The 115,343-nt window shown below is 36.1% G+C and carries 101 protein-coding genes, 5 tRNA genes and 1 riboswitch (2 of these 107 cut by a window edge); of the genes, 66 read left to right on the top strand and 40 right to left on the bottom strand.

Going from position 1 to position 115,343, the window contains the following annotated elements; all coding sequences use genetic code 11:
* Both B0I22_RS15120 and B0I22_RS15125 read right to left on the bottom strand, forming a co-directional pair.
* On the bottom strand, window positions 1-520 hold the 5' portion of the coding sequence (locus B0I22_RS15120) for a GNAT family N-acetyltransferase (protein ID WP_133946274.1). The gene continues 26 nt to the left of window position 1, outside the view; the window shows 520 of its 546 coding nt (coding positions 1-520); it begins with the start codon at window positions 518-520; its stop codon lies beyond the left edge, outside the window.
* The gene (locus B0I22_RS15125) at window positions 521-1,525 is read right to left on the bottom strand and encodes an N-acetylmuramoyl-L-alanine amidase (protein WP_133946276.1); all 1,005 of its coding nucleotides are present in this window, start codon (window positions 1,523-1,525) and stop codon (window positions 521-523) included.
* A 132-nt stretch (window positions 1,526-1,657) separates the two neighbouring features.
* Between B0I22_RS15125 and B0I22_RS15130 the strand changes: the two genes are divergently transcribed.
* The 5 genes from B0I22_RS15130 (at window position 1,658) to B0I22_RS15150 (ending at window position 5,169) form a co-directional block, all read left to right on the top strand.
* Window positions 1,658-1,744, top strand: a tRNA-Ser gene (locus tag B0I22_RS15130).
* Window positions 1,745-1,764: 20 nt separating this feature from the next.
* Window positions 1,765-1,839: transfer RNA gene (locus tag B0I22_RS15135), tRNA-Pro, on the top strand.
* Window positions 1,840-1,872: 33 nt separating this feature from the next.
* Window positions 1,873-1,946, top strand: a tRNA-Arg gene (locus B0I22_RS15140).
* A gap of 528 nt (window positions 1,947-2,474) precedes the next feature.
* A complete protein-coding gene (gene mtgA, locus B0I22_RS15145) occupies window positions 2,475-3,122 on the top strand; it encodes a monofunctional biosynthetic peptidoglycan transglycosylase (protein WP_133946278.1) in 648 nt (215 codons plus the stop codon).
* A gap of 19 nt (window positions 3,123-3,141) precedes the next feature.
* Window positions 3,142-5,169, top strand: a complete 2,028-nt coding sequence (locus B0I22_RS15150; RefSeq protein WP_133946280.1) for a recombinase — start codon at window positions 3,142-3,144, stop codon at window positions 5,167-5,169.
* Here B0I22_RS15150 and B0I22_RS15155 read toward each other — a convergent pair.
* A complete protein-coding gene (locus B0I22_RS15155) occupies window positions 5,147-5,443 on the bottom strand; it encodes a hypothetical protein (RefSeq protein WP_133946282.1) in 297 nt (98 codons plus the stop codon). The genes B0I22_RS15150 and B0I22_RS15155 overlap by 23 nt on opposite strands.
* A gap of 195 nt (window positions 5,444-5,638) precedes the next feature.
* Between B0I22_RS15155 and ychF the strand changes: the two genes are divergently transcribed.
* From ychF to B0I22_RS15185, 6 genes are all read left to right on the top strand, one after another.
* Window positions 5,639-6,730, top strand: coding sequence for a redox-regulated ATPase YchF (gene ychF, locus B0I22_RS15160; RefSeq protein ID WP_133946283.1), 1,092 nt, complete (start codon window positions 5,639-5,641; stop codon window positions 6,728-6,730).
* A gap of 86 nt (window positions 6,731-6,816) precedes the next feature.
* Window positions 6,817-7,614 carry a T9SS-dependent choice-of-anchor J family protein gene (locus tag B0I22_RS15165; RefSeq protein ID WP_133946285.1) on the top strand — a complete coding sequence of 266 codons (798 nt, stop codon included), beginning with the start codon at window positions 6,817-6,819 and terminating at the stop codon, window positions 7,612-7,614.
* 165 nt (window positions 7,615-7,779) lie between these two features.
* Window positions 7,780-9,678 (top strand): DNA topoisomerase IV subunit B, encoded by a 1,899-nt coding sequence (locus tag B0I22_RS15170; RefSeq protein WP_133946287.1) that lies wholly within the window; start codon window positions 7,780-7,782, stop codon window positions 9,676-9,678.
* Window positions 9,679-9,701: 23 nt separating this feature from the next.
* Window positions 9,702-10,196, top strand: coding sequence for a hypothetical protein (locus B0I22_RS15175; protein ID WP_133946289.1), 495 nt, complete (start codon window positions 9,702-9,704; stop codon window positions 10,194-10,196).
* Window positions 10,196-12,772: a DNA gyrase/topoisomerase IV subunit A gene (locus B0I22_RS15180; protein ID WP_133946291.1), complete on the top strand. Its 2,577-nt coding sequence runs from the start codon at window positions 10,196-10,198 to the stop codon at window positions 12,770-12,772. The genes B0I22_RS15175 and B0I22_RS15180 overlap by 1 nt, the downstream gene beginning before the upstream one ends.
* Before the next feature lie 15 nt (window positions 12,773-12,787).
* Window positions 12,788-13,438: a rhomboid family intramembrane serine protease gene (locus B0I22_RS15185; RefSeq protein ID WP_133946292.1), complete on the top strand. Its 651-nt coding sequence runs from the start codon at window positions 12,788-12,790 to the stop codon at window positions 13,436-13,438.
* Window positions 13,439-13,459: 21 nt separating this feature from the next.
* Here the strand turns inward: B0I22_RS15185 and B0I22_RS16200 are convergent, their stop codons facing one another.
* From B0I22_RS16200 to B0I22_RS15215, 7 genes are all read right to left on the bottom strand, one after another.
* Complete coding sequence (locus B0I22_RS16200; protein ID WP_166668251.1) at window positions 13,460-13,609, bottom strand: hypothetical protein; 150 nt, start codon at window positions 13,607-13,609, stop codon at window positions 13,460-13,462.
* Window positions 13,610-13,726: 117 nt separating this feature from the next.
* Entirely contained in the window at window positions 13,727-14,074 is a 348-nt protein-coding gene (locus B0I22_RS15190) for a DUF4180 domain-containing protein (protein ID WP_425459599.1), read from the bottom strand.
* Complete coding sequence (gene prmC / locus B0I22_RS15195) at window positions 14,074-15,033, bottom strand: peptide chain release factor N(5)-glutamine methyltransferase (RefSeq protein ID WP_133946294.1); 960 nt, start codon at window positions 15,031-15,033, stop codon at window positions 14,074-14,076. Before prmC ends, B0I22_RS15190 begins: the two co-directional genes overlap by 1 nt.
* A 101-nt stretch (window positions 15,034-15,134) precedes the next feature.
* Entirely contained in the window at window positions 15,135-15,896 is a 762-nt protein-coding gene (locus B0I22_RS15200) for a YaaA family protein (protein WP_133946296.1), read from the bottom strand.
* 139 nt (window positions 15,897-16,035) lie between these two features.
* Window positions 16,036-16,647 carry an L-threonylcarbamoyladenylate synthase gene (locus B0I22_RS15205; protein ID WP_133946298.1) on the bottom strand — a complete coding sequence of 204 codons (612 nt, stop codon included), beginning with the start codon at window positions 16,645-16,647 and terminating at the stop codon, window positions 16,036-16,038.
* A gap of 390 nt (window positions 16,648-17,037) precedes the next feature.
* Window positions 17,038-17,113 (bottom strand) — tRNA-Met (locus B0I22_RS15210).
* Window positions 17,114-17,334: 221 nt separating this feature from the next.
* Window positions 17,335-17,410 (bottom strand) — tRNA-Met (locus tag B0I22_RS15215).
* Between the two features lie 203 nt (window positions 17,411-17,613).
* Between B0I22_RS15215 and B0I22_RS15220 the strand changes: the two genes are divergently transcribed.
* The 4 genes from B0I22_RS15220 to B0I22_RS15235 all read left to right on the top strand — a co-directional run bounded on the left by B0I22_RS15220 (window position 17,614) and on the right by B0I22_RS15235 (window position 21,848).
* Entirely contained in the window at window positions 17,614-17,973 is a 360-nt protein-coding gene (locus B0I22_RS15220; protein ID WP_133946300.1) for a BlaI/MecI/CopY family transcriptional regulator, read from the top strand.
* Between the two features lie 116 nt (window positions 17,974-18,089).
* Window positions 18,090-20,081: a M56 family metallopeptidase gene (locus tag B0I22_RS15225; RefSeq protein ID WP_166668252.1), complete on the top strand. Its 1,992-nt coding sequence runs from the start codon at window positions 18,090-18,092 to the stop codon at window positions 20,079-20,081.
* Between the two features lie 55 nt (window positions 20,082-20,136).
* Entirely contained in the window at window positions 20,137-20,973 is an 837-nt protein-coding gene (locus B0I22_RS15230; RefSeq protein WP_133946304.1) for a GLPGLI family protein, read from the top strand.
* A gap of 26 nt (window positions 20,974-20,999) precedes the next feature.
* Window positions 21,000-21,848, top strand: a complete 849-nt coding sequence (locus B0I22_RS15235) for a GLPGLI family protein (RefSeq protein WP_133946305.1) — start codon at window positions 21,000-21,002, stop codon at window positions 21,846-21,848.
* Between the two features lie 44 nt (window positions 21,849-21,892).
* On the opposite strand, the gene mscL is transcribed toward B0I22_RS15235, so the two are convergent.
* The gene (mscL, locus tag B0I22_RS15240) at window positions 21,893-22,264 is read right to left on the bottom strand and encodes a large conductance mechanosensitive channel protein MscL (RefSeq protein ID WP_133946306.1); all 372 of its coding nucleotides are present in this window, start codon (window positions 22,262-22,264) and stop codon (window positions 21,893-21,895) included.
* Window positions 22,265-22,383: 119 nt separating this feature from the next.
* Here mscL and B0I22_RS15245 point away from each other — a divergent pair, with 119 nt between their 5' ends.
* A complete protein-coding gene (locus tag B0I22_RS15245; RefSeq protein ID WP_133946308.1) occupies window positions 22,384-23,874 on the top strand; it encodes an NAD(P)H-hydrate dehydratase in 1,491 nt (496 codons plus the stop codon).
* Here B0I22_RS15245 and B0I22_RS15250 read toward each other — a convergent pair.
* On the bottom strand, window positions 23,866-24,918 hold the full coding sequence (locus B0I22_RS15250) for a DNA topoisomerase IB (RefSeq protein ID WP_133946309.1): 1,053 nt from the start codon (window positions 24,916-24,918) through the stop codon (window positions 23,866-23,868). The genes B0I22_RS15245 and B0I22_RS15250 overlap by 9 nt on opposite strands.
* A 163-nt stretch (window positions 24,919-25,081) precedes the next feature.
* Between B0I22_RS15250 and B0I22_RS15255 the strand changes: the two genes are divergently transcribed.
* The 6 genes from B0I22_RS15255 to rluF all read left to right on the top strand — a co-directional run bounded on the left by B0I22_RS15255 (window position 25,082) and on the right by rluF (window position 29,290).
* The gene (locus B0I22_RS15255; RefSeq protein WP_133946311.1) at window positions 25,082-25,981 is read left to right on the top strand and encodes a cell division protein FtsX; all 900 of its coding nucleotides are present in this window, start codon (window positions 25,082-25,084) and stop codon (window positions 25,979-25,981) included.
* A 3-nt stretch (window positions 25,982-25,984) separates the two neighbouring features.
* Window positions 25,985-26,293, top strand: coding sequence for a DUF3098 domain-containing protein (locus B0I22_RS15260; protein ID WP_133946313.1), 309 nt, complete (start codon window positions 25,985-25,987; stop codon window positions 26,291-26,293).
* Window positions 26,294-26,366: 73 nt separating this feature from the next.
* Complete coding sequence (locus tag B0I22_RS15265) at window positions 26,367-27,185, top strand: undecaprenyl-diphosphate phosphatase (protein ID WP_133946314.1); 819 nt, start codon at window positions 26,367-26,369, stop codon at window positions 27,183-27,185.
* Window positions 27,186-27,276: 91 nt separating this feature from the next.
* Complete coding sequence (gene truB / locus B0I22_RS15270; protein WP_133946316.1) at window positions 27,277-27,975, top strand: tRNA pseudouridine(55) synthase TruB; 699 nt, start codon at window positions 27,277-27,279, stop codon at window positions 27,973-27,975.
* Window positions 27,976-27,983: 8 nt separating this feature from the next.
* The gene (locus tag B0I22_RS15275) at window positions 27,984-28,568 is read left to right on the top strand and encodes a hypothetical protein (RefSeq protein ID WP_133946318.1); all 585 of its coding nucleotides are present in this window, start codon (window positions 27,984-27,986) and stop codon (window positions 28,566-28,568) included.
* Window positions 28,568-29,290, top strand: coding sequence for a 23S rRNA pseudouridine(2604) synthase RluF (rluF, locus tag B0I22_RS15280; RefSeq protein WP_133946319.1), 723 nt, complete (start codon window positions 28,568-28,570; stop codon window positions 29,288-29,290). The genes B0I22_RS15275 and rluF overlap by 1 nt, the downstream gene beginning before the upstream one ends.
* A gap of 134 nt (window positions 29,291-29,424) precedes the next feature.
* Here rluF and B0I22_RS15285 read toward each other — a convergent pair whose 3' ends face one another.
* From B0I22_RS15285 to B0I22_RS15295, 3 genes are all read right to left on the bottom strand, one after another.
* Window positions 29,425-30,762 carry a ComEA family DNA-binding protein gene (locus B0I22_RS15285; protein ID WP_133946321.1) on the bottom strand — a complete coding sequence of 446 codons (1,338 nt, stop codon included), beginning with the start codon at window positions 30,760-30,762 and terminating at the stop codon, window positions 29,425-29,427.
* 135 nt (window positions 30,763-30,897) lie between these two features.
* Complete coding sequence (locus tag B0I22_RS15290) at window positions 30,898-32,043, bottom strand: DNA/RNA helicase domain-containing protein (RefSeq protein WP_166668253.1); 1,146 nt, start codon at window positions 32,041-32,043, stop codon at window positions 30,898-30,900.
* Window positions 32,044-32,389: 346 nt separating this feature from the next.
* Entirely contained in the window at window positions 32,390-32,722 is a 333-nt protein-coding gene (locus tag B0I22_RS15295; RefSeq protein WP_133946325.1) for a MerR family transcriptional regulator, read from the bottom strand.
* Window positions 32,723-32,803: 81 nt separating this feature from the next.
* On the opposite strand from B0I22_RS15295, the gene B0I22_RS15300 reads away from it, so the two are divergent.
* Window positions 32,804-33,694 carry an SMP-30/gluconolactonase/LRE family protein gene (locus B0I22_RS15300; protein ID WP_133946326.1) on the top strand — a complete coding sequence of 297 codons (891 nt, stop codon included), beginning with the start codon at window positions 32,804-32,806 and terminating at the stop codon, window positions 33,692-33,694.
* A gap of 14 nt (window positions 33,695-33,708) precedes the next feature.
* On the opposite strand, the gene B0I22_RS15305 is transcribed toward B0I22_RS15300, so the two are convergent.
* A complete protein-coding gene (locus B0I22_RS15305) occupies window positions 33,709-35,016 on the bottom strand; it encodes a DEAD/DEAH box helicase (protein ID WP_133946328.1) in 1,308 nt (435 codons plus the stop codon).
* 413 nt (window positions 35,017-35,429) lie between these two features.
* Here B0I22_RS15305 and rpsA point away from each other — a divergent pair, with 413 nt between their 5' ends.
* Both rpsA and B0I22_RS15315 read left to right on the top strand, forming a co-directional pair.
* On the top strand, window positions 35,430-37,235 hold the full coding sequence (gene rpsA / locus B0I22_RS15310) for a 30S ribosomal protein S1 (RefSeq protein ID WP_133946330.1): 1,806 nt from the start codon (window positions 35,430-35,432) through the stop codon (window positions 37,233-37,235).
* A gap of 110 nt (window positions 37,236-37,345) precedes the next feature.
* Window positions 37,346-38,329, top strand: coding sequence for an EamA family transporter (locus B0I22_RS15315; protein ID WP_133946331.1), 984 nt, complete (start codon window positions 37,346-37,348; stop codon window positions 38,327-38,329).
* A gap of 93 nt (window positions 38,330-38,422) precedes the next feature.
* Here B0I22_RS15315 and B0I22_RS15320 read toward each other — a convergent pair whose 3' ends face one another.
* The 7 genes from B0I22_RS15320 to B0I22_RS15350 form a co-directional block, all read right to left on the bottom strand.
* The gene (locus B0I22_RS15320) at window positions 38,423-39,454 is read right to left on the bottom strand and encodes a ligase-associated DNA damage response exonuclease (RefSeq protein ID WP_133946333.1); all 1,032 of its coding nucleotides are present in this window, start codon (window positions 39,452-39,454) and stop codon (window positions 38,423-38,425) included.
* Between the two features lie 46 nt (window positions 39,455-39,500).
* Window positions 39,501-39,860, bottom strand: a complete 360-nt coding sequence (locus B0I22_RS15325; protein ID WP_133946335.1) for a rhodanese-like domain-containing protein — start codon at window positions 39,858-39,860, stop codon at window positions 39,501-39,503.
* The gene (locus B0I22_RS15330; RefSeq protein WP_133946336.1) at window positions 39,857-40,159 is read right to left on the bottom strand and encodes a DUF3817 domain-containing protein; all 303 of its coding nucleotides are present in this window, start codon (window positions 40,157-40,159) and stop codon (window positions 39,857-39,859) included. Before B0I22_RS15330 ends, B0I22_RS15325 begins: the two co-directional genes overlap by 4 nt.
* Window positions 40,160-40,161: 2 nt before the next feature.
* Window positions 40,162-40,623, bottom strand: a complete 462-nt coding sequence (locus B0I22_RS15335) for a hypothetical protein (RefSeq protein ID WP_246022253.1) — start codon at window positions 40,621-40,623, stop codon at window positions 40,162-40,164.
* 66 nt (window positions 40,624-40,689) lie between these two features.
* Complete coding sequence (locus B0I22_RS15340) at window positions 40,690-41,280, bottom strand: TetR/AcrR family transcriptional regulator (protein ID WP_133946338.1); 591 nt, start codon at window positions 41,278-41,280, stop codon at window positions 40,690-40,692.
* 124 nt (window positions 41,281-41,404) lie between these two features.
* Window positions 41,405-41,911, bottom strand: a complete 507-nt coding sequence (locus tag B0I22_RS15345; protein WP_133946340.1) for a pyridoxamine 5'-phosphate oxidase family protein — start codon at window positions 41,909-41,911, stop codon at window positions 41,405-41,407.
* A gap of 38 nt (window positions 41,912-41,949) precedes the next feature.
* Window positions 41,950-42,813: an SDR family oxidoreductase gene (locus tag B0I22_RS15350; RefSeq protein ID WP_133946342.1), complete on the bottom strand. Its 864-nt coding sequence runs from the start codon at window positions 42,811-42,813 to the stop codon at window positions 41,950-41,952.
* A 165-nt stretch (window positions 42,814-42,978) separates the two neighbouring features.
* On the opposite strand from B0I22_RS15350, the gene B0I22_RS15355 reads away from it, so the two are divergent.
* The 5 genes from B0I22_RS15355 (at window position 42,979) to B0I22_RS15375 (ending at window position 46,216) form a co-directional block, all read left to right on the top strand.
* Window positions 42,979-44,010 carry a helix-turn-helix domain-containing protein gene (locus tag B0I22_RS15355; protein WP_133946344.1) on the top strand — a complete coding sequence of 344 codons (1,032 nt, stop codon included), beginning with the start codon at window positions 42,979-42,981 and terminating at the stop codon, window positions 44,008-44,010.
* A gap of 108 nt (window positions 44,011-44,118) precedes the next feature.
* Window positions 44,119-44,586: a nuclear transport factor 2 family protein gene (locus B0I22_RS15360; protein WP_133946345.1), complete on the top strand. Its 468-nt coding sequence runs from the start codon at window positions 44,119-44,121 to the stop codon at window positions 44,584-44,586.
* Between the two features lie 30 nt (window positions 44,587-44,616).
* Window positions 44,617-44,871, top strand: a complete 255-nt coding sequence (locus B0I22_RS15365; protein WP_133946347.1) for a type 1 glutamine amidotransferase family protein — start codon at window positions 44,617-44,619, stop codon at window positions 44,869-44,871.
* A 30-nt stretch (window positions 44,872-44,901) separates the two neighbouring features.
* Window positions 44,902-45,216, top strand: a complete 315-nt coding sequence (locus tag B0I22_RS15370; protein ID WP_246022254.1) for a nuclear transport factor 2 family protein — start codon at window positions 44,902-44,904, stop codon at window positions 45,214-45,216.
* A gap of 133 nt (window positions 45,217-45,349) precedes the next feature.
* Window positions 45,350-46,216 (top strand): helix-turn-helix domain-containing protein, encoded by an 867-nt coding sequence (locus B0I22_RS15375; RefSeq protein WP_133946351.1) that lies wholly within the window; start codon window positions 45,350-45,352, stop codon window positions 46,214-46,216.
* A gap of 11 nt (window positions 46,217-46,227) precedes the next feature.
* Here the strand turns inward: B0I22_RS15375 and B0I22_RS15380 are convergent, their stop codons facing one another.
* Window positions 46,228-46,560 (bottom strand): winged helix-turn-helix transcriptional regulator, encoded by a 333-nt coding sequence (locus B0I22_RS15380; RefSeq protein WP_133946353.1) that lies wholly within the window; start codon window positions 46,558-46,560, stop codon window positions 46,228-46,230.
* 251 nt (window positions 46,561-46,811) lie between these two features.
* On the opposite strand from B0I22_RS15380, the gene B0I22_RS15385 reads away from it, so the two are divergent.
* From B0I22_RS15385 to B0I22_RS15455, 15 genes are all read left to right on the top strand, one after another.
* The gene (locus B0I22_RS15385) at window positions 46,812-47,198 is read left to right on the top strand and encodes a nuclear transport factor 2 family protein (RefSeq protein WP_133946355.1); all 387 of its coding nucleotides are present in this window, start codon (window positions 46,812-46,814) and stop codon (window positions 47,196-47,198) included.
* Window positions 47,199-47,401: 203 nt separating this feature from the next.
* Window positions 47,402-48,097 carry an NAD(P)H-dependent oxidoreductase gene (locus tag B0I22_RS15390; protein WP_133946357.1) on the top strand — a complete coding sequence of 232 codons (696 nt, stop codon included), beginning with the start codon at window positions 47,402-47,404 and terminating at the stop codon, window positions 48,095-48,097.
* A 21-nt stretch (window positions 48,098-48,118) separates the two neighbouring features.
* Window positions 48,119-48,724, top strand: coding sequence for an NAD(P)H-dependent oxidoreductase (locus B0I22_RS15395; protein WP_133946359.1), 606 nt, complete (start codon window positions 48,119-48,121; stop codon window positions 48,722-48,724).
* Between the two features lie 200 nt (window positions 48,725-48,924).
* A riboswitch (cobalamin riboswitch) is annotated at window positions 48,925-49,115 on the top strand.
* A 108-nt stretch (window positions 49,116-49,223) separates the two neighbouring features.
* Window positions 49,224-51,242 carry a TonB-dependent receptor plug domain-containing protein gene (locus B0I22_RS15400; RefSeq protein WP_133946360.1) on the top strand — a complete coding sequence of 673 codons (2,019 nt, stop codon included), beginning with the start codon at window positions 49,224-49,226 and terminating at the stop codon, window positions 51,240-51,242.
* Window positions 51,239-52,375, top strand: coding sequence for a YncE family protein (locus B0I22_RS15405; protein WP_133946362.1), 1,137 nt, complete (start codon window positions 51,239-51,241; stop codon window positions 52,373-52,375). The genes B0I22_RS15400 and B0I22_RS15405 overlap by 4 nt, the downstream gene beginning before the upstream one ends.
* A gap of 12 nt (window positions 52,376-52,387) precedes the next feature.
* On the top strand, window positions 52,388-53,590 hold the full coding sequence (locus tag B0I22_RS15410) for a cell surface protein (protein WP_133946364.1): 1,203 nt from the start codon (window positions 52,388-52,390) through the stop codon (window positions 53,588-53,590).
* Window positions 53,591-53,618: 28 nt separating this feature from the next.
* Window positions 53,619-55,229: a DUF5074 domain-containing protein gene (locus B0I22_RS15415; RefSeq protein WP_133946366.1), complete on the top strand. Its 1,611-nt coding sequence runs from the start codon at window positions 53,619-53,621 to the stop codon at window positions 55,227-55,229.
* Window positions 55,230-55,565: 336 nt separating this feature from the next.
* The gene (locus B0I22_RS15420; RefSeq protein ID WP_133946368.1) at window positions 55,566-56,186 is read left to right on the top strand and encodes a hypothetical protein; all 621 of its coding nucleotides are present in this window, start codon (window positions 55,566-55,568) and stop codon (window positions 56,184-56,186) included.
* A 131-nt stretch (window positions 56,187-56,317) separates the two neighbouring features.
* A complete protein-coding gene (locus tag B0I22_RS15425; protein ID WP_133946370.1) occupies window positions 56,318-61,735 on the top strand; it encodes an Ig-like domain-containing protein in 5,418 nt (1,805 codons plus the stop codon).
* 17 nt (window positions 61,736-61,752) lie between these two features.
* Window positions 61,753-62,283, top strand: a complete 531-nt coding sequence (locus B0I22_RS15430; RefSeq protein ID WP_133946372.1) for a hypothetical protein — start codon at window positions 61,753-61,755, stop codon at window positions 62,281-62,283.
* 255 nt (window positions 62,284-62,538) lie between these two features.
* Window positions 62,539-63,996 carry a tetratricopeptide repeat protein gene (locus B0I22_RS15435; protein WP_133946373.1) on the top strand — a complete coding sequence of 486 codons (1,458 nt, stop codon included), beginning with the start codon at window positions 62,539-62,541 and terminating at the stop codon, window positions 63,994-63,996.
* Window positions 63,997-64,336: 340 nt separating this feature from the next.
* Window positions 64,337-65,764 carry a tetratricopeptide repeat protein gene (locus tag B0I22_RS15440; protein ID WP_133946375.1) on the top strand — a complete coding sequence of 476 codons (1,428 nt, stop codon included), beginning with the start codon at window positions 64,337-64,339 and terminating at the stop codon, window positions 65,762-65,764.
* Window positions 65,765-66,065: 301 nt separating this feature from the next.
* Complete coding sequence (locus tag B0I22_RS15445; protein ID WP_133946377.1) at window positions 66,066-66,518, top strand: transposase; 453 nt, start codon at window positions 66,066-66,068, stop codon at window positions 66,516-66,518.
* Window positions 66,494-66,781: a hypothetical protein gene (locus tag B0I22_RS15450; RefSeq protein ID WP_133946379.1), complete on the top strand. Its 288-nt coding sequence runs from the start codon at window positions 66,494-66,496 to the stop codon at window positions 66,779-66,781. Before B0I22_RS15445 ends, B0I22_RS15450 begins: the two co-directional genes overlap by 25 nt.
* Window positions 66,782-66,824: 43 nt before the next feature.
* Entirely contained in the window at window positions 66,825-67,151 is a 327-nt protein-coding gene (locus tag B0I22_RS15455; protein ID WP_133946381.1) for a helix-turn-helix domain-containing protein, read from the top strand.
* A gap of 72 nt (window positions 67,152-67,223) precedes the next feature.
* Here B0I22_RS15455 and B0I22_RS15460 read toward each other — a convergent pair whose 3' ends face one another.
* From B0I22_RS15460 to kduI, 10 genes are all read right to left on the bottom strand, one after another.
* Window positions 67,224-68,834, bottom strand: coding sequence for a UxaA family hydrolase (locus B0I22_RS15460; RefSeq protein ID WP_425459600.1), 1,611 nt, complete (start codon window positions 68,832-68,834; stop codon window positions 67,224-67,226).
* A gap of 228 nt (window positions 68,835-69,062) precedes the next feature.
* Window positions 69,063-70,520 carry a tagaturonate reductase gene (locus tag B0I22_RS15465; RefSeq protein ID WP_133946385.1) on the bottom strand — a complete coding sequence of 486 codons (1,458 nt, stop codon included), beginning with the start codon at window positions 70,518-70,520 and terminating at the stop codon, window positions 69,063-69,065.
* A gap of 5 nt (window positions 70,521-70,525) precedes the next feature.
* Window positions 70,526-72,055 (bottom strand): MFS transporter, encoded by a 1,530-nt coding sequence (locus B0I22_RS15470; RefSeq protein ID WP_133946387.1) that lies wholly within the window; start codon window positions 72,053-72,055, stop codon window positions 70,526-70,528.
* A 30-nt stretch (window positions 72,056-72,085) separates the two neighbouring features.
* Window positions 72,086-72,751 carry a beta/alpha barrel domain-containing protein gene (locus B0I22_RS15475; protein ID WP_133946389.1) on the bottom strand — a complete coding sequence of 222 codons (666 nt, stop codon included), beginning with the start codon at window positions 72,749-72,751 and terminating at the stop codon, window positions 72,086-72,088.
* A 6-nt stretch (window positions 72,752-72,757) separates the two neighbouring features.
* The gene (locus B0I22_RS15480; protein ID WP_133946391.1) at window positions 72,758-73,207 is read right to left on the bottom strand and encodes a NanQ anomerase/TabA/YiaL family protein; all 450 of its coding nucleotides are present in this window, start codon (window positions 73,205-73,207) and stop codon (window positions 72,758-72,760) included.
* 11 nt (window positions 73,208-73,218) lie between these two features.
* A complete protein-coding gene (locus B0I22_RS15485) occupies window positions 73,219-74,223 on the bottom strand; it encodes a sugar kinase (RefSeq protein WP_133946393.1) in 1,005 nt (334 codons plus the stop codon).
* A gap of 59 nt (window positions 74,224-74,282) precedes the next feature.
* Window positions 74,283-74,630, bottom strand: a complete 348-nt coding sequence (locus B0I22_RS15490; RefSeq protein WP_133946395.1) for a cupin domain-containing protein — start codon at window positions 74,628-74,630, stop codon at window positions 74,283-74,285.
* Window positions 74,631-74,695: 65 nt separating this feature from the next.
* Complete coding sequence (gene uxaC, locus B0I22_RS15495) at window positions 74,696-76,099, bottom strand: glucuronate isomerase (protein WP_133946397.1); 1,404 nt, start codon at window positions 76,097-76,099, stop codon at window positions 74,696-74,698.
* A 74-nt stretch (window positions 76,100-76,173) separates the two neighbouring features.
* Window positions 76,174-76,959 carry a gluconate 5-dehydrogenase gene (locus B0I22_RS15500; RefSeq protein ID WP_133946399.1) on the bottom strand — a complete coding sequence of 262 codons (786 nt, stop codon included), beginning with the start codon at window positions 76,957-76,959 and terminating at the stop codon, window positions 76,174-76,176.
* Window positions 76,960-76,961: 2 nt separating this feature from the next.
* Window positions 76,962-77,798 (bottom strand): 5-dehydro-4-deoxy-D-glucuronate isomerase, encoded by an 837-nt coding sequence (kduI, locus tag B0I22_RS15505; RefSeq protein WP_133946401.1) that lies wholly within the window; start codon window positions 77,796-77,798, stop codon window positions 76,962-76,964.
* 781 nt (window positions 77,799-78,579) lie between these two features.
* On the opposite strand from kduI, the gene B0I22_RS15510 reads away from it, so the two are divergent.
* The 15 genes from B0I22_RS15510 (at window position 78,580) to B0I22_RS15580 (ending at window position 101,883) form a co-directional block, all read left to right on the top strand.
* Window positions 78,580-81,867: a SusC/RagA family TonB-linked outer membrane protein gene (locus B0I22_RS15510; RefSeq protein ID WP_133946403.1), complete on the top strand. Its 3,288-nt coding sequence runs from the start codon at window positions 78,580-78,582 to the stop codon at window positions 81,865-81,867.
* Window positions 81,868-81,878: 11 nt separating this feature from the next.
* Window positions 81,879-83,702, top strand: coding sequence for a RagB/SusD family nutrient uptake outer membrane protein (locus tag B0I22_RS15515; protein ID WP_133946404.1), 1,824 nt, complete (start codon window positions 81,879-81,881; stop codon window positions 83,700-83,702).
* 244 nt (window positions 83,703-83,946) lie between these two features.
* Window positions 83,947-86,514: a pectate lyase family protein gene (locus B0I22_RS15520; protein ID WP_133946406.1), complete on the top strand. Its 2,568-nt coding sequence runs from the start codon at window positions 83,947-83,949 to the stop codon at window positions 86,512-86,514.
* Window positions 86,515-86,674: 160 nt separating this feature from the next.
* Window positions 86,675-87,700, top strand: coding sequence for a pectinesterase family protein (locus B0I22_RS15525; RefSeq protein WP_133946408.1), 1,026 nt, complete (start codon window positions 86,675-86,677; stop codon window positions 87,698-87,700).
* 69 nt (window positions 87,701-87,769) lie between these two features.
* Window positions 87,770-88,768, top strand: coding sequence for a DUF4861 family protein (locus tag B0I22_RS15530; RefSeq protein ID WP_133946410.1), 999 nt, complete (start codon window positions 87,770-87,772; stop codon window positions 88,766-88,768).
* A gap of 105 nt (window positions 88,769-88,873) precedes the next feature.
* Window positions 88,874-90,124 (top strand): glycoside hydrolase family 88/105 protein, encoded by a 1,251-nt coding sequence (locus B0I22_RS15535; RefSeq protein ID WP_246022255.1) that lies wholly within the window; start codon window positions 88,874-88,876, stop codon window positions 90,122-90,124.
* Window positions 90,125-90,270: 146 nt separating this feature from the next.
* Window positions 90,271-91,908 carry a glycoside hydrolase family 43 protein gene (locus tag B0I22_RS15540; RefSeq protein WP_133946600.1) on the top strand — a complete coding sequence of 546 codons (1,638 nt, stop codon included), beginning with the start codon at window positions 90,271-90,273 and terminating at the stop codon, window positions 91,906-91,908.
* A 26-nt stretch (window positions 91,909-91,934) separates the two neighbouring features.
* Window positions 91,935-92,771 carry a rhamnogalacturonan acetylesterase gene (locus B0I22_RS15545; protein WP_221411238.1) on the top strand — a complete coding sequence of 279 codons (837 nt, stop codon included), beginning with the start codon at window positions 91,935-91,937 and terminating at the stop codon, window positions 92,769-92,771.
* A 62-nt stretch (window positions 92,772-92,833) separates the two neighbouring features.
* Window positions 92,834-94,507: a glycoside hydrolase family 28 protein gene (locus B0I22_RS15550; protein WP_133946412.1), complete on the top strand. Its 1,674-nt coding sequence runs from the start codon at window positions 92,834-92,836 to the stop codon at window positions 94,505-94,507.
* 209 nt (window positions 94,508-94,716) lie between these two features.
* Complete coding sequence (locus B0I22_RS15555) at window positions 94,717-95,667, top strand: alpha/beta hydrolase (protein ID WP_133946414.1); 951 nt, start codon at window positions 94,717-94,719, stop codon at window positions 95,665-95,667.
* A 210-nt stretch (window positions 95,668-95,877) separates the two neighbouring features.
* Window positions 95,878-96,855: a pectinesterase family protein gene (locus tag B0I22_RS15560; RefSeq protein ID WP_133946416.1), complete on the top strand. Its 978-nt coding sequence runs from the start codon at window positions 95,878-95,880 to the stop codon at window positions 96,853-96,855.
* 352 nt (window positions 96,856-97,207) lie between these two features.
* Window positions 97,208-97,993 (top strand): T9SS type A sorting domain-containing protein, encoded by a 786-nt coding sequence (locus tag B0I22_RS15565; protein WP_133946418.1) that lies wholly within the window; start codon window positions 97,208-97,210, stop codon window positions 97,991-97,993.
* A gap of 415 nt (window positions 97,994-98,408) precedes the next feature.
* The gene (locus B0I22_RS15570) at window positions 98,409-99,191 is read left to right on the top strand and encodes a T9SS type A sorting domain-containing protein (protein WP_133946419.1); all 783 of its coding nucleotides are present in this window, start codon (window positions 98,409-98,411) and stop codon (window positions 99,189-99,191) included.
* A gap of 153 nt (window positions 99,192-99,344) precedes the next feature.
* The gene (locus B0I22_RS15575) at window positions 99,345-100,649 is read left to right on the top strand and encodes a T9SS type A sorting domain-containing protein (protein ID WP_133946421.1); all 1,305 of its coding nucleotides are present in this window, start codon (window positions 99,345-99,347) and stop codon (window positions 100,647-100,649) included.
* A 205-nt stretch (window positions 100,650-100,854) separates the two neighbouring features.
* Window positions 100,855-101,883: a LacI family DNA-binding transcriptional regulator gene (locus tag B0I22_RS15580; RefSeq protein ID WP_133946423.1), complete on the top strand. Its 1,029-nt coding sequence runs from the start codon at window positions 100,855-100,857 to the stop codon at window positions 101,881-101,883.
* A 54-nt stretch (window positions 101,884-101,937) separates the two neighbouring features.
* Here B0I22_RS15580 and B0I22_RS15585 read toward each other — a convergent pair whose 3' ends face one another.
* Together B0I22_RS15585 and B0I22_RS15590 are read right to left on the bottom strand one after the other, a co-directional pair.
* A complete protein-coding gene (locus tag B0I22_RS15585) occupies window positions 101,938-102,669 on the bottom strand; it encodes a DUF3575 domain-containing protein (protein ID WP_133946425.1) in 732 nt (243 codons plus the stop codon).
* Window positions 102,670-102,849: 180 nt separating this feature from the next.
* Window positions 102,850-103,515 (bottom strand): head GIN domain-containing protein, encoded by a 666-nt coding sequence (locus B0I22_RS15590; protein ID WP_133946427.1) that lies wholly within the window; start codon window positions 103,513-103,515, stop codon window positions 102,850-102,852.
* 128 nt (window positions 103,516-103,643) lie between these two features.
* Here B0I22_RS15590 and B0I22_RS15595 point away from each other — a divergent pair, with 128 nt between their 5' ends.
* Both B0I22_RS15595 and B0I22_RS15600 read left to right on the top strand, forming a co-directional pair.
* Window positions 103,644-105,182, top strand: coding sequence for a S41 family peptidase (locus B0I22_RS15595; protein ID WP_133946429.1), 1,539 nt, complete (start codon window positions 103,644-103,646; stop codon window positions 105,180-105,182).
* Window positions 105,183-105,235: 53 nt separating this feature from the next.
* A complete protein-coding gene (locus B0I22_RS15600) occupies window positions 105,236-105,886 on the top strand; it encodes a hypothetical protein (RefSeq protein ID WP_133946431.1) in 651 nt (216 codons plus the stop codon).
* A 58-nt stretch (window positions 105,887-105,944) separates the two neighbouring features.
* On the opposite strand, the gene B0I22_RS15605 is transcribed toward B0I22_RS15600, so the two are convergent.
* The 3 genes from B0I22_RS15605 to B0I22_RS15615 form a co-directional block, all read right to left on the bottom strand.
* Window positions 105,945-106,529, bottom strand: a complete 585-nt coding sequence (locus B0I22_RS15605) for an IS1096 element passenger TnpR family protein (RefSeq protein ID WP_133946433.1) — start codon at window positions 106,527-106,529, stop codon at window positions 105,945-105,947.
* A 141-nt stretch (window positions 106,530-106,670) separates the two neighbouring features.
* Window positions 106,671-107,750 carry a sensor histidine kinase gene (locus tag B0I22_RS15610; RefSeq protein ID WP_133946434.1) on the bottom strand — a complete coding sequence of 360 codons (1,080 nt, stop codon included), beginning with the start codon at window positions 107,748-107,750 and terminating at the stop codon, window positions 106,671-106,673.
* A 31-nt stretch (window positions 107,751-107,781) separates the two neighbouring features.
* On the bottom strand, window positions 107,782-108,459 hold the full coding sequence (locus B0I22_RS15615; protein ID WP_133946436.1) for a response regulator transcription factor: 678 nt from the start codon (window positions 108,457-108,459) through the stop codon (window positions 107,782-107,784).
* Between the two features lie 204 nt (window positions 108,460-108,663).
* On the opposite strand from B0I22_RS15615, the gene B0I22_RS15620 reads away from it, so the two are divergent.
* The 4 genes from B0I22_RS15620 to B0I22_RS15635 all read left to right on the top strand — a co-directional run bounded on the left by B0I22_RS15620 (window position 108,664) and on the right by B0I22_RS15635 (window position 114,916).
* A complete protein-coding gene (locus B0I22_RS15620; RefSeq protein ID WP_133946438.1) occupies window positions 108,664-110,334 on the top strand; it encodes a glutamine--tRNA ligase/YqeY domain fusion protein in 1,671 nt (556 codons plus the stop codon).
* A gap of 113 nt (window positions 110,335-110,447) precedes the next feature.
* Window positions 110,448-112,865, top strand: a complete 2,418-nt coding sequence (locus B0I22_RS15625; protein ID WP_133946440.1) for a DUF5916 domain-containing protein — start codon at window positions 110,448-110,450, stop codon at window positions 112,863-112,865.
* A 245-nt stretch (window positions 112,866-113,110) separates the two neighbouring features.
* Window positions 113,111-114,262, top strand: coding sequence for an MFS transporter (locus B0I22_RS15630; protein ID WP_133946442.1), 1,152 nt, complete (start codon window positions 113,111-113,113; stop codon window positions 114,260-114,262).
* Between the two features lie 174 nt (window positions 114,263-114,436).
* Window positions 114,437-114,916 carry a GIY-YIG nuclease family protein gene (locus B0I22_RS15635; RefSeq protein ID WP_133946444.1) on the top strand — a complete coding sequence of 160 codons (480 nt, stop codon included), beginning with the start codon at window positions 114,437-114,439 and terminating at the stop codon, window positions 114,914-114,916.
* Between the two features lie 12 nt (window positions 114,917-114,928).
* Here B0I22_RS15635 and B0I22_RS15640 read toward each other — a convergent pair whose 3' ends face one another.
* A protein-coding gene (locus B0I22_RS15640; protein WP_133946446.1) for an alpha-ketoglutarate-dependent dioxygenase AlkB family protein crosses the window boundary here: on the bottom strand, window positions 114,929-115,343 show its 3' portion. Its footprint extends 200 nt past the window's final position; 415 of the gene's 615 nt are visible here — the last part of the coding sequence; its start codon lies off the right edge, out of view; the stop codon is at window positions 114,929-114,931.

Raw genomic sequence — 115,343 nt, forward strand, 5'->3', positions numbered from 1 at the left:
TCGCATATCCATAATTATCTGACCATCCAGATTTCAAAGGCAATAATTTTCTCGTATGTGCTTCTCTCAACATTCCCACTTTTTCTAAAACACTGTATGACCCAATATTTTCAACAGCACAACCAGCTTCAATCCTATGAAGTTTCAAATCCTCGAAACCAAACTCAATGATTGTTCTTAAGCTTTCTGTTGCATAACCTTTGTTCCAAAACTTGTAATCAAATTGAAACCAAACTTCTGCATTCTTATAATGTTCTTTTCCTAAATTAATTCCAATCAAACCAATAAATTTTTCATTCTCAATTAGTTTAATTGCAAATGTAAAATGCTTGATGTTTTCTTTATTGTTTTCATCAATCCATTTATCAACATTAATTTTTGTTTCATTAATATTGGATGGCGATTTGGATGTGTTGAATTCGGAGGTTTGTTCCAAAGATTGTAATTCAAATACATTTTCAATATCATTTTCCGAAATGGGCCTTATAATTAATCTTTCAGTTTTTAAAATAATATTCATTTACTTCTGCGGATATTTCTGAATCAAAGCCTGTAAAATTGCCCAAGTTTCCGCATCCATTATTCCATTGTAATTGCTCGGTCGGAAATGAAATTGGAAAGCCTCAATCGTTTGTTTCGTTTGTTTATCCCAAACTGCAGTGGGCGGAATGTTATAGCCAAATTGATTCAACTGTATTTGTGCTTTTACGATAAAATCTGCCGAATTGGACTGCGTAGCAAAATCAGTTTGCAGAATTTGATTGAGGAAAGTCTGTTTCGCAGTTTCGTCATACCACATCCCGATTTGATATTCGTCGTACAATCTCTTCCAAGGGAAAAGTGGACCTGGATCTTGCTTTCTCGTCGGTGCAATGTCAGAGTGAGCCAAGATATTAGTCGGCGGAATGTTGTACCTCACGACAAGATCTTTTACCAAAGCTCCAACTTTCTTGATCTGTTCTTCTGGAAACGGCGTGAAAACTCGGTAACCAGTAGAGTCTGTCTTATAACCCAAATTCACGATTTCAATTCCAATCGAAGTATCATTTAGATTCTGATCTTTTCTCCAATTACTGACTCCTGCGTGGTAAGACCTTTTGTTTTCATCCACCAATTGATAGATTTCCTTGTCAGGCAAGGTATTCACAAGATAATGTGCACTTACGCCTTGTTGTGTGAGAACGTTGATGGATTTTTCATCATCCAATACAGTATAGTGTAGAATCACATAGCGTTGACGAAAATTCTGACCGATAGATGGGAAGTAATTTTTTGTCACTTTATAGCCCGCAGGATTTGCGCTGACGATAGAACCATAACTTATCGTGTTGTCATTTTTGGTAATATCCGCGATATTGACTTTATAATAGTCGCCTTCATCTTGTTTGATTTCCGGTTTTTTTATAGGAACGACCGCTACTGGAGTAGTAGATTTGATAGGAGTTTTACTTTTTACCGATTTTTGTTGTGAACCACAAGAAATGATAAGGATTCCTAAAGTTGTGAGATATAATGAATTACGCATTGTAGTTATTTTTGTGTTTAAATTTCATTCAAAAATATGAAAAAAAATGAAGAAAAAGTTTTGGTAGTTATGTAAAAGTCTTCTATATTTGCACTCGCAATAACGGAATAGAATATATCTCTGAAACTGCAAGGAGAGTTGCCTGAGAGGCCGAAAGGACTTGTTTGCTAAACAAGCGAACTGGAAACGGTTCCAAGGGTTCGAATCCCTTACTCTCCGCAACTACAAGATGACTTACTCGGGGCGTAGCGTAGTCCGGTCATCGCGCCTGGTTTGGGACCAGGAGGTCGCAGGTTCGAATCCTGCCGCCCCGACAATTTTTAGTAATTTTCGAAAAAATTACAAATGGGTGCGTAGCTCAGCTGGATAGAGCATCTGCCTTCTAAGCAGACGGTCTCAGGTTCGAATCCTGACGCGCTCACAAGAACCTCACAATGCAAGTTGTGAGGTTTTTTGTTGTTCAAATCTATCGTTTGTTAGTGGCTTTTGTCTTATTTCTGTGTTAACTGTTTTGTAATTATTTTTTAATAATAATACTTGATTTATTAACTAATGTTACATTTCTGTTTATTTTTTGTCTTTTATTTTCGTGTTCATATTTTAATTTAATATTTGTAATCTTTAAAAAATAATAAGCTTTTAGCATATTTAAAAAATTACTTCTGATTAAAGATGAATCATAAAAAATATTCAAATACGAGCAAGCTGGAGGGTAAACAAGAATTAGAAAGAAGAAATCATCAAAATTATAGGAGCAGATTGGCTTTACAATCAAATAAATTCAGCTTTGATGATTTTGTGTTATGTCTTATTTTAACACTAGTCTTACTTCTCTGGGATATTTTGGGTTCTGCTTTTTGATAATTTTATTTATTTTACAACTGCACTTTTTCTTTTGTTCGCATAAGATATTTTTTTGTTTTATTTTCGCAAAAAATTTCTTTTTCAAATGTGGAAGTTCATCAAAAAACTGTTTTACATCATTGTTATCGCAAATATTCTTTTCATTATTTTTGGAATCTTTTTCAATCCGCCAATCACTTGGACGCAGTTGGGAAGTGTTTTCAAATATGGAAAATTGCAACGTGACTATATCTCGTACGACGATATGGGAACTAATATCAAAAAAGCGGTTTTAGCATCGGAAGATCAAGCGTTTTTCAATCATAATGGTTTCGATTTCAAGCAAATTGAAAAAGCAATGAAAAAGAATGATAAGAAAGGAAAGGTTGTTCGTGGCGGAAGTACGGTTTCCCAGCAAACGGCAAAAAATGTTTTTCTTTGGCAAGGCAGAAGTTGGCTGAGAAAAGGTTTGGAAGCAATTTACACGTTCATTATTGAAAAGATTTGGGGAAAAGATGTTATCCTTGAAAGATACCTTAATGTCATAGAAATGGGGCAAGGCGTTTTTGGTGTGGAAGCTGCGGCACAATATTATTACAACAAACCTGCAAAAGATTTGACAAAAAGCCAAGCGGCGTGGATTGCGACAGTTTTGCCAAATCCAAAAAAATACGATCCGAAAAATCCAAGTCCGTACCTTACCAAAAAACACAATTGGATTATGCGTCAGATGAATAACATTGTTTTGAAATAATGACTACTTTTGTCGTAAGATGGCGATTAGATTAATTAAAAAAGACAGTTTCAGCACGATTCTGAAAAATTATTTCAGCGAAAGAAACGAAACGCTGTCTTTGCAGCCTTTATCGGAAATTATCACAAGCCTAAAGCGTGAAGATTTGGGCGTTTTTACAGCCTATCTGAAAGATAATGAGAAGATTAAAGAAAATCTATTATTCTACATTCATCATATTTTCCAAGACAAACCATTCAATCTTTCTTTGACGGAAGCGGACATTCTTTCCGAAAATGCGTTCTATCCCGAATTCAAAAAGAGAATTCTGAACAAGATTCTCCCGCCCATCGAAAACGAAAATACAATTTGGTATCTGGTTGATAATGTGCTGGTAACGCCAAGAAAAGATCTTCAGTTTTTCCAGAATTCACCGGAAGATAAGATGGATGAACTTTTCCGATTGCTTAGAATTGATAAGTTTATTAATAATCAACACGTTAAGAATGAGCTTTTGTTTTCGCTTAATATTTTGGCGTGGCGCGTAATCGGTAATGCGCTGGACGTGGAAGTGATGAAAATGGCGCCAGAATACAGGAATTTTGACAATCCTTTTCTAGCTCTTCAAAACGAACTGGATGTTCTGAATGCAGAATTCAAAGCAAATCCGGATTTTCAGCTTTCTTCGACGGATGATATTTATAAACAGACCAAAATCTATCTGGATCAATGTTTGGAATTTGTGAATATTGCGTTCAAGAATTCTTCCAAATACGGTATTTCCAGCAAGACCAATCAGTCTTTGTTGAAAATAAGACAACAGCTGACAAGGATGTCGGATATCATAAAACTTTTCTTGATTAATGACGAGCAGGATTATTTGATTAATTCCAAGCAGTTGTTTTTCAATATCTTAAAATATAAATCACACAAAAATAATCTGCGCGATCTCATCTCAGATAGTACAAGACTAAAGTCGCATCTCATCACAAACCATACTGCGGAAACTGGAACGCATTACATTACTTCCACATTCAAATCCTACATGAAAATGTTTTGGAAAGCCTCTGGTGGAGGCGTGATTGTTGGGGCACTTTGCGTACTGAAGATGCTTTACAGTTATGTTCCAGCCAGTGATTTTGCCCACGCATTTTTGTTTTCTATGAATTATGCGATGGGATTCATAATGATTTACCTGATGCGGTTTTCGTTGGCTACCAAACAACCTGCGATGACGGCAGCTACGATGGCAAAAGTCCTGTCAGAAGGGAACAGCAGAAATACTTATATAGAATTTGCGCACGTGGTTTCACAATTGTTTAGGTCTCAGTTTATCGCTTTTGTGGGAAATGTGCTGTTGTCATTTCCGGTTTCTTTGCTTATTATTTACGGATTGGAAGTGCTTTTCAAACAAAATTTCGCCTTCGAAAAGTCGGGGAAATTGCTGTATGATTTGGATCCATTTCATTCCAAGGCTATTTTGCATGCTTGTATCGCGGGAGTTTTCCTGTTTATTTCCGGCGTCATTTCCGGGAATTTGAGCAATAGTTCTGTGTTTTATCAGATTCCCAAGCGGATTGCCAAAAATCCATTTATCAATTATTTCTTTGGACAAAGTTTTGCGAAGCAGCTTTCGGTTTATTATTCTAAAAACTGGGCGGGGATTATTTCCAATTTCTGGTTCGGAGTTTTCCTTGGAGCCACTGCACCAGTCGGGCTTTTCTTGGGATTAGACTTGGATATTCGGCACATTACTTTTGCTGCTGGTAATTTTGCACTTGGACTTTACGGGAAAGATTTTGTAATAAGTTCTTCTGCTTTTTGGATTGCATTTGTGACAGTTTTCATCATTGGGTTTTTCAATTTTGCAGTCAGTTTTGGATTGTCTATGTTGTTGGCATTCCGTTCCAGAAAAGTTGAGATGAGCGAAGTAAAGGAGATTTTCAGAGAGATTTTCAGTTATTTCCTTAGAAATCCGTTTAGGTTTTTCTTTCCGCTGAGATCCCGATTGGATGAAAAAAGCAAAAAAATGATTCAGGATATTTCTACAAAATCAGAAGATCATTAATCAAAGATTCATCCTTCAAAACTTCTCGAAATTTCTTCAAGAAAAAAGTTTTTCTCAATCTGAAATCATTTTTTAAAAGTGGCGATTTTATTCTGATAATTAAGACTTTTTCTTTCAGATTCACGCTCACGATTTCGGCGTAAAGATCGTTAGAAAGATAATCCTCCAAAAAATCCTTAATCTCAAAAGCTTTCAATTTATCCTCAAAACCATAGATTCTGGCGAAGGAATTCACAAGTTCTGAAGATTGATATTCGCGTTTTTTTCTTGCCATTTTGGATTCGTTTCCTGATCTTAATTAAGATTGTAAAAGTAGAAAATTCAAACCCAAAAATCAGTATATTTGCAAACTTAAAATTCAATGTTCAATGTTTAAAATTCAAAGTTTAAACTCAGAACATTAAACCATAAACAAAGAATTATGAAACCGTAAGGTAGCATAACTTAAAATAACAAATAAAATTTCGTTATGAAATGTGGAATCGTAGGTCTTCCGAATGTAGGAAAATCAACCCTTTTTAATTGTCTTAGCAACGCAAAAGCACAATCTGCAAACTATCCGTTTTGTACCATAGAACCGAATCTTGGAACTGTTTCTGTTCCGGATGTTAGACTTTTTGAATTAGAAAAAATCGTAAATCCAGAACGCGTTTTGCCTGCAGTTGTAGAGATTGTGGATATTGCCGGATTGGTAAAAGGTGCGAGCAAAGGTGAAGGATTGGGAAATCAGTTCTTGGCAAATATTCGTGAGTGTGAAGCGATCATTCACGTTTTGAGATGTTTCGATAACGGAAATATCATCCACGTGGAAGGTTCTGTAGATCCAATGAGAGATAAAGAAATCATTGACATTGAACTTCAATTAAAAGATATCGAAGCGATTGGAAAAGCTGTTGATAAAGCTAAAAAATTCATCAAATCTGGAAAGAAAGAAGATCTTTTGACCTATGAAACTTTGCAAAATCTTTTGACTTTTGTGGAGGAGGGCAAAAACGCAAGAGAGTTTCCTGCAGATGATTTTGCAAAATCTATTTTAGCGGATGTTCAGTTACTGACCAACAAACCAGTTTTGTACGTTTGTAATGTGGACGAGAATTCTATCAAAAATGGAAACGATTGGATTGCTAAAATCGAAGAAATGGCAAAATCCGAAAATGCAGAAGTTGTAGTTTTGGCGGCGCAAATCGAAGCTGATATCAACGAATTGGAGACTTTTGAAGAAAGACAAATGTTCTTAGAAGAGCTAGGTTTGGAAGAACCAGGTGTGAACAGATTGATTAGAAAAGCTTACGATCTTTTGAAATTACAAACCTATTTCACGGCTGGAGTGAAGGAAGTTAGAGCTTGGACGATTGGTCAAGGTTGGACGGCGCCACAAGCGGCTGGTGTGATTCATACAGATTTCGAGAAAGGTTTCATCCGTGCGGAAGTGATCAAGTATGATGATTATATGCATTACGGAACAGAAGCGAAAGTGAAAGAAGCTGGGAAACTGTCTGTGGAAGGTAAAGAATATGTCGTTCAAGACGGCGATATTATGCACTTTAGATTCAATGTTTAAAAGCTTAATTTTAAAATATATTAGAACGCTTTCAGAAATGAGAGCGTTTTTTATTTACATTAGCTAAAATTTAAAAATAAAAATATATGCTTAAAAAATTACTATTTTCATCTTTATTGATGACGGGATTGTCAATGTCGGCTCAAACCGTAATTTTCAGTGAAGATTTTGAAACTGAGGCTGGAAGAGATTCTTGGACCAACACAGATCGCGATGGAGACACTCAGAAATGGGAATTCGATAATAGTTCTGTCGATGCTTTCACGGGCTATTATGCAACTTCTTGGTCTTGGTTTTTCGGAGCTTTTACGCCGGATAATACTTTGACAAGTAAATCCATTTCTTTACCCAATAATTCTGGCAAACAGCTAAAACTGAAATTTGATGTCGGTGCTTATGATGATGTAGAGTTTCAGGAACATTATGCTGTTTACGTAATTCCTGCCAATTCAACTTTTACAGGTGCAGAAACTCCTGTTTTTGAGGAGACTTTGGATGCTGGATATATGGAAGAAGCAAAACATGTAACTATTGATCTCGCAGATTTTGCAGGTCAGGACGTACAGCTGGTTTTCAGGCATTTTGATTGCACTAATATTTTGGTTTTAATGGTTGATAATATTCAGGTTTTGGAAACGGAAACATTGGCGGTTTCAGATTTTAGCAAAGCTAATCTTCAGGTTTATCCAAATCCAAGTTCAGATTTTATTAAGATAAATGGAGTTGATAATATTCAGAAAATCAGAATGTATGATGTTTCAGGAAAGATGGTTTTGGAAACGAAATCTTCTGAAGTTGATCTTAGAAAACTTCCAGTTGGGCAGTATATTCTGAATGTTCACACGAACTCAGAAATTATTTCTAAAAAGATTCTTAAGAAATAAAAAGGTATTTCCACAGTCCATAATTCAAAGTCAGGCATTCGTCTGGCTTTTTTTATGGATAAATTATATTAATCGATTAAAATTAATTCTCAAAACTTTCAAATTAAATTTCATTTCGTTAAATTTGTGAGTTACCGATTTTCAACACAAGCCAATTACTATTTTATGAGCGAAATTAATCCTGCAAATTATTCCGAAGATAATATCCGAACCCTCGAGCCAAGGGAGCACGTGCGACTGCGACCTGGGATGTATATCGGGAAGCTGGGAGATGGATCGTCTGTTGACGACGGGATTTATATTTTGCTGAAAGAAGTTCTCGATAATTCCATCGACGAATTTAGGATGAAAGCTGGAAAAAGAATTGATGTGAAAATCAAAGACGGAACTGTAACCGTGCGAGATTACGGTCGAGGAATTCCTTTGGGGAAAATTGTGGACGTGGTTTCCATAATGAATACGGGAGGAAAATATGACGACGGCGCTTTCAAAAAATCCATCGGTCTGAATGGTGTCGGAACAAAAGCGGTCAACTTTTTATCGACTTATTTTAAAGTAAAATCGGTTCGGGAAGGTAAAATGAAAATCGCCGAATTCCGCGAAGGAAGATTGGATGTTTTGCACGATGAGACCGAAACTTCCGAAAGAAACGGTACAGAAATCACGTTTGTTCCAGATGATAGCATTTTTATCAATTTCAAATTCAGAAATGAATATGTGGCGAAAATGCTCCGTAATTACACTTATCTTAATTTAAGTTTAAAAATCTATTTCAACGGCGAAGTTTTCGAATCTCAAAATGGTTTGAAAGACTTGTTGGAAGAAGAAATAGACGGAGAGATCGTGTATCCGATTATTCATATCAAAGATGAGGATATGGAATTGGCAATCACGCATTCCGACAAATCCCAGTCAGAGACGTATTTTTCATTCGTCAATGGACAATATACTTCGCAAGGTGGAACGCATCTTAATGCTTTCAAAGAAGCGTATGTAAAAACTATTCGGGAATTTTTCAATAAAAATTTTGAAGCGACTGATATTAGAAAAGCTATTATTGGAGCGGTTTACATCAATGTTGGTAATCCTGTTTTTGAATCTCAGACCAAAACAAAATTGGGCTCTGCGACAATGGGACAAGATAAAGATGGGAAGGAATTGGAGACGATTAAAACTTTCGTTATCAATTATCTCAAAAATAAACTTGATAATTTCCTTCATAAAAATCCTGAAATTGCAGACGCCATTCAGCGTAAGATTTTAATTTCTGAAAGAGAGAGAAAAGAACTTTCCGGAATCCAAAAACTAGCAAGAGAACGAGCGAAAAAAGTATCGCTTCACAACAAGAAACTGAGAGATTGCAGACATCATTACAATGACCAAAAGGCATCCAGAAAGTCTGAAACGATGATTTTCATTACCGAGGGAGATTCGGCTTCTGGTTCTATTACCAAATCTAGAGATGTGGAAACACAGGCTGTTTTTTCTTTGAAAGGAAAACCATTAAACTGCTATGGACTCACGAAAAAAGTAGTTTACGAAAATGAGGAATTCAATCTTTTGCAAGCGGCGCTAAACATTGAAGAAAGTTTGGAAGACTTGCGATACAATCACGTCGTAATTGCTACAGATGCGGATGTTGATGGGATGCACATCAGATTGTTGATGATTACATTCTTCCTTCAGTTTTTCCCAGATCTCATCAAAAACGGACATCTTTATATTTTGCAAACGCCACTTTTTAGGGTTCGAAATAAAAAAGAAACGAGATATTGCTATTCCGATTCAGAAAGATTGAAAGCCTTGAATGAATTAGGGAAAAATCCAGAAATCACACGATTCAAAGGATTGGGAGAGATTTCGCCAGATGAGTTCAAGCATTTTATCGGAAAAGATATCAGATTGGAGCCGGTTGTTCTCGGAAAAGATCAGACTATTGCTCAGCTTCTGGAATTCTATATGGGGAAAAATACACCGGACAGACAATTGTTCATCTTGGACAATCTGGTAGTAGAAGATATGGATATCGATAACAAAGAAGCCATCAAAGAAATTGAAGTCTAACTTTCATAAATAAAAATAAACAAATGAGATTAAGTAACAGGAATGGGAAACCATTGTACAGTTTCATATATTCCTTGGTAGGTATTATTTTTATTCTCGGAATCATAGCATATATTCTTGAGATCAATAAGTTTGATGTATTTGGTAACAAAGCTTGGGTTCTGCTGGCAGTTCCTGCTATTCTTTTTTTATTATTATACATTTTGGGAAGACCAGTTTTTGAGTATGACAGCGACGGAGAAGCGCTCAATTTTAGGAACAATCATATTCTGTATTTGTTATCTAAAAAAAATGCAAAAGACGAATTTCCAAAATATAAGTTGCTGAAATTTAATTTTGTCAATGGTTTTATTTTCAGACGATTGTATATTTATATCAGCAGTAAAAAAAATCACGTAACAATTTTGAAATATGATATTTCTTATCTCTCAAGGAAACAAGTGAAAGATTTGAAATTTTCCTTGAATAAGGTTATTAAAACCAATAGAGAAACCAGACAAGAAGATAATACAGATTAATGGAAGAAAGTACGCATCACGAAGAAAGCCTGAAGAAAGTTTCCGGATTATACAAAGATTGGTTTTTAGACTACGCTTCTTATGTAATTCTGGACAGGGCAATTCCTTCTATTTTCGATGGATTGAAACCAGTTCAGCGCAGGATTATGCACTCTATGCGCGAGTTGGAAGACGGTCGATATAACAAAGTAGCAAACATCGTTGGAAATACGATGAAATATCATCCGCACGGTGATGCTTCTATTACGGATGCAATGGTCCAGATTGGGCAAAAAGAGTTATTGATTGATACCCAAGGAAACTGGGGAAATATCTATACCGGCGATTCTGCCGCTGCTGCGAGATATATCGAAGCGAGGCTCACGCCTTTGGCTTTGGATGTGGTCTTCAACCCGAAAACTACACATTGGACAAAATCTTACGATGGCAGAAACAATGAGCCAATTGATCTTCCGGTTAAATTTCCGTTACTGCTTGCACAAGGCGTGGAGGGAATTGGAGTAGGACTTTCTACCAAGATTATGCCTCACAATTTCAACGAATTGATAACGGCTTCTATTCTTCATTTGAAAGGTAAAAGATTCGAAATTTTTCCAGATTTCTTGACTGCTGGAATGTTGGATGTTTCCCATTACAACGACGGGAAACGTGGTGGTAAAATCCGTGCGAGAGCGAGAATTACTCAAAAAGATAAACACACACTCACGATCACAGAATTGCCTTTTTCAAAAAATACCGGAGATCTTATCGATAGTATTTTGAAAGCCAATGAAAGAGGGAAAATCAAAATCAAAAAAATTGAAGATAATACGTCGGATGTTGTAGAAATCAATATCCATCTGCATCCCGATGTTTCGCCAGATAAGACGATTGATGCACTTTACGCTTTCACAGATTGCGAAGTTCCTATTTCTCCAAATGCTTGTGTAATTGTTGGTGACAAGCCAATGTTCTTGTCAGTTTCGGATATTCTGAAACACAACACAGACCACACGGTTTCTTTATTGAAAAAAGAACTGGAAATCGAACTCCACGAGTTGCAGGAAAGCTGGCATTTTTCTTCCTTGGAAAGGATTTTTATCGAGAATAGAATTTACCACGATATTGAGGAGGTCAAATCTTGGGAAGATGTTATCAAAACCATTGATGAAGGTCTGAAACCTCATACCAAACATTTGCTGAGAGCCGTTACAGAAGAAGACATCGTAAGATTAACCGAAATCCGAATCAAAAGAATCTCACGTTTCGACCTTGATAAATTTAAAGAAAACATTCTCGCATTAGAAGGAAAAATAGAGCAAGTCAAACATCATTTGGCGAACTTAATTACTTATGCAATAGATTATTATCTTAATATTCAAAAAAAATACGGCAAAGGAAAAGAAAGAAAAACCGAATTAAGGATTTTTGATACGATTGATGCAACAAAAGTTGCCGTTGCTAATGAAAAATTCTACGTCAACAGAGAAGAAGGTTTCATAGGAACTTCCCTCAAAAAAGACGAATTCCTGTTCGATTGTTCCGATATTGATGACATTATCACGTTCCAAAAAGACGGTACAATGAAGGTCGTAAAAGTGGAAGCCAAAACTTTCATCGGGAAAAATATCGTTCACGTTGCCATTTGGAAAAAGAACGACAAACGCACAGTTTACAATTCCATTTACCGAGAAGGCAGAGAAGGTCCTTATTATATGAAGCGTTTCTCCGTGACAGGCGTTACAAGGAATACGGATTACAAATTGGCATCTGACAAAAAATTCTCAGAAATGCTTTATTTCTCTGCTAATCCAAATGGTGAAGCCGAAGTTGTTTCAGTTTTGCTAAAACCAAATGCAAGAGTCAGAAAGAACAAAATCGATATTGATTTCTCCGAAATTGCCATCAAAGGCAGAGATTCCAAAGGAAATCTGGTAACCAAATATGCCGTGAAAAAAGTCGATCTCAAAGAAGAAGGCGTTTCCACTTTGGCACCAAGGAAGATTTGGTTCGATGAGTCCGTACGTCGTTTGAACGCTGATGGAAGAGGAACTTTACTCGGAAATTTCAAAGGTGACGACAAGATTCTCACCATCAATTCCCAAGGCGAAGCCAAGCTAATTTCATTCGATTTGATGAACCGTTTCGATGACGATTATCTCATCCTCGAAAAATGGAAACCAGAACAGCCAATCACCTGTATTTATTTCGATGGAGAAAAGGACAAGTATTTTGTAAAACGATTCCTGCTGGAAGCTACAAACAATGTTCAATCCTTTTTCAGCAACGAGAATCCGAAATCTTTCCTAGAATTTGTAACCACAGAAATTGGCGCTATTGCAGAACTTGTTTTCCCAACAATCAAAGGGAAACAAAAAGATGCAGAAACCGTAGATTTGGACGAGTTTATCACCGTGAAAGGAATCAAAGCAATTGGAAATCAATTGACTAAAGACAAAGTCAAAAACATCAATATCACAATCCCAGAACCGCCAGAAATCATAGAAGAAGAACCGGAAATCGAAGAAAAATCAGATGAAGATTTGGACGACGACGGCGGAACCATCGGAAGCCTTTTCGATGAAGAAATCAATTAAAATTTAAACTAAAAAATGGACATTTCACTATATATTTTAGTCGCAATCATTGCAATCACTTGCGTCATCAGCTACATCGGATTTCAGCAACCGGAGTTTTTTCAGAAGTACAAATTCGAAGTTGGCGCCATCCAAAGACGCAAAGAATACATCAGAATTCTCTCCGCCGGCTTTTTGCACGGCGATTTTATGCATCTCCTTTTCAATATGTACACGCTGTACATTTTTGCGCCCATAGCGCTAATAGGATTCGGGATTGGCGGATTTTTGATTATTTATTTGGGTTCCATTATTTTAGGAAATCTATTTTGCCTCTATGTTTACAAGAATGTGCCTTTTTATTCTGCGATTGGCGCAAGTGGCGGGGTTTCAGGCGTTTTGTTTGCCGCGGTAGCTTTGGCTCCCAATGACATTCAGATTTGGTTCATTCCAGGTTTTGCATTCGGCGCACTTTACTTCGGGTATTCCGTTTATATGATGCTCAACCCAAGAGCAAATGACAATATCGGTCACGCCGCGCATCTCGGTGGCGCGTTTTTCGGTTTGGTTTATGCCGTGGCTTCCTATCCAGAATTTGCGATGCAGAATGCTCTGTTCATCGGGATTATGGCTTTGCCACTCATTTATTTGGCCTACGAAATCTTCGTTAAGAAGAGAATCGGCTAGCAATCATTTATCACCTATCATTCATCTTTTATATTCAGGAGCAAGACGATTCCATTTTTGTTTCACCATTCCAACCCGCTGTCCACTATATCTTTTTTGTGATTGCGAGCGACGATAATCAATCCAATCAAACATTTTTTTCGCAATCACAAAAAAGGATGCCGTTCCCATCGGGGCTATGTTGAGGTTTTGCTATTCTTTTCACGATTAAAAAATCCAATAAATCAAGAATATCAAAAAAATCTGATTAATCTGCGAGATTTCCAAAGTCCAAAAATATGACAGTTTTTATAGAGCTTCAGAAAGCTTTCCAACAAAATTAATCTGTCTTCCCTTATTACTTTCGAAAATAAAATCTCTCAAACTCTGACTCTCATATTTTTCAAAATCACCAATAATCGCCAAACGAATTCTGTAGTTTGAAAACTTTTGTAAAACATCACCAGCCAATTTGTTTTTCAAATCAAAGAAATCGGGCGTAAAATTTTTCTCAGAAATTATCACTTTATCAAAACCTTGATAATAAATATTTCCAACCAAATCCAACGCATCTTCCGCAGAATTGATAATCATTTCATCTGAAATAATTTCTGCAATTTTTGTATCGTTGAAGTCGTGAGTTTTTATTTCCATCATTATTTCCTTCCAAAAATCATTCTGTCATTCCCCGAAATATCTTTCAAGAGTTCAACCTCAGAAAATCCATCTTTGTACAATTCGAAAGTTTCCAATCCCAATTTCTGATTAATTTCCAAAAATAAAAATCCATTTTCAGCCAAATGATTTTTGCAATCTTCTGCAATTTTTCTATAGAAAATCAAAGCATCCGAAGTAGGAGAGAAGAGCGCCAAATTCGGTTCAAAGTCTTTCACAGAAACCTCAATCTCAGGATTTTCTTCAATCCCGATGTATGGCGGATTGCTAATTATAATATCATAAATTTCTTTGTCAGTCTGAGCGGAGTCGAAGATTTCATTCAGATAATCTTTATTTATGAAATTAATTTCAGTTTGATGAAAGTTTGCATTCCTTCTCGCAACTTCCAAAGCATCGTTCGAAATATCAATCGCAGTCACTTCCGCATCAGGAAAATACTTCTTCAAAACAATCGGGATAATTCCGCTTCCCGTTCCAATATCTAGGATTTTAGTAGGAGAGTGGGAGAGTAGGAGAGTTTGAGGGTTTGAGGGTTTGAGGGTTTCAGAGTTGTCAGGCTGAGGCTCTCGAAGCTCATTATTAGAGATTCGATTCTTTTTAATTTTCTCTTGTATCTTTCTAATAGCTAACTCCAGAAGTTCCTCCGTTTCTGGTCTTGGAATCAAAACGTGTTCGTTGACGAAAAATTTCATACCATAAAATTCCGTTTCGCCAAGGATTTGTTGAAAAGGTTTCCCTGTTTTCAATTCCGAAATTGCTTTTGATAATTGATTAGAATCACTTTCAGATAAATTTTTATCAAGATTATGTCGCAATTCAATTTTGTTCAAATTCAAAAAATATTCACAAAAAATCGAGAACAATTCCTCAATCTCAGATTTGGAATAAATCTTAGAAAGCTCATCTTGAAAGAAAATTTTGATTTGAAAAATAGTCATTTTATAGATTTATGATAAAAAGTGCGAAGCACTGAAATGCTGGTAGAAAATCCATTTGAAAGGAAATACAAGTGCGAAGTACTGAAATATTGGTTATTAAATCATCTTGTAAAAACCAAATTAGTTTCAGTCGAAAGCTTTTCATCAATCAAATAATTCTCATAATTAAAAGCCTTTAATTCATCCAAATTTTGAACATTATTTTCCGCACAGAAACGGAGCAAAAGTCCTCTGGCGTGTTTGGTATAAACCACGATGGTTTTTAGTTTTCCATCGGGTTGGATTTGTTTAAAATCAAAATCAATCACTTGACTTTTTAGCTTTTTCCGATTGACAACTTTGATGTACTCTGAGCTGGCAAGATTGAAGACCAATTCACCTTTTTTAAGTTCAGAATTCAATTGTTCCGTGACTTTTTCTGTCCAGAATTCGTATAGGTTTTTATAAGAATCAAACTCAAAATGTCTTCCCATTTCCAATCTGTAAAGCATCACTTTGTCCGATGGTTTCAGCAATCCGTAAAGTCCGGAAAGCATTCTGTAATTTTTCTGAAGATAATCAACTGCTTTTTGGTCAAGTGTTTTTGCTTCCAAACCTCGGTAAACTTCGCCAGTGAAAGCAAACATTGCCGGAGCTGAGTTTTTTGCCGTTGGTTTCGCGCTCCATTTCTGATTTCGTTCCCAGTTTTCATCCGCCAATTTTGGCGAAATTTCCATCAACTCAGATAAAAATTTTGGCGATTTTTCTTTTAAAAAAGATTGAATAAATTCAGAATCCTTGATGAATTTCGGAGTCGTAGGTTTCAAAAATTCTGTTGAATTTTCTACATTCATCAATTTTGCTGGAGATGTAATGAATTTCATAACTAGTTATAAATTATCGTCTAATGTTTCAAAATCACTTGCGTCCCGACTTGAACGGAACTCCTTTTTTGTGGCTGGAAAAGCCTTGGCAAAAAGAGTGGGAGTGGAAGGCGGAAAAGACGCCCAAATTATTAAAATATTACAAAATTCCTTTCCCTTGTCGAAGAATTTCTGGCTCTCCGGAAGTCAAATCAACAATTGTAGAAGCGGTATTATCACCATAACCAGAATCGATAACGAGGTCAACCAATTTGTCATATTTCTCGGCAATCAGTTCTGGGTCTGTAGAATATTCCAAAATCTCATCATCAGAATGAATGGATGTAGAAACAATCGGATGACCCAATTTTTCAACAATCATTTGCGGAACGATATGGTCCGGAACTCGGATTCCGACGGTTTTGTGACCTTTGTAAGAAGTGGGGAGATTTCTGTTGGCTTCCAAAATAAACGTGAAAGCGCCAGGCAAATGGTTTTTCAAAAATCTGAAAGTCGAAGTTTCTATCGGTTTTGTGAATTCTGAAAGATGGCTGAGGTCATTACAAATGATAGAAAATTTATGCTTATCAATCTTGATTCCTTTGATTTGCGCCAGTCTTTCCATCGCTTTATGATTGTAAATATCACAACCAATTGTATAAATTGTATCAGAAGGGTAGATGATTACACCGCCATTTTGCAAAACTTTGACAGCTTCGTCTATCAAGTTTTCTTGCGGATTTTGCGGATATATTTTCAGAATTTTTGCCATAATCAAAGGTATTGATTAAAGATAGTATTTGCAAAATAATTTAGCAAAAATGGATATGCGTATCTCTCTTAGTAATTTTGGTGTTTAAAATTTATACAATGAAAAATAGGAATTTAAACCAGTTAATAGTGGAACTATTTATCGAAATTCTAAAAAGTGGATTTTATGAAAAAACTGAAGAAAAAATTATAATAAAAAAAAATTATATATTTTAAAGATGAAAATGATGACACATTAGCATATATATTTTCAGATTGCATTTTTCCATTTTATAACATCAATGAAATAATACCAACAAAATGTATTTTATGCAGATTTATTTCAATGTGGAAAAGAAAAGAATTAAATAACTATTAAAAAAAAAGAGAATCACTTTTGTGATTCTCTTGTTGGTTGCGAGGACACGACTCGAACGTGCGACCTCCGGGTTATGAGCCCGACGAGCTACCTACTGCTCTACCTCGCGGTGCAAAGATACAAATTTTTTATTACGAGGCAAGCGAATGTGATTTTTTATTTTTTTCTTCAACTGTAATTGAAAAATAATTAAAACAGAATTTTTAATGAAAAATGAATTTAATAAAAAGAGGGGAATTAAATTCTTGTTTACCAAAATTGGAAGTGGTAGACAAATATCTAGTTGATGAGGTACAAAAAAAAGAGAACCACACTGTGATTCTCTTGATTTGGTTGCGAGGACACGACTCGAACGTGCGACCTCCGGGTTATGAGCCCGACGAGCTACCTACTGCTCTACCTCGCGGTGCAAAGATACAGCTTTTCTGTTACAAGGCAAGTTTAAAATTAAATTTATATTAATAAATTATTTAATAATTGAATATCAGTATGTTATATTTTTTAACGTCTTTTAACTATAAAAATAGTTGTACGAATGAAAATTAATCCTACATTTGTATTACTAAGTTTTTAGTGATATAAGATTGATTGTTTTTAAAAGTAAAGATTATGAATAAGTTAACCAAAGCAGAAGAGCAGGTGATGCAGTATCTTTGGCAAATAGAGAAAGGATTCTTGAAAGACGTTTTAGAATTGTTCCCAGAGCCAAAACCGCACACCAATACCATTTCTACAATCCTTAAAATCCTTATGGATAAAGGCTTTGTAAGCCACAAAACTTTTGGAAGACAACACGAATATTTTCCGCTCATCAGTAAAGAAAATTACAGTGGAAGATCCATCAAAAGTCTGGTGAAAAACTATTTCGAGGGTTCTTACACGAATGCAGTTTCGTTTTTGGTAGAAAAAAATGAAATAAGCGTAGAAGATCTGGAACTTTTGTTGGATGAACTTAAAAATAAGGACTAATGGAAGCTTTTATGTTTTATTTGGGCAAAATGATCCTGTGTTCAGGGGTGATGTTTGCTTACTATTTGTTATTCTTAAAGGATAAAACATTTCATCACTACAATCGTTTTTACCTTTTGCTGACGGTAATTATCAGCTTGGTTCTGCCACTGATAAAGGTTTCTTATTTCACAATTGAGACCAATCAGAATTTTTACTTGTTGCTAAGTCAACTCAATCAAAATCAACTACAAAACTCAACCAATGATCTCACTATTTATCAAGTTTTTTATGCAATTATTGGAGTGGTTTCAATCGCTCTTTTAATTAGATTAATATTAGGAATTACTAGAATTCAGTCCATCAAAAATCAGTTTCCGAATGAGACGATTGAAGGAATCAAATTCTATCAAACTAACTTAAACAACGCACCATTTTCATACTTTCGAAATCTTTTCTGGAAACAATCGATTCAATTGGATTCGCCTGTGGGACAGCAGATTTTGAAGCACGAGATGGTTCATATCCAGCAAAAACACAGTTGGGACAAACTACTGATGCAGACCGTAAAATCTGTTTTCTGGTTCAATCCTGTGTTTTATTTTATCAACAACGAAATCAATCTTATTCACGAATACTTGGCGGACAACAAGGCAGTGAAAAAATCCGATACGAGAGCATTTGCGCAGATGCTTTTGGAGAGTCATTTCTCTGGGTCGGTGATTCCTGTTACGAGTCCTTTTTTATCATCTAACCTCAAAAAAAGACTTAAAATGCTTACAAAAAACCAAACCAAGTACAGCTACGCACGCAAACTTTTTGCGCTACCAATTTTATTTTTTATGGTGTTTGCCTATATGGTAAATGCAAAAAATAAAGAAATCACGGAAACGAACAAAGCAATTGAAATTGCTGTAAACGAACTGAAAAATGACACTATAAAACCTCAAACTTCTGAGTTGGAGGACTTATCAACGGATCATCAAAGACAAACACGGGTTTATTCTGATGCTTTGCAGGAAGATCATTTGAAAATGTCGGCGATCAGTAAAAAAATGGCTGATAAAGGCAAAGAATTATCTGCGCTGAAAAAAGCCAAAAAAGATGAATCGCCGGAGTATAAAGCTTTGGAAACGGAGATGGAAACGCTTGCAAGCCAAATGGAAAACATCGTAAATTCTGATAATTACAAAAAGAATATGAAAGGTCTGGAAGAAAATGCGGAAGCATTGGCGAAGATCTACGAGTCTCCGGAATGGCAGAAAAAGTATCAGGATATTGAAAAACGAAGCAAAGAAATTGAAGCTAAATTCAAGTCAGCGGAGTTTAAAAATAAAATTGCGAATGCAGAGAAATTAGCTAAAGAAACTGAAAGAAAAGTTAATTCTCCTGAGTTCAAAAAAAGAATTGCAGATGCTGAAAAGCTTGCATTTGAAACGGAAAAGAAAATCAACTCTGCTGAGTTCAAAAAAAGAATTGCTGATTCTGAGAAAAGTGCAAAAGCGTTTGAAATGAAATTTAACTCGCCAGAATTTCAGAAATTTTTGGAGCAGGCACAAAAAATCGCAAAAGATGCAGGGGAAAAGTTTGGGAAGATTTATACTGATGAGGAATTTAAAAAAATGATTGAAGATCAGTATGGGAAAAATGCTTTCTCAGATGGTACTGTAGCTCACGGTTTTGATGCTTCAAAGTTTCCAGAATTTAAAGATTTGCCGAAGTTTGAGTATAATTTCAATGATACATTTACGACTACGGAAGTAACAAAATTATCTTCAAAAGAATTAAAAAAACTAGACAAAAAAAGAAAAGAAATCGAAAAAAAGCGAAAAGAATTACAGGAAGAGCAAAGAAAACTTCAGCTAAAACAACAGGAGCTAAACAAAGAAATGCGACAAAATAGTCCTTGGGTCATCAGCGTCAATGCAACAAAGACACCGCTTAGTCAAAAAACTTCCGCTCTTTATGGTGTATCAACTTTTCATTCAAATGAGCCTAAGACCGAAATCTTTTTGGATGGTAAAAAAATATCTCCAGAAGAGATGAAAGAACTTTCGGCAAGTAATATTTCCAGGATTGATATTGATAATTTTAATAAACAAAAAACGGTGAAAATCGTCACCAAATAATAATTTCAGATTCATAACACTTTAGCCGGTTCGCCGGCTTTTTTAATATTAAAATATGAAAAAACTAATTTTACTTTTTACGCTCATCGGAACTTTAGCAACTGCTCAAAACAAACGTTTTATTTACGAGTACAAATTCATTTCAGATTCTACAAATGTGGAAGATGTGAAAACCGAAATGATGTTTCTGGACACCACAAAAGAAGGCTCCAAATATTACAGCTACACGGTTTTCAATGCAGATTCTGCGATGAAAGTCAATCTCGAAAAACAATTGGCGGCGACTGGCTCTATTAATATAACATCTGATATGAGAAAAGGCGAAGTGAGATATTCTGTGACCAAAACTTATCCAGATTACAAAATTAATCTTCACAGAAGGCTTGGTATGGACAAGTACAAAATCTCGGAAGATCGAAAAATCAACTGGAAAATCTCATCAGAAAAAGAAAAAATAGGCGAGTGGAACGCACAAAAAGCGGAAGCTGATTTTGCTGGAAGACATTGGATTGCTTGGTTCTCTACAGAGATTCCGATTCAAGATGGGCCGTACAAATTCCAAGGTTTACCTGGTTTGATTGTCAAAATTGAGGATAAAAACGGTTCTCATAAAATGGAATTGAAGGGTATTAAAAATATTACTGGTGATTTGGACATCAACGTATTCGAGGCTAGAGAAATTGCTGTCAATTCCAAACAATTTCATAAAGTAATTAAGGATTACGAAAATGATCCGACAAAAGGAATCCGACAAATGCAAATGGGTGGCGCAACAATAGTGATGACGGGAAAAGACGGGACTTCTTCAAAAATTGCGAAGGAAAATGAAGAAAGATTGAAAGCACAAATCAAAAAGGATAATAATAGAATAGAACTTGATATCGTAAAATAATATATTTGTAAACTAAAAACATAACGATGAAAATTTTTCTATTCTTGATTTCTTTATTTGTATCAATTTCAGTTTTTTCTCAGAGTCAGAGATTTTATTATGATTATCAATTTCAGACAGATTCTACAGATGTGGAAACCAAAAAATCTGAATTGATGGTTTTGGATATTGACAAAAAAGGCTCAAAATATTACAGCGAATATGTTTTTCAGAATGATTCCATAATGGATGTTCATTTCCAAAAAAATATGGCAACTCACAATGATGATGTAGTTCCATCTTCCGGTAAGGAAGGTGTGATTGTTTACAAAATTTTGAAGTCTTATCCAGATTTTAAAATGAATCATATTATCACTTTGGATATGACTTTTTACAATGCCAGTCAGCAAGTGAAACTGAATTGGAAGATTTTGCCGGAGAAAGAGAAGATTGGAAACTGGTCTGTACAAAAAGCGGAAACAGATTTTGCAGGCAGACACTGGATTGCGTGGTTCTCTACAGATATTCCTGTTCAGGATGGACCATACAAATTTCACGGTTTGCCGGGTCTGATTGTTAAAATCGAAGATAAATCAGGCTTTCATAAAATGGAACTGAAGGGAATAAAAAACAAGGTTTTGGAAAGAAATATTCTACTTTCGGAATGGGAAAAGCCAATTGTCATAGATTATAAAAAATACCAAACTGTTTACAAAAATTACAGAAAAGACCCAATGGCAAATTTCAGAAAAATGGCAAAAGATGGCGATGTTTATATGACGGATGATGCAGGAAATAAAATCACGGGTCCAGATTTTGTAAAATCACAAGAAAAGCAAATGCTAGAAATGATAAAAAAAAATAATAATATTCTGGAACTTGATCTTTTAAAATAGAAAACTCCACCGGAAAGGTGGAGTTTTTTATGCTTTAAGAAAAATTATTTCTTCTTCAATTCATCTCTGATCTCAGCAAGTAAAATATCTGTAGAAGATGGTCCGGCAGGAGCAGCTTCTTCTTTTTTGTTAACCTTGTTGGCTAATTTGATGATCCAGAACAAAACAAATGCAATGACCAAGAAACTTATAACAGAGGAAAGGAAATTTCCGTAGGTTACGCCATTCCAAGCAAGTTCTTTGATATTTTCAGCACCAGCAGCTTTCAAAGCCGGAGTTAGTAGCAATGGTGTGATGACATCATCAACCAATGATTTTACGATGGCACCAAACGCTCCACCAATGATGACACCGACAGCAAGATCTACCACATTTCCTTTGAAGGCAAAATCTTTAAATTCTTTTACAAATCCCATAGTTGTATTTTTATAGTTAGTTAAAACAAAAATATAATTTTTTTATTTAAAACACTTTATTTTTTCATAATTCATAAAGATTTTATTAATTAAATTTGGTTAAGTTTTAAGTAATCAAAATGAAAATCCTGACAGCACAACAAATCAAAGCCTGCGACTCTGCAACCATCGGAAAGGGAATTTCTTCCATTAATCTAATGGAAAAAGCATCGAAAGCTTGCGCGGATTGGATTAATGACAATTTTAAAACAACTCATAAATTCTTGATTTTCTGCGGAAACGGAAACAATGGCGGCGATGGATTTGCGATTGCCAGAATGCTTTATGAGAAAAGTTTCGATGTTGAGGTTTATATTAATGAGAATCAAAAAGATTTTTCTGCGGATGCGAAAATTAACCTAAAGAAATTAAAACAAATCAGCGGCATTGAGATTAAAGATTTTTCTAGTTTTTCTATTTTGAAAGATGAAAAAACGGTCATCATTGATGCGATTTTTGGTTATGGATTGAACAGAAAATTATCAGGAAATTCTGAAAAGATTATTAATAAATTAAACCAAACAAAAATTCAAAAAATAGCAATCGATATTCCGACTGGGTTGTACGCCGACAAATTAATGGATGAAAACGCAACAGTTTTAAAAGCAGATTTTACATTGACTTTCCAATTTTACAAACGGAGTTTTCTCCATCCCGAAACCGGGAAATTCTGTGGAAAAATTGAAGTTTTGAATATTGATTTGGATCAGGACTTTATTAATGAAACAGAAACTGATTATTTCGTGATTGATGAAAATATAATCAGAGAAATTTACAAACCTCGCGAAGAATTCAGTCACAAAGGAACTTTCGGCAAAAGTATTTTGGTTGGCGGAAGTTATAGAAAAGTCGGCGCGATACTGATGTCCACATTATCTGCGCTCAAAACCGGAAGCGGATTGACTTTCACAATTGCGCCAGAATGTGCAAACCTGATTTTGCAATCGCAAGCACCGGAAGCAATGTTTATGGATTCCGGAGAAAAATATATTGAGAAAATAGGGATTGTTGATAAAGCAGTTTATGGAATCGGACCAGGTTTGGGCAAAGAAATACAAACTCAAAAAGCTTTATTTGAATTTTTGAAATCTTACAAGAATTCAATTGTTATAGATGCAGATGCGCTCAATATTTTGGCGGAGAATGATAAGATTAATTTAATTCCAAAAAACGCCGTCATCACGCCGCATCCTTTGGAATTTGAAAGGTTGTTTGGCAAAACTGAGAATTCTTTCGAAAGATTAGAATTGGCAAGAAACAAAGCCGAAGAGTTGCAAATATTCATTATTCTAAAAGATCATCATACCGCAGTCATTACGCCTGATAGAAAGATTTTCTACAACATCACAGGAAATTCCGGAATGGCAAAAGGTGGAAGTGGCGATGTCTTGACTGGGATTTTAACGTCATTAATTTCTCAAAAATATGAAATTGGAAAAGCCTGCATTTTCGGCGCGTGGCTTCACGGAAAAGCAGGCGATTTTTGTGCAGAAGAATTCTCCAAAGAAGCTATGTTGCCAACCGATCTCATCAGTAAAATCGGAAAGGTTTTCAAATATTTATCAAGCTGAAATTCTGCTTTTTCGCTTCGGTGAATTTTTTTTAGGTTTTGCAGTTGGAACTCTCGTAGGTTTCAATTTTGATTTCAGCATATACAAAACGCCAACTTCGGTTTCCGATAGATTTTCATTTTTCTTCAAAAGTTTTTTGATTTCTTTTTGGAAATAATGAACCGTGTGGCCATTTTTATAATGTTCAAAAATTCGCGGATCGATGTAAGAATCTCTTGCGACAGAAGGCGTGTTTCCTAATTTCTCAGAAACGGCAACAATCGCATTTCGGATTCTCTTTTTGAGTTCTTTCTGTTGTTTTTCTTCACAAATTCCAAGTTCGTCCAAGATTCCCGCGGCAATCATTGTTCCAGCCCAAGTTCGGAAATCTTTAGCAGAAAACTCGTCGCCCATTATTTCCCGAATGTATTGGTTAAGGTCTTGACTTTCAACGGTAATTAAGTTGTTGTCTTTGTCATAATATTTGAAAAGTCTGTAGCCTGGCAATTCTACAATTTCAGAAATTACCTTTGTTAATTTGGAATTGATAATGTGTTTTTCTTGAAATTTTCCCGATTTTCCTTTGTAAGAAAAAATCATTTCGTCACCTGCAATTTCCAGATGTTTTTTACGAATGGTTGTAAGTCCATAACTTTGATTTTGCTGTGTGTATTTCGGACTTCCCGGTCGAAAATAAGCTGAGTCCAAAAGTCTGACCATCGCCGCCAAAACTTTTTCCCGAGTCATTTTTTTCTTTCTGAGATGTTGCCCAGTCACACGTCGCATATGTTCCAATCTTTCTGCAAAGTGAAGGATTCTATCAAACTTATCAGCATCTTTTTTCGCTCGGAATTTTGGATTGTAAATGTACTGTTTTCGCCCTTTTTGGTCTCTTCCGACGACTAAGATCTTTGCGCTTTTATTGGTTGTGATTTCCACGCCAGTCCACGCTGGCGGAATGACCAATGATTTTATATATTCGATTTTTTCTTTGTCTTTCAGCCTCTCGTTGTTTTTGTCGACGTAAGAAAAGTTTTTTCCCGATGGTTTGCGGATGAGTCTCATAATTTTGATTTGGTGATTTTCCTTAAACAATTAAAATGCCGATTATATTTAATTATGAAAGATAATTCAGCAATGTCGTTTTCCATTCGCATTTATGATTTTATTAACAGTGAGAAAGGTCGCTTATTAAACGAAATTCTCTATTTTAGCAAAAATTTTTTTGATGCCAAAGACAGTTGATGATTTTAATAAAAGCAGACTCAGATCCAGTAATATTACTGTGGTTATCAGTATTTCACTGGTTTTATTCCTTGTAGGTTTATTTGGATTGATTTTGATAAATGCTCAGAAATATTCTGATTATATCAAGGAGCAATTGGTTGTTGAAGCCTATTTCGAGGAATATTTGGATCCGCGGGATTCTGCCAAAACTATGAAGTTTCAAGAAGAGACTTTTGCAAAAATCAAACAACAGAATTATGTAAAGCAAGCCAAATATATTTCCAAACAACAGGCAACAGTTCTCGCTAAGAAACAGTTGGGAATAGATGCGGATGCGCTTTTCGAAGAAGATATTTTTCCAGCATCTGTTGAGGTGACTTTGAAACCGGAATTTGTAGATCCTGCAAAGATTGACAGCGTGGTTTCTCAACTGAAAGCTATCAACGGTGTGAAAGATGTCGCGAATGACAATCAATTGACGATTGATGTTTATAACAATTTGAACCGAATTTTGACGTGGATTCTGGCTTTTTCAATTTTGTTCTTGATTGTCGCGATTGTTTTGATTAATAATTCAATTCGACTGAAAATATTTTCTAAGCGGTTCATTATCAAAACGATGCAGTTGGTTGGTGCGAAACGAAGATTCATTTTGATGCCTTTCATCAAAGAAGCTTTGGTTCTCGGATTGATTGGTTCTTTCATCGGGATTCTGGCTTTGGGCGGACTTTGGTATTACTTTACCAATCAGATTGGTACACCTTTCGTGCAAGATACAAATCAATACATTTTGTTGATTATCATTATTTTGATGGTAGGTATTTTCATTACCATAGCAAGTACTATCTTTGCAACTTGGAGATTCCTGAGAAGCAACGTGGATGATCTTTATTATTCTTAAAAAATGGCAAAAAAAACAAAAAATAAATATTCTGCAGATCAATTCGGAACACCTTCGGAATCTGTGGAGAAAAACAATTTTTATTTCGGAGGCAAGAATTTTAAATTAATGTTGATCGGTTTAGGTATGATTGTCTTGGGATTTGTCCTGATGATGGGACCAGACGCCAACACAACACCAGAAGGGAAATTTGATCCGAACTACTGGAACAACGATATTTTCTCATTCCGAAGAATCAGATTGGCGCCAATTCTTGTGATTGCTGGATTCGTGGTTCAGATTTTCGCGATTCTAAAAAGAAACAAAGACTAAATTTTTAATTTTCAACATACAAACTTTGTCAGGGTTCTAAACTTTGACAAAGTTTTTTTTAATTAAACTAATAATGGATTTAATCAAAGCGATCATCATCGCAATCATAGAAGGACTTACGGAATATTTGCCAATTTCTTCCACTGCTCATATGGGTTTCGCCGCGAGCTTGATGGGATTGGAAGAAACCGAATTTCTAAAGATGTTTCAAGTGTCCATCCAGTTTGGGGCAATACTTTCTGTGGTTGTGGCTTACTGGAAAAAATTTTTTGATGTAAACAATTTGCAGTTGTATGTAAAACTTGGGTTCGCCGTTATTCCGGCCTTGGGAATTGGTTTTTTTCTTGATGATTTGATCGAATCTGTTTTAGGAAATCAAATCGCCATCTCAACTGTTTTGGTTTTGGGTGGTGTGGTTTTATTGTTTGCCGACAGTTGGTTCAAAAATCCTGTGATCCACGATGAGAAAGAGATTTCCATCAAGAAAGCTGTGATTATCGGATTTTGGCAATGTTTGGCGATGATGCCTGGGACGAGTAGGAGTGCGGCTTCTATCATTGGTGGTATGACGCAAGGATTATCCCGAAAAGCCGCTGCAGAATTTTCATTTTTCTTAGCTGTTCCTACAATGTTGGCAGTAACGCTTTATTCCGTTTTCGTGAAAACTTGGGGCAAAGAATCTGCAACACCAATGAAAGGTTACGAGATGATTTTGCAATCGCAGGATCATATTATGATTTTCATTGTTGGAAATATTGTGGCTTTTGTTGTGGCTTGGATTGCAATCAAATCTTTCATCAGTCTATTAAACAAATACGGTTTCAAACCTTGGGGCTGGTACAGAATCGTGGTTGGGATTGGATTGTTGATTTATTTTAATTATTTCAAATAATTAAAAAACGATATTCAGCCTTGTCAAGGTTTCAAACCTTGACAAGGCTTTGAAAAACAAAACTCTCCAACTCTCAAACACTCCAACTCAAATGACATCAGAAGAATTACAATCCGGACACATATTTCTATTGGACAAACCTTTGGATTGGACTTCTTTCCAGGCGGTCAATAAGTTGAAGTACAAGCTCAAAAGAGAGTTTCCAGAATTGCCTAAGAAATTCAAGATTGGCCACGCGGGAACTTTGGATCCAAGAGCAACAGGTTTATTGATTGTTTGCACAGGTAAATTCACAAAGAGAATTCCAGAGATCCAAGATGCACCAAAAGAATATTGGACAGAAGTGAAAATCGGTGTTCAAACCGAATCCTACGATACTGAGAAACCAGAGATTTTACAGACCGATTTTTCTCATATTACGGAAGAACAAATTCACGAGACTTTACAAAAATTCATCGGCGAGATTGACCAAAAGCCACCTGTTTTTTCAGCACTGAAAGTTGATGGAAAACGTGCGTATGACCTTGCAAGAGCTGGAACAGAAGTGGAAATGAAATCTCGAAAAACCACAATACATTATCTTAATCAAATAGAAATTAATCTTCCCTTTGTTTCTTTCACAGTTGGTTGTAGCAAAGGAACTTACATCAGAAGTTTAGCGCACGACATTGGACAAGAACTTGGCGTTGGCGCTTATCTTACACAATTAAGAAGGACAAAAATCGGAGATTATTCCGTGGAAAATGCGACGGCGGATTTCATTAATAATGATTTTAAAATTTCAGAATAAAATATTTAATGAAGAAGAATTTACTTTTTTTAAGCTTAATATTTTCAGTTTTTGCTTTCGGACAATCAGAAAAAAGCAAAACGATGGGATTTTATATCAGCCCGAATGTTCAGATTGGATACAATCTAGGAAATTCAATAAAAGATAATCAGAACAAAGATTCGCCTTATTATCAGCAAAATGTGGCGCCTTATCTTCCGAATGATTTTACTTACGGAATAGGCGTCGTTGGCGGCTATCATCTTTTGCCATTCTTCGCTTTTGGAACGGGAATTAGGTATAATTTTATAGACAGTAATCAGCATCTTCTGAATTGGGTTATACAACCTAAATTTCTCTTGGGGAAAGACGATTGGAAAGGAACAATAGAATTGGAATATGGCAAGCAATTCAATCATTCGAATGTGAATAACACGAAGCATTATGGATTGAAGATTGGTTATCAGGATTCCTTTTCTAAAAGATTGAATAATGAATTTGGATTTTTTATCTATAGTCAGAATTATCAATATTCAAACGCAGTTTTTGTAGGTGTTTCGTTAGGAGTTACAATTTTCAGCAAAAAAAATTACACAGTTTACGGAAAAGATTAATGGAAAAAATAAGAATCAATAAATATTTGTCAGAAGTTGGATTTTGCTCCAGAAGAGCGGCCGACAAACTTTTGGAAGAGGGAAGAATCACCATCAATGGCGTAGTTCCAGAAATGGGAACCAAAGTTTCTGACGAGGACGAAATTTTCGTAGATGGAAAAACCATCCGCAAACCAAAAGACGAAGACTTCGTTTACATCGCTTTCAACAAACCTGTAGGAATCGTTTGTACGACAGATACGAAACGTGAAAAAAACAATATTGTTGAGTACATCAACCATCCAAAACGAATTTTCCCAATCGGACGATTAGACAAACCAAGTGAAGGTTTGATTCTCTTGACTTCCGATGGCGATATCGTAAACAAAATCCTGAGAGCGAGAAACAATCACGAGAAAGAATATTATGTGAGAGTCAACAAACCGATTACCGAGAAGTTTCTTGAAAAAATGAGAAACGGTGTTCCAATTCTGGACACGGTTACCAAAAAATGCGAAGTCGAAAAAATCGACACGATGAATTTTCGAATCGTTCTCACACAAGGTCTCAATCGCCAAATCCGACGAATGTGCGAACATTTGGATTACGAAGTAAAGAAGTTGAAAAGAATCCGAATTATGAACATCAAACTCGATTTGCCAGTCGGAAAATGGCGTGATTTGACCGCAGAAGAAATGTCGGAGCTCAACGGATTATTAGAAGATTCCAGCAAGACGTTTTAGTGATTTTATCAACTTAAAAACTATTTATCTCTCGCAGATTTAGCGAATTTAGCAGACGTTTTTTTTAATCTGCCAAATTTGCCAAATCTGCGAGATTTTTTTATAATTAATTTTTACCCATCAACTATCAATTATCATTTATCATCAATAATATAGAGCTTCATCTTTTCCTCGTACTCTGGTTTTAGCTTAAGAAATTTCCAAATCTTTTTGTCTTCCTGATGCGTAATTCTGTAAAAGATAATTCGGTCCGCCGAGAATTTGAAATAAGGATGTTTTTTCAGCCAATCTTCTGGTGCGTTTGCCAGTGTGTATTTTGCGACATTCGAGTTGTCCAATTTTGCAACATAGATTAATCGTTCGCCTATTTTTCTGTCGATTTCGTAAGTTTCTAGCAATTGATTTTTATTAATGAAACCACCAAGTTTCTTTCGGAAAGCTAGGATTCCAGCAGAATCTTTATCTGTAAATCCAAATTCTTGCAATTGCTTGAAATTGATTTTGTTAAGGTCAATTTTAGCAAAATCCGTTTTCTCGGTAGCGACAGTTTTTTCTTCAACTTGTTTTCCTTTTTCCGGAATCGAAAGTTTAATCCAAGGTTTCATTTCTTCAAACTTCTCCTTCGAAATGACAAAACATTTTTCAACATCTTCCAAAGATTTGAAACTTCCGCGCAGATTTTTGTCTCGATAGTTGACGATAACATTTGCCTGTTTTTCAGAGAATCCCAAAGCTTGCCATTCTTGAGAATTTAGAATATTTGGGTCAAAATAATCGCTAATTTTCACCACTTCTTTTTCCTTCTTTTTCTCAAATTTATTAGCCAGATTTTCCGGTGTTTTATTAGGTAAAATCAAGAAATGCGACATTTGCGAAAATTGCTCATCATTGATGATAAAGCATTCTTTCAGCTTTTCTTTGCTTATGAAACTTCCACCGAGATAACTTTTATATTTCAAAATTGCCAACGATTGTTTCTCAGAAAAACCCAGATTTTCCCAATCCTTTTGAGAATAAGAATCTGGATTGAATTTCCCTTTGATGTTCAGCTTTTTCTTTTCATAAGGTTTGTGACTGAATTGATTATTTTTAAATTCAGAATTAGTTTCAGGAAGCAGAATGTAATTTTCTAAAGATTGATATTTTTCCTCCGAAACTGCGTAGCACTTCTTGAATTGTTCTTTGGATTTGAAATTTCCGCCGACAATCTCTTTGTATTTGAGAATGGTTTTGATTTGTTTTTCTGTGAAACCAAGATGTTTCCACTGTTTTTCGTCCAAATCATTTGGATTGAATTCTGATAGAATAATTTCTTCAACTTTCGGCGTGATGAAAGTGATTTGAGGCTTTTCGTAATGCTGATTCTTTTTGTAAATAGAAAAAGCAAGCTGTGAAAAAACAATAAGAATCCCGAAAATAGCAAGGCTGACAAGTTGCCTTTTCCGGATTTGGAAAGGGAGTTTTGGCATCATTGGAGTGTTTTGCTCCAAAAATAAAAAGCTTAATTCTATCTATTTTACGGAAATCCGTAAAATGCTAATCATTTAAAGAATTTTTGAGCTTTAGAAGTTCTGCTTTTTTAATTTCGTAAGTATATATATTCAGATTTACTTCTTTTCAATGTTTAAAATCTGTAAACAACGTTCCAAAACATTAGTGTTGTTAATAACAATTACCTTAATTTTGTTCCTTGCACGTGTTATATTTTGATATAGCATATACTCTGGATTATAATAACAACTTTTTGAATAAGTTAAAGAATCGTTTACGTATTTAAAGTCATTATCAATAACAACTACCACTTTGTCAAATTCTTGTCCAATGATATTATGAGTTTTTGTTCCAATTTTTGGGATGTAGTATTTTTCGTATTGGTGCGTGTCATAGAGTGATGGTGTGTAATTTATTATTGTCCAATCTCCTGCAATATTGCTCTTCATAAAAGATTTTGCTTCTTCCATATTATTGAGATATAGTAACTCTACTGAATCATATCGATACTTCTCAATCAGTCTACTTTTATCAAAAAGTGATTTAATGAAAGCTGAAATTTCTTTATTAGTTCTAATCTTACCATTAAGAGTATGAATTTCAGGTAAGAGATTTGTCTCTATAATTTTGGGAATATTTCTGCTCTTTTCACTTTTCTGTAAAACTTGTCTTTCATCGTATGAAAAAATGATGACGATATTATTTTGTTTTGCGTGTTGGATTATTTCATTTAATTGATCTACTCGTATTCTTTGGCATTCATCAATAATTATTACTTCTATACCAGCTTGTAATGTATTTCTGTAATATTTTATAGAAACGATATTCCAATTATAAGTTTCTACTAATTTATCTTGTCCTTCATTTAAATTTGCATAGTGAATTATGCAAGCATTTTTTTTGTTAATAAAATATTTTGCTATATCATAAATCAATAACGTCTTACCGGATCCTGGCTGTCCCTTTACTACTATGAATCTTTTATTATCCTTTTCAATATCATTAATGATTTTTCTTTTGTGTTCATCTTGATCAGCTGTCAAAAAATATTCATTATTAATAAACTTATCAGTTGAGTTAAAAGGAGAAACAAGAAAATCGGATGGATTGAAACTAGTGCCAAGATTAAAATCGATGTCAATAAATTGTCTATTTAATAAATTTATTATTATTAGTACGTCTACTTCAATGACATTGTCGTGGATGTCAAGTTTATAAAATTTATTTTCACTTGAAATATATGTGAAAAGATATAACTCCAATTTTAAAAATCTTAAATAATATCTGTTTTTTATTAATTGATCTTTAATTTTATCTGGCGTAGCTTTTAATTTTAGCTCAATATTAATTACAGATTTGTTTCCAAACCGTAATAAGTCAAATTTTTCCCTATCTGAGGAATATTAAATCCAAAAGAGAAATATTCGAAAGCTCTGTATCTTGCTTTTCTAGGATTTAAAAGTGCCTGTATACAACTAACTAAATCTTTAAGTTCTTGAGGTTTAATTACGGTATCGTGAAATTTAAGATAGGATTCTAAAATATTATTATCTCCTCGATTATAAACACAGTAAAAACTATATAAATTAGTTTTTTTAGCATCCCAAATTAGTCGTTAAGTGAATTCTTCAACTTCAAAAGTTCCGCTTTTATGAATTCCAATCGGTCGATAATCGTGATGGTTTCTGAGATTTTCGTGTTGGTTGTCAAGGCTACTCTTGCGCCGTCCAAAGTGTAACCTTTTTCTTTGACAAGGTGGAAAATGATTTTCAAATTCTCAATGTCAGAAGGCGTGAAATAGCGATTTCCCTTCTTGTTTTTCTTCGGTTTGATGATGGGAAATTCCTGCTCCCAATAGCGAATGAGAGACGTGTTCACATCAAAAGCTTTGGCAACTTCGCCAATGGAATAATAAAGTTTATCCGGAAGATTGAGTTTCATTGATTAAAATCGAATTCTCAAAGATAATTATTTTTAATTCTTTTACACAAATTGTAACTTGCAACTTTAGAAATTTGATTTATGAAAAAGTATTTGAAGTTTGGTTGGATGGGGTTTTTGTTGGTTTTGATGAATTGTAAAGTTCAGAATTCCACCGGGAAATTGTTTGAAGTTCCGCCCACATTGCTTTCAAGCCAATTTACTTTTACGGAAGGTCCGGCTTCAGACAAGTTTGGAAATGTCTATTTCACAGACCAGCCGAATGACAAAATCTATTTCTGGAACTGGAAAACCAACAAAATCGAATTATTTCTAGATAAAACCGGACGCGCCAACGGAACTTATTTTGATAAAAATGACAATCTGATTACTTGTTCGGATGACAATGGCGAAATCTGGAAATTCAATAAAAACAAAGAAATCGAAGTTCTGTCCAAAGGTTTTGAAGGCAAAAGACTAAATGGTCCCAACGATCTTTGGATTGATAAATTTGGCGGAATTTATTTCACAGACCCGCTTTACAAAAGAGATTATTGGAAAAATTTCAAGGAAGAAATTCCACAGAGAAATTTGTATTATCGAAATAAAAACGGAACGATCACAAAACTGGAAACTTTCGTTCAGCCTAATGGAATCATTGGTTCCGAAAAACTTAAAAAACTTTTTGTTTCTGATATTGATGCCAATAAAACTTACGTCTATGATATTCTTGGCGAAGGAAAATTATCTGAAAAAAAACTCTTTTGCGAAATGGGTTCCGACGGAATGACGCTTGACAACCAAGGAAATCTGTATCTCACAGGAAAAGGTGTGACGATTTTCAATAATAAAGGTGAAAAAATAACCAACATTCCAATTGATGAAAATTGGACTTCGAACGTCACTTTTGGAGGAGAAAATAATTCCACTTTGTTCATCACGGCTTCACATTCTGTCTATATTTTAAAAATGAATGTTTCCGGAATTCAATAAAAAAAATCGCTTATTTAATAAGCGATTTCTATTTTTACCTTCTTGCCTTTCAGTTTTTCGTTGGCGAGTTTTTTCAGAAGTTCGATGGTTTTTTTTCGGTTGACTGCGACGTAAGAAGTTGTGTCTTTTACCTCGATTAAGCCAATGTCGTCTTTTTCAAGTTGTCCTTTTTTGATGAGATAACCAACAATATCCACTTTGTTGACTTTGTCTTTTTTTCCTGCGCTGATGTAAATCGTTTGATTCGGTGTTCTTTCTGGAACTCGATTAGCTTCCGAAACATTTTCTTCTGGCGTATTGCTTTTTATGAATGGAAAATTCTCATCCTCAGTCATAATTAAATAAGCAAACCCTTTTGCATTCATTCTCGCCGTTCGCCCGTTTCTGTGGATGAAAGCATCTTCTTTCGGAGGCAATTGATAATGAACAATAGATTCCACTTCAGGAACGTCCAAACCTCTGGAGGCCAAATCTGTCGTAATTAATATTCTGGCAGAATCATTTCTGAATTTCAAAAGCGCACGTTCACGCTCGTCTTGTTCCATTCCGCCGTGGAAAGTTTCTCTTTGGATTCCTTTTTCTCTTAATAATTCTGAGATTCTGTCAACCGCATCTCTGTGATTGCAGAAAATCAAAGTTCTTTTGTTTCCGATTTTACAGATTAATTGGAATAAAGTGTTCAGTTTTTCCTCTGGAGTCGTCATTACCTTTTTCAGCTGGATGTTCGGTTTTGACTCGTTTTCTTTAAGGAAGTTGATTTTCTTTTCTTGATTAAGTTCTACAAATTTTGGAATATTGTCCATCACCGTTGCAGAAGTCAAAATCCGTTGAGAAAGACCTGTCAAAGAACCGATTATGTATTCCATATCTTCCTGAAAACCTAATTCTAAAGCTTTATCAAATTCATCCAAAACCAAAGTCTTGATGGTTTCCGGATTGAAATTTTCGTTTTTTAAGTGATAAGCAATTCTTCCGGGCGTTCCAATTAAAACTGCAGGCGCTTCAATCAAATTGTTAACCTCAATTTTTTTGTCGTGTCCGCCGTAAGCGATAGAAACTTTGAAATCTGTTCCCATCGATTTGAAGACCTGCTCAATCTGCAATGCTAATTCTCTCGCTGGAACTAATATTAAAGCCTGAATTCCTTTTACATCGGATTTTAAATTTTTAAGAACAGGAAACAAAAATGCCAAAGTTTTTCCAGAACCTGTTGGTGACAGAAGAATTATGTCGGTTTCGTTTTCAGAAGCGGTGTATGTAGATTTCTGCATTTGATTCATATCTTGAATCTGCAGTTTTTCGAATATTGGTTGTAATTCCATTTTGCAAAGATAAGAGATTTTGAGTTTCAGGTTGTAGGTTCAAGGTTTGAGGTTGATAGCGACATTTCTAAATTTTATCATTCATCATTTATCGCTCATCATCAATAGCCCCGATAGAAACGGTTACCCCACAGCAAGCGATGGGAAAAGCTCTGGCGCGAGGAGTAATAGTGGATAGCGGGAAATAGCTCCTGATAATTTGTTTAATTATTGATTGACTATCAATAAGTTATAACTAAATTCAAGTTCTTTGAAAATATTGTTGGTTTCAATTATTTTTCTTAATTTTGCACCACTTTTGTGAACGCACTTTCGGCGAAGTAAAACATTAACAATTAACATCTTCCATATTTTTCAGGATTCACAGCAAAGCCAAAGTCTGAAGTAATTAGGAATACAAATTTTTTTAGAAAATGTCAAAAGAGACAAATTCAGCAGAGGTTCTTTTGAACCAAAACGTAGCACCAGAACAATTTGATTGGGATTCTTTCGAATCAGGTCTTAACGCAGAAGACAGAAGCGAGAAGAAAGAATTGGAAGAAATCTACAACGGTTCTCTTAACAATCTTGCAGACAACGATGTAATCATCGGGAAAGTTGTAAGATTAACTGATAAAGAAGCTATCGTAGATATCAACTTCAAATCTGAAGGTGTTATTTCTCTTAACGAATTCCGTTACAACCAAGGTCTTAAAGTAGGCGATGAAGTTGAGGTAATGGTTGACAGAAGAGAGGACAAAACAGGACAATTACAATTATCTCACAGAAAAGCTAGAACGCTTAAAGCTTGGGATAGAGTAAACGAACTTCACGAAACTGGAGAAATCGTAAACGGTTTTGTAAAATCTAGAACTAAAGGAGGTATGATCGTTGATGTTCACGGAATCGAAGCATTCTTGCCAGGTTCTCAGATCGACGTTAAACCAATCAAAGATTACGATCAGTTTGTAGGAAAAACTATGGAGTTCAAAGTTGTGAAAATCAACCCTGAGTTCAAAAACGTAGTTGTATCTCACAAAGCGCTTATCGAAGCAGATCTTGAAGGTCAAAAAAGAGAGATCATCGGTCAATTAGAAAAAGGACAAGTTCTTGAAGGAACTGTTAAGAATATTACTTCTTACGGTGTATTCGTAGATCTTGGAGGTGTTGACGGATTGATCCACATTACAGACCTTTCTTGGTCTAGAGTTAATCATCCATCTGAAATCTTGGAAGACGGACAAACTGTAAAAGTTGTTATCCTTGATTTTGATGATGAGAAAACTAGAATCCAATTGGGTATGAAGCAATTAGAGGCTCATCCTTGGGATGCTCTTTCTGCTGACCTTAAAGTTGGTGACAAAGTAAAAGGAAAAGTAGTAGTTCTTGCTGACTATGGTGCATTCGTAGAGATCGCTCCAGGTGTAGAAGGATTGATCCACGTTTCTGAAATGTCTTGGTCTACTCACTTGAGAAGTGCAGGAGATTTCGTAAAAGTTGGTGATGAGGTAGAAGCAGAAGTATTGACTTTGGATAGAGAAGACAGAAAAATCTCTCTAGGTATCAAGCAATTGAACAAAGATCCTTGGGAAAATATCGAAGCTAAATATCCAGTAGGTTCTCAACACGTTGGAACTGTAAGAAACTTCACAAACTTCGGAGTATTCGTAGAATTGGAAGAAGGAATCGATGGATTGATCTATATCTCAGACCTTTCTTGGACTAAGAAGATCAAGCACCCATCTGAGTTCTGTGCAGTTGGAGATAAATTAGATGTTATCGTATTGGAACTTGATACGCAAGCAAGAAGATTGTCTCTAGGTCACAAACAATTGACTGAAAACCCTTGGGATAAATTCGAAACTAAATACGCTGAAGGAACTGTACACGCTGGAAAAGCGACTGAAGTACACGACAAAGGTGCATCTATCCAGTTCGAAGACGTAGAAGTTGAAGCATTCTGCCCATCAAGATTATTAGAGAAGGAAGACGGATCTAAAATCAAAAAAGGTGACGAAGCTCAATTCAAGGTGATCGAATTCAACAAAGAATTCAAAAGAGTAGTAGTTTCTCATACAGGAATCTTCCGTGACGAAGAGAAAAAGAATGTAAGAGATAACTCAAACAGATCTAACAACAACAGCAACACATCATCTTCTTCTAACAACGAAGAAAAATCAACACTTGGTGATATCGATGTATTGGCAGAATTGAAAAGAAAAATGGAAGAAGGAAAATAATCACTTTCCAACATTTTAAATATCAAGCCACTCTGCAAAGAGTGGCTTTTTTTATTATAATTCTTTAGATCAATTTTAATATCGTAATTTTGGCGGCTCGAAAATAATTTATGGAGAAAAAAAATATTCTAAAAGGTGTTCTGTTTGTTGGTCTTGGAGCCAGTATTTATGGGATGCTTGCAACTTTTGTAAAGATGTCTTACAAAGATGGATTCACCACTTCGGAAGTTACCACGGCGCAGTTTGTTCTGGGGTTCTTGGGATTATTGATTCTAAATGTGATCCAAACAAAAACATCCAAAAAACAACTGTCAAAACCAAGCCCAAAAGAAATCAAAATGTTGATGATTACAGGAACATCTTTGGGTTTCACCAGTTTGTTTTATTATATCGCAGTTCAGTACATCAATGTTTCTATCGCCATAGTTTTGTTAATGCAATCGGTGTGGTTTAGTGTGGTTGTAGAAAGTTTTATATCCAAAAAATTCCCGAATGCGAGAAAAGTCATTGCAACAATTATTGTTTTGATAGGAACTGTGTTGGCAACCAATCTTATCAATATGGAAGTTGAGATCGACTGGCACGGCATCTTCTGGGGTTTGCTTGCAGCAGCATCATTCACGATGACAATGTTCACATCCAACACTTTAGCGACGCATTTGCCAGTTTTAAGAAAAAGTATTACGATGCTTTCCGGAGGAATGGTGATTGTAATGTTGTTCTTGTTTTTCGCACAGATTGGACCATTGTATTTTGATGGACTAAAATCTTTTTATCTCAATTTTACCGAAAATACGGAACACATCAGACCATTTGATTACTCCATTTTTTGGACTTATGGTTTTATTTTAGCATTATTTGGAACCGTTATTCCACCAATTTTGTTCAATTTGGGTTTCCCGAATGCCGGTTTGGGATTGGGCAGTATCATCTCATCTTTGGAACTTCCAGTCTCTGTGACAATGGCTTTTATGCTCTTGGGAGAAAAAGTACTTCTCATCCAGTGGGGCGGAATTGTGCTAATATTACTTGCAATTGTTCTGATGAATTTACCATCAAAAAATGAACCTCAAGAAGCAAAGGCTTATCATTAATTGTGATTTTTTTCAAATCATTTACATAAAAAGTTTACAAACGTCACAAGAGAAATGTGGCGTTTTTTTTTATGCGAATTTTTTTTTGTTAGATTAATGATTCTCCTGAATTTCAATGTTGTCAGCAACGTTTTTTTCAACAACTTCCTCATCGCCGTACAAAGTTTCCACAACATCAGATTTAATTCCGATTTCATTTAAATATTTCGAAAAAACTTCGGTCTGGCCGTGTGTGACGTGAACAATTTCGGCTTCGGTAGCTTTGATGGCTTGCAATAATCCTTTCCAATCGGCGTGATCGCTCATCGGAAAACCGGCATCCATACTTCGCCATCTTCTGGCACCACGAACCTGCATCCAGCCGGAACAAATTGCTGTCGCCGCGTCCGGGATTTTCTTGATGACATTGCTGTCCAACAATGCAGGCGGAACAATCACAATATCGCCGGCAACGTGTTTGATACTTTCCCTGAAATCTGGCGTTTCATACTTCGGAAGTACGATTCCAACTTCTTCAAAAGCTTTATTCAGTTTCCCAATTGAGTAGTGAACGTGGATTTTTCCCATTCCTTCAACGGCTTTCATAATTCGCTGGGCTTTACCTAATGAATAGCCTATGAACACAGAAGTCTTTTGATTTTCTTGATTCCTCAAAACCCAATTCTGCATCCTTTTGTTCAATTCGTCAACTTCCAACCAATTGTAAATCGGAAGTCCAAAAGTACTTTCAGTTACAAATTCATTACATTTTACCAATTCAAAAGGCGTACTCAAACCATCATCCTGAACTTTGTAATCACCCGAAATCACGCTCACGTAACCTTTGTATTCCAGACGAATCTGCGCTGAACCAATAATGTGACCAGCCGGATGCATTGAAAGTTTTACGCCATTAATATCCAAAACTTCACCGTAATGCAAAGTCTGACATTCGATGTCCGGAGAAATTCTTTGGTGTAAAATAGGCTTTGTGAAATGATGACAAAGATATTTTTTCATTCCCCATCGTGCGTGGTCTGCGTGACCGTGCGTAATGACAGCATAATCAACAGGTCGCCAAGGGTCAATATAAAATTTCCCCTGTGGACAATAAATGCCTTTGTTTGTGAATGTGATGAGTTTCAAGAGAATAATAATTGGTTATTTCTGAATATTCAAAAAACTGACCAAATTATTTTAAATCCAGACTTTTCTGCAAATCGCTGCAAGCTCCACCGTTATAAACTTTTTTGAAACCTTTTTCTTTTAAAATATGTTCAACTTTTACGCTTCTCAAACCGTGCGAACAAACTGTGATGTAGGTTTTATTTTTGTCAAGTTCAATATATCTTTCTCTGATTTCGCCTAAAGAAATATTCTGTGAACCGGAAATATGACCCATTTCAAACTCTTTTTCTGTTCTTACATCGAGAATTATGGCGCCGTTTTTAATTAATTTATCTAAACCCTCGTCTAAAGTCTGGTATTTATAAACTCTGTAAACAACGTAAATCAGTAGGATAATGCCACAAAAAATCAGGATATTCTTCATAATTTGCTCAGTATTTTTTTATCAATATAGAATGTTCCAAATGGAATGATGCACGCCAAAAGTACTTTCCACGTTGTGTCTTTGAATTTCCAGTTTTGTTCAACACCAACGCTCAAAGTATTGAATAAAAACAGTAGAAATAATGAACCGTGAATTGGTCCCATCATTTTTACTAAAGCTGGATTATCAAATCCGTATTTCAGCGGAACGGCGATGAATATTAAGGTTAATAATGAAATCCCTTCAAGAATGGCAATGATTCTCAAACGTCCGATTTTGGTTTTAAATAGATCAATCATAATTATCTGAAATAAGGTCTGTTTGCAAGTGGAGAAAATGGCCACGGAATAGCAATGAAAATAATAAGTAAAGCGATTGAAAAGTAAAGCAGCATTGTTTTAAATTTTTCTTTATCAGTCGTTTTTCTTTTAGAAATTGAAGAACCAATTGTTATTAAAATAATGGAAAACAGCATCAGAAAAATATGAATCAACCCGAAAAAGATTAAATCAAATGATTCTTTAGCTTCGTTAAAATTTTTCCAAAAGTATTTGATAATAGGACTTTGAGAATATAATGTAATTCCCAAAACCAATTGAATTTGGGCAATCGTAGCTGTCCAATGTCTTACTGAATTATCTGTTTTTGTAAATTCTTTTTGTTTAAAATAACCTTTGTAAACTCTAAAAATTGAGTAGAGCAAACTTAGTAAAACCAGCCATCGAAATGTGGAGTGCAAAAATGTAAGCGTCTGATACATCATCAATTATTTTGATGAAGCAAAAGTAAATAAAAAACATACTAATTAGTATGTTTTTTATTGAAAAAATTATTTAAGAGTTTCAAAATAAGACTTAAGTCCCTTTAAGTAAATAAGATACACCGATTTTGAATTTTCTAATTTACCTAAATTTCTCACGCCCCAATAACCAGACATCACAAAAACAGCAACTTCCTTAGCGGAAACTTCAGTTTTGATAATTTCATTTTCTTTTGCTTTTTCAATTGCGTCAATCATTGTTTTTTCCCAATCTAAGGAAAGCGTATTTAATGCTTTTGTAAATTCAACATTCCAAGGAGCCATTTCTTGAGTGAAATTGGAGGCTGGACAACCGTATTCAACTTTTAAATCTTCACTTTCCATCAGTAAATAATGCAGTAAACTGTAAATCGTATCCAGCGGATTTCCATCATTTTCAAATGGTTTGATGAAAGTGTTTTTGAAGTTCGGAATCATCAACTCATTTAGAATCGCCAAACCCATTTCATCTTTCGTTTTAAAATGGTAATAGAAAGCACCTTTTGTTACTTGAGTGGTTGCAATAATTTCGTCCACACTTGTCGTCTGATATCCATTTTTGTAAATCAAATCAAATGCTTTTTGGAGAATATTCAAACGGGTTTCTTGAGACTTTTTCATAAAATACTAATCGGTTTGTTTTGCAAAGGAACAAATATTATTTGTCTTGAAAACAACTTTTAATTTCATATAAAATCTCCAGCAAAATTTTACTGGAGATTTTATATGATTTAAATTTTTGATTTTAAATCTTCGCTGTTCCTTCCACACCGTCAGAATTATCGGTTTTATTTCCAGTAATTGCAGCGGTGGCGAAAGTTAGAAGACTTACTAATTTTCCAGCTTTTGTGTCCCAATAGTAAGTTTCCTTAGGCTCAACTCGGATAATGGAAACGTTCGGATCCTCTTTTCCATCGAACCAAGCGTTGGCCATTGGCGACCATTTGTCTTCGATGGTTGATCTGTCTGTGTAGATAAACGCTTCACCAAAAACCGAAAGATATTCGGAATTGCTGTTGTTCATAAAGTAAAGCTGAACGCGTTTGTCTTCTTTGATTTCGAAATTCTTGTTGCTCGTTTCACTGCTGATGAACCAAAGATTTCCGTTTTCGTCGGTTTCCTGCAATCCCATTGGTCGGGAGTTTACTGGTAATCTATCGAGTTCCGTGCAGAACATGCAGATTCTCGCTTTTTCAGAAAGTTCCTTGATTTTTTTGATTGCCTCTTGGCTTGTAAGATCTTGTGTTGACATAATATTTTATTTTTGTGATTGATTTTTATTAATATGATTTATCCATTTACAATTTCCCCGCCATTCGGATGAAGAACTTGCCCGCTGATGAAACTTGAGTCTTTACTGGCGAGAAATAGAAAACTAGGTGCCACTTCATTTGGCATTCCGGCACGTTTCATTGGCGAATCGCTCCCAAATTCTGAATTCTTTTTTGGTTTAAATGATGACGCAATTAGTGGTGTCCAAATTGGTCCAGGCGCAACGGCATTCACACGAATTCCTTTTTCAACAAGGTTGGCAGACAAACTTCTGGTGAAGGAAATAATTGCACCTTTGGTAGAAGCGTAATCAATCAATTCAGGACTGCCTCGATAAGCGGTTACGGATGATGTGTTGATGATACTTGCACCTTTTTTAAGATGTTTCAAGGCGTATTTCGTTGTCCAGAAATAAGAGAAAAAATTATTCTGAAATGTTCGTAAAAGTTGTTCTGTCGAAATTTCGTCTATAGATTCTGACTCCCAATGTAAAGCGACGTTGTTGACCAAAATATCAATTTTCCCAAAGCTTTTGATGGTTTCGCTAATAATTTTTTTACATTGATTTTCTTTGGAGAGGTCGGCTTTGATGATTTTGCAATCGACATTGTAAGCTTCAACTTCCTTTTTAGTTTCTTTCGCGTCTTTCGTTTCGCTGAGATATGCAATTACAATCTTCGCACCTTCCTTTGCAAATAGTAAAGCAACTGCTTTTCCAATGCCGCTGTCGCCACCGGTTATGATTGCGACTTTATCTTTTAGTTTTCCACCTTTTGGATAATCAATTGGATTGGTTTCTGGAAGCGGATTCATCTTTTCTTCCAAACCCGGACGCCTTTGTTTTTGCTGAGGTCTGATTTTCTTTTTTGTTTCTTTTTCCATTTTAGAATGACTTTCAATTAGCAGTTACAAATAATGTGCTACTTGTTAAGAATGCTTGATAAATGGGATTTTAATCAAAAATTAAATTCTAAATAGCTGTTCCAAAACAAACCTGAGCTTGATTTAATTTTAGTATTTTAGCACTGATAATTTTTTACTTTAATAATGACAGAGCCGAATCAGTTGCTTTTCTTTTTTAGTGCGTTAGGCGCGTTCAACGGTTTTCTGCTTTCGATATATTTTGCAGTTAATGCGAAGAAGAAAATTTTCGCCAACTATTTTTTAGCCTTGCTGTTGTTGGTTTTAAGTATTAGAATTATCAAGTCTGTTTTTTTCTATTTCAATCCGCAGTTGTCAAATATTTTTATTCAGATTGGGCTTTCTGCTTGCATTTTGATTGGTCCGTTTTTGTTTTTATATCTCAAGTCTTATTCAAACCAAGAGAAATCAAATTGGACAATTCATACAATTCCATTCATCATTGGAATTACAATTCTAGGAATTTTCTATCCTTATGTGGATCATCGCAAAATTTGGAGCAATTGGATTGTGACGGGAATCTATTTTCAATGGTTGATTTACATCATAACTTCATTCAAATATCTGAAACCCATTTTTAAAAAATTAAAAGCGAAAGAAAAATTAAAAGACCTTGATGTTTGGTTGCTTAGCATTTATTTTGGCGTGGTTGTGATTTGGCTGGCTTACAAATTTGGTGCGTATGCCTCTTACATTGTAGGAGCGTTGTCGTTTTCTTTTGTGTTCTATTTAATTCTGTTATTGGTGATTTTCAGAAATAGCCGAGAAACTACTTTTTTTCAGGAGAAAGAGAAATACAAAAACAAAGCAATTGACCAAGAAACTTTGAATCTAATGGAGCAAAAACTTTCAATAATTGTTGAAAAAGAATTGTTCCTCGATCCAAATCTTACTTTAGAAATGGTTGCAAAAGAACTTCAAGTAACGAAGCACCTACTATCGCAATACATCAATGAAACCTTGGGTAAATCCTTCTCAAATCTCATCAAAGAATACCGTGTTGAAAAAGCAAAACAACTCTTGCAAACCGAAAGCAATTTCACCATCGAAGGTTTGGGTTACGATAGTGGTTTCAGTTCAAAATCAACTTTTTTCACAGCATTCAAAAAAATCACGGGTTCTACGCCTGCAGAATACCAGAAATTGCATTCCAAATAAGTTCTATTTTAAAAATCAAACTCCTAAAATATAAATGAAAGCCTTTAGATAAAGCGTTTCCCAGATATTTGTACTCATAAATTTTAACAATTTTAAATCATTAAAAAAATGAGAAAAGTACTTTTATTGATTGGGTTCAATCTTTTATTTCTAAATGCAAGTGCCCAAACTGACGACAAATCGAGCGATTGGCATCAAATCGAAAAAACTTTAAATCTGTACATCGATGGTGTTGGAACAAGTGATTCTGTGAAGGTTTCAAAATCCTTTCACGACTCTTGGCAACTGAAATATCTCGAAGACGACCAACAGTTGAACATTATCAAAAAAGCAAAATATATAGAACGTTTCAATACGGCGCCTCACGCAAAATCCAGCAATTGGTCTGGTCGAATTGTTTTTATTGATGTCACAAATACAGCAGCCGTTGCCAAAGTGGAAATCAGTACTTCGAAACTGCTTTTTACGGATTATTTTAATTTGATGAAAACAAAAGATGGTTGGTTTTTAGTCGATAAAATTTCAACCAGAACGCCGCATAAAACAGTTGAAGTTCCTGCATCGAAATCGAAATAGTCAATATTAATTTCATTAAAATCAAAAATAATGATGAACCAAAAATTGAGTATTTTATTCGTACTAATTTTGTCTGTAATCGGTTTTAATACAACTATTCGAGCTCAAAATAAAATCCTATTTGTCACCTCCAATCAGGATTTCTATGGAAATACTAAAATCAGTACAGCCAATCATTTCGAGGAAATCGTTGTTCCGTATGATGTTTTTGTAAAAGCTGGTTATCAGGTCGATTTTATCAGTCCGAAAGGTGGCGCGATCCCAATTGGCTATATCAATTCATGATATTTTGCAGAAGAAATATCTTTACGATGCGTGGTTTATGGACATGGACAACCAGAAAGACTTCGAAAAGCGTTTCACTCGGATTTTAATTTATACACCGTCGCCAAAGATGCTTTGTGGATACGCTCGGGAGAAGAATATATTTCGAATGTGAAAGTCGGTGAAAAAGTCAATAGAATTGGAAAAATCATATCAATTGACATTGAAAAAGATGCAGCCATTGCAAAAGCGGAGATTTTAATTCCTAATGATCGCGTTTTCACAGACTATTTTTTATTATTAAAATACGAAGGCTCCTGGAAAATTGTGCATAAAAGTTATTCTTGGAGATATTTGTCAAAATAAGATGATTAACAACGAAGCAGATTTTTTCTGCTTCGTTGTTCTTTTAAAAAAAAATCGTACTAAATCTGAAAAATTTACTTCGACTTTTTGTATTAAATTAGCATTAATTTATGTTGATTTTTTTAATTTAAGAATGAAGAACTTTAAAACCTTCGCAGCGTACAACGAATATCTCGGTTTAAATCAACCTTTAGACAACGACATTGATGTTGGCTATTACGATCCACCCAATATGTTGTCTAAGTCTGAAGCTGTTGCGGTAGATTTTTATAGAATTTCGATCAAAATAAATTTGATTAATAAAAATACTCCAACGAAAAAACCTATTACTGCGGTATTTTTCAACAGTCCGGAAATGGTTGTGAGTGAAGGTTGGGATGTGGAACCGACTTACCAAGGAATGTATCTCCAATTGTCTAAAAAATTCATTGAAGAAAATAGATTTTTATTCAAAACTTATTTGGATTATGGGCAACACGAAGCGTTGCATTTGACGGATGATGAAGTGAAGGAAATTTCTGCCGTTTTTAAATTAATGATGAAATATTACGAAAGTGAAAAACGAAATTTCAACGTTCTTTTGTCTTACATCAATGTGTTGATCTCGTTAGTGGAAGCATTTTACAAGCGACAATTTTCTACCGATCCAAAACAATACAATCACATCGTTACAGATTTTCAGCAAAGCATTATTGATTATTACAATCAGCCTGTTTCACAACTTCCAAATGTGCAGTATTTTGCAGACAAACTGGGTTTGACAGCGAATTATCTGGGCGATATCGTTAAACATTTTACCCAAAAATCAGCATTAGAAAATATTCACGATTTTGTGATTAAAAAAGCAAAAGAATTGTTGCTGGAAAATCAAAAAATGAACACAACCGAAGTCGCTTATGAATTGGGGTTTGAATATCCGAATTACTTTTCAAAATTTTTTAAAAAGCAGGTAAATCTTACACCAAAAGAATTTCGATTGCAGGCGATGAAGAAAAAATAATTGTGTCTAAATCATACTAAATTTTCCAATCCAAATTCAGCCAATTTATCGACGATTGGCAAAGTTTTCAGTCCCAATTCTGTCAGCTGATATTCTACTTTTGGTGGGATTTCGGGATAGATTTTTTTTGTCACCAATTTGTTTTCAACAAGCATATTCAACTCCTGTATCAACATTTTTTCACTGATGCCTACAACCGCTCTTTTCAGTTCTCCATACCGCATCACATTTTCATTGATTTGAAATAAAATCATTAGCGTCCATTTTCCGCTCAACAGCATTAATGACGCTCGCACTGGACAGGTCGCATCGTAAGCTTGATATTTTATGATGTTTTTATTCATTGATAATCAGTTATTCTAACCATTTGGTAGGTACTTTACTTATATGTAAGTACTTGTACAAAAGTAAGTAATACGATAATTTTGTACAAATAATTTTAAGAAATATAAATAAGAAAAGCATTTATAATTAATTGATATTCAAAATGATTCTTTTGAAGATGCAGATTTTCACAATGCATTTCTGAGTGCGTTATCATTTTTTATACTAATGTGAAAAATACGAGAGACTTAATTAAAAAAAATATAAATTTATGACAACAAAAGAAGTAGTAACAGCTTATTCAGTAGCACTTTCACAAGGTGACATTCCAACGGCATTTTCGCATTTCAGTCCCGATGCAAGATGGCATCAACCCGGAAATCATAGATTGTCTGGAACAAAAAATGGACTAGACGAGATTGGCAAAATGTTGGGCGAAATGATGGAGATCACAAATGGTTCATTGGTAGTAAATCCAACAGGCGATTTGATGTCAAACGGAAATTTTGTGTCTTTCCCAGTGCGTTTTAGCGGGAAAAATGGCGAAAAAACGATTGATATGAATGGTGTGGATTTGTTTGAAGTCGTGAACGAAAAGATCGTACAGGTTTGGTTATTTTCTGAAGACCAGGATGCCGAAGATATTTTCTGGAGCTAAGTTCGGAACAAGAAAACGGAAAACTATAACCGACAGCTTGATTTGCAAATTTTGTACAATCGAGCTGTCGTTTTTTATTGAATGAAGAATCTTATAATATTCAAATGTTTATAAACCGTAATTTGTTTCTTTTTTATTGGTAATCTGTTTCCATAGTTCTTTCTGATAGCTTTTACCTTTGTTTTATAATTAAATATAAATCAATGAAAGCAAAAAACAGCCTTCTATCATTCCTGATATTCTTGTCGTTTGGAATAAACTTGAACGCTCAAAATTCTTCTTCAAAAGATAAATCTACACAGAAAACGGTTTTACTAATCAACACACATGTGACTTATCCCGGTTGGTCGGAAGGGAAATTAAACACTTCCTTTTATAATGTGGCAAAGGAGTTTTTTATCTCAAAAAATTACAAAGTTTTAGAAACAAAAGTTGAAGACGGTTACAATGCTGATGACGAAGTTGAAAAACATTTGCAAGCCGATATTGTCATTCTACAAACACCGATAAATTGGGAAAATACACCTTGGATTTACAAAAAATATGTGGACGAAGTTTTTAACAGCGCTTTAAAAAGTAAAAAATTCCTTTCAGGCGATGGACGTACAGCGGAAGAAGGCTCAAAACAATACGGAATGGGCGGAAAAATGATTGGTAAAAAGTTTATGATTTCCGCAACCTGGAACGCCCCGGAAGAAAGTTTCAACAATCCTAAAAATCCACTTTGGAAAGGTAAAACTGCCGATGATGCTTTGTTTAATATAGCCGCAAATTACCTGTTCACGGGTTTTGAAGTGGTTCCCGGACATTATTGTTACGATGTTTATCACAACAAACACATCAAACAAGATTTAGAAAATTATCCTGCCTATTTGCAAAAAGTGTTTAACATCCAATAAAAATATTCAATAGAAATTACTATGAAATCAAATAAAAAAGTTCTCTTAATCAATACACATTTAAAATATCCAAACTGGTCCGAAGGTCTTCTGAATGATGCTTTCCATCAAAAAGCAAAAGAGTTTTTCTTGTTTAAAGGTTTTGAAGTTTTAGAAACAAAAGTAGAGGACGGTTATGATGCAGAAAAAGAAGTCGGAAAACATCTTGAAGCTGATTTTATCATTTTGCAAACGCCTATTAATTGGTTTGGTGCGCCGTGGATCTACAAAAAATATGTTGACGAAGTTTTCAACGCTGGTTTACAAGATGCGCGATTTCTTTCCGGCGATGGCAGAACGCGTGAAGACTTAGCCAAGCAATACGGAACCGGCGGAAATATGCTAGGAAAAAAGTTTATGATTTGCAGCACTTGGAACGCTCCAAAAGCAAGTTTTGATGACCCAAATCAACTTCTTTTTGAAGGTAGAAGTACGGCAGATGTTCTCATTCAGATCACCAGCAATTACCGTTTTTGTGGTGTTGAAATTGTGGCAGATTACAACTGTTTCGATATTTTTAAAGATGGCAATATTGTTGAAGATTTAGATAATTATCCGAAACATCTGGAAAATGTTTTCAATATTTGATAGTATTCTAATATTGGACGTTTTATCGCCGATGCATTTGCAAAACCTGAAAATTTTAGCAGGATAAGTTCGTTAATATCTGAGATAAACTAGAATTAAGCTATTACCAATCAGCTTCCCAAGGATTTGGTCTTGTGACAAACTTAAAAGTGATGGGTTTTCTATCGCTTTTTTTAATTGAATTTTTAAATCTATTTTATATATCTTTGCGCCAATCTGGTGAGCCGTAAAAAGCGCTTAATAGGGAATCCGGTGAAAATCCGGAACAGACCCGCTACTGTAAGCTTCACAAAAAGGTTTTTGAAAATTATATCCACTGTTCGCATTGGCGAATGGGAAGGATTTCAAAAATGAAGTAAGTCAGGAGACCTGCCAGAAGTTTAATATTTGACGCTTTCGTGGAATAAAGCTTAGTCAACAATGATTTTGTACAGCATCTACTGTGCATTATCCTTGCTTTCTTACCTCCATTAGCGTCATCATTATTCGATATGAGCTAATGGTGACACGACTTACTTCCCGGTTTTTCACAACCGCTGTTGCAATATTTGCGACAGCCTCATCTTTCTGTTTTTCCCAGTCCAAAAAAGACACGATAGACGAAACAGAGATTCTTAAAGTTGAAGTTTACAAAAAGAATTTTAAAGAAATTTTACCAGTTCAAACGCTTTCCGGAGAACAATTGGAAAGACTCAACAGCCAATCCGTTGCCGATGCTTTGCGGTATTTTTCAGGTGTTCAAATCAAAGATTACGGTGGAATTGGCGGACTCAAGACAATCAATATTCGAAGTATGGGAAGCCAGCACGTTGGTGTTTTCTATGACGGCATCCAATTGGGAAATGCGCAAAACGGCGTTGTGGATTTAGGAAGATTTTCTTTGGATGATATCGAGGAAATCTCACTTTACAACGGACAAAAATCTGAAATTTTCCAGCCTGCTAAAGATTTTGGTTCGTCAGGTTCGATTTATCTTCAGCCAAAAACGCCCAATTTTAAATTTGATAAAAAAACAAATCTCGTTCTGAGATTGAAGAACAGTTCAATTGATTTGTTCAATCCGTCTTTCCGATTGGAACAGAAGATTTCAGATAAAATTTCAGCGAGTTTCAGTTCAGAATTTTTGCAGAGCGATGGCGTTTACAGATTTCGATATTACAAAAAATATCCGGACGGCGCTTTGGCGTATGACACAATTGCCAGACGATTTGATTCTGATATCAAAGCCAAACGATTCGAAACCAGTTTCCACGGAATTATGAACAACGGGACTTGGAACGTGCGAGGTTACGGTTACATTTCAAATCGTGGGATTCCGTCTGCGATTGTGAATAATAGGTTTGATGGAAGAGGACAGCGTTTGGTGGAAGAGAATTATTTCGTTCAAGCCAACTTCCGAAAGAAACTATTTCCCAAGTTTGAGACTCAGTTCAAAGCGAAATTTGCTTACGATTACACAAAATATATCGACACGGTTTCATCAATTAAAATTCAAAATCAATACATCCAGAGAGAAGTTTATTTGTCTTCTTCCAATATTTATTCTGTAACGCCGGATTGGGATGTCAGCGCGAGTTTCGATTTTCAATATAACAATCTTGATGCGGATTTGGTCAATTTTTCTTTCCCGACGCGTTACACATCTTTGGTTTCCTTTGCAACGACTTATCAGTGGAAAAAGCTCAAATTCTTGGGCAGTGTTTTGGGAACTTTTGTTCACGAAGATGTTCAGCTTAATGCAAAATCGCCGGATAAAAATATTTGGACGCCAGCCACTTTTTTGAGTTATCAACCTTTTGATTCCAAGGATTTTACTTTGAGAGCGTTCTACAAACGGATTTTCCGAATGCCAACTTTCAATGATTTGTACTACACGATGATTGGCAATTCTTTCCTTGAGCCGGAATTTACGAATCAATACAATCTGGGTTTTACCTATCATAAGGATTTTAACAATCAGAATTTCAAAGCTTTATATTTTAAAGTGGATGGCTATTTTAACAAAGTTGAAAACAAAATCATCGCTTCACCAACCGGAAATATGTTCCGATGGATGATGTTGAATCTTGGCGAAGTAGAAATCTTGGGAACGGATGTCAATCTTCAGGGTGAAATGCATTTCGGGAAACTCAAAATCAAGCCTTTAATCAATTATACTTTCCAACGCGCCAGAGATTTTTCGGACCGTGGAGAGACGTATTTTGGTCATCAGATTCCTTACACACCTTGGCATTCCGGGACTTTTTCTTTGATGTCAGATTACAAAGATTGGAGTTTCAATTACAGTTTTGTTTACGTTGGCGAGCGTTACGATGGTCAGCAGAACAACATTCAGTACAATTACATTCAGCCTTGGTATACGCACGATTTGTCGGTTCAGAAAAAGATGAATTGGAAAAATCATCAGTTCAAAGCCAGTTTTGAGGTCAATAATATTTTCAATCAATATTATGATGTCGTGCTGAATTATCCAATGCCGGGACGGAATTTCAAACTCATCTTAAGCTTTACATTATGAAGAAAATAATCATCATTTTAGACCTAATCGCATTGGTTTTATTAATGTCTTGCCGAACGGATGAAATCATTGTGCGTCCAGAAGTTGAGGAAGGTCTTGCTCCACCTGAAAATACGGCTATCAAAGGATTTTATCTTTTGAATGAAGGCAATATGGGAAGCAACAAATCGACTTTGGATTTCTTTGATTACACCACGGGAAATTACCGAAGAAATATCTACGCGGAAATCAATCCGGATGTGGTGAAGGAATTGGGCGATGTGGGAAATGACATCAAAATCTACGGAAGCAAACTCTACGCAGTCATCAATGTTTCCAATAAAATCGAAGTTTTGGACGCGAAAACAGCGAGGCGAATTAAAACCATTAATCTTGAAAATTGCAGATATGTCACTTTTAATGAAGGGAAAGTCTATGCATCAAGTTATGCTGGGCCAATCGTTTTGGAACCCAATGCACCGCTCGGAAAAGTGGTCGAGATTGATACCCTTTCGCTTTCTGTAAAGAGAGAAGTTGTGGTTGGTTATCAGCCGGAAGAGATGCAGATCATCGGAAATAATCTTTATGTCGCCAACTCTGGCGGTTACCGTTTTCCTAATTACGACAGAACGGTTTCGGTTGTGGATTTAAGTTTGTTTACAGAAACCAAAAAAATCGATGTAGCCATCAATCTTCATCACGTCGAAAAGGATAATTACGGCGACTTGTATGTGAGTTCGAGAGGTAATTATTATGATATTTCATCCAGCTTATTTTTAGTAGATCCGATTTCTGGAGCGGTGAAAAAAGACTTCAAAATTGCCGTTAGCGAAATGACGATTGTGAACGACAAGCTTTATTATTTCGGCAACGACTTCAATTACAACACCAATACTTCCAACAAATCTTTCGGAATCATCGATGTGAAAACCGAGCAGATCATTTCCAATAAAATCATTGATCAGCAATATGCGGACGAAATCAAAACGCCTTATGGAATTGCCGTTAACCCAATCACAGAAGATATTTACATCACCGATGCTCGGAATTATGTTTCCACGGGATTTGTCTATTGTTTCGATAAAAATGGAAAATTCAAATGGAAAACAGAAGCCGGAAATATCCCTGCGCACTTCACTTTTTTATACAAATAAATCATTATAAATATGAAAAATATTAATCCAAAATTAGCTATTTACGCCTTACTTTCCCTTGGAATTATCGCTTGTAAAAGTGAAAGAGATGAGGTTGACGGCGGAACTACACCTATCGCACTTCTGAAAGATTCTTACACGATAGACCGCTTCAAAGTTCTGAACATTGCGCCTGAAATTTCTGCCAACTCAAAACTCATTTGGAGCGTGAATGATTCGGTGATTTCTAACAATTTGGATTTGGATTTTATCAGCCCTTACGCCAAAACTTATCCTTTGACTTTGAAGGTTGAAAGCAATGGAACCACAACAACTTACACTTCGAAAATCATTGTTAATAAAGAAAATACCGCTTACAGTAAATATATTTCTAAAGTCTTGGAATATCAGCCTGCAGTTGGGCAGTTCATCAACAAACTTCCAATTTTCGAAACGGGCGACAACTCAGAAAAAATGTTGACCAAAGCGAGCGAATATCTCATCGGAGAAAACTCAAAAGCTTTGACACTTGGTGGTTTCGGAGGTTACGTGGTTTTTGGCTTTGATCACACGATTCCAAATATGAATGGTCGAGATTTCAAAGTTCTTGGAAATGCTTTTTGGGCAAATGGAACTGGACCGGAACGCACCGGAAACTGCGAACCTGGAATCATAATGGTGGCTTACGACAAAAATAAAAACGGAAAACCCGATGCTGACGAATGGTACGAAATCGCAGGAAGCGAATATTTCAAAGATTCAACCATAAAGGATTATGCCATCACATATCACAAACAGGCAGATAATCATATTCCTGTGAAAGGAAGCGCATCTTGGCAATTGGATATCGAGCACGTGAAGTGGGAAGATAATCAGGGAAATAGTGGATTTAAAACCAAGAATTCATTCAACACACAGAGTTATTATCCGCTTTGGTTTTCTAATGTAAGTTATACATTATCAGGAACTAAGATTGCGGATAATTATATTGACCAAAGTGGAACGGGAACTTTCTGGGTTGGAAAATCTTACGCTTTCGGCTATGCTGATAATGCACCAAATAACGACGAAGCTTCCAATATCGATATTTCTTGGGCGGTGGACAAAAACGGTAAATACGTCACACTTCCCGGAATTGATTTCGTGAAAGTTTACACTGCAACCAATCAGGAAGCTGGTTGGCTTGGTGAGATTTCTACCGAAGTGGCAGGCGCTTACAATCTCTTTTTAAAATAAATAACAACAAATATTTTTAGTAAAACTTATGAAAAAATTCTATTTATTCTCGGCAATTGCATTCGGGATTTGGGGCCAGGCACAGAATTATACCAACGGGTATTTTATGATTAATGAAGGTCAATTTGGTTCTGCGAATGGTTCTCTTAACTTTATTGATAATAATGATCAAATCGTTTATCGTCCTTACGCCACAGAAAATAGCAATGGTGCTTTTGGTGCGACGGCGCAATTTGGAACTGTGTATGGCGGAAAGCTCTTTGTGGTTTCCAAGCAGGCAAGTGACAATGACGCAACTTATTCTGCAGGCGGAAGATTGGTGGTTGCAGACGCTGTGACACTTAAAAAATTGAAAGGTTTCAATGAGATTGATGGAAAAGATGGTCGTTCTTTTCTTGGTGTGGATGAGAAAACCGGCTACATCGGAACATCCAACGGCATCTATCTTTTTGATATAGAAAATTTGGCAATTGGCGCTTTGATTCCAGGAACTGATGTGGTTGTGGATGCAAGTCCGGATCCGTACAAAACTTTGAACCAAATTGGAAATATGATTCGCACGTCGCAATACGTTTTTGCTATCAAGCAAGATCTGGGGATTTTTGTCATCAATCCTAAGACTCATCAGATTGTTCAGACTATTTCTGGCTCTTTTAATTCTATTGTGCAGGCGAAAGACGGAAGTGTTTGGGCTATCAAAAGCAATCAATTGGTGAACATCAATCCTACGACATTTGCACAAACCAACTATGCCATTCCGACGAAAAAGTATGATGGAAGCTGGGGTGCTTGGAATGCGGGGCCTTTCACGGCAAGTATTAAGGAGAATTCACTTTACTTTTTCCCAATCGATGGTTGGTCAACGAGTAATACTTTGGTGAAGTTTGATGTGGATGCTAAAGTTTTTGATGAAAATTATTTGACAGTGCCAAGTTCAGCTGGCGATATCTATGGTGCTGGAATCCGTATTAATCCAAAGAATCAGGATTTTATTATTACGCCGAATGAATTTTATTACACAGATAGAATCATTAGATTTAATAAGGACAAAGTTCAGCAATCATTATTGACAATTGGCAATGGTTGGTATCAATCGATGCCGGTTTTCCCGGATGTGAGCGAGCCGATTTTGAATGCAAGTTTTCCAACAGAAATTTCTTTGACAGGTGTTTCTATTATCGATTTGAAAAATGTGGTTTCTGATGATGATAATCTTGCTTTAGCAATTGTAAAATCTATCAAATCTAATAGCAACACTTCGTCTATCAAAGCAGAAATCAATTCCAATGACGAGTTGGTTTTGACGCCAATCAATGCGGGAACTGCTTCTGTGGTTATCAGTTTTAATTCCAATGGTAGAGTGGTGGAAAAAACCATTTCTGTGAGTTCATCATCATTGGCAACAGCCGAAATCAAGAAATTGCAACTTAGCATCTATCCAAATCCAACAGCCGATATTTTGAATATCAAGACACAGGACAAATTGGTTGAGATTTCTGTTTTTGATATTTCTGGAAGACAGTTTAATGTCAAAATCAATAACGGACAGGTTGACGTGAATGCACTTCAAAAAGGAAATTACATTCTAAAAGTAGTGACAGAAAAAGCGGTTTATCAAGAGAAATTTATCAAGAAATAATTTCATTAAATTTAAAATTATCAAAGCCTTCAAATTAAATTTTGGAGGCTTTTTTTATGCTTTTGCGTTATGTTTTGGATTTGAAATTCGTAAAAATAACACATTAAAGTAGAATTATTTTCAATTTTATATAAATGTCACACTAGCTGAATCGATGGAAATAGTAGCTGAAATTATCTTTTGTTAATTTTGATAGATTGTTTTAATGTATTGATTATTAGTTTTTTAAATGATTAGGGTATCTGTTGGGACTCTGTTTTTTACTACTCTGAAATGTAATTTTGTTTCTTTGCCTCATTGAAAAAGTAAATTTATATTTTTTCAAATATCGCAATGATGGCAAGAACACAAATTTTGAAAGACATTAGACCAAACATTTTTCTCTATAAGAGAAAAGTGTTTGGGATTTTGTTTTTGTTTTTGATTCAAATTATTTCTGCGCACGTTGGTATTGGAACGATACCAAAATATGATTTTGAAGAAGAAACGATGGTCTCTGATTCTATTATTTCAGATCATAAAGATAGTGTTCAATCCAAAGTGGAAATATACATCACTGCAGGAACAACTATCATTGATTTGGAGAATGCTGTTGAGGGAAAGATAGTCGTTGTAAAATCCCCAAATTCTAATGATAAGCATCAATCTATCGCAAAAAAGAATGTTCTTGAAAAGTCTGTAAAACCGATTGAGACTAAAAAATATGTTGCTAAACACATTCAAGAACATATATATCCTTCTTCTCAGACAAATGTTTTTTACTCGATCAGTGAGTCAATTACAAAAGCTGTGGTTTCTTCAAAAGACTTTCATTCGAAATTTTTATTGAAGCCCATTATCATTTTTGGTTCTCCAATTTTCGAAAATTTAAAAAATAGTATTTATTCTGATATTCAAAATATTAGGATAGAATTTTGGATGCTTTTTTCTGGTAGAGCACCTCCTGCATTCATTTAAAATTCTCCAAAAATCTTAAAAATTATTCTTGACTTCTTCAGTTGAAAAACTGTTAGAACTGATTTCTATTACACAAATTTTTAAAACAAATGAAAAGACATTTTATTTTATATTCTAACATTAAGCTGTTGATGTTTTCTATAATATTTTTAGCTTTAAATGTTACCCAAGTTTTCGCTCAGACTACAGTCAGTAAAAGAATTTCGTTGGCTAATGATGATGTTGAACAAGCTTTATCAGGAAAGATGTATTTTGATAGCACCGATCTTGAACTTGGGTATGACGATTTTGATAATCAAAGAAACCAGACCATTGGACTTCTTTTTAGGGACTTAAGTATTCCACAAGGAGCTACTATCACGAATGCCTATGTTCGTTTTACTGCAGATGGTTCTTCCAGCGGATCAGTTTCTTTAAGAATATTTGGACATAATACCAATAGTGGTGCTGCTTTTTCTAATGCTAATTATCACCTGACAGATCTTCCAAAGACTGTTTCTGTAGATTGGTCTCCTGCTTCTTGGAGCAGTAGTAGTACTTATAATACACCTGATATAAAAACAATAATTCAGCAAATTGTAGATCGTGCAGGATGGGCAAGTGGAAACAATATAAGTGTAATAATTCAGGACACTAGCGGAAACTCTAACTATCGAAAAGCTTATGCGTATAATGGAAGTACCAGTAGAGCAGCAGAGTTAGTTGTTACATACACGATTTGTTCACCAGAGATTTCTGCTCCCGTGTTCGTTTTAGGTAATTCTAGCAACAGATGTCCGGGAACAATAGGTACTACATATACCGCCAATTCTGCTGGTGCAACAAGTATTATATATAGTATTTCCAATTCAGGAACTGGTACTCAACCCGCGATCAATGCTTCTACGGGAACCGTAACCTATGCCGCAAACTGGTCAGGTACAAGTGTCATAACCGCTACCGCACAAGGTTGCAAAGGACCGAAAACATCTACGCATACAGTAACCACAGGACCGCAAGTAGGTACTCCGGTATTTGCAAGCAATTCAAATAGACGATGCTCCAGTGCAGGTTCTGTAGACTACACAGCTACAGCTTCTGGAGCAACAAGTATAACGTACAGTATTAGCAATACGGGAACAGGAACTCAGCCTTCTATTATTGCTTCCACAGGAAGAGTAACCTATCCTGCCAATTGGATCGGAACTTCTACAATCACTGCTTTAGCGTCGGGATGCAGCACAACGGCTTCTGCTACATTTGTAGTTAGTTCAAAAGCTGTACATGCAATAGATGACGAAGCTGCTGGAGAAGTAGGTACACCTTTGAATTTTAATGTATTGACAAACGATCTTTGTAGTCCAAATGCTTCCACCTTAACACTTGTTACGCAACCTGCAAATGGTATTGTTCAAATTAGTACGGGCGGTCAGTTGACCTATCTTCCGAATGGTAACTTTGTTGGAATAGATACATTTGTCTACAGAGTTTGCAATGCTCCAGCGGGAGATTGTTCTGATGCAACTGTAACAGTAAGGATTATAGGTGACGGCGTTTCAGCTTGTTCCAATGTTGGACTTCCACATACATATTATGTTCCTTTTCCAGAAAATACAACTCAATTAAGGAAAGCATTACGAAGCGCAAGTAGCAGTACATCTCATACAACACAAGCTCAAAATATCTTGAGTATAAAGACCATTTTTTCCGGTACCGTGATTTACTATGACCATTGGGAAGACGGATTTGAGGCTACTACGGGTGCAAAAACACAATCTACAACGCAGGTTTGGGGTGATGGAAATCTAACCAATGGCGTTGCTCCAGGTTATTCTACAGATATATTGCCAGAAGGAGCAATTATAAACCTTGAGTCCACATTCGCCTATCGAGCGGGTGGTGGAGACACAACGTCTAATTCCTCCATTCAGTATGATGGCCGTGACAAAATATATACATCCAATCCTATCACAATGGTAAAGGTGGTAGCAGATGCTGGTACCGTTGCTAATCCTCTGATGCCGGTGCAAAGCTTGAAGACCAATGTGGTGGATATGTCCAAATTTGGTAATCTGTATGTTATCCCTTTCGGGGAAGATATTTATAATCTGCAAAACCCGACACAGTTCACAACAGTGTTTAATTATGTAGGCGTTTTTGTACGAGCGTCTAAAAATGGAACAGTTGTAACATTAGATTACAATGGTCCTAATGTATCTGGTGGTATTATTCAGTCTCCGGTATTAGCCGAAGGACAGGTTTGGTTTTATGATGGTAATGAGACCGAGCCAGGAACTCCTCCTGCAAATGCCAACCAGACGGGAGCTGCTCTGCCTCCTAATAAAAATAACGCCAGCGACATAAAATCCGGGGCAATTATTACGTCAAACCATCCTGTTGGGGTAGATCTTGTTTTTGGAGATTTATTTAATTTTGGTACTAGAAACATTCCATTATTACCAGCTAAATACTACGGTAATACTTATTTTTCGCCAGTTCATACGGCACCACATACTATTGAGAATGCAGTGGATGGGGTACCTACTTATGCGATATTTGCCAATTCTCTTGGTACGCCAATCACAGTCAACTGGCAAAGTGGTTTAGGTAGCACAGGTAGCGTCGTGATTCCTGCCAATGGATATACCTCATTGAAACTTACAGATGCAGCGGCTTACAGATTCAAAAGTGCAAGCGGACAAAGTTTTACAGCGGTAACCGTTATCGATGTAGCTGAGTCTAGTGTAAGCAATGGATCAGGGTCGCATGCAGGAGGATTCGACTGGGCATTTAGTATGATACCGGAAGAACAACTCAGTAGTTTTGTATCTACCGCTTGGGCGCCGGGTCGCTATGGAACGACTCAAAGCCCTAGCCAGAACTATCATCCGGTATGGGTTACGACACCTACCGCTACTACAATTTATGTAAAATACAACGGGCAGGTTAAAGGAACAAGTGGTAGCACAAGCCCTTGTGGATTGAAATATGATATAGCATATCCAGTTAGCGCTTTGCAATCTTTACGAATCCTTGATCCCAATGATGGTGATCAAACAGGGATGTCTATTTATACTTGTGATGGAACCAAGATATCCGGTGTATGGGGACAGTATTCTGCTACTGCTCCTGGAGGTAATCCAGCTTTGGACGTGGGATATGTACTGACACCAGAATGTATGAATCACATCCTTGAGGCGTATGACGATAGAAGTGTCACTTTTCCAGACACACCAGTTACAATATCGGTTTTAAATAATGATGTCGGAGTTTTGGATCCATCACAATTAACGGTGGTTGCAGATCCATTAAACGGAACCTATACAGTAAATCCAAATGGAACTATTGTTTATACACCAAATCCCGGATTCACAGGTACAGATACTCTTACATACCAAATCTGTAATGCTGATAGATCATTGTGTGATACAGCTGTGGTTACAGTAGTGGTTGGATGTTATAATGTAGAATGGAAACATAATATTTCTGGTAAAGTATTTACAGATGAGAATTATAATGCAGTTTTGGATTTAACCGAAGATGGTTATCAACATACCGTGAATCTATACAGAGATACGAACGGTAATGGTATTTTGGATGTATCTGAGACGACTCCAATCCAAACAAAAATGTCGGAATCAAACGGAAACTATTTGTTTCAAGTAGATACGCCAGCTCCCACAACACAAGCGATTCACGATTTTGCTACTGTAAGTTATACTGCAGGAACAGGTTGGGCTTCAGGTTGGGTAGAAGAAGGTGAAACCACTTCCCCAAGTGCAGGCAGTATCCAGATTGTATCTGGACAACTTCGTTTTACTGGAGATGCGACAAGATCAATAAAAAGAACTGTTACCGGAGCTACAAATAATGCCATCTTAACATTTGATTACAGAGGAGAAGGACTTGAGGGACTTGCCACGGAAAGACTAGTGATTCAAGCTGGGCCTACGGCTACAGGACCTTGGACGGAATTAGGATCGTTGCATAGTATTAACAATTTGAACTCATCTACAAAGAGTTATAATATTCCATCTACTTTAGTAGGAACAGGAATGACGATTCGTTTTACAACTAGCGGAATTCAAGATGATTTTATTTATGTAGATAATGTACGAGTCCAGTCCATACCAACAGTAAATTACATTGCACAATTAGCACAACCGATTCCGACCAATAAATTCCAGACATTGCCTGTTGCTCCTGCAACCGCTTATCCTATCGCAATGCGAGGATTTGACAGCAGATGTAACCTCAATTTTGGTTTGGCAGACATTGTAGATCCTTGTGAAATATCTGTTACCAATCCGGATTCTGATGGAGACGGCATTTCAGATTACTGCGATATGGATGATGATAATGATGGGATTCTAGACACCGCGGAATGTAGCAATACGATTAATGATATGTTTGCTGTTTACTCAGGAGGCGGTTTGACAAATATTACTCCATCAGATTTCGGGCTGGCATTAGGAGCAAAAAATCAAAATGTTACCAGAGATCTGAGTGCCAAATTCGGATATCCGGTAAACTCGGGAGCTGTTATTATTTCGCTTAGCAATGCTTCTGTGCATCCAGGATCAGATGCATGGTGGACTAAAGTTGGAGAAACACCATCAGTATGGAAAATTACCGGTACCATGAGTGCATTTGTGCTAATGAGCCAAAACCCTGAATATTACGGTCAGGACAGCAAAACTATTCATATCTATGATAGTGCAACAGTGATTCCTGTAACAGTGCCGGATATGGCAAATCAGACGGCAGTACCAGGAACATGGGATATCATAGAAACATCAAGCGCCAAGAGCTTGAGGAATCTACAGACGGCTTCGACATCAGTAGTCAACAATCCTGCTAGTACCGGATCCGGAAACTGGAGGTATGTCAATATGAACTTCGGTACCAAGCATTTCGGATTCTCTACCACTACACCACATGCCAATCCTACTTATGCTGTACTGTTATATCTGGAGTGCGATTCAGATGGAGACGGCATCCCAAACCGATTAGATCTGGATTCTGACGCAGACGGCTGTTCTGATGCCTTCGAAGGTGGAGCAAACATAAACCAAGCAAGTTTGTTAACTTCTGGAGGAACACTTTCCGGTGGAAGCACAACAGTAAATCAAAATATCTGTACAACTTGTGTAAGCACTTCAGGAACTAATATTGGCTTGCCTCAGTTTGCAACGCTTCCTAGCGGATATAGTAATACAACTGGACAAACTATTGGCGATTCTCAAAATGCCGCTGTGAAAAACTGCTATTGTACTCAACCGCCTTCTGCCGGAACAGGTGAAATCACGAAAGTAGGAATCTCCGTTCAGCAGAAACAGGAAGGTTGGCCAGAGAATATTCCAAACGGACATATTGTTTTGGAATCCAAAGAAAAAGGATTGGTGATTACAAGAGTCAATCATGTGAGTTTTACGCCACAAGCTACAGATTCTATTACCGCACCATTTGCTGGAATGTTGGTCTATGACATTCAGGATTCTTGTGTGAAACTTTATAATGGCATCAATTGGAAATGTATCGAGAGAAGTTGTAATGATACTTCCAATTAATTAAAAAAAATACCAAAATGAAAAAATTAATATTAATAATTTTTCTGAGCTTATCCGTCACCAATGTGAGAGCACAAGTGGCAATCGGGAAATCTACCATTACCAATGGTAGCGTACTTTTGGAGTTTGATAATGCAGTAACCAATAAAAAAGGCATTATACTTTCTTCCGTGGAGAATCTGACAAATGCTTTAGCAAGCACACCTTCTGCGAATAACGGAACCTTCCTTTTTGACAGAAGTGATGATACGGTAAAGATGTACGAAAACAACAGTTGGGTAAATCTTAGTAATTCTGGAAGTGAAGCTAAAATTACACCTAATACTTCTGGAGAAACGAGTCAGACTCAAGGCGCCATTATTGGAGCTGCAACCAGCAATGCAAAGGGTGTATTGGTTTTGGAAGCGACAAACAAAGCGATGGTTTTGCCTTGGATTCAGAATCCGCATATCAATGTGAAAGATCCTTATCCTGGAATGATTTGCTACGACACAGCCAGTAGAAGTCTAGCGGTATTCGACGGCAGTGTTTGGAATTATTGGAAATAGAACGGAGAATTAAATATAGACCTTAATATTTGGGGCGACGTTAATATAATTGCGTTGCCCTTTTTCATCAAAATATCAATTGAGACAGGATTATTAGTGAAATTCAATTTCTTAAATCAACAAAAAATAAAAAAAGTTATTTTTGTATTTTATTTCTCAATGTACAGAAATGATAAGTTGAGTTGCTGCTAATTTGTATGATTGAAAACTTAAAAATAAATGATTTTAAATTTCTTATTTAAAAAAAATAAATCAATGAAATCTCTTTTGCTGATTTTCATCTCTTTTTCCTTTGTTCAGGCTCAGACATCTCAGATTAAGAAAATAGATTCACTGATTTTTAAGGAGGCTAGCCGATTGCGTTCCAAAGCACAATACAAAGAGTTGATCCCATTGGGAAATCAGATTATTCAACTCTCAAAAGCGATTGATTATACCAAAGGTGAAGCTTGGGGCTATTCCAGATTAGGAAACGCTTACTGCACTTTAGGAAACTACTCAGAAAGTCTGAAGGCGCTTGATAAAGCCAAAACAATATCAAAGGATGTAGATGATTTTAGATTAAAAGCATTCATTGCACTAGAACTCGGAAGAAATTACAATGAGTCCGATGTTTCTAAAGATCAAGCAATAGAACAGTTTAAGCTGGGTGAGGGTTTTGCAAAAAAAATAAAGGACCAATATGACCGCGAAACTTACTTGCTGTACTCGTACGAAAATTTGGCTGCTGTCTATTCTCAGATCAACAAGAATGAGCTGGCCATACCATATGCTTGGAAAGCAAAACACATAGAAGAGAACGCATACATACTATCTTTTCTCACTTTTTATCATATCAAAGAGAATAAGAATAATGATTCTATTGAGTTTTACTTGAACAAATCCACTTCTTTTCTGGATAAAAACCCAACGTTTACTTTTGAAAAAACGATACTTAACAATCAATGGGGAAAGTATCACGAAGACAAAAAAAATTACAAAGAAGCGGTCAATTATTATTCAAAAGCAGAAAAACTCGGACTGGAAACTAAGGCGATGGATGAGGTTTTAAAAACTTATCTCGGCTTATCCAGATCTTATGAAAAACTAAACGATTACAAACTGACTGTGAAGTACGAACGCAAATTTTCCAGATTACAGGATAGTTTGACAAAAGCAAAAAGTAAAAGTATCAATAGTTCTGTTAATCAAATCGTTAAAGATAAAAATGAATTGCACGAAGGAGAAACGTCACTTCTTAAAAAAGTAGCAATTGGTGTTTTTATCATTGCACTAATTATCTTTTTAATTTTTATCAGGAATATCATCTTTGCTAAACAGCAGAGAAAAAAAACCACTGAATTGCTGACTGAGAAAGAAACCATCATTAGCAAAAAAGAAGAAGAAACCCAAGAGTTGAAACTCAAAATCAATGAATCTATCGAGGAAATAGTGCAATTGGCTAAGGATAATTCTCCGGAATTTTGGGGCAGATTTCAGGAAGTTTATCCAGATTTTAGAGGTAAATTGTTGGCTACAAATCCAGACCTCAAATATTCAGAACTTATTCTTTGTGCGTACATTTATCTTGGTTTCAATACAAAAGATATTGCGGAATATACATTTAAAGCGATCAAAACAATCAAGAATAATAAGTACAATCTTAGAAAACGTTTGGGGATTGAAACCAAAGATGATTTTGTTATCTGGATCAGAAACAAAGTAGATAGTTAATTCGTAAATAAACTGATTTTTTTACATTTTAATTGTTGATTTCAAACAATCTATTTTTTTTCGCCTTGTTTTGTAAAATACGATTATTAATACCTTTCCATCATTTTTTTTAAGAATCCTCAGGTTTTGATAGTTCTGGGGGATTTTTATTTAACATAATAAATCTTAATTTTGTAATTGATATAAAAGAAAAATATCAACTTGCTCATTATAAAAAAATAATGAATGTTTTTCGGAACTATTCTTTCATTAAAGTAATTATGGGAGTCGGTTGTATTGAAGGAAAATTTCCAAGAATGATTTTCTAGTCCAATAAGAAATTTCCTAATCTCAAACAGTTATGCGTCAATATCTCTTAATCATTTTACTCTGTCTTCCACTATTTCTAGCTTCACAATATTCGAAGAAAGAAATAGACTCTTTGAACCTGAAGATTTTCGAACTTAGAAAAGAAGGAAATCTTGATGGAGCACTCGCTTTGTGCAAAAAATTACTTGCTGATAAAAAGAATTTTGGTGAAAAAAAAGAATTACTTAGAACTTACGTTCAAACCGGTAATATCCTTTCTAATCTTTCCAGAGTCAAAGAAAGTTTTGAATATCTGGAACTTGCGTTGGAAGGAAATAGGGATCTTCAGGATGCAGAAATAGAAGCAAAGATCAACGGAGAATTTGGCAGAAATTATGTAGAACTAGGTTTTATCCAAAAATCTATTGAATCTTTTACAAAAGCAATTGATCTGTCAAAAAACGTCGCTGAACCAAAAATCAGAAAACCATTATTACAATACTTGTACAGTATCAGAGGAGTACAATATGAAGAAACAAATCAATTGGATGCTTTCTACAAAGATCTTCATCATGCACATAGATTAAATCCTGATACTTATTCTGCATCGCGACTTGCAAAGTATTTTACGGTACATCGTGAGAATTTGGATTCTGCAAAATACTATCTGAAAAGGGGAGAGGAGATGTTCAGCACAGGCAAATTTCCTATTTTTCAAAAGTCTGTTTTGCTGAGAAGCTACGGCAGATATTATTATAAGAAGAAAGATTACAAAAAAGCAATTTCAAATTACGAGGAATCCCTGGCCATCTCCGAGGAATTAAATAAACCAAAAGATCTCAAAGACACACATAAGTTGCTTTTTGAAGCTTACAAAGCTGTGAATGACGAAAGCAATGCAAACAAAAATCTGGAACAATATTCGAAAATCAATGATAGTTTATCGTTTGAACATAAGAAGATTCAGGACACGCCGATCAAACATATCTTAAGGGAAAAGGAAGAGCAGGATCAAAAAAAAGAAAAGAATTATCTTTATCTGCTTATCATTCTATTTGCTATTATTCTTCTGGCTGTCTATCTTATATTAAAAAGAATTTCGAAATCCAATAGGATAGAAAAACTAGAGATTATTTTTGAAAATGAAGTGAAAACTCAAGAATTGAAACTAAAAGTTAATGAATCTTTTGATGAGGTCATCCATTTGGCAAAAACCAATAGCCCAGAGTTTTGGGCGAGATTTCAAGAAGTTTATCCTGAGTTCAGAGGTAGATTGTTGGCAATCAATCCGGATCTGAAACACTCCGAGCTTATACTAAGTGCATATATTTATCTAGGATTCAATACAAAAGATATTGCGGAATATACCTTCAAGGCTATCAAAACAATTAAGAATAATAAGTACAACCTGAGAAAACGTCTGGTGATAGAAACCAAAGATGATTTTGTCCTGTGGATCAGAAATCAAATTGATAGCTAATTCATAGATAGGCTTATTTTTTTACATTTTAATTGTTTGAATTAGTGAAATTTATTTTTTCATATATCAAGAATATTCGTTTCTCTAGTGTTTTTATGAATTTTTTTTGAAAATTAAAACATTTCATAAATATCAGAATATAAACCCAATATCTTGATTTTTCTTAAAAAAGGTGATGTTTTTCTCATTCGTCAGCAATTATCTTTAGTCAATTTGAAAAATGGGCATCATTTGGGTATGTGTTTTTTTCGTCAAACCAATCAGCATTCTTTTTTTTGTAGGACAAAATTAATTAACCATTATGTCCCTTTCCAGCACAGAAAAAGGAATCCCAAATTTTAAAAAAATCCATATCGGAAATACAATTAAACAATCTGTTCTTGAGAACAAGTTGGATGATTTCCGTATCTGCAATTTTATGCAGTGTACACAAGATGAAATCAATGAAATGTATGAGAAAGAAAGTCTGGATGCTGATGTTTTATTAAGATGGAGTAAACTTCTGAAGTACGATTTTTTCCGCATCTATTCCCAACATTTAATTTTATATTCTCCACCTTCCAAGGCTTCTTCGGAGCAGGAGCAGAAAAGTTCTGTTTTACCTGTATTTCGCAAAAATATCTACACCAAGGAAGTCATTGATTTTATTTTGGATCAGATAGATTCCGAGCAAATGTCAAAACTTGAGGTAATAGAGCACTACAATATTCCCAAGACAACCTTATACAAATGGATCCGAAAGTACAGAAGTTAAAGGTCTTAATTGATAAATATCTCAACAAAAGCAGAGGAGAGATCTATATCATATTCGGGAGTCCGTCTGATGCATCAGATCAGGAAATCTGGTTTTATACCAAATATAGACTTGGCGTCTTCAGAGATGAAATAGCATTTGTCTTTCATCAAAATAAAATATGTGATATTGTGATTACTGAATATTTTCTGTGGAAAGAACGAAGAAATATTTTTTACTACGAAGGACAAAACCCTCAATACAGAATCATAGAAATCAATTGATTTAAAGTATTAATGATTTTTATATAAGTTATTTTATAAATTAATGAAAAATAATAAACCCAATTACTTCAGAATATATAATGATATTCTTAAAAAAAGATTCCCTCACAAAATAAAAGAATGTGAGGCTATACTAAGGAAAAGTGATTTGAGTGTGCTCGATATTTTAGAAATCAACAAAATAATATTTGGGAAATCGAATGAAGATAATCAAGCTTTTGACCAAAAACACAGAAGTTATCAACGATCTGATATTTTGCAAATTTTGGACTATCAGAAAAAAAATAGGCTTAATAATGTCCAATTAGCCTCTCATTTTAATCTGAGTAGAAATACTGTCACCAAATGGAAAAAACTTTATGTAGTTTGAAAATAAAGATGATTTTCAAAAAAAAGTGCACTCAAAAAAGAATGCACTTTAAAACCTTAAAATTCAAAAAAATTATAATGAAACCCCTCGTTTCCAAGGGATAAATACATCCTGTTTTAGTTGGTCTGCTTTCGTTTCCACGTTACCGCTTGCCAATTCGATAATATAATCTACAATCTCCTCACCAACTTCCTGAATGCTTTTTTCGCCCGTGATCACGGTTCCTGCATTCACATCGATGATATCAGACATTCTGTTAATCAACGCTGTATTGGAAGAAATTTTCACAACCGGAGCGATTGGATTTCCCATCGGATTTCCTAAACCTGTGGTAAACAAAACGACTGTTGCGCCAGATCCTACCAATCCTGTGGTACATTCTGCATCGTTTCCTGGTGTGTTCAATAGATTTAAACCTGGTTTTGAAATGTATTCGCCGTAATCCAAAACATCGACGATTGGCGCAGTTCCACCTTTTTTAGAAGCACCTGCAGATTTCATGGCGTCGGTAATTAGACCATCTTTGATGTTTCCTGGCGATGGATTCATATCAAACCCTGAACCTGCATCCACAACGGATTTTTCGAAAGCTTTCATCAATGATAAAAACTTATCTGCTTTTTCCTCGTCCACACATCTGTTCATTAATTCCTGCTCAACTCCACACAATTCTGGGAATTCTGCCAAGATTGTTTTTCCACCCAATGCTGCGAAAATATCCGAAACAATTCCCAAAGCTGGATTGGCAGAAATTCCTGAGAATCCATCAGATCCACCACATTCCAAACCAATGCTGATTTTAGAAACCGGCGCAGGTTGACGCTCGATTTTGTTGGCTCTTTTGATGGCTTCGAAAGAATCTTTGATCACCATTTGGAACATTTGATCCGTCGTTCCGATTTTTTGTTGCTCGAAGATCAAGATCTCTTTGTCGCTATTCGGGCTCATTTCTTTCAAAGCATTTTGAAAAATATCAACCTGAAGATTCTGACAGCCTAAACTCAAAACCGTTGCACCAGCCACATTCGGGTTGTTCACATAGCCTGCTAGCAATTTTGCCAACAATTCAGAATCTTGACGGATTCCGCCACAACCACCTTGGTGATTGATGAATTTCACCTCGATATTGTCTAGAAGATTCTCATTTCGAGATTTATCTTCCACTTCTGCCACGCTTTTTTCTTCAATCAGAGAGCGTAGGAAATTTTTGTAGGAAACTTCTTTTTTTGGCAACAATTCGTTTTCGAAAATGTCTTTCAGTTTCTCAATATTCTTGTTTTCACAAAAAACCAATGGGAAAAATAGCCACACGTTTTTGGTACCAACTTGTCCGTCAGAGCGGTGATAACCATTGAACGTTTTGTCTTTCCATTTATCAACATTGGGTGGCGTCCAACCAAGATCTCCAGTTTTTTTGAAAACCGGTTCACTTTGGTGTTTCACATTTTCAGTCGTGATCACTTCACCCTTTTGGATGGTTTGATTGGCTTTTCCAACCACAACACCATACATGATAATTTGGTCGCCAGCTTCAAAATGTTCTCCAGCAAATTTATGTTTAGCTTTTGTATCCGTTAAAACTTGGTAAGTGATTCCGTCTAATTCAACGAATTCACCAGCGTAAAGATCCATCAGCGCTACAACAACGTTGTCTTTTGGATTTACTTTTAATACTTTTTTCATAATTTTTAAGTGTTTTAAAAATTAATTGTTTGTCATTTAATAATTTGGGCAGCTTTTCCGTCCTCCGTTCCCGCTATTTTTTGCAGACGATTTCCATTACGATAGAAATTGATTGCACGCAAAAAATGAGCTCCACTCAGGCCGGGCTGCAACGATTGAACGTTTTTATAGTAATAAGAATTCTATTAATATTTAATCCAAACAGAACTCAGATTAATCATCAAAATATTACTGAACGAAACTTTTATAACCTTCCTCAATACCACTGCAATCGATTGCACTAAGGGCTTTAGTCACAGATTCCAATAGTCTTGGAACTTCAGTAAGATCCTGATCCCAGAAACTGATTTCAGACAAAGCTGCTTTTGCCACTTCTCCAAGATCATTGTTTGCCCAGATTTCGTTGAATCTTGCAATCACTGGCGCATCATCCATCACTGGAAGTTGCTTCCCGTTGAATTCACCTTGGTAGAATCTGATCAAAGCTGCAAGAGCGAAAGTCAAATTGGTAGGCAATTCGTTTTTAGTTTCAACATATTGTAACAAACTTGGCAACACTCTCACTTTGAATTTCGCAATTGAGTTCAATGCAATGCTAGAAAGCTGGTGTTTCAAGAATGGATTTCTGAATCTATCAAAAACTTCCTCAGCGAAAGCCGTCAATTCTTCTTTTGAAAGGTCAAGCGTTGGGATGATTTCGTTGTAAACTGTATCAGAAATGAATTTTCCAGCGAATTCCGCATCGATTGCTTCTTTTACAGTTTCTTTACCGTCAAGGATAGAGAATGCCAACATTGCTGTGTGAGCGCCGTTCAGGATTCTTACTTTTCTGGTTCTGTATGGTGTGATGTCATCAACGATCAAAACCTGATCATCAATTTTATCAAAAGGAATCTTAGCTTTCAATTTGTCATCACCTTCGATCACCCAAAGTAAGAATGCTTCGCAAACTACCATTAAGCTATCATCATAATCAAATTTAGCTTCGTATTCGTCTTTTTCTTCTCTTGGATATCCAGGCACGATTCTGTCCACCAAAGTGTTGTGGAAAGAATTGCTGTTCTCAACCCAAGCAGAGAAACCTTCTTCCAGATTCCAAAGTTGAGCATATTGAAGAATATATTTTTTTAATGTCAATCCATTATTCTCGATCAATTCGCAAGGAATGATGTGAAGACCTTTGTCCTCAGCACCATTGAAATGTTTGAATCTTTCGTAAAGGAAAGCAGTCACTTTTGCAGGGAAATTCTTGTGCGGTCCAGCTTCAAGCGTTGTTTCAGATGGGTCAAAAGCAATTCCAGCTTCAGTGGTGTTTGATAAGATAAACTCAAGATCTTCGCCTTTCGCCAAATCAAGATATTCTTGATAATTTTCGTAAGGACTTAATGATCTTTGGATGGCGGAAATCACGCTTTGATCGTCCACAATTTGACCTTTCTTCACACCTCTCACGAAAAGCGTGTAAAGATTATTTTGCTCTTCCAGCATATCAACAAGTCCACCTTGAGTTGGCTGAACAACCGCAACACCAGCATTGAAACCAGCTTCTTTGTTCATCTTGTCAATCAAATAATCAACAAAGGCACGCAAGAAGTTTCCTTCTCCAAATTGTAAAAATTTTATCGGTAGTTTCTCCGTCAAAGCGGCGTTTTCACGGCTAAGTTTTTGTTTTGTCTGATATTCCATTTTCTTTATTCTTTAATAATTTTATAAGTCGGAACCAATGATTTCATTACAAACCACGCAATCAAATAAGCGACAGCACAGAATGAGAAAATAATCATATATCCTTTGTCGATACCGTCTATAACCACGGCGCCGGATTTTTCTAATTGTTCAAAAAAACCTTCCGGCAAACGTTGTTCTGCATACTGAGGAAATTTTTCCAAAAGTGGAACGCCATCTACAGTTGTCCAAGCTTTGTGCGAATAATCGAACAATAGACCAGAACTTTTATTGATAATTGTAGAACCAATTCCGCCAGCTAATCCACCAATTCCTGTGATGGTTGCGATGGCTTTTTTTGGAAACATATCACCAACGGTGGAGAAGATGTTTGCTGACCAAGCCTGATGCGCCGCACCTGCAATACCAATAATCAATACAGGGAACCAGTAAGAGATTTTACCTGTAGATTGTGCTAATAATGCCAACAATGGGAAGAATGCGAAGATCAACATCGCTTTCATACGACCAGAATACGGGTTCATTCCTTTCTTTTCTACAAAGTAGGTCGGAAGCCAACCACCAACGATGGATACCAAAGTAATCATATAAAGTACGAACAATGGAAATGCACTCTGCGTACTGTCCATTCCGTAAACTGAACTTAGGTAAGCCGGTGTCCAGAAAAGGTAGAACCACCAAACGCCGTCTGTCATAAATTTACCAAAGACAAAAGCCCAAGTCTGTCTGTATTTGAAACATTGCGCCAACGTAAAAGTTGTTTTTGGCTGAGACAAATCTTCTATTATCGTAGTATCGATATCTTGGTTGATGTAATCCAATTCACCTTGATTCACTTTTGGATGCTCGTGTGGTTTTTTGTAATAGAAAATCCAAATTCCCATCCACAAAAATCCTAAAGCACCAATGATGATAAACGCCATTTCCCAACCCAATGCTTTCGCAATGAAAGGAATAGAAATCGGTGCCGCAAGCGCTCCAACAGTTGCCCCAGCGTTGAAAATACTGGTCGCCAAAGCTCTGTCTTTTTTAGGAAAATATTCTGCTGTAGTCTTGATGGCGGCAGGGAAGTTTCCAGCTTCACCAATTGCTAAAATCAATCTTGCAAAGATGAACAAGGCAACACTCACATTGATAACTCTGGAAACGTCCTTAACTGTAGCAATGTTATGTTTTGCTCCCTCAAAACCTACAAACCAATCGCCCAATATGATTCCGGACGTTGCAATCCCACAAAATGCGTGTAAAACTGCACCTACAGACCAAACTCCAATTGCCCAAAGAAACCCTTTTTTAGTATCCATCCAATCCACAAATTTCCCTGCGAAAATCATACTTGCAGCGTAGAAAATCGAGAACAATGCGGTGATGTTACCATAATCATTATTGTCCCAATGGAATTCTGGTGCAATAAAATCTTTCCAAGTCAAAGATAGAACTTGCCTGTCCAGATAGTTGACCGTGGTTGCCAAGAAAAGCAAACCAACGATGGTCCATCTGAAAGTGGTCGGTTTTGTAGTTGTAGGTTGATTCATATTAAAAATGATTTGGTTTGTGTTTTTATTTTAAGAAGCTTTTATTGATTTGATAATCTCTAAAACTTCTTTAGTTTCGTTTTCAATTGTTGCATAATCTTTTGATGCCATCAGTTCTTTACTTACCAATTTGCTTCCCATTCCAACAGCAGAAACGCCTGCGTTGAACCAGCTTTCGATGCTTTCTTTGGTTGTGTCAACACCACCAGTTGGCATAAATTTAAGGTTTGGGAACACGTCTTTTATCGCGCTCATAAATCCAGCTCCTAAAGCATTTCCTGGGAATAATTTTACGAAAGTCACGCCTGCAGCTTCCGCCGTGATGATTTCCGTTGGTGTCATACAACCCGGGCTGTAAAGCAAATGTTTGGAGATCAAAAATTCTGCAACTTCCGGTACAAATCCTGGACTGATAAAGAAATCTGCGCCAGCTTTTTCGTATTCTTCCGCTTGCTTCAGATTCTTTATGGTTCCAATTCCCAGAAGCATTCCTGGCATTTCTGCATTTCTAAGTTCTACCATTTTGGTAAAGTTGCTCAATGCAAATTCGCCTCTGCTTGTATATTCTACAGCGCGGATTCCGGCTTTGTAAAGTGCTTTCAGTATGTCGAGAGTTACCGTTTCGTCTGCGTTGTAGTACAAAGGCAAAAGACCTTGGTTGATGATTGCATTGGTAACTAATTGAATCTTTGTCATTTTTTCTTAGATTTTTACTTTAAAAACTATTTTTCTAATGAAGCCATCTCCAATCATTGGTGCGTGGACATCATTTGGATAAAAAATAGCAAACTGATTATCGTTTAATTGGAAAAACATATCCGGATTATCATTGTAAAAAAGAACATCTTTTTCTGCATTGTATTCTCCGATTGGGTTTGTGCATTTTTGCCTTGGTTTCCAACCTATATTTTCTATTCCCTTAAGACAAATTTGGATATCAATATTTTGATTATGACATTCGAATTTTGAAAGACTTTCTTCTTTTGTCTTGGCCATTTCATCAAAAACAATCATTCTAAGACCTTCTTGAATCTCTGTAACGCCAATTTCCAAAGAATCTAAATTCTTGTTTTTTAAATATTCGAAAGCTTTTTCAAATAATGGATTTAGCAAAAAATATTGAGAAGCGTTTTCTAATGTATCTATAATCATTTTTTTCTGAATTATCTCTTTATCCTTCCGCCTTTATCGCCATTCATCACATCCAAAATATCGGAAGCACTGCAATGGTTGATATCGCCTGGAACTGTATGTTTGATGGCGCAAGCGGCGTTTCCAAACTTAAGAGCGGTTTCATCATCGAAGTTTAATAAACCATAGATCAAACCTGCTGCGAAAGCATCTCCGGTTCCGATTCTGTCTACAACTTGTAGGATTTCGATTGGTTCAGATTCGAAGTAAGTTTCATTTGACCAAGCTCTTCCTTGCGTTTCCTGCGTACTTGCGCTGGCACCAACTCTTACTTTGTCAAATATCTTTTTGATGGAAGGCATTTGTTTCTGAAATTCTTTACAAGCTTCGATGAAACTTTCTTTGTCAGAAGAGAAATTTGTTCCGATAATTTCGTTGATTTCATTCACGCCACCGATGAAAATAGTGGAGTAGGACACCAATTCTTTCAAAACTTCGAAACCTTCTTTTCCGTATTTCCAAAGGTTTGAACGGTAAGCTGGATCTGCTGTGATCTCGATTCCTTTTTCGTTGGCAGTTTGCAAACCTTTCTTCAGAGCGATGTAAGCACTTTCTGATATTCCTGGAGAGATGCCTGTCCAGTGAAAATAATCTGCGCCTTCCAGAGCTTTTTCCCAATCGATTTGATTTGGGTTGATGTTAGCAAAAGAACCATTGAGACGGTTGTAAGCAATTCTGGAAGCACGAACAGATGAACCAACTTCCAAGAAATATAATCCCAAAGGATGTTCATTTTTTGAAATATGAGTCGTATCAATTCCGTAACTTTTGATGGATGAAACGGCTGATTCTCCAACGAAATCGTCAGAAACAACGCTTACGTGTTTTACGTCACAGCCCATTGTCGCAAGCGATGCTGCAACATTCAGTTCTGTACCTCCGAAAAAGAATTCCATCTCGTTGCTTTGCTTCATCATCCTGTTGTTGGCAGGTGACAATCGCATAATTACTTCTCCAAAGCTTACTACTTTGCCCATTTAATTTATTATTTTTTGCTAAACCTTCAAGGTTTTTAAAACCTTGAAGGTTTGAATTTCTATTTTATAAAATCTTCTCTGTGTGGGCTGAAAACATCAACCAAAATTCCGTCCTCGAGACAGACAACACCGTGAATAATATTTGAAGGTACGAAAAATGAATCACCTTTTTTCAAGGTTGCCTTTTCTTCGCCAATGGTAACTTCAAAACTTCCTTCAGAAACGTAAGTTACCTGAATGTGTGGATGTTGATGCGCGTAACCAATGCCTCCTTTTTTGAAACGAACATTCACCATCATTACAGAATTGTCGTAGCCAACAATTTGTCTGTCGATATATTCGTCTATTTTTTCCCATTCTGTGGAATCGGATTTGTAGAATGTTTGTGGTGTTTGTTTTGTTTTCATAATTTTCAATAACACGCTCCATAGGTTTCACCTACGGCTACTGATGTTTAACCCTTCGGGTTTTGCTAAAAAGTGAAATAATCTTTTGCATTCTGATAACAAATGTCCGAAACGACTTTTCCTACCAAATCCAAGTCTTCTGGCAATTCTCCTGTTGCAATTTCTTTTCCTAACAAGTTACACAAAACTCTTCTGAAATATTCGTGTCTTGGGAAAGAGAGGAAACTTCTGGAATCCGTCAGCATTCCAACGAAAGTGCTAATCAATCCCATATTGGAAAGTGCATTCATTTGTTTTTCCATTCCGTCTTTTTGGTCCAGAAACCACCATCCGGAACCAAATTGTACTTTTCCTTTTACAGACCCATCATTGAAATTTCCAATCATTGTTGCCATAATTTCGTTGTCGGCAGGATTCAGATTATAAAGGATTGTTTTTGTTAATTTATCTTTAGAATCCAATGTGTTAAGGAACTTTGAAAGTTTTTCTGCTTGAGAAAAATCTCCGATAGAATCCCAACCTGTGTCTGGTCCAAGAACTTTCAACATTCTTGCATTGTTGTTTCTCAACGCTCCCAAATGGTACTGCTGAACCCAACCTAAAGAATGATAAGTTTCTCCCAAGAACAACAAAATCGCTGTTTTGAATTGCTCAATCTGATGAGGCGTTAAAGTTTCGCCTTTTCTTTTAGTTTCAAAAATTGTATTGATTTCTGAATCTGTGAACGTTTCAAAAGAAATGTTATTCAATCCGTGGTCACACAATCTGCATCCGTTGGCGTGAAAGTATTCAATCCTTTTAAGGAGCGCATCCTGTACATCCTTGTAAGAATTAATTTCGATTCCTGCAGATTCACCTAATTTATCGATGTAAGAATTATAATCTTCATTGTCAATCAAAATCGCTTTGTCCGGACGGAAAGCCGTGCTAACTGTGATTCCGATATTATTTTGTTTGATTGTCTGATGATATTCCAAAGTATCAATTGGATCTTCTGTCGTACAAACCGTTTCCACATTTCTCATTTTCAATAAGCCGTGAACAGATTTTTCTGGTGTTTGAAGTTGAGCTGATACATTTTCGTAAACTTCGTCAGCATTTTTTTCGCTTAATAAATCGTAAACGTCAAAATATCTTGCTAATTCCAAATGTGTCCAGTGGAACAAAGGATTTCTCAAAGTATTCGGAACTGTTTTTGCCCAAGCTGAGAATTTTTCTTTGTCAGAAGCATCTCCGGTGATGAATTTTTCGTTCACGCCCATCGTTCTCATCGCTCTCCATTTGTAATGGTCGCCACCAATCCACACTTGAGAAATATTCTCAAACTGACGGTTTTCGGCAATCTCTTTTGGAGGCAAATGGTTGTGATAATCGATGATTGGTTGTTTCTCAGCAAATTTGAAATACAATTCTTCAGCGAATTTATTTTGTAATAAAAATGTATCTGTGATAAATGGTTTTGTGCTCATAATATTAAAGTTAGAAGTTGGAGGTCAGAAGTCAGAAGACCAACTTTATATATTAGATTTTAAATAAATTTTTCTTATTCGTTGGATGGTTTTCCGATGGTTGCTAAGATTCCGCCATCTACGTAAATGATTTGTCCGTTGATGAATTGACTTGCTTCAGAAGCTAAGAAAATTGCGGTTCCAGCAAGATCTTCAGGATTTCCCCAACGGCCTTCCGGTGTTCTGCTGATGATGAATTCGTTGAAAGGATGTCCGTCAACTCGGATTGGTTCAGTTTGAGAGGTTGCAAAATATCCAGGACCGATTCCGTTTACCTGGATGTTATGTTTTGCCCATTCTGTCGCTAGATTTTTGGTCAGCATTTTCAATCCGCCTTTTGCAGAAGCGTAAGCCACAACGTTGTCACGACCCAACTCGCTCATCATAGAACAGATGTTGATGATTTTACCAGATCTTCTTTTGATCATATTTCTCGCCACCAATTGTGACATAATGAAAGGTCCCGTTAAATCAACATCAATTACTTTTCGGAAATCGGAAATTTCCATTTCCAGAGCTGGAATTCTTTTGATGATTCCGGCATTATTAATAAGGATGTCGATTTGTTTGTGATTTGCTTCAATTTCTGCTACTTTTTCGGCAGCGATTTTCTCGTCGGTTACATCAAAAATATAACCTGTGGCTTTGAAACCTTTTGATTGATAATATTTGATAGCTTCCTCAAGTTTCGATGGAGTAGTGCTGGTAACAACAAGTTCTGCACCTGCTGATCCCAAACCTTCTGCCATTGCCAAACCAAGACCGTGTGTTCCACCGGTGATTAAAGCTACTTTTCCTGTTAAGTCAAATAAATTTGTCATAATTATTTTAATTCGTCGGTTTTTACAGCATCCATATCGCCGTAATCCATATTTTCTCCTGCCATTCCCCAAATAAAGCTGTAGTTGGAAGTCCCAACGCCAGAGTGGATAGACCATTCTGGAGAGATCACTGCATCTCTGTTTTTCAAGAAAATGTGACGTGTTTCTGTTGGTTGTCCCATAAAATGTGAAATAGTTTGCCCTTCTTCCAGATCGAAGTAGAAGTAAGCTTCCATTCTTCTGGTATGTGTGTGAGAAGGCATTGTGTTCCAAACGCTTCCTTCGTGCAATTCCGTCATTCCCATTTGAAGTTGGCAAGTTTCCAGAACGCTGTTCACAATTAATTTGTTGATAGTTCTTCTATTTGCATATTTTATGTCACCTAATTCTACAATTTCAGCTTCGTTTTTTGTAATCTTTTTAGTTGGAAAAGATTGATGAGCTGGCGCAGAATTGATATAAAAATAGGCATTTTCTTCGGATATACTTTCAAAAGTGATTTCTTTGTTTCCTTTTCCTATGTATAATGCTTCTTTGTTGTCAAGTTCGTAAACGGTTCCGTCCACTGTTACTTTTCCTTTTCCACCCACATTGATGATTCCTAATTCCCTTCTGTCTAAGAAGTTTTCGGCTTTTAATTCATCGATAGTTTCTAGTTTCAGAGCTTTGTCGATGGGTAAAATTCCTCCAACAATCAATCTGTCATACATTGTGTAAACCAGTTTGATTTGATTTGGCTGAAACAAGTTGTTGATTAGAAATTCTTCTCTAAGTTTTTCTGTTGTATAATTTTTGGCATCGTTTGGATGATGCGCGTATCGGAATTCTGATTGAGTCATTTGGTATTATATATATGAACAAATAATTAATTCTGTGTAATCGATTGCATTACTAAACGCAATTTATGGAACAATAATTAATTTTTGTAAATATAAATATAAATTTCATCTGAGAAACAAAAATTTGATTTAATTTTTAAATATCTGATAATTAAATATTTATGTTAAAATATTGAGCTTCAAACATCATTATAGGGACTGTAGAAAATAACTTAATTCACTTCTAAACCCATAATTTGTGCAATATTGCACAAATTGTTGCTTTGTGACATTCCAAAATTTCAAAGATTGCAATTTGATTTTAATTAATTGAAAATCAAATAGTTGAATAATTTTTGTTTTATTGATTAGTCTCAGTTTTTATTAGAACTAAAAAGTCATTTTTCAAACAAAAAAATGTTAATTTTTCCAAAATTGAGGATGTTAAGTTAAATTTTGGTTAAATAGTTTGACATTCAAATTAGCATTTAATGGTTGAAATCTATGGTTGAATTTGTTAAAATATGTTAATTAAAAAATTAGATTGAAAAATTAATATTTAGTTTAAATTATTGATTTATAATTGTTTATGTAATTATTTCTTTCTTTTTATTTTGTGATATTAAGGTAATGTTAATAGAAAATGTATTTTTTTTATTTGTCAATTAAAAAATAATCTTAGTTTAGTCGAGTTGAGAATCTTTAAAAAAATTAAGTGCAATCGATTGCATTTTTGAACTAAAATTTTCGACACTATAAATAAGTAAAAAAATTATTACTAATTATAAAACTAAAAATATCTATGAGTGGTTTAAGACTAGGTATCCAAAGCGCTTTTATAAAAACAACGATTGCATCTGTGTTTTTACTTCCTGCGTTTGGATTGGCTCAAGAGTTAATCAAGGTTTCCGGAAAAATTACTTCCGATCAAAGTAAGCCATTGCAAAATGTAGAAGTCACTGTGAAAAATTCTAAGTTTTCTACAATGACGGACAAAGCTGGAAGATATGAATTAAACGTTCCTAAAAATGCTGTTCTTGTTTTCCGTTCCAAAGGATTTGAGGAAGATGAAGTAGCAGTGAATGGAAAAACGGTTCACAATATAGTTCTGGCAAAAACTGGTTCTAATAAAGAAAATGCCATCGACGAAGTTGTATTGGTGGGATACACAACGGTTTCTAAAAAAGATGTTACCAATTCTATCGCTTCTGTGAAAGGTGAGCAGTTGGCAGATATGCCTGTAAACAGTGCTGCAGAAGCTATCCAAGGTAGAATGGCCGGAGTACAGGTGACTTTCGGAGAAGGATCTCCTGGTTCTGATCCGGAAATCAAAGTAAGAGGTGGAACATCCATCACGCAGGACAACGCGCCATTGTACATCGTAGATGGAATCCAAATGGACAACGCATTGACTTTGATCTCTCCTAAAGAAATCGAATCTATCGAGGTTTTGAAAGATGCTTCTTCCACTTCAATCTATGGAGCTAGAGGTGCCAATGGTGTTGTTCTAATCACAACAAAAAGTGGTAGAAAAAATACCAAAACATCTGTAAATTACAACGGTTATACTGGTGTACGTACCATAACAAAAAAGTTGGACGTGATGAGCCCGTACGATTTTGTTCAATATCAATACGAATTGTACAACAAAGATGGTTATCAGGATCAGATTGACAAATTCGTTACTCTTTACGGTTCTTATCAGCCTACATACAACGAGGATGGATTCCTTACAGATGCAGGAATTGAAAAGTATAGAACGATACAAACTAGAGATTGGCAAGAGGAAGTTTTCGGAAAAGAAGCGTTCAACTTCACACACAACTTGAACATTTCTGGTGGAACTGCCACTTCTGCATTCACATTGTCTTTGAACCACGTGGAAGAGGATGGAATTATGATCAATTCCGGATTCAAAAGAAATATGGCCAATTTCAAGTATGATTTTGACATTAGCAAAAAATTAAAAGTTGGATTGACGGCAAGATACAGTCAAACCTTCATCAATGGGGCAGGAACAGCTTCTACAGGATCTCAAAGTACAAACAGACTTAGAAATGTCATCCGATACAGACCTTTCGAAAATGGATTGAATGCTGGTGCAGGCTCAGACGAGTTTGATACAGATGATTTCGCAGCAACCAACTTGGTAAATCCGGTTTTGCTTTCTAATAACGAAATCAGATACAACAATACAGACAACTTATTCTTGAATGGTGTTATTACTTATAACATTGTTAAGGATTTGACTTTCAAAAGTGTGATTGGTTATGTGCAAAATGATCAGGAACTACAGCAGTTTTCGGGTCCAAAAACATATTTGTCAAGAACCAATGCAGATATGTCTGTGGTACAATTGACTAACACGCAAACGAGAAGAATTACGAATACCAATACCTTGGCTTACAAAAAGAAAATTGGTAATCACAAAATGGACTTCTTGCTAGGTCAGGAGATTGTACAGACAGATGGTAACAGATTGAACCTAAACGTAAAATGGTTGCCAACATCTTTGACTCCAGCTCAGGCTTTCGCCAACATCCAGTTAGCAATGCCACCTGCAGGGATGATCCAAGATGCACCTTCCACTACAACTACAGTTGGTAGATTGGCATCTTTCTTCGCAAGAGCAAATTATATCTATAATAATAAGTACATCGCAACAGTCTCTGTAAGAAGAGATGGATCCAATTCTTTTGGACCAAACAACAGATGGGCAAACTTCCCGTCAGCGTCCTTAGCTTGGAAAATTGCAGAAGAAGATTTCTTGAAAGATTCCAGAATCGTAAATGATTTGAAACTACGTTTGGGCTACGGACAGTCTGGAAATGATAGAATTACACCATTCCTTTATGATACTTTCTACAGTCCATCCACAGATTTTGGTTACACAGGAGGAACAGGAATTATCACTGGATCAGCGCCTGGAAACATTATGGCAAATCCTAATATCAAATGGGAGGCAACCGTTTCTAGCAATGCAGGTATTGATTTTTCATTGTTTAATAACAAAGTTTATGGATCGATTGATGGATATGTTACAGATACAAAAGACTTATTATTGTTAGCAAAAATTCCTCAGACTTCAGGTTACGAATTCCAGTATCAAAACTCTGGGAAAACTCAGAACAAAGGTTTGGAGTTAGCTTTAGGAGCTATCATTGTTAGTAATGAAAATTTCTCTTGGAAAACAGACTTCAACATTGCACATAACAAGAATGTAATCAAAAGTTTAGGCTCTTTGACAGAGTCTGGAACAGATTATTACCTAGTTCCTTCAGGATGGGTTAATAACTTATTCGATTTCAAAGTGCAAGTGGGTCAGCCAGTTGGGATGTTCTATGGGTATGTAACAGAGGGTAGATATGAGATCAGCGATTTTGATTTTAATGCTGCTAACAATACTTACAAGCTGAAAGATGGTATTCCTTCTACAACCAACGTTGCTTTAGGAAACAGAGCGGCACAACCAGGAGATTTGAAATTGAGAGATGTGAATGGAGACGGAATCATCGATACAAAAGATCAAACCGTTCTTGGAAATGCGCAACCTAAGTTTTATGGAGGTTTCAACCAGACTTTCAAGTACAAAAACTTTGATATGAGTTTGTTCTTCAACTTCTCTGTTGGGAACAAAGTTTACAATGCCAACAAAATGGAGTTTACAACCAAATTCCAGTACACAGATCAGAATATGTTTGCAGAAATGGCAGACAGATGGAGATGGTTTGGTGATGATGGCGTAAAAGTGACAGACCCAACCGCACTTGCCGCACTGAACGCCAACACCACAATGTGGACACCATCGGGAGGAAACTATTTCTTGCATTCTTATGCAATCGAAGATGGATCTTTCTTGAGGCTAAACAACGTGACTCTTGGTTACACATTGCCAAAAGATGCTTTGAAAATGTTGGGAATTTCCAACTTCAGACTTTATGCAACAGCAAATAATGTATTTACAATTACCGGTTATTCTGGATATGACCCAGAGGTAAGCACAAGAAAAAGTACGCTTACTCCAAACGTAGATTATGCAGCATTCCCGCGTAGCAGATTTTTCCTAACAGGTGTTGATATAACTTTTTAATTCAAAAAAAAATGAAAAAACATAGACTTTTAATTGCAGTATTAAGTTGTACTCTTACTTTTTCTACAGTTACTTCTTGTAATGACTTTTTAGATGCAGAAAATATTTCCAATTCAAACGAAACACAACAATTTGATAGCACAGCCGATACCTTCACAGCATTAATTGGTGTTTACAATCAAGTAATGGGTGATGATGGTTACGGACAAAGACTGAATCTGTATTTTCCGCAGTCCGCAGATGATTTCAAAACTTCAGGAGATTTCAACTGTAATGACAGAAGAGGACTAAGTACTTATGGTGCTTGTACATCTAATCCAGATCTTAACAGACCTTTCCTTAAGTTATATTCAGGAATAGAAAGAGCCAATCTTGCTATCAAAAATATTCCATTGTCTCAAGTTTATCAAACGGGTTCTGCAGCAGATAAAAAATTGATGGATAGATATCTAGGAGAAGCCTACACTTTAAGAGCGCAATTCTATTATGATTTGATCAAAAACTGGGGCGATGTTCCAATGCAAATGGTACCATCTTCTGATTTAGAAACAGTTTATCTTCCGAAAACAGATAGAGATATTATTTATGATAAAGTGTTGGAGGATCTTTCAGTTGCGTCCGCACTAGTTCCTTGGAGATCAGAGGCTGGTGGAAGTAACACTAGAATTACAAAAGCAGCTGTGAAAGGATTAAGAGCCAGAATTGCTTTGGCAAGAGCTGGATATTCTCTTAGAAGAGAACCAAGATTGATGACTCAAGGTTCCAATCCACAGGTTTATTACAAAATCGCTTATGATGAGTGTAAAGACATCATCCAATCTGGGCAACACGGTCTCAATGCAAATTTCGAAGCAGTTTTCAGAGCATTGCACGACAATACACAGGATGCAGCCAATGAGGTAATCTATGCAGCGGGTGCATTCGGAGGTAACTCCAGAACAGATAGTAAAATCGGTTACTACAACGGAATGAGACACGACAATGCTTCGTCTTGGCAAAGTAGTGGTGGGATCAATGCCATTGCAACTTACTTCTACGAGTTCGGGAAGTTTGATGGAAGAAGAGATATCACTGTCGCTTCAATTCAAATCAATGCAAGTAATCAGGCCATTCCAACAACTGGTGTTTTATCTACAGATGGAAAATTCAGAAAATCTTGGACTAGTATCACCGGATCATCTCAAAATCTTGCGATTGACTGGCCAATGATCAGATATTCTGATATCCTTCTAATGTTTGCAGAAGCAGACAACGAGTTGAATGGCTCACCTTCTGCGGAAGCAGTCAATGCAGTTCAACAAGTTAGAAACCGTGCTTATGCAGGAAATATTGGGCAAGCGGGAACTATACCAACAGACAAAACAGGATTCTTTAATTACATCGTTCAAGAAAGATTACTAGAATTTGGTGGTGAAGGTCTTAGAAAATATGACTTAATTCGTTGGAACCTTTTGGCTACCAAAATTGCTGAAACAAAACAAAAGCTTGCAGAATTACAGAATGGAACTGGTAGATATGCGAATGTTCCTTCCATTATCTATTATAAAATAACGCCTTACGACAGAACAAGATCTGCGGCAGCGCAAATTTCTGCAATGGATTATTATGTTCCGGCAGGAGTGAGCAAAGCAGATGTTTTCTACACACCTGCGCCATCCACAGATCCAGCTGGTTATCTGAAAGCAAACTGGAGAGTCGCTATTACGGCAGATTACATCAGCAGTCCAGCGAAAGGTTATGCTCAATATTTTGAAGCAAACAGAAAAGAGTTGTTCCCAATCTATGACGATATCATATTGTCAAACTATAATCTAAAACAAGATTACGGCTACTAGGAAGCCCATTCCTATTCTATAGAATTTTTAAGTTTTTATATTTTTAATTTTTTTTGAAGATTCACTCTATCAGAGTTTTATACTCTGGTAGAGCTGATTCTAAGGACTTTGTTGTCTTTAATCAAAAAAATATTCGAGCTATTATTTAAAATTAGTTAATGAAAAAGGTCTGAAGAAGAAAACACTAATTACAATAATTAAAACATTTTTTACCTGAAACAATTAACTCATTAAATATAATTAGATGAATAAAATTAAATTACTTTATGTTTTCCTATTGCTTGCTTTCACGCAGGTAACGGGACAATCTGTGACACTCGGCGAGTCGGGTGGATGGCTAGAAACTGCCTACGTAAAATGGCAACCTGTAGAAGGTGCTGGCAGATACAATGTTTACTACTCCGGTGAAGGTGTTGTGAACAAAAAGGTTGATGACTATTTGATCCGTAGTTACGGTTCGTATTTCAGAGCAGATGTTCTGGGACTTAAAGCTGGTTCTTACACAATCTCTGTAAGTCCAGTAATTGGTGGTGTAGAAGCGCCAGGAGCAACTACAAGTACACTAACAGTTTTGCCTCACGACAGAAACGGTTTTGCTTTTGCAAACGGAAGAGTTCCTGGAGGTTACAAAGCAGACGGAACGCCTAAAGATAATGCGGTTATTATTTACATCACTCAAAATAGCAAGAATAATGTGACTTTTGATGTGGTGACAAATAACAAAGGAAACACAACAAATTATGTTGGATTTCAAAACATTATTTCTGGAATCAAAAAAGGGTACGAAAACAGACCTTTTATTTTCAGATTGGTAGGGAATATCACAGATTTCGCTACTATGGAAGGTGGAGACATTGTGTTGGAAAACAAAAACAATACAAACAGCCACATCACTGTAGAAGGTGTTGGAAACGATGCTACTGCAAACGGATGGGGAATTCGTGTTAAAAATGCGACCAATATCCAGATCAACAATCTTGGTTTCCTAAACTGCGACAGTAGTGAAGGTGACAATATCGGGATGCAACAAAACAACACGCACATCTGGGCTCACAACAACGACTTGTTCTACGGAAACGCTGGTAGCGACGCAGATCAAATCAAAGGTGATGGTGCCTTGGACAACAAAGGAACTACTTTCGCAACTTATGCTTACAACCACTTCTGGGATTCTGGAAAAGGAAGTTTGCTAGGATTGAGCGAGGGTTCTAATGCAGGATTGTATGTAACTTATCACCACAACTGGTTCGATCATTCAGATTCTAGACATCCAAGAGTACGTTATTATTCAGCTCACATTTACAACAATTATTTTGATGGCGTTTCTAAATACGGTTCAGGTTCTACTTTGGGTTCTTCTCTTTTTGTAGAAAACAACTATTTCAGAAATTCTAAAAATCCAATGATGATCTCTATGCAGGGAACAGACGTTTGGAGTCCATCAAAACAAATGAACGATCCAGGCAACCAAGGAACTTTCTCTGGTGAAAATGGTGGAATGATCAAAGCATTCAACAATGTAATTGATACAGATATCGCGACAAATTCTATGCGTTTTGTGGCGTATGGAGATCCTAATCCAGAATTCAATATTCCTGGAAAAATCAGTTCAACAGTAGATTTTGATGCTTATTTGGCGACAACTCGTGGTGAGGAAGTTCCAAACACGGTTAAGTCTTTCAGAGGTGCTAACACTTACAACAACTTTGATACAGATGCAGATCTTTATGTAAAAAATCTTGTAGTAGAAGACCCAACGGTTGCTAGAGATAAAGTTAAAGTTTATGCTGGTAGAGTACAAGGTGGCGACATCAAATGGGCTTTTGATAATCTTATAGATGACAAATCTTATGCAGTAATCCCAGCGCTTAAAGCTTTATTGACTGGTTACGGAACTTCTTTGGTTTACATCCAAGCAGAAGCGCCAAGTAGCCAAACATTGGTAAATACTTCTGGAAACAAAGATCAAACAGTTGCAGAAAATGTTGCAATTGCACCAATCGTGTTTACTTGGGGTGGAGATGCGACTGACGTTGCCATCACAGGATTACCTGCAAATGGACTTACTGTAACGAAAAATGCATCGGCTAAAACAGCGACTATCACTGGAACGCCAACTGCAAGTACGGCTTACTCAGTAACTACAACTGGTGGATCTGGAGCGTCAATCTCAATAAGTGGATCTGTGACGGTTGGAACTACGCCTCCTCCTGCAAGTGGTGGTGAGATTCATAACTTCACAACTTCAGAAAAAGTGAGTACTTTCTACTCAATTACTGGAAATATGAATTCTACAAATGGTTCTCAAACTTACGACGGAAACACTTTGACAAGACGTATCAAAATAGAATCTTCTACCAACATCAGTTATACAACTACGGAAGAATCTACTTTAACTTTAGTTTTTGATGCAGATTTTAGCAAAAAAATTAAGTTTAATGGTGAGAATTATACGGCTACAAACGGTGTTCTTGTAATTCCAAATGTTCCAGCTGGTACTCACGCTATCACAAAAGGTGATACGACGAATTTGTTCTACATCAAAACGGTTTATGCAAATATGGCGACAAGTGATATCAACAAAGCTCAAGTGTCTGTATATCCAAATCCAGTTTCTGATGTATTAAGAATCAACACAGCTGGACAGAAAATTCTTAATGTGAAAGTTTACAGTTTTGCTGGAAATGTAGTTAAGAATATCACAGAAGTAAAAGGTGATTCAGTTGATTTAAGAAATCTGAATACAGGAAACTATATCGTGACTATCACAACAGATAAAGGTACAGTGACCAAAAAAATTATCAAAAAATAACCCTACATAATTTAATGTCAGTCTGTAGATTTCAGATCACATTATTTAAATGTTAAATATTACAGGTTTTCATCCCGCACGGGGTGAAAACTTGTATATTTAAAAAAGATGAAGTTTTTTAGGAAACTTTCAAATGAAAAATAAAAATTAGAAATTAAAAATGAAGCAGTCCAAAATCAAAAACTTTTTATTGTTTTTTTCTTTCGTTTTCGTTTTGATTAGTATCAATTCTTTCAGCGTTATCAATCGTGATTCTGAAAAAATTTATACAGTCGCAAAAGACGGTTCTGGAGATTTCCAAACAGTACAAGAAGCAATTGATGCAATTGGAAACGGACTTCAAACTACCACAAAAATTTTTATTAAAAAAGGAACTTACAAAGAGAAAATCACAGTTCCGGCAACCAAAGGTCCAATCACTTTTGAAGGTGAAAGTCTTAAAGAAACAATTATTGTTAATGACGATTTCGCTTCAAAGAAAAATGCCGATGGAAAAGAATTCGGTACCACAGGTTCTTCTACAATTTTTATTTTTTCTGATAATTTCTCTGCGAAGAATCTCACATTCCAAAATGACGCGGGCAAAGTCGGACAAGCTGTTGCTGTTTTAATTACAGGCGACAGAGCTATTTTTGAGAACTGTAGATTTCTTGGATTTCAGGACACATTATATTTGAAAGGTCAGCAAGACGATCCTTCAAAAACGAAAGACATTCGCCATTATTTCAAAAATTGTTACATCGAGGGAACCACGGATTTTATCTTCGGAGCGGCAACGGCAGTTTTCCAAAATTGTGAGATTTATGCGAAAGAATCGGCAACTTATCTCACAGCCGCTTCAACACCGGAAGGCAAAAAATATGGTTTTGTTTTTATCGATTGTAAAATCACGGGCGAGGCAAAATCTCAATCCGTTTATCTCGGCAGACCTTGGCGACCGTTTGCGAAAACAGTTTTCATTAATACAGAAATCAGCAACGTCATAAAGCCAGAAGGTTGGCACAATTGGAACAAACCCGATGCGGAGAAAACCACTTTCTACGGAGAATATAACTCCAAAGGAATCGGATCCAACTCTGAAAAAAGAGTTTCCTGGTCTCATCAATTATCAAAAAAAGAAGCCAAAGAATATTCCATCAAAAAAATCCTTGCAGGAAAAGACAACTGGAATTTCAAAATAAAATAATTAATAGTCGCCCAAAAAACTCCCTCTCCTTTGGAGAGGGTTGGGGTGAGGAAAATAAAAATATTAAAAATGAAAAACATCATTCTAAAATCCATCTACTCAGGAATCCTGATCAGTTTCATCAACTGCTCAGCCCAAACCGATGTGATTCAGAAAATCAAAAAAAACGGAAGCAAACCTTTCACTTACGCTGAATTATCCGTGAAGGAAGGTGGAAAATGGGAAGGCAATAAATACGTTGGTGGCACTTTCAAAAACATCACAGAACTTTCTATTCCAGCTGAACATACAGACCATTCTTCTTACATCAGATACGAAGGAATCGGTTTGGAAAACAACCAAGTTGGCTACAGATTGTACCTCGATTGGAGAAATGCCACCGATATTTTCGGTAAAAAAATGACCACTTTGGTTTTACCAGAAGTAGGACAAGATGGCTTCGAATCTTACCACCACGATGCACCTTGGGGACAGGATATTTTGAAATCCGGTCGTACAATTGGTGTTGGTTCGTACGGAAGATATGACGAGCAAAATGACTTCGTAGAAACTTTCAAAATTGTAAAAAATACAGATGTAAAAGTGACGAACGAAGCCGATAAATCCTTCGCAACAATCAATTATAAAGGTTGGAAAACTTGGGGCGACGCGGTAGATTTGCAATCCAAACTCACGATTTTCAACAAAGACCGTTTCGTAAAAGTCGATTTGGAATTGAGCAATACGATTTCTGGTTTGTGCACTGGGATTGTTGCTATTAAAGATATTCCGTTCAAACAAGTCGTTAGCAAAAACGGAAAATGGGCGTACATCGCGACTTACGGACAACAAACTTTAGCCAAAAAAGAAGACAATCTTGGGATGGCAGTTATTTATCCAATCGATAATTTTGATAAGTATGTGAAAACAAAATCCACGCACGTTGTGGTTTTCAAAAAGAATAAAAATGCGTCCTATTACTTTCTGGGCGCGTGGTCTCAGGAACCAAACGGTATCAAAACAGAAGCAGATTTTTACAAAGATTTGGACAGCAAGTTAGAATTGTTGGACAAAGAAGGGAAGTTGTAAATTGATGATTAGGCAAATTATCTGCTAAATCAGTAAAATCTGCGAGAAAATAAATATTCTTAGAAAAACCTTGACTAGGCTAATTAAAATAAAAAAATTAGAGTTATGAAATTCCAAACACTTAAAATATTATCAATCACGGCTTTGGCTTCAGGAATGTTTCTTTCTTGCGCACAAACCAAAACTGCAACCACATCAAAAGCTACAACCGAAACTTCAACTGGAAAAGCGATTCCCACAAACCTAAAATGGTCCGAAAGAATGTTGCTTTCCGAAATGAAACGTTTCCCGGAAGCTTGGATGCTGGACTTTTTCAAAGCACCAAAATGGAGTTATCCAAACGGTTTGGTTTTGAAAGGCGCAGAAGAAGTGTACAAAAAAACGGGTAAAAAAGAATATTTTGATTATATCAAAGGTTACGCAGACGAGATGGTAAATGCCGACGGAAGCATCAAAACATACGACATCAAAAAGTACAATATCGATATGCTGAACTCTGGCAATATGTTGCTGTATCTATATTCTGTTGACAAACAAGACAAATATCTGAAAGCTTTACAATTATTGAGATCTCAGTTGAACGATCATCCAAGAACTTCCGAAGGCGGTTTCTGGCACAAGAAAATTTATCCAAGTCAAATGTGGTTAGACGGATTGTATATGGGGCAACCTTTTTACGCCAACTATACGCAATTGTTTGAAAAAGGAGATTCTGCAAACAAAGCCTACGACGATATTGTCAACCAATTTGATTTGATTCAAAAACATTTGAAAGATCCAAAAACAGGATTGTTGTACCACGGTTGGGACGAGAGCAAAGAGCAAGCTTGGGCAGACAAGCAAACCGGACTTTCTCCTAATTTCTGGGGTAGAGCAATGGGTTGGTACGGAATGGCCATCGTAGATGTTTTGGATTTCCTTCCGCAAAATCATCCCGAAAGAGCAAGATTGATTTCTTACCTTAATTCCTATTCCGAAGCTTTGGTAAAAGTTCAGGATTCGAAAACGGGTCTTTGGTATCAAGTATTAGACAAAGGTGGCGAAAAAGGAAATTACCTTGAAGCTTCAGCATCGTCTATGTTCGTTTACACATTTGCGAAAGGTGCAAGAAAAGGCTACTTGCCAACTTCTTACAAAACCATTGCAAAGAAAGGTTATGACGGAATCATCAAAAATCTAATCTCTGTAGAAAAAGATGGAACAGTTAATTTAAATCAAAACTGTGCAGTTGCAGGTTTAGGCGGAACGCCTTACAGAAGCGGAACTTACGAATATTACGTCAACGAAGAAATCCGTTCCAACGATCCAAAAGGAACTGGACCATTCATCCTTGCGAGTTTGGAATTAGAGAAATAATTAAGAAAAATATTTTTAATTCTTAGAAATCTTAATTGTTTTTCTTTGATGAGTTTTACGTCTTTGCGAACCTTAAAAATATTTTCAATAAGTTCAAAAAAAACTTAGCGGACTTTGCGTTCAAAAAAATATATTAAATTTTGAAAATCAACAAAAAACATATCATCCTTTCATTGTTTGCCTTGTCAATCAATCAATTGGATGCACAAAAAACAAAACCTTACGTTTCGGAGGTTTGGGTTTCAGATTTAGGAAACGGAACTTATAAGAATCCCGTTTTATATTCAGATTATTCTGACCCAGACGCAATTCGTGTTGGCGACGATTATTTTATGACGGCTTCCAGCTTCAATGAAATTCCGGGTTTACCGATTCTTCATTCCAAAGATATGGTGAATTGGAAATTGGTAAATTATGCCATCACAGATTTGATTCCCAAAGAAACTTACAAGGTTCCACAAAGAGGAAATGGCGTTTGGGCACCAAGCATTCGTTTTCACAAAGGCGAATATTTCATCTATTGGGGCGACCCAGATTTTGGGGTTTTTATGGTGAAAACCAAAGACCCTTTTGGGAAATGGGAAGAACCAGTTTTGGTAATGGAAGGCAAAGGTTTGATAGACACTTGTCCACTTTGGGATGACGACGGAAACGTTTACCTAGTCCACGGTTGGGCAGGAAGCAGAGCAGGAGTTAAAAGTATTTTGACCATCAACAAAATGAATCCGGAAGGAACAAAAGTTCTGGACAAAGGCGTTCATATCTTCGATGGCCACGATGCGCATCCAACAGTTGAAGGTCCAAAATTTTATAAAAGAAACGGCTATTATTACATTTTTGCTCCAGCTGGTGGCGTTGCAACTGGTTGGCAATTGGTTTTAAGGTCGAAGAATATTTATGGTCCTTACGAGGAAAAAATCGTTTTGGAACAAGGAAAATCAACAATCAACGGTCCACACCAAGGCGCTTGGGTAGATACGCCGAACGGGCAAGATTGGTTTTACCATTTTCAGGATGTGGATGCGGGCGGAAGAATCGTTCATCTGCAACCAATGAAGTGGGAAAAAGATTGGCCGGTAATGGGAATTGATACAGACAAAAACGGAATTGGCGAACCAGTTTTGACTTATAGAAAACCAGAAGTTGGCAAAACGTTTCCAATTGAAACACCTGCAGAATCAGATGAATTCAATGATGATAAAATTGGATTGCAATGGCAATGGAGCGCTAATGAAAATGTAGTTTGGTCAGCGAAAATTCCGGGAAAAGATTATTTGAGATTATTCTCGATTAAAACGCCTGAGGATGCAAAAAATCTTTGGAACGTTCCAAACTTATTGACTCAGAAATTTCCTGCTCCAAACTTCGTGGCGACAACCAAAGTGAAATTGTTTCCTGAAGATGCCAAACAAGGCAAAGTTGCTGGACTTTTGGTAATGGGAACTGACCACGCTTCTCTTGTAATCACAAATAAGCCTGATGGTTATTATCTTCAATTAAGAAAAGCACCTAAAGCCGAAAAAGGTGGCGAGGAGAAAATCCTTAACGAAATCAAATTAAAATCAAACGAAGCCTATCTGAAAGTAGATGTCAAAGAGCCAAATGGAATTTGCACTTTCAGCTACAGCGAGAATGGGAAAAAATTTGAAAATATCGGCGAAACTTTCCAAGCAAAACCAGGAAAATGGATTGGCGCAAAAGTCGGAATCTATTCTGTGAGCGACCCAAAAGTTTCAAGAGGCGGTTACGCAGATTTTGACTTTTTCAGAATTACCAAAAAATAAAGTAAAATCAATTATTAATATTAAAAATGAAATTATCTTTTAAAAATATATCCACCGCATTTTTCATCTCAGCATCGTTGATGATTTCTGCGCAGACGGAACAAGATAATCAGAAAGAAAAAATCGTTCAACCTTCCAAAGACAAGAGCACAACCAACATTTTCTTGGCTGGCGATTCTACTTTGACAGATTACAGTTTGGAGAGCAATTATCAGGAAAAGCGTTATCCACAGCAAGGTTGGGGAGGCGTTTTTCAAGAATTTTTTGTTGCGGACAGTCTCAAAACTTTTAAATCTCCATTGGCGAAAAACGTTTTGGTGATTGACAAAGCCAAAGGTGGAAGAAGCACACGAACTTTTTTCCAAGAGGGGAGATGGCGTTATATTTTTGAAAATCTAAAACAGAAAGATTGGGTTCTAATCCAGTTTGGTCACAACGACGAATCTGAGAAAAAAGTCGATAGATACGTGGATATTCCGGGTTATAAAGAGTATTTGAGATTGTACATTCATCAAGTTCGCGAGAAAGGTGCAACACCAATTTTGGTAACGCCGGTTTCCCGAAATTATCCTTGGAAAGACGGCGTTTTGGGCGACAGTCACGTAGAATATGCCAAGGCGATGATAGAAGTGGCTCAGGAGCAAAAGGTAGATTTCATCGACCTTAACAAACTTTCTCGTGAGTTTTTCAACGCAAAAGGAAAAGATTTTGTGACCACGACGTATTTTATGAATCTTCCCGAAGGCAAATATCCAGCTTATCCAAACGGACAAAAAGACGATACGCATTTCCAGCCAGAAGGCGCGAAAGCTGTGGCACAAATCGTTTATGACGGATTTAAAAAAATTGTAAGTAAGAAGTAGAACAAGGCCTTGTCAAAATTTCAAACCTTGACAAGGCTAATTAAAAATATAAAATAAGTATAATGAAGAAAACGATTAAATTATTAGCGTTAAGTTTAGCGACATTATTTTCCGCAAACAGTTTTGCGCAATTGCAGACAGCTGACCTTTACAAAAATCTGGAATTCAAAATGCCAACTGTTGCGGAGACTTCTTTCCCAGCGACTTCGGTTAGCATCAAAGATTTTGGCGCAGTTGCTGGCGGAACTGTGAAAAATACAGAAGCATTCAAAAAAGCAATCACAAGCATCAACCAAAAAGGTGGTGGAAAAGTGATTGTACCAAGAGGAATCTGGATGACAGGTCCCATTGTTCTTCAAAGCAATGTGAATCTGCATTTGGAAGACGGCGCAATGATTATTTTCAGTAGAGATTTCAACGATTATCCTTTGGTTGACGTTAGTTTCGAAGGTCTTAATACAACTCGTACCCAATCTCCGATTTCTGCAAAACGTGCAGCCAACATTGCCATCACAGGAAACGGCGTTATCGACGGAAGTGGTGATGCTTGGAGATATGTAAAAAAAGGAAAAATGACCGACGGACAATGGAAAGAATTGCTATCAAAAGGTGGCGTTTTGTCAGACGATAAGAAAATTTGGTTCCCAAGTGAAAGTTCCAAAAAAGGATTTACAAGCACTGGAAACTTCAACGTTCCTGAGAAATTGACAAGCAGAGCAGATTTGGAAAAAGTAAAAGATTTCCTTCGTCCAGTGATGGTTAGCATCGTGGAGTGCGACAAAGTTTTGCTTGATGGGCCAACGTTCCAAAACTCTCCAGCGTGGAATCTTCACCCATTGATGTCCACCAACTTGATTCTTAGAAATCTGAATGTCAGAAACCCTTGGTATTCTCAAAACGGCGACGGATTGGATTTGGAATCTTGCAAAAATGTCTTGATTTACAACAATACTTTCGACGTTGGCGATGATGCGATCTGTATCAAATCCGGAAAAGACAAAGACGGTAGAGACAGAGGTGTTCCGACAGAAAACGTTGTCATCAAAAACAATACAGTTTATCACGCACACGGCGGAATCGTGATTGGAAGCGAGATGTCTGGCGGTGTTAAGAATCTTCACGCGTCAGATTGTACCTTTATTGGGACAGATATTGGACTTCGTTTCAAAACCACGAGAGGTAGAGGTGGCGTTGTAGAAAACATCTGGATGAGCAATATTGATATGATTAATATTCCGGCGCAGGTGATTGGTTTCAATATGTTCTACGAAGGTAATTCCCCAATCATCGAGGAAGACCAGAGTGCGGACGACGAAAAAAGAGTGGAAAAACAAATTCCTGTGACGGATGAAACGCCAGTTTTCAGAAATGTTTTCTTCAAAAATATCAATGCAACAAACTCTTACGAAGCGTTGACATTGTACGGATTGTCTGAGATGAATCTTAAAAACATCGTGATAGAAGATTCTAACTTTGAAACGAAGAAAGCTTTATCCATAGTAGATGCGGACGGAATCACATTGAAAAATGTAAAATTAAAATACAGCGAAGGAACGGGTGCAACCATCTACAACAGCAAGAATGTTGACATCTCAGGTTTGACGTTGGAATCTGCTAATAACAAACCAACAATCAAAGTTTTAGGGAATAAAAGCGCAAACGTAAAACTTCCTAAAACAGTTGCCAAAGAGCAAATCACTGTTTCCAAAGAAGTGGCGAAAAACGCTGTGAAATAAAATTTTTAGGAGCTTAATCCCGCTTTCCGTTGCAATCTTTTTTGCGTCACCTTTTGTTCATAATTTAGAACGAGAAGTCTACGCAAAAAAGGATTTCCACTGCAATCGGGGCTATGGGATTTGTTATCAAAACATTACTTTGTCAAATCGTAGATTCGGCGTAGCCAAAGTTCAAAACTTTGACAAAGTTTATAATACAATTTAAACGGATGAAAACAAGAAAAGTGAATTTTAAAACAACAGAAAATGAAACTTTTAAAAGTGTTTTCATCCGTTTTTTTGTGCTTTGGATTTCGGTTTCAAATATCCATTCACAAACCATCGAAAGACCAAAAGCGCAACCTTATAATATAGAATCAACTTTCGAAAAACTCAAGAAAAAACATCCATTCATCCAACCTTTGAATCTTGATTTTCCAAAAAACATCAAAGTTTCAAAAGATATAGAATACAAAAATTCGGACGGAAGGTCTTTGAAAGCAGACATTTATTATCCCGAAAATTCGTCTCAAAAATATCCCGGAATTATCTTGGTTCACGGCGGTGGCTGGATTTCCGGAAGTAAGGAAAATGAGAGATTTCTCGCTCAGGAATTGGCTTCCAAAGGTTACGTGGCGATGACGATCAATTACAGTTTGAGCGACGATGCCAAATATCCGACAGCAGTTGAAGACATCCAAGATGCTTTGAAATTCCTCAAAAAACACCGCAAAGAATTTTCATTAAATAAAACCAAAATCGCAATCGGCGGAAATTCGGCAGGCGCACAATTGGCCACTTTGGTTGGTGTAAAAAATAAAGTTCAAGCCATCGTAAACATAGATGGAATTGTATCTTTTATCCATCCCGAATCTGAGGAAGGAACTTATGCGTCGTACTGGTTTGGCGCTTCAAAATCCCAAAATTTCGAACTTTGGAAAGAAGCTTCACCTTTGGAATATGTCGGGAAAAATACGGCTCCAACTATTTTCATCAACAGTTCTCAACCCAGATTTCACGGCGGAAGAGATGATATGATTAAAATTCTTAAAACAAATAAAATCTATTACGAAGTCCACGAAATCAAAGATTCACCACATTCCTTTTGGCTTGTTCAGCCTTGGTTTAATGAAACTCTGGATTACACTGTGAAGTTTTTGGATAAAGTTTTGAAAAAATAAAATTAAATAGAGAAATTCAAACGCAAAGATTAAATTGCTTTGAAAATAATTTTAGAAAGCAAAGATTGCAAACAAGTTGCTGATGAAGCATACTGTAAATTCAAACTTATCAAAATCAATTTATTGATTCCATCTTTGCTCACTTAAAAGTACGCATTAGAAAAATAAATCTTTGCGTTTAAAATACTCACCATTAAAGTCAATTTTCCAATGAAAAAAATCACTTTCATTTTCGTCTTTCTCTTTTCGATTTTGGCAATGTCGCAAAATCCTTACATCACAATTATGGTTGCACAAGACGGAAGCGGACAATTTAATTCCATCCAAAAAGCAATAAACTCTTTGAGAGATTTGGGCCCGGGCGAAGCTTTAATTAAAATAAAATCAGGGATTTACAAAGAGAAAGTCGTGATTCCATCTTCCAAACATCAAATCACTTTGGAAGGCGAAAACAAAGAAACAACAATCATCACCAACGATGATTACTCAGGAAAACTGAATCCAGCAACCAGCGAAAAACTTACAACTTTTGATTCTTACACAGTTTTGATTGTCGGCGATGACATCAAAATTTCCAATTTGACCATTCAAAATACTTGGTGCAATAAAGGACAGGCTGTTTCGCTTCACGTGGAAGGTGATCGATTTGTGATGAGAGATTCCAAACTTTTAGGATGTCAGGATACGCTTTATTCGGCCAAAGACAACAGTCGACAATATTATGAAAATTGCTACATAGAAGGAACGACGGATTTTATTTTTGGTCAGGCGACTGCGGTTTTTAAGAATTGTGAAATTAGAAGTTTATCAGATTCTTACATTACGGCTTCGGCAACGAGCAAGGAAAATGAGTTTGGATTTGTGTTTTTCGATTGTCATTTAACGGCGAAAGAAGGTGTTTCTAAAGTTTTTCTTGGCCGACCTTGGCGACCTTTTGCCAAAACAGTTTTCATTAATACCACGATGGGAAATCACATTATACCAGAAGGCTGGAACCCTTGGAAAGGCGACAAAATGTTTCCTGAAAAAGAAAAAACTACTTTCTATGCAGAGTTTGGAAGCAAAGGAGAAGGTGAAAATCCACACAAAAGAGTAGAATGGTCTCATCAGCTTTCCAAAAAGGAAATGAAAAAATACACGATCGAAAATATCTTCAAGAAAACAACCCGTTGGAATCCTTCAAAATAGATTTGTTGCACAAATAAAAAATGATGAGAATTTCCCAAAATTCATTTTTGAACACTTTTTTGGTTGTTTTTATGCAATCGATTAACCATAATATTATCTCAAAAGTCAAAAAAATTGGCAACTAAATATTATGGATTTAATTATTAATTAAACAATCATTTAACGAGTTTGTTCTTTATTTAAAGCAGTTTTTAATTTTATATTAATGAATATTAACGTTGAATTAAAAAATAAATTAAAAATTTGTAAGATGATTTGAAAATAATTTTATATTAGAACCAGCGATTTACACATAAAATTGTGTAATCGATTGCATTGAATATTTTTAAATCAACACATAAATTAATTTATCATGAAAAAACTATTATTTTCTTTAATGATTGCAGGGGTTTCTGCAGTAACTTTTAATGCGCAAAATAAATCTTGGGATTTTAAAAATTTTACAGCTGGTGTAATTACAGCTGATTATACAACTGCTGATGGTTTGTCGTTTGTGAGAGGTGGTAGTGATCTTACTATTGCAACTAATAATTTGGGATCGTTTGTAGATGGTTTTGTGCCGGTACAACGTTTGGCGTTTGGAGGCAATAGTTATTCTGGATCAACTAATCCTGCTGAAGGTACAACGGCGATGCCTACAAGACGTTATGTTAAGTTTGATGTTCCTGGGCCAGGTGTTGTAAAATTATGGGGGAGAGGTGGAAATAGCGGTAGATCTTTGATTATTTCTGAAGCTGATGGTAAGGTTCTGAAGTCGCATACATATGCAACCAATGGTAGTACTGATTTGCCTACAATAGAATATTCCTATGCGGGTGGTGCTGGAACCTTATTGGTGTCAACTGGTTCTGGTGATAATAGTCTTTACAAAATTGAGTACATTGATGCGGCAACGATGGCGGTTGGTGATGTGAAATCTAGCGTAAAAGCTAATGCATTCTCCAGTGGTAATAGAATTTATGTTTCTAATTTGGAGTCTAAAAATACAAATATCAGCGTTTACAATGCTAATGGATCTCTAGTGAAGTCTTTAAAATCTTCTTCTGATACAAACTTCGAAATCAATACAAAAGGACTTTATATTGTGAATCTTAAGTCGGAAGCTGGTGAAAAATCTGTGAAGGTTTTGATCAAATAATTAAAATTTCAGTAGTAATATTTTCATAATTTTTTTCAAAGAAAATCCCTGTAATTTATTTTGCAGGGATTTTTATTTTTTTTTTATCGGTTTAATTATTCTAAAATTTTTTTTAAATGCCGTTTTTTGGAAAATAGCTACTGATTTTAGTTAAATTAAGACAACCGATTGCACTGATTTTTGTCATGAAATTTAACTAGAAATATCGCTGTGCAATAATTTATGAAATATTTTATTAGCTGAAAACTATTATGAATAAAAGGTTTTTAAAGTTTATTAAATTAATTTAACATTAAATTAAAAAAAAATATCGTGATATTGAATAATAATTTTATATTAGAACTGTCGAAAAGTTACACAAATGAGTGTAATCGATTGCATAGAAAATTATAACAATTAAATAAATTATTTTATCATGAAAAAATCATTACTTCTTTTAGCATTTGCAGTTGTTGCTACTGTAGGAAACGTAAAAGCTCAAACTACTTGGGATTTCTCTAGTGCGGCTTGGCCAGTGATTGCTGGTGAGACTACGGCAACTGTGAAAAATAATCTTGGTCTTGTACCGGGGCCAATAACATCTGCGAACTTTGCACAGGTAGAGGCTAACACCGCAAATTTCTCCGATGGTTATTCTGCAACAAAACGTTTCAAATTGAATGGAGGTGGTTTTACTTCTACGGGGGTTAATACTACGCCAACACAACGTTATGTTGTATTCAAGGTTAATGGAAACTCAGCAGTTAAAGTTTGGTACAAAAACGGAGGCGGCGGAGATCGTATATTGTACATCGGAACTGGGAGCTCTATTCTTGCTTCAAACACGTACTCTAACTCATCAGACGGGATTATCTACACTTACGATTACGTAGGTCCTGCAAGAGATCTTTATATCTACGGAGATACTTCTCTTAACATCTACAAAATCACTGCTACCAATGTTGGAACAACTGTTCTTGGTGTAAACGACTTGAAGAAAGATATGAAAGCTACGGCTTACACATCTGGTAACAAAGTTTTCTTGTCGAATCTAGAATCCAAAAATACTCAGGTTAATGTTTTCAACGCAAACGGATCTTTGGTAAAATCTTTGAAAGCTTCTGCAGACACAAACTTCGAAATCAGCACGAAAGGTTTCTATATTGTAAATCTTAAATCTGAAGCAGGTGAAAAATCTGTGAAAGTAATCATCAGATAAGATTTCTGTGACCGGCAGATTTAACAATTAAAAATTTAAATGAATTAAATTTTTCATTAATTAAAGTTTGATGAAACCCGCTTTCATCAAACTTTTTTTATTATTAAATGTAAGATTGAAACCAAATTAATGTATCAAAACATTCTTTACACAATGAAGAAATTTTTTCTAATCATCGCCCTAATGATCGTGTCTGTTTTTCAAGCGCAATGTCCTTCTTACGGTTGGGCATCGGAAAATGGCGGCGTCACTGGCGGTGGCAATGCAACACCTACAGTTGTTACAACGCACGCACAGTTGCGAGCTGCAATCAATAATGCAAATGTGAAAGTGATTCATGTTTCCGGAGCAATTACTTTTCCAGCTGCGGGAAGATTGACGCTTAATAATCAAAACGGAAAATCCATCTTAGGTTTAGCCGGAGCAAGATTTATATCAACAGATCTTACCTCAGGCGGATCTGGAATTCTGACTTTGAGAAGCAGTTCTAATATCCTTATCAAAAATATTACTTTCGAAGGTCCTGGAGCATACGATGTCGATGGGAATGATAACCTTACCATAGATGCCTGCACCAGAGTTTGGGTCGATCATTGTACTTTTGAAGACGGGATGGATGGAAATCTGGACATCAAAAATGCTTCTGATTTGATTTCTATAACGTGGACAAAATTCCAATATCTGAAACCTGCAATTCCCGGTGGCTCTGGCGGTAGTGCAGATCACAGATTCTCCAATCTTTTTGGATCGAGTGACAGCGATACGCAGGATGATGGAAAACTAAGAATCACGATGCAATATTGCTGGTGGGGAAGTGGCGCGCGTGAGAGAATGCCAAGGGTGAGATTCGGGCAAGTGCATTTGCTGAATAATTACTTCAGCAGTGCAAACAATAATTATTGCATCTATGCGGGTTACAAAGCCAATCTTTTGATAGAGAGTAATTATTTTGAAAATGTGCGAAACCCAATCCGTTTGGAAACCGGAAGATTCACCGCAGCAGAATCTGTGGATAATGTTTTTGCTAATACTACGGGAACTGCAGTCGGTTCTGGAGTTGCTTTTACGCCGCCTTATATCATTAATAAAATTGCGGTTCAAGACGTGAAGCAAACTGTAATGGCTGGCGCTGGCGCTGTGCTTCTTCAACCAACGGATTGTCTTTTTTTATCAACAGGAGAAGTGGATTATAGAGTGAAGTCTGAACCAAAATTCTATCCAAATCCAGCGAAAGATTATATTTCGCTCAATGTTTTTTCTCCTCAGAATAACAATACAGTTCAGATCTCTGTGACGGATCTTTCTGGGAAAAGAGAAGGGGTTGTATATAAAGGAACTTTGAAAAAAGGCGATAACACAATCAATGGAATTTCGATCAAAAATTTGAGCAAAGGCGTAAAACTATTCGAAATCAAAACCAATGAAAATTCCTACATTCAAAAAGTTATTTTAAAATAAACGAATGGCGATTGCTGTCGTTATGGTGTTATTAATTGTTTAAAAATTGAAACTTTATAGGATATTATTTTTAATCGTAATTGCATTATTGCAAGATTATGATAAGCTACGGAATTTAATACTTGTTTTTTAAAAAAATTAAGGTAAAAAATCCGTAGTGACAGGGATTTATTTATATATTTACAACCATTCAGATAAAGAATACATGACTAAAAAAAATACGACGATATATGACATTTCTAAAAAACTGAATGTAAGTGTAGCGACTGTTTCCAGAGCGCTAAACAACCATCCCAGAATCAGCCAGGCAACCAAGGAATTGGTAGCTGCAACGGCGAAAGAAATGAACTATAAGCAAAACAATCTTGCAAAAGCGCTTCAAAGTGGAGAAACCAAAACGGTGGGCGTGATTGTTCCGTATATCAATACCAATTTTTTCTCATCAGTTATTCGGGGAATCGAAGAAGAGCTTTCTCCGCACGGCTACCGTGTGATTATCTGCCAAAGTCACGATGACACCAATATTGAGAAAAAACAACTCAATACTTTGCTGAATACACAAGTGGACTGTATTTTTATTTCGATATCCAGAAACACGACGGATTTGGAATATGTGAGTAAAATCCTGAATACTACCAACACACCGATTATATTTTTCGATAGAAAGAAAGATGTCCCAGGAATCAGCACGATTACTATTGATGACCACAAAGGCGCCTATCTGGCAACTGAACATTTGATCAATCAAGGGTATAAAAATATCTATCACTTTTCTGGAGATCAGAATCTGGAGATTTACCAGCACAGGTTGAGTGGCTACATCAGTGCTTTGAACGATTACAAAATTCCGGTTGTGGAGGATAACATTATCAATACAGGAAGCTCCATTGAGGAAGGGATTTTGGCGATGAAAAATGTCTGGAAAAGAAAGATAAAACCAGATGCTATTTTTTCGGCTTCAGATTTTACGGCGTTGGGCGTTTGTAAAGAAATCAAAAACTTAAAACTGAAAATGCCTCAGGATATTGGCGTGATTGGTTTTAGTAATGAGCCTTTCACACAATTTATGGAGTTGTCTATCAGTTCGGTAGATCAAACGCCGGTTTTGATGGGTAAGATTTCTGCCAATGTATTTTTAGAAAGCATCAAAGATAATTTCTCAGGTATCACGATAGAAAAAAAGCTGGTTTTGAAACCAATTCTCTGCGTTCGGGAATCATCAAAAAGAAAATAATAAAAAAGGCTGTTTCAAAAAAATGAACAGCCTTTTATTATTAATCAATTTTAATTAAAATCTATATCCAAAAGATAATCCGGATCTGAGTCCTGCCCAAGGTCCATCTACTTTTACTTTTGCACCATTGGAGTTGACTTCTGCCTTGTAATCAATGATAGGAATATCCAAATCGTTCAATTCCTCATTGATGGCAGCTTGGTCTTCCGCGTCCAGAGGATTTTTAGAAATTCCTATTATATTTCCTTTGGAAACGCCATAATGTCCGCCAACAATCCACCAGTCAATCACCCAGTTTTTGTTTTTTCCAAAGTACCATTGCGATCCAATCATCAATCCAACGCTGTTTGCGGAAATGTCGCCGGACATATCCAAAGTCATATCTCGTTCAGAATTGTCATCTTTCGTGTAAGAAAATTCATATTGAATTTGATCCGCCTTGATTTTGGTATAGCGGTAATAAGGTGCGAAATAAAATCCGCTGTTGTACTTTTTTCCCAGATAGATTCTAGGTTCTATGGTAAAACTGGTGCTGGAAACTTTCAAATCCTGGATTTCGTTGTCTGCATCTTCTCCAATAAAGTTTTTGACCATTGGAACGTTGCCTTTTGGCATCATTCCAAATCCAACATTGATGGCGAAAGTCTTGTTGATAGATCTCTCGTAAGACAAATTGACGTTTCGGAAAATGTATCCGGTCACGTTGGTTTTGATGATGTTTTTGGCTTGTTGTCCGTGTAGCGTAGCAAAGCCAAAAAGAGCAACTGCTAATAGTTTTGTTTTCATGATAATTGATTTTTACTTAAAATTTTTACAAAAAAACCCACAAAATACAATGTGGGTTGGATAGTTTTTGAGAATTTAAAATAATAATATGAGTTTTATTGGTTATATGCTACAAATGTAACCATAGATTCCGAATTCTCAAATACCTATTTTGGGGTATTTTTGTTTTAAGTAAATCTCCTAATGGTGAATGATTCTCCCACCGGCAATTTTTTTATCATTTTTCGATTTTGGTTTCCCATAGATGTCAATGGTTCCACCGGCTCTTGTGGTTGCGGTTGCAGATTCTGTAGCATTTACAGAGGCTATTCCTCCAGCATTAGTTGTGATGCTTGTGATTTCAGTTAATAGGCTTTTTCCTTCATATTTTCCGCCGGTATTTACAACTACGGTTTGGGAATTGGCGTTTCCTGATAATTTCAAAACCGCGCCAGTATTCACTTTTGCATCGACGACTTTTGTGTTTAGATTAAGGTCAATCAATGCGCCTTCGTTGGAACTTAATCCAAGGTTGGATGATTGGATCACATCGTTGGAAGTGATTTTGGCACCTTGGCTTGCCTGGATGTGATTGATGTCTTTGTAGTATAAAATGATTTTCACATCGTCGCCCTGCAGAAGTTTGGCAGGTTTCATGCGGACTCTCAGTTCATCGCCAGAGTTTACCAATTCTACTTCATCTGCCATCGTTCCGCTTATTTCCGCTTTGTAAATGTCTGATGAGACCAATTCTACGGGGATTTTATCGTAAACTTTAAGGTTTGTAAAAGCGGTTATTTCTTTGGCTTGTCCCAAGGAAAATTGTGATAAAAACACTGCGCTGACTGCAAAAATTATATTTTTCATAATGGATGATTGTAAATTCATAATAGCTCTCATTAGCAAAATCAAAACCAATATTTGTTATAAAATGTTAAATTCGAGAAGAGTAGATTTTCAATTGGTTTAAAAACCTTAATTTTAATGCCACATTTATGAAAAAACTATTTACTGTCTTAATATTAATAATCATTTATTCTTGCCAATCTGTCAAGAAGAATAATCTTTTTTTAGAAAAGAGAATTCCTGTTGCAGAACTCAAAAAGGATGTTGATTTCACATACCAAAAATTACAACGTTTCCATCCCAATCTATATTGGTACATCTCAAAAGATAATCTGGATCACAAATTTGATAGCCTGAAAATCACCATCCAGAAGCCATTGACACCCAATGAGTTTTTCTTCAAACTTGCACCTGTGGTGGCAAGCGTGAACGAAGGTCATCTCCGTTTGAGATCCTTATCCAGACGATATTCCAAAGCAGAGCAAAAAGAATTCAAGACTAAAAAACCTTTGTTTGCTTTGATGGATTACAAAATCATCGGCGATAAACTCTTTGTGAAAGAGAATCGGGAAAATGTTGGAAAAATAAAAGCGGGGACAGAAATCCTCAAAATCAATGAAGAGAATGTAGCAGATCTTATCAAAAAGTACAGAAAACTGTACAGTTCCGATGGTGAAAATCGAACTTTCCAAAAATATTTTATCAATCTTACTTTTTTCAATTACTACACCTTGGAAAATGGGTATCTGGATAGTGTGAAGCTCAAAACGCTCTGCGATAATGTGATAGATGAGGTGCAGCTAAAAAGACAAAAGAAAAAAGCTAAAGAAGCGAGCGAAGAAAAAACACTTCCAAAAGTGACGGCAGATCAGAAAATTCAGGATTATGATGTGGCGTCAAAAAGCTACAATAGAAGTTTCAAATTCTTGAAATCTGATAGCAGTGTGGCTTACATCAAAGTCAAATCTTTTTCTGCGACTTATGCCAAAAAGTTTTACGATCAATCTTTCAGAAAAATCAAAAATGCAAAATCCGATTATTTGATTTTGGATGTTCGGGACAATTTGGGTGGCTCGCTTTCCGAGATCAACACGCTGTATTCTTATCTCACCAACGAGAAGTTTACGCTCATAAAAGTTCCTGAAATGACTTCCAAAACCTCCGGAATGTATCAAAATTATTTCCGCGGACAGTCTGTGTTTTCCTCTGTTCTCAGTGCGCCAGCTTATCCTTTTTTTCTTGCAGGAAATTATTTTTTCTCATCCAAAAAAAATAAAAAATACTACTTTCGAGAGTTTGCTTCCCGCCCTACAAAACCGAAAGAAAATGCATTTACAGGGAAAATCTATGTCTTGGTAAATGGCGCCAGTTTTTCTGCATCGTCCATCATTTCTGCTAAATTGAAGTTTGAAAACCGCGCCGTCATCGTAGGCGAAGAAACCGGTGGCGCCAACGACGGAACGGTGGCTGGAGTCAACAATACGGTGATTCTTCCCAATTCGCATTTGGTGCTTCCGATTGGTTTATTCCTCATCCGTCCCAATATCGAGTTTGAAAACAAAAGCAGAGGTGTTTTCCCAGATTATGCTGTAGATCCCAACTTCGAAGACATCTTTGGAACCGATGACAAAATCCTGAACTGGACTTTGGAAGATATCGATTTTCGAAAAACGGTGACTGGAAAATAGTTTCTATTTTTTAATTGCACATTTTTTGTTTGGATGATATTCAAATGATAAAAATGAAAAATCTGATTTTGATATTTTGTGTATTCATCATCTCGTCTTGCAAGAAAGAAAATGATAAATCCACAATTAATTCTACAACTTCTCAAGATAGTTTAAGTGTGAAAACCGATCGTGATTCTTCTAGTTTGGATCAAGATTTAAACACCATTGATAACATAAAATCAGCTTATCAATTGACCAATTCACAATTGCTCGGCAAGAAATTGGATTCCGTAAGTTTTGAATATGATTGCGATGAGAGTTCTGGAACTGTCGTTTTCTATTCGGATCAGAATGATTTGAAAGCAATTAAGCATTCTTACGCTGAACACAGTCATTTTTCTTCTGTAGATCAATATTTCATTAATGATAATCAGCCTTATTTTATCTTTCAAACCGAAACAGTTTGGAGTTTTGATGGCGGAACAACTGAAAAACCAGAGACAAAGGATGATGTCACGGAAAAGCGTTTTTACATCATTAATGAAAAAGCGACTCAATGTCTTGAGAAAAAATACATTTTGAAATCAAATTCTTCCAACAATCCAAAATCAGAAAATGTTCCTAATAAAGAATTGAAAAATTGTTCTGTTGCAGATTTGCAGAAAACTTTTGATTTGCTAATGAAGCATAAAAATAGAAAAGGTAATGGGAAATGTCTTTGAAATTATAAGCCAAAAAAGCCCGAAAAAATCGGGCTTTAAATATATTTAGAAAAGAATCTTAATCTTCATCGTCTTCTTCGAAAACGTCGTTGTAGCCGTCTTCTTCCTCATCATCGTTGTAGTCGTCATCCTCGTCATCAAAACTGGAAGCTTTGAACTCAGATTCGAAATCTCCAAAATCATCATCCATCAAAGGCATTGTAGAATTTTTGTTTTTCCCTGTTGATGCTCCGGTTTTGCTAGGCGCTTTCAAAGGAACATTTCCAAATCTGTAAACCGTGATAGGATAGTTAACCGCTGGCTTCTCATCTATGATTTCCAAAAGCTCGCAGAAGAAATCCCAAAGCTCGATAAAACCATATTGGAATCTCATCTTTTCCCCCACTGCAGGGAAACCTTCCGGCAAATAGATATCCGACATAATCTCGCCATCGCCATCATCACTCATATCCTCCAAAGGAACTGGTCGGCCTTCATTCCATTCGTCATCAGAAAAATAAAAAGAAGACAACTCCTCACCTGGTAAACTGAACGCACTTTTGATGCCCAGATGCAGATTCCAAAGGGTCTGTTTATCTTTGATTTCGATGTCTCGGAAAATCGTGTCTTTGGCGTCTAATATTACTCTTATCTTATAAACCATTGTTGTTTTACTTTAACTTTTATTAGCTTGATTGATGTTGCAAATATAAAACAAATGAATTTTCAGGAAAGTTTCTGAGAAATTTTTTTTCAAAAAAGATTTTTATAAATTCAGCGATTTTGGAAGCCATTTACTATTGGTTTATGGCAATTTTGGTTTCTTGATTTTTTCCTGTGGCGATTTATCTAATTTGAATTTGAATTTAGTTCCTGAGAGATAGACACTTTCCACATTGATGGGTTGCTTGTGCGCTTCCAAAATGTGTTTCACGATGGCAAGACCAAGTCCCGAGCCTCCATCTTTTCTGTTTCGGCTAGATTCTACACGGTAGAATCTTTCGAAGATTCTTGGTAAGTTTTCCGGTTTTATGCCCATCCCGTTGTCCTCTATGGAAATATGAATGTTTTTCATCCCTTCTCTTGTCGCCACAATGATTTGCGCTTCCTCTCGGTTGGCGTATTTTACAGCATTGGAGATTAGATTGATGAGAACCTGAGAGATTTTCTGCTTGTCTGCAAAAACGAAAAGCTGAGATTGCGTCGTTTGCAGTTGCATGGTCATAGATTCCCGTTCTGCTTCCAGATCCAAAAGATCAAAAATCTCCTGAATCAAATGATTGATGTCAAAGCTGCTGAATTTCAAATCAATCTGTCCGGATTCGAAACGGTTGATCATATCCAAATCTTTCACAATATTCAGCAGACGTTCTACAGATTTGTCAATTCTCTCCAGATATTTGTCTCGCACGTTGAGATCTTCTACGCCACCGTCCCGCAGGGTTTCTATGTAGCCTTGGATAGAAAAAAGCGGTGTTTTCAGTTCGTGGGAAACGTTACCAATGTATTCTTTCCTGTAGTTTTCCATTTCCATCATCATGTCCATTTCGGCATTTTTCTGATTCATCTCGTGCATTTTTTCGCCGAGTTCTTTGAAACTGAAATCTGTGTCGTAATCGTGTATGATGTCTTCCGGAAGGATATTGGTGATTCTCCGGATCTGATTTTTACTGTAGAAACTGAAAAGGAATTCTAGAACAAAATAATTGAGAACAAACAAAAAACACAGTGTAAACAGTAAAAAAAAGTTGAAGTTTCTGGTTTTGAAGTAAACATCGTTGGTGTAAAATTGAAATAATAAAACAGCAAAGCCCACCACAATTACCAATAGTAATGATGCGGCGGCAGACAGCCAATTGATTTTTACAGCATTTTTTATTCTCATTTCAAAAAAAAGATTTTCTTTTCAGAAAACCTTAAACTACTAATTTATAACCTATTCCTTTTAGAGTCTGTATCGTGTGGATGCCCAGTTTCTCTCTTAATCTTCTAATGTGAACATCAATTGTTCTTTCGCCTACGATGACATCATTGCCCCAAACTTTTTCCAAAATCTCTTCTCTTTTGAAAACCTTTTCTGTGTTGGAAGCCAAAAGATACAACAGATCAAATTCTTTCTTCGGAAGGAGAAATTCCTCTTTTCCTTTTGAAACCTTGAAATTATCTTTATCAATGATGAGATCTCCAAGTTCAATATAATTAGCATTTTCCTGAGATTGCGCACCCAATTGTAATAGAGCCGCAACTTTGGAGATTAGAACTTTCGGTTTGATTAATTTTACAATATAATCATTTGCACCAGCTTGATAACCTGCTAATTGTGAGAATTCTTCGCTTCTTGCGGATAAAAATACAATCAAAGTTTTTTGTAATTCTTTCAGTTTACGAAGGTCTTGGCATGTTTCGATTCCGTCTTTTTCCGGCATCATTACATCCAAAAGGATAAGGTCTGGAAGGATTTCCTTAGCTTTTACAATTCCTTCATTACCATTGCTGGCGGTAAAAACCTGATAGCCTTCTTTTTCCAAATTATAAGAGATGATTTCCAGAATATCCTGCTCATCATCAATTAAAAGGATTTTTTTACGATTCATTTCGATTTATTAATTATCCCAAAATTAAAAAAAAATGAACGGTATATCACTAATTGTTTAAAGTTCACACAAATTTAACATTTACAAAACAATTAATTTCCGTTTTGATGTCATTTTCAATATCCATATTCCTCTATTTTTATGAGTAATATTCGTTTTATTTTTTGAGGAAATTAAGTTAAATTTGCACTTCAGTTTCAGATTATGGAAGAAGAAAAAAAATCACTCAATTTTATTGAGCAAATTATAGAAGACGATTTGGAAAACGGCTTGGACGCGTCTCAACTGCGTTTTAGATTTCCACCGGAACCAAACGGTTATCTTCACATTGGTCATACAAAAGCAATCTGCATCAACTTCGGTTTGGGTCAGAAATATGGTGCGCCCGTTAACCTTCGTTTTGATGATACCAATCCAGCCAAAGAAGAGCAGGAATTCGTAGATTCCATCAAAGCAGACATCGATTGGTTGGGTTTCAAATACGACCAGGAATTGTACACTTCAGATTATTTTGAGCAATTGTACAATTGGGCTGTTGAAATGATCAAAGAAGGGAAAGCTTATGTAGATGAGCAATCTTCTGAAGACATTACTGCTCAGCGAAAAAATCCTTTTGAAGTTGGAGTTGATTCGCCTTTCCGCAATCGTCCAACAGAAGAAAGTTTGGCGCTTTTCGAAAAAATGAAAAACGGAGAATTCGAAGAAGGCGCAATGAGTTTGCGTGCAAAAATCGATATGACTTCCCCGAATATGAATATGCGTGACCCTGTGATGTACAGAATTCTAAAAAAACCACACCACAGAACCGGCGAAAAATGGAAAATCTATCCGATGTACGATTGGGCGCACGGAGAATCTGATTATATCGAGCAAATTTCACATTCTTTATGTTCATTGGAATTTGAGAATCACCGTCCTTTATACGAATGGTATTTGGATCAAGTTTATGATAACGAAAGCGTTGCGCCAAAACAAAGAGAATTTGCAAGGATGAACGTTTCTTATATGGTGACTTCTAAAAGAAAACTTCAAAGATTGGTTCAGGAAAATATCACTACAGGTTGGGACGACCCAAGAATGCCGACGATTTCTGGATTGAGAAGAAAAGGTTACACGCCAACTGCGATTAAAAATTTCATTGAAAGAGTAGGTGTTGCTAAAAGAGAAAATCTGATTGATATTCAATTACTTGAATTTTGTGTGAGAGAAGACCTTAACAAAGTGGCAACACGTGTAATGGCGGTTGTAAATCCAGTTAAACTCATCATCGAAAATTATCCAGAAGATAAAGAAGAATGGTTGGAAACGGAAAACAATCCTGAAGACGAAAATGCAGGTTCTAGAAAAGTGCCTTTCTCAAGAGAAATTTATATCGAAAGAGAAGATTTCAAAGAAGAAGCAGACAAAAAATTCTTCCGTCTAAAATTGGATGGTGAGGTTCGTTTGAAAGCTGGTTACATCATCAAAGCTGAACGTGTTGAGAAAGATACAAATGGCGAAATCACAACCATCTACGCAACTTATGATGAAGATTCAAAATCGGGTAGTGGAACGGAGGCAAGTCTTAGAAAAGTGAAAGGAACGCTACATTGGGTTTCTGCAAAACACGCTTTACCAATCGAAATCAGAACTTACGAAAGATTGTTCACGACAGAACAACCGGATTCGGAGAAAGATGTTGATTTCATTCAATTCATCAATCCACAATCGTTGAATGTAACGCATGGATTTGCTGAACCAAGCTTGAAAGACGCCACTTTGGACGACCATTTCCAGTTCCAAAGAATTGGTTATTATATTAAGGACAGAGATTCTTCCGACGAGACGTTGGTGTTCAACAGAACGGTAACGCTTAAGGATGGTTACAAGCCTTAATTAGGAAAGAAAATAAATTATTATATTGAAAATCAGTCATTTGGCTGATTTTTTTTGTTTTGATGTAATAGATTTGTTGTGTGCTTTGTCTAATCTCAAGAATAAGCTCTACTATGAAAACTAAATTTGGCATTCTCGCATTGATTCTTTTTTTTGGACAGATTTCTGCTCAGAAAGTGATTGCTTCAGACAGCATTGTCAGACGACAAATGAATGCCGTACGAACCGATAAATCCATAAAAATTGATGGAATCATAGACGAAGAAGTTTGGTCAATGGCTAGCATTGCAGACAAATTCATAGAGTTTCAGCCAGCGAACGGAAAGCTGGAATCTGAAAATCAAAAAAGCGTAGTGAGAGTTTTGTATGATGATACTGGAATCTACATCGGTGCAACGCTTTATGACAATGAACCAGATAAAATTGCCAAGCAGTTGACAGAAAGAGATGTCATCAACAATGATGATTTTTTCGGCGTTTTCATCAATGGATATAATGACAAGCAGCAGAGTTACGAATTTATCGTCACCGCTGCCGGCGTTCAGTTCGATGCAAAAGCGACCAACGATAATGGTGAAGACGACACTTGGAACGGAATCTGGTACAGCGACGTTAAAATCACAGATAAAGGATGGAATGTTGAAATGAAAATCCCTTATTTTGAATTGAGATTCCCAAAAGATAATATTCAACAATGGGGCGTGAATTTCTTTCGAAATATCCAACGCCAACGCAAAAAACTCTCTTGGAATCACATTGATAATACAAAAGGAAATATCACATTGTATGACGGAATCCTTAATGGAATCGAAAATGTGAAAACCCCAATCAGACTTTCTTTTACTCCATATTTCTCCACTTATGTCAACAGTTATGACGGAAAAACCGAAATGAATGTGAATGGCGGAATGGATTTGAAATACGGAATCAATGACGCTTTCACCTTCGATATGACATTGATTCCTGATTTTGGACAAGCCAATTTTGATAATTCAATTTTAAATTTAACACCATTTGAACAACAGTTTGCAGAACAGCGTTCATTTTTTATGGAAGGCACGGAACTTTTTAGCAAAGGCGATATGTTTTACTCGCGAAGAGTTGGTGGTGAACCGTCAATTTATCCAAATATTAATGATAATGAAACCGTGACAGAATATCCCGGAAAAGTGAAATTATTCAATGCTTTCAAAATTTCGGGAAGAACTAAGAAAGGTTTGGGAATCGGAATTTTCAATGGTGTAACTGAAAAAATGGAAGCAACGATTCAAGATAATCTGACGGGACAAACCAGAAAAGAAACTGTTGAACCTTGGACCAATTATAATGTCTTGGTTTTCGACCAGCGATTTGGCGGGAATTCTTCCATCACTTTGGTCAACACAAGCACGATGAGAATGGGCAATTTCCGAGATGCCAATGCGACAGGTTTGCTTTGGAATATCGCCAACAAAAAGAATACCTACAATTATTACGGAAACCTTAAAGGCAGTTGGGTCAAAGAAGATGGGACAACTTTTGGAGCACGAGGAAGTGTTGGTTTGGGTAAATTTTCCGGGAATCACCGTTTCGAAGTGAATGCGAATGCAGTAGATAAAAATTGGGACATCAATGATTTGGGATTCTCAACGTTGACGAATTACGGAAATCACAACGCTTGGTACGGCTACAGAATCCTTCAGCCAAAAGGAAAACTCAATAATATGTATCTTAATTTCAATCTAAATTATTACCACAGATTGGAACCTTTTCTGAATCAAAAATTAGTTTTTAACAACAATAACTCATTCACCAACAAGAAGTTTCAAACTTTTGGAGGCGGTGTAGAGTTCACGCCTTACGGAGAAAAAGATATTTATGAACCAAGAACTTTCGGACGACATCTCAACGTTCCAGGTTATTTTGACAGTTGGTTATTTTTCGAAAGTGACAGCCGGAAAAAGCTTCTGTACAACGTATCGCTCGATTATTATGCGTACGACCAAAAGGGCAGAAATCAGGTGATTCCATCATTGTATCTGCGTTACAGAGTGTCCGACAAACTGAATCTCATTTGGAAATTCAATCCGGTTTTCAGTAATAACGAAGTTGGTTTTGCAGGACGAAACGCTGACGAAATTTATATGGGAAGACGTCAGCGAAATACCTACGAAAACTCGGTGACGGGACAATACACTTTCAATAACAAAATGGCGCTGTCATTGGCTTTCCGTCATTATTTTTCAGATGTTACTTACAAGCAATTTTACAGTTTGGAGAACGATGGAAGCCTGAACGAGAACACGACTTACAATCCAAATCTCGCCGGAACTTACAATTCTTGGAACGTGGATTTGCGCTATTCGTGGTGGTTTGCGCCGGGAAGTCAGCTCACTTTGTTGTACAGAAATGCAACCAGCAATTATTTGGAAGTTTCTAGAATGCGATTCAAAAATAACTTCAACGAACTTTTTGATGCGCCGATGATCAACAATGTTTCGCTTCGAGTGACATATTTCTTGGATTATAACAGAATCAAGAATTGGTTTTAAAATTTGGGCAGCTTTTCCGCCTTCCACTCCCGCTATTTTTTGCCAACGCAATTCCAACAGCAAAAAATGAGCTTCGTTCAAGTCGGGCTGCAGATTCAAAATGTTTTGAAATTTTGTTATATAAATAGATGATTTCGGATATTATTGTTAACCCAATTTAAACAATAGTTTAATTTAATAACACCATTCGATATTATGAATCCATAAAACTTGGCTTTCCATTTTAAAATAAAGACTTTTGCAAAATGGATAAGAGAATACTTCCGCTGACACTTGGCGGATTGGCAATTGGGACTACAGAATTCGTAATTATGGCACTTTTGCCCGACGTAGCAAAATCATTAAACATCTCGATTCCCCAAGCTGGACATTTTATTTCTTCTTATGCAGCAGGCGTAGTTGTTGGCGCGCCAATCTTGGTAGCTTATGCTGCAAAGTTTCCTCCCAAAAGAATTTTGATTTTCCTGATGATTGCCTTCACCATCTTCAACGGATTGTCGGCTTTGTCCAATGATTATTACACGATGATGATTCTGAGGTTTATGTCCGGATTGCCTCACGGTGCATTTTTCGGTGTTGGGATTGTGGTTTCATCCCGATTGGCAAAACCTGGAAAGCAGGCGCAAAGTATTGCGATGATGTTCGCTGGACTTACGCTTGCTAATCTCGCGATGGTTCCATTTGTCACTTGGCTCGGACATCAGCTCTCGTGGCGATATGCTTTTGGCGTCGTTTCATTGATCGGATTAGTCACGATTCTTGCGCTTAAATTTTTGCTTCCTTATATGAACAGTCTGCGAACTGTCGGTTTGAAAGATGAATTGGAGTTTTTCAAAACCATCAAAGCCTGGCACATCATTTCGATTTCAGCGATTGGATTTGGAGGTTTGTTCGCGTGGTTTAGTTACATCACCCCTTTGATGACCAACGTTTCAAAATTTCCAACAGATTCTATCGCTTACATTATGGTTTTGGCAGGTTCTGGTATGGTCGTAGGTAATTTCTTAGGTGGAATAATGTCAGACAAAATGCGTCCGGCTTTGGCAGCTTCTATTCTTTTTACCGCAATGATTTTAGCTTTGATCTGTGTCTTTTTCTTTTCAGAAAACAAAATTATTTCTTTGGTTCTTACCTTTATTTGTGGGGTTTTATCGATGTCTGTCGGAACGCCAATCAACATCATTATGTTGCGAACTGCCAAAAATTCTGAAATGATGGCTGCTGCAATTATGCAAGCCGCTTTCAATATTGCGAATTCTCTTGGTGCATTTTTCGGAGGATTGCCTTTGGAATTTGGCTTGACATACAATTATCCGTCCTTGGTTGGCGCCGGATTATCTATCCTTGGACTTTTGCTTTGTCTTGGATTTATGAGAAAATATAAAGCGGTAATTTAAGTGTTCATATATTCAAGCTCCAATAGGAGCGAACTGTTAGTAGAAAATGTAATTAAAAGAAAAGCGTGCCGTAGGTACGCTACTTTTTTTATATATTAGAATTAATAATAAAATAAGAATTTTGTCAAATCGAAAATCTTCTAGGTTTCAAATAATTTATAAAACAATAGTAAAATGAGGATTAATTTTACAAATCAAAACCATAAAGAAATTATTGAATTGTATGCTATAAAAGATGAAGAAGAAGAGAGAGCCTCACAAACATTTACAATGAATTTGACGTACGGAATTATTCCTCGTTACTTATATTTAATGAAGATACAAAATGAAAATATTTATAAAATTGGAATTACAAATAATCTGAATAAAAGACAAAGTGAGCTTCAAACAGGGAATCCATATTTTATAAATATTGTTTTTGCTGTAGAAGCTGATTTAACTGATTATTTTGGTAGAGAAATTATTTACTTGGAGAAATTTTTACATAAAAATTATTACGAACGAAAAATTCATAGGGAATGGTATAGTCTAACAAAAATGGATGTTTGTAAAATTTTTCTATTCTTAACAACAAGTATTTATGCAAGAGAACTACCTGATATAATTCCAGGAACAGGACTATTAGAGGATGTATTAGAAAATTGTAGGAAATAAAAGTGAAACAAACTATTTCTTTTTGTCTATTGTCCTAAAAGTAAGGCTGATTCTCGGTTTAATGATTCTCGTGGTCGTAGGCAATCTGTGAAGCCAGAATTTCTGCGTTGTATCTTTCATCATCAAAAGACTTCCGTTTTCCAAGATTAATGAAACTAATTCTTTTGAAGTTTTATGTTTGAAATTGAATTTTCTTTCTGCCCCAAAACTTACAGAGCTGATGGCACCATTCTCCTTCAAATCCTTTTCGCCATCACTGTGATAGGCCATTCCTTCTGATCCGTCGTGATATAGATTTAAAAGACAAGAATTAAAACTTTCGCCACTTACAGATTCAATTTTTTCTTTGATTTCCAATAATGTTTTATTCCACGTAAGAGCCGTTTTTGTCCGTCCGGAATAGGTGTAACTGAAAGGCTCATTTCCA

It is taken from the genome of Epilithonimonas xixisoli (assembly GCF_004365655.1).
Lineage (GTDB): Bacteria > Bacteroidota > Bacteroidia > Flavobacteriales > Weeksellaceae > Epilithonimonas > Epilithonimonas xixisoli.

Excerpts from the sequence above, each read along its gene's own strand:
- B0I22_RS15125 (WP_133946276.1), bottom strand. The coding sequence starts at position 1,525 with ATGCGTAATTCATTATATCTCACAACTTTAGGAATCCTTATCATTTCT.
- mtgA (WP_133946278.1), top strand. The coding sequence starts at position 2,475 with ATGTGGAAGTTCATCAAAAAACTGTTTTACATCATTGTTATCGCAAAT.
- B0I22_RS15150 (WP_133946280.1), top strand. The coding sequence starts at position 3,142 with ATGGCGATTAGATTAATTAAAAAAGACAGTTTCAGCACGATTCTGAAA.
- B0I22_RS15155 (WP_133946282.1), bottom strand. The coding sequence starts at position 5,443 with ATGGCAAGAAAAAAACGCGAATATCAATCTTCAGAACTTGTGAATTCC.
- ychF (WP_133946283.1), top strand. The coding sequence starts at position 5,639 with ATGAAATGTGGAATCGTAGGTCTTCCGAATGTAGGAAAATCAACCCTT.
- B0I22_RS15165 (WP_133946285.1), top strand. The coding sequence starts at position 6,817 with ATGCTTAAAAAATTACTATTTTCATCTTTATTGATGACGGGATTGTCA.
- B0I22_RS15170 (WP_133946287.1), top strand. The coding sequence starts at position 7,780 with ATGAGCGAAATTAATCCTGCAAATTATTCCGAAGATAATATCCGAACC.
- B0I22_RS15175 (WP_133946289.1), top strand. The coding sequence starts at position 9,702 with ATGAGATTAAGTAACAGGAATGGGAAACCATTGTACAGTTTCATATAT.
- B0I22_RS15180 (WP_133946291.1), top strand. The coding sequence starts at position 10,196 with ATGGAAGAAAGTACGCATCACGAAGAAAGCCTGAAGAAAGTTTCCGGA.
- B0I22_RS15185 (WP_133946292.1), top strand. The coding sequence starts at position 12,788 with ATGGACATTTCACTATATATTTTAGTCGCAATCATTGCAATCACTTGC.
- B0I22_RS16200 (WP_166668251.1), bottom strand. The coding sequence starts at position 13,609 with ATGGGAACGGCATCCTTTTTTGTGATTGCGAAAAAAATGTTTGATTGG.
- B0I22_RS15190 (WP_425459599.1), bottom strand. The coding sequence starts at position 14,074 with ATGATGGAAATAAAAACTCACGACTTCAACGATACAAAAATTGCAGAA.
- prmC (WP_133946294.1), bottom strand. The coding sequence starts at position 15,033 with ATGACTATTTTTCAAATCAAAATTTTCTTTCAAGATGAGCTTTCTAAG.
- B0I22_RS15200 (WP_133946296.1), bottom strand. The coding sequence starts at position 15,896 with ATGAAATTCATTACATCTCCAGCAAAATTGATGAATGTAGAAAATTCA.
- B0I22_RS15205 (WP_133946298.1), bottom strand. The coding sequence starts at position 16,647 with ATGGCAAAAATTCTGAAAATATATCCGCAAAATCCGCAAGAAAACTTG.
- B0I22_RS15220 (WP_133946300.1), top strand. The coding sequence starts at position 17,614 with ATGAATAAGTTAACCAAAGCAGAAGAGCAGGTGATGCAGTATCTTTGG.
- B0I22_RS15230 (WP_133946304.1), top strand. The coding sequence starts at position 20,137 with ATGAAAAAACTAATTTTACTTTTTACGCTCATCGGAACTTTAGCAACT.
- B0I22_RS15235 (WP_133946305.1), top strand. The coding sequence starts at position 21,000 with ATGAAAATTTTTCTATTCTTGATTTCTTTATTTGTATCAATTTCAGTT.
- mscL (WP_133946306.1), bottom strand. The coding sequence starts at position 22,264 with ATGGGATTTGTAAAAGAATTTAAAGATTTTGCCTTCAAAGGAAATGTG.
- B0I22_RS15245 (WP_133946308.1), top strand. The coding sequence starts at position 22,384 with ATGAAAATCCTGACAGCACAACAAATCAAAGCCTGCGACTCTGCAACC.
- B0I22_RS15250 (WP_133946309.1), bottom strand. The coding sequence starts at position 24,918 with ATGAGACTCATCCGCAAACCATCGGGAAAAAACTTTTCTTACGTCGAC.
- B0I22_RS15255 (WP_133946311.1), top strand. The coding sequence starts at position 25,082 with ATGCCAAAGACAGTTGATGATTTTAATAAAAGCAGACTCAGATCCAGT.
- B0I22_RS15260 (WP_133946313.1), top strand. The coding sequence starts at position 25,985 with ATGGCAAAAAAAACAAAAAATAAATATTCTGCAGATCAATTCGGAACA.
- B0I22_RS15265 (WP_133946314.1), top strand. The coding sequence starts at position 26,367 with ATGGATTTAATCAAAGCGATCATCATCGCAATCATAGAAGGACTTACG.
- truB (WP_133946316.1), top strand. The coding sequence starts at position 27,277 with ATGACATCAGAAGAATTACAATCCGGACACATATTTCTATTGGACAAA.
- B0I22_RS15275 (WP_133946318.1), top strand. The coding sequence starts at position 27,984 with ATGAAGAAGAATTTACTTTTTTTAAGCTTAATATTTTCAGTTTTTGCT.
- rluF (WP_133946319.1), top strand. The coding sequence starts at position 28,568 with ATGGAAAAAATAAGAATCAATAAATATTTGTCAGAAGTTGGATTTTGC.
- B0I22_RS15285 (WP_133946321.1), bottom strand. The coding sequence starts at position 30,762 with ATGATGCCAAAACTCCCTTTCCAAATCCGGAAAAGGCAACTTGTCAGC.
- B0I22_RS15295 (WP_133946325.1), bottom strand. The coding sequence starts at position 32,722 with ATGAAACTCAATCTTCCGGATAAACTTTATTATTCCATTGGCGAAGTT.
- B0I22_RS15300 (WP_133946326.1), top strand. The coding sequence starts at position 32,804 with ATGAAAAAGTATTTGAAGTTTGGTTGGATGGGGTTTTTGTTGGTTTTG.
- B0I22_RS15305 (WP_133946328.1), bottom strand. The coding sequence starts at position 35,016 with ATGGAATTACAACCAATATTCGAAAAACTGCAGATTCAAGATATGAAT.
- rpsA (WP_133946330.1), top strand. The coding sequence starts at position 35,430 with ATGTCAAAAGAGACAAATTCAGCAGAGGTTCTTTTGAACCAAAACGTA.
- B0I22_RS15315 (WP_133946331.1), top strand. The coding sequence starts at position 37,346 with ATGGAGAAAAAAAATATTCTAAAAGGTGTTCTGTTTGTTGGTCTTGGA.
- B0I22_RS15325 (WP_133946335.1), bottom strand. The coding sequence starts at position 39,860 with ATGAAGAATATCCTGATTTTTTGTGGCATTATCCTACTGATTTACGTT.
- B0I22_RS15330 (WP_133946336.1), bottom strand. The coding sequence starts at position 40,159 with ATGATTGATCTATTTAAAACCAAAATCGGACGTTTGAGAATCATTGCC.
- B0I22_RS15335 (WP_246022253.1), bottom strand. The coding sequence starts at position 40,623 with ATGATGTATCAGACGCTTACATTTTTGCACTCCACATTTCGATGGCTG.
- B0I22_RS15340 (WP_133946338.1), bottom strand. The coding sequence starts at position 41,280 with ATGAAAAAGTCTCAAGAAACCCGTTTGAATATTCTCCAAAAAGCATTT.
- B0I22_RS15345 (WP_133946340.1), bottom strand. The coding sequence starts at position 41,911 with ATGTCAACACAAGATCTTACAAGCCAAGAGGCAATCAAAAAAATCAAG.
- B0I22_RS15350 (WP_133946342.1), bottom strand. The coding sequence starts at position 42,813 with ATGGAAAAAGAAACAAAAAAGAAAATCAGACCTCAGCAAAAACAAAGG.
- B0I22_RS15355 (WP_133946344.1), top strand. The coding sequence starts at position 42,979 with ATGACAGAGCCGAATCAGTTGCTTTTCTTTTTTAGTGCGTTAGGCGCG.
- B0I22_RS15360 (WP_133946345.1), top strand. The coding sequence starts at position 44,119 with ATGAGAAAAGTACTTTTATTGATTGGGTTCAATCTTTTATTTCTAAAT.
- B0I22_RS15365 (WP_133946347.1), top strand. The coding sequence starts at position 44,617 with ATGATGAACCAAAAATTGAGTATTTTATTCGTACTAATTTTGTCTGTA.
- B0I22_RS15375 (WP_133946351.1), top strand. The coding sequence starts at position 45,350 with ATGAAGAACTTTAAAACCTTCGCAGCGTACAACGAATATCTCGGTTTA.
- B0I22_RS15380 (WP_133946353.1), bottom strand. The coding sequence starts at position 46,560 with ATGAATAAAAACATCATAAAATATCAAGCTTACGATGCGACCTGTCCA.
- B0I22_RS15385 (WP_133946355.1), top strand. The coding sequence starts at position 46,812 with ATGACAACAAAAGAAGTAGTAACAGCTTATTCAGTAGCACTTTCACAA.
- B0I22_RS15390 (WP_133946357.1), top strand. The coding sequence starts at position 47,402 with ATGAAAGCAAAAAACAGCCTTCTATCATTCCTGATATTCTTGTCGTTT.
- B0I22_RS15395 (WP_133946359.1), top strand. The coding sequence starts at position 48,119 with ATGAAATCAAATAAAAAAGTTCTCTTAATCAATACACATTTAAAATAT.
- B0I22_RS15400 (WP_133946360.1), top strand. The coding sequence starts at position 49,224 with ATGGTGACACGACTTACTTCCCGGTTTTTCACAACCGCTGTTGCAATA.
- B0I22_RS15405 (WP_133946362.1), top strand. The coding sequence starts at position 51,239 with ATGAAGAAAATAATCATCATTTTAGACCTAATCGCATTGGTTTTATTA.
- B0I22_RS15410 (WP_133946364.1), top strand. The coding sequence starts at position 52,388 with ATGAAAAATATTAATCCAAAATTAGCTATTTACGCCTTACTTTCCCTT.
- B0I22_RS15415 (WP_133946366.1), top strand. The coding sequence starts at position 53,619 with ATGAAAAAATTCTATTTATTCTCGGCAATTGCATTCGGGATTTGGGGC.
- B0I22_RS15420 (WP_133946368.1), top strand. The coding sequence starts at position 55,566 with ATGGCAAGAACACAAATTTTGAAAGACATTAGACCAAACATTTTTCTC.
- B0I22_RS15425 (WP_133946370.1), top strand. The coding sequence starts at position 56,318 with ATGTTTTCTATAATATTTTTAGCTTTAAATGTTACCCAAGTTTTCGCT.
- B0I22_RS15430 (WP_133946372.1), top strand. The coding sequence starts at position 61,753 with ATGAAAAAATTAATATTAATAATTTTTCTGAGCTTATCCGTCACCAAT.
- B0I22_RS15435 (WP_133946373.1), top strand. The coding sequence starts at position 62,539 with ATGAAATCTCTTTTGCTGATTTTCATCTCTTTTTCCTTTGTTCAGGCT.
- B0I22_RS15440 (WP_133946375.1), top strand. The coding sequence starts at position 64,337 with ATGCGTCAATATCTCTTAATCATTTTACTCTGTCTTCCACTATTTCTA.
- B0I22_RS15445 (WP_133946377.1), top strand. The coding sequence starts at position 66,066 with ATGTCCCTTTCCAGCACAGAAAAAGGAATCCCAAATTTTAAAAAAATC.
- B0I22_RS15450 (WP_133946379.1), top strand. The coding sequence starts at position 66,494 with ATGGATCCGAAAGTACAGAAGTTAAAGGTCTTAATTGATAAATATCTC.
- B0I22_RS15455 (WP_133946381.1), top strand. The coding sequence starts at position 66,825 with ATGAAAAATAATAAACCCAATTACTTCAGAATATATAATGATATTCTT.
- B0I22_RS15460 (WP_425459600.1), bottom strand. The coding sequence starts at position 68,834 with ATGAAAAAAGTATTAAAAGTAAATCCAAAAGACAACGTTGTTGTAGCG.
- B0I22_RS15465 (WP_133946385.1), bottom strand. The coding sequence starts at position 70,520 with ATGGAATATCAGACAAAACAAAAACTTAGCCGTGAAAACGCCGCTTTG.
- B0I22_RS15470 (WP_133946387.1), bottom strand. The coding sequence starts at position 72,055 with ATGAATCAACCTACAACTACAAAACCGACCACTTTCAGATGGACCATC.
- B0I22_RS15475 (WP_133946389.1), bottom strand. The coding sequence starts at position 72,751 with ATGACAAAGATTCAATTAGTTACCAATGCAATCATCAACCAAGGTCTT.
- B0I22_RS15480 (WP_133946391.1), bottom strand. The coding sequence starts at position 73,207 with ATGATTATAGATACATTAGAAAACGCTTCTCAATATTTTTTGCTAAAT.
- B0I22_RS15485 (WP_133946393.1), bottom strand. The coding sequence starts at position 74,223 with ATGGGCAAAGTAGTAAGCTTTGGAGAAGTAATTATGCGATTGTCACCT.
- B0I22_RS15490 (WP_133946395.1), bottom strand. The coding sequence starts at position 74,630 with ATGAAAACAAAACAAACACCACAAACATTCTACAAATCCGATTCCACA.
- uxaC (WP_133946397.1), bottom strand. The coding sequence starts at position 76,099 with ATGAGCACAAAACCATTTATCACAGATACATTTTTATTACAAAATAAA.
- B0I22_RS15500 (WP_133946399.1), bottom strand. The coding sequence starts at position 76,959 with ATGACAAATTTATTTGACTTAACAGGAAAAGTAGCTTTAATCACCGGT.
- kduI (WP_133946401.1), bottom strand. The coding sequence starts at position 77,798 with ATGACTCAATCAGAATTCCGATACGCGCATCATCCAAACGATGCCAAA.
- B0I22_RS15510 (WP_133946403.1), top strand. The coding sequence starts at position 78,580 with ATGAGTGGTTTAAGACTAGGTATCCAAAGCGCTTTTATAAAAACAACG.
- B0I22_RS15515 (WP_133946404.1), top strand. The coding sequence starts at position 81,879 with ATGAAAAAACATAGACTTTTAATTGCAGTATTAAGTTGTACTCTTACT.
- B0I22_RS15520 (WP_133946406.1), top strand. The coding sequence starts at position 83,947 with ATGAATAAAATTAAATTACTTTATGTTTTCCTATTGCTTGCTTTCACG.
- B0I22_RS15525 (WP_133946408.1), top strand. The coding sequence starts at position 86,675 with ATGAAGCAGTCCAAAATCAAAAACTTTTTATTGTTTTTTTCTTTCGTT.
- B0I22_RS15530 (WP_133946410.1), top strand. The coding sequence starts at position 87,770 with ATGAAAAACATCATTCTAAAATCCATCTACTCAGGAATCCTGATCAGT.
- B0I22_RS15535 (WP_246022255.1), top strand. The coding sequence starts at position 88,874 with ATGAAATTCCAAACACTTAAAATATTATCAATCACGGCTTTGGCTTCA.
- B0I22_RS15545 (WP_221411238.1), top strand. The coding sequence starts at position 91,935 with ATGAAATTATCTTTTAAAAATATATCCACCGCATTTTTCATCTCAGCA.
- B0I22_RS15550 (WP_133946412.1), top strand. The coding sequence starts at position 92,834 with ATGAAGAAAACGATTAAATTATTAGCGTTAAGTTTAGCGACATTATTT.
- B0I22_RS15555 (WP_133946414.1), top strand. The coding sequence starts at position 94,717 with ATGAAAACAAGAAAAGTGAATTTTAAAACAACAGAAAATGAAACTTTT.
- B0I22_RS15560 (WP_133946416.1), top strand. The coding sequence starts at position 95,878 with ATGAAAAAAATCACTTTCATTTTCGTCTTTCTCTTTTCGATTTTGGCA.
- B0I22_RS15565 (WP_133946418.1), top strand. The coding sequence starts at position 97,208 with ATGAAAAAACTATTATTTTCTTTAATGATTGCAGGGGTTTCTGCAGTA.
- B0I22_RS15570 (WP_133946419.1), top strand. The coding sequence starts at position 98,409 with ATGAAAAAATCATTACTTCTTTTAGCATTTGCAGTTGTTGCTACTGTA.
- B0I22_RS15575 (WP_133946421.1), top strand. The coding sequence starts at position 99,345 with ATGAAGAAATTTTTTCTAATCATCGCCCTAATGATCGTGTCTGTTTTT.
- B0I22_RS15580 (WP_133946423.1), top strand. The coding sequence starts at position 100,855 with ATGACTAAAAAAAATACGACGATATATGACATTTCTAAAAAACTGAAT.
- B0I22_RS15585 (WP_133946425.1), bottom strand. The coding sequence starts at position 102,669 with ATGAAAACAAAACTATTAGCAGTTGCTCTTTTTGGCTTTGCTACGCTA.
- B0I22_RS15590 (WP_133946427.1), bottom strand. The coding sequence starts at position 103,515 with ATGAAAAATATAATTTTTGCAGTCAGCGCAGTGTTTTTATCACAATTT.
- B0I22_RS15595 (WP_133946429.1), top strand. The coding sequence starts at position 103,644 with ATGAAAAAACTATTTACTGTCTTAATATTAATAATCATTTATTCTTGC.
- B0I22_RS15600 (WP_133946431.1), top strand. The coding sequence starts at position 105,236 with ATGAAAAATCTGATTTTGATATTTTGTGTATTCATCATCTCGTCTTGC.
- B0I22_RS15605 (WP_133946433.1), bottom strand. The coding sequence starts at position 106,529 with ATGGTTTATAAGATAAGAGTAATATTAGACGCCAAAGACACGATTTTC.
- B0I22_RS15610 (WP_133946434.1), bottom strand. The coding sequence starts at position 107,750 with ATGAGAATAAAAAATGCTGTAAAAATCAATTGGCTGTCTGCCGCCGCA.
- B0I22_RS15615 (WP_133946436.1), bottom strand. The coding sequence starts at position 108,459 with ATGAATCGTAAAAAAATCCTTTTAATTGATGATGAGCAGGATATTCTG.
- B0I22_RS15620 (WP_133946438.1), top strand. The coding sequence starts at position 108,664 with ATGGAAGAAGAAAAAAAATCACTCAATTTTATTGAGCAAATTATAGAA.
- B0I22_RS15625 (WP_133946440.1), top strand. The coding sequence starts at position 110,448 with ATGAAAACTAAATTTGGCATTCTCGCATTGATTCTTTTTTTTGGACAG.
- B0I22_RS15630 (WP_133946442.1), top strand. The coding sequence starts at position 113,111 with ATGGATAAGAGAATACTTCCGCTGACACTTGGCGGATTGGCAATTGGG.
- B0I22_RS15635 (WP_133946444.1), top strand. The coding sequence starts at position 114,437 with ATGAGGATTAATTTTACAAATCAAAACCATAAAGAAATTATTGAATTG.